Origin of the sequence: Rhizobium pantanalense (genome assembly GCF_030182525.1) — a bacterium.
Classification (GTDB): Bacteria; Pseudomonadota; Alphaproteobacteria; order Rhizobiales; family Rhizobiaceae; genus Rhizobium.
In genome coordinates this window covers 113394-224380 of sequence record NZ_JAQJCH010000006.1, presented here as the reverse complement: position 1 = coordinate 224380, position 110987 = coordinate 113394, and the positions used below count along the sequence as shown (strand labels likewise).

The window sequence follows — 110987 nt, the reverse complement described above, 5'->3', positions numbered from 1 at the left end:
TGGCCCCAACTTCAGCGCCGCCGCCCTATGGTCGGTGGCGTTCTTTGTCGTCCCGGGTTCAAATCGGGCACCGTTTCGCCTATATCCAAGACAATGGACAATCTGGACTGCTGCAATGACACCGCTTGAGAAGATCATCGAAGACTTTTCCTTCCTGGACGAATGGGAGGATCGCTACCGCTTTGTGATCGAGCTCGGCAAGGCGCTGCCCGACCTGCCGGAGGAAAAGCGGACGCTGGAAAATAAGGTGCAGGGCTGCGCGAGCCAAGTCTGGCTCGTCACGCATGCATCCGGCGATCCGGACAATCCGATATTGACCTTTGAAGGCGATTCAGACGCTCATATCGTGCGCGGGCTGGTGGCGATCGTGCTTGCCACCTATTCCGGCAAGCCAGCTTCGGAAATCGCGGCTCTCGACGCACTCGATGTCTTCGGGAAGATCGGGCTGGTGGAGCATCTCTCCTCGCAGCGCGCCAACGGATTGCGCTCGATGATCAAACGCATTCGCGAAGAGGCTCGTGTCAGGGCCGCGGCATAGGCCGCTCCTGCAGCCAACATGGGGATGCAGCCAACATGGGGATAACCCGGCCCAAAAGCCGGGTTATCTTTAAGTTCGTTATGGAACTCTCAGCGGCCGCGCTTGCGACGTTGGCCGAGGCCCATTTCCTTTGCCAGCCGCGAACGGGCTTCCGCATAGGCTGGCGCCACCATCGGATAATCGGCAGCGAGATCCCACTTTTCGCGATACTCTTCCGGCGAAAGACCATGATGGGTCATGAGATGGCGCTTCAAAGACTTGAAGCTGCCGCCACATTCGAGGCAGGTGATCTGATCATCCTGCACGGATTTGCGGACGGATACGGCCGGCTTCTGCTTTTCGACCACGGTTACGGCAGGTGCCGGAGCCGAGGTGCTGCTCAAGGCGGAATGTACGTCGGAAATTAAATTCGGAAGGTCGCTGACCGGTACGACATGGTTGCTGACATAGGCCGCTACAATATCGGCAGTCAGTTCAACCAGTAACTCCTGCCCGTTGCCAAGGGCCGCATCTGTCATTGTGTTCTCCTGTTCATCGGCTTGCCTGCTGCGTCCGCGCCTCCGGAGAGAACGCAGGGCACAACGTTGCTATATATTTTGCGCTCGGCTACGGAAATCTGTCGATTTCGCTATGTCCCAGCGCCGAACAATCCGCACAAACGCATTGCTCGTATTCGTAGCAGTCACCAGCAAGAAAACGGTGGATAAAACCAAATTTCTTTCCGCATGAAATCCACCCCTAGACCTCATGCGAGAGAAAACCGCCCCTTGCCGCCTGATCTCAGAATTAGCGACCGCGATAGCGATCTTTAATCGGTTACCGGAAGAAAGTTTTGCTCAGCTTTTCATCAAAGAAAGATAAAAGCATTGAGAGCTTAAACCCGGCCGAGACTAACTCAACATCAGAACTCTACTTGAATCTGAATTAGCACTCTTTATCCAAATGTCCAGTTTTTAATCCCTACATTTCTTCGCAAAAAATTCATCTACTAAAAAACAGATAACTAATAACGCGAACAGCTATTCCTTCCTGAACAATTTCCACGTTTGTTAGCCCTTCTTTCTATACGCGCCTCTGGTGATCTGCTCCCTCGTCAGCAGTTCATCCCGCACGGAAGGTGGCGTCAGCCGATGTCCAGCCTTGTGTGCCGCACGCGCGAGAAGATGTGCTGCAATCGGTGCGGTCAGCACGAAAAAGACGAAGCCGGCCAATGCTCTTGCCAGGACTGATATGTCTTGCGAATGAATACCGACTGCAAGTAGCAGCAGGCCGGACCCGACCGTACCCGCCTTCGACGCCGCATGCATGCGACTGTAGAGATCGGGAAGACGCACGATGCCAATCGCGGCGATGAGCGAGAACAGCGCGCCCGAAAGTAGAAGCGCGGTTACTATGACGGCCCAAAGCAAATCCACTATCGCCCTCCCTTCTTCCGCCCTTGGTGCTTACGCCTCTTTTTGCCTTCAGCAGCAATACTCTCATCCAGTCCAGTGCCAGCCTGTTGCACGGCATCCGATTGCCCCTGCGTTAGGATGAACCGTGCAAAGGCGACGGTCGCGAGAAAGCCGACGAGACAGAGCGAGATGGCAATATCGATATAGAGCGTGAAACCTGTCTTGGTGGCCATGACGGCGATGAAGCCGATGGCAATCGCCACCAGCATGTCGAGCGCGAGAACCCGGTCCGGCAAGGTGGGGCCGGCCACCACGCGATAGACGGTCAACAGGAAGGCAATGCTCAGAATGCCGAGCGCCACCATCGCGGCGGCTGAAACGACGGATGCGGCCATCATCGGAAAGCCTCCATGATCCGGCGCTCGAAGCCGTCGGCGATGCTGCGCCTGATAGCCTCCGGATCGGAGCAATCGAGCGCATGGACATAGAGTGTCTTGCGATCATCGGAGACGTCGACGGATAGTGTTCCCGGGGTCAGAGTGATGAGATTGGCAAGCAGCGTGATTTCGAAATCGCGATCGACCGTCAAGGAAAAGGCGAAGATACCGGGCTTTACGTCCATACTGGGGCTCATGACGGCGACGGCGACGGCCCAGACCGACTTGGCGAGCTCCCGTATGAACAGCAACAGCAATGCCAAAATGCGGCGGACACGGCCGAGATAAAGCACGCCGCCATAGGACGAGCGGACGATCGCCAGCGCAATTGCCGCAAGGACGAATCCGAAGACCAGATTGATGAAGGAAGCGCTGCCGGTGATGGCGACCCAGACGATGGCGAGCAGCAGGTTGAAGACCAAGAGGATCATTGCACGCCTCCTGCTGCGGGGAAGACCGAGCGCAGATAGGCCGATGGTTGTTCGAGGCCGGCAGCGGCCGCCTGCGTCAGGTGCAGGAGCCATTCCGGAAACAGGCCGAAGCCGACGACAAGCAGAGAAAGAGCAAGAAGCGGAAGCGCTGCCTGCCATGCAATCGGCTCCGCTGCAATCCCATCTGCCGCCGCCGGGCGCCAATAGGCCAGAAGAAATACCCGCCCGAAGACGATCGTCGTCAGGAAACCGGCCAAAAGGATTGTTGCCGCAAGCCACCATGCACCCGTCGCAAGCGCCGCCTTGACCAGCACGACCTTGGGCCAGAAGCCGGAAAAGGGCGGCAAGCCGCTGATGGCGAAGAACAGTACCAGCGAGATGCCGGCAATCCAGCCGTTGCGGCGATAGAGACCACCGAGAGTGCTCAAGGAAAAGCTGCCGCCGAGCCGAGCCACCTGCCCTGCGAGCAGGTAAAGTGCCGTCATCAGCACCATCGAATGCAGTGCATAGAAGATCGCCCCGCTGAGGCCCTCGGCACTGCCGAGAGCGACACCCGCAAGCATGGTGCCGATGCCGGAGATGACGATATAGCCGAGCATGCGCCTGACGTCGTTTGCCCCGAGCGCGCCGACGACGCCGACAAGCATGGTGGCAATAGCAACGACCGCGACGAGCGGACCAAGCGCCGCCCCCTCGACAGGCAGCAGCATGACCAGAACCCGGATCAGCGCATAGACCCCCACCTTGGTCAGCAAACCGGCAAAAATCGCCGAAACGGTGATGCGTGGCGTGTGATAGGAGGCAGGTAGCCAGAAATTGACCGGAAAGGCGGCGGCCTTCATGCCGAAGGCCAGCAGGAACAGGCCGGCCAGCGTCATCAGCGGTGCGTTGCTGTCCCCCGCCCTCGCCTTCATCGCGATATCGGCCATGTTGAGCGTGCCGAAGACAGCGTAGAGATAGCCGACGGAGACGAGAAAGAGCGTGGTGGCGATCAGGTTGAGGACAGCATATTTCAGCGCACCGTCGATCTGCTCCGGCTCCGAGCCAAGAATCAGCAGGCCGAAGGACGAGATCAGCAGCACCTCGAACCAGACGTAGAGATTGAAGACATCGCCCGTCAGGAAGGCACCGCTAACGCCGGCGAGCAGCAGCATCAGGAATGGAAAGAAGCCATACCGCCGACCACTCACCGTGATTTCGCCAAGAGAATAGAAACCCGCTGCAAGCGCAACGACGGCCGCCGTCAAAGCCATGAGCGCCCCGAAAATATCGACGGTGAAGGCGATGCCGAAGGGCGGCAGCCATCGCCCCATGACCATGGTCACGGCGCCGTCGCTGACGACCCGATAGAGCAAGACGGCATCGATCAGCACCAATAGCACAAGGCCGGGAATGGCGATTGCGGCATGCCATTCGGTGCGATTGCGCAGCATCAGAAGAAGCGCGCCGAGCCCAATACACAAAACGACCGGCAAAATGGCCAGCCAATGTCCTATCGGTATCGGCAAGGCAACCAGCGCTTGGGAAAGATCAACTGCGGTATCCGTGGGTCCAGCCATTGCGTCAGTACCCCAAGGGCGGCAGCGGCCGCTCCTCCGGTTCAGCGAGCCGCATCTCGCCCGTATTGTCGGTCTTCAAGGTCTGATAGGCCCGATAGGTCAGGACGAGCAGAAAAGCCAGGAACGAGAAGGAGATGACAATTGCTGTCAGGATCAAAGCCTGCGGCAGCGGATTGGCGGCGGCAAGATCGAGCGTGGCCTTGCCTTTCTGAATGATCGGCGGCACTTCGGGCGTAACCCGGCCGGCCGTGAACAGCAGAAGGTTGACAGCGTTGCCGAGGATCGCGATGCCGAGCATGATGCGGATCGAGTATCGCGACAGCATCAGATAGATCGCAGCGGTGAAGAAGATGCCGACGACGACGGCGAAGACGGCCTCCATCAATCCACCTCCCGCTCTTCGAGCGCGAGCGCGATCGAGGTGATGGCGCCGACGACGACCAGATAGACGCCGGTGTCGAAGAGCATGACGGTGGAAAGCGGCACCTCGATGCCGAAGAGATGCGGATAGATCCACAGCCCCGTCATGAACGGCACGCCAGCCAATATGGACAGGATGCCTGCGATGGTCGCCGCAAGCAGGCCGAAGCCGGCAATCGACAGCGGATGGAAGACAATCGCGCGGCGGACCGCGGTCACACCACAGGCGATACCATAGATCGCGAGCGCCGAAGCCGCAATCAGGCCGCCGATAAAGCCGCCGCCGGGCTCGTTATGACCGCGCAGCAGCACGAAAATGGAGAAGAGCAACATTAGGGCCGTCAAAAACGGTGCGGCGGTGCGGAAGATCAGCGTATTCATGAGCGCTTGGCCTCCATCCCTTCCTCGAAACCGGGCTTCTCCTCAAGATCGGGATCGTTGGCTGCAAGCTTGCGCTCACCACCGGCGCGGATACGGATCAGCGCCAAGATGGCAAGTCCGGTCATGGCGACGACAGCAATCTCGCCGAGCGTATCCGTGCCGCGGAAATCGACGATGATGACGTTGACGACATTGTCGCCGTGCGCGATCAGCTTCGAATATTGATTGAAGAAGGCGGTCAGCGTCAGATCGAACGGCGCCTCGGCCGCCTTCAGCAGGAGGAGTGCAAAGCCGCTGCCGCAGGCAATGGCGAGCACGGCATGGGCGATCCGGGCAAGCGGCGGTCGGCGATCGGACGGCGAAAGCCGCAGCCGCGTCATGACAAGCGCCAGAATCACGACCGCAAGCGTCTCGACCATGAACTGCGTGAAGGAAAGATCCGGTGCGCCGAACAGCAGGAAAATGACGGCGACGGCAAAGCCCTGGATGCCGAGCGAAACGATCGCCGTCAGCCGGTCCCGCGCAAAGACGACCGCAACAACGCCGATGACGGCAATCAAAAAGATCGTTGCCTCATGCCATTGGAGGTTCGGCCATGCCGGTATCGCGGGCAGCTCGCCATGAGCAGCGAGAGGGATCAGCAACATCGCCGCCAGGCAAAGGAAAGTGACGGTGACGTAGATTTCCAGTCGGCCAGGCTGCAGCAGCCGCGAGACGATGTGCGATAGCCGCACCAGGCCGAAGATGAAACCATCGAAACCGCGATCCGGCCCCGGCCCGAGGGCACGCAGGACGACGGACATCAGGAAACGGGCGCGATCGAGCTGCCAGTAGACGATGACGCCGATCAGCACGGTCAGCAGAGAAAGCGCCAGAGGCAGACCAACATGCGGGATCAAGGTGACCGAAATCTCCAATCCCTTGCCGCCGACCGCGCTTGCCATCGGCGAAGAGACATGCTCGTGCCAAGGGCCCGAGAACAAAGCCGAAGCGATGCCGAGTAAAGCAAGTGTGACCGGTCCGAGCCAGAGCAATGGCGGCGCCTCATGCGGCTGATGAGGCGTCTCGGTCAGCGGGCCGATGAAGGGCTTCAGCGCTACGGCAAAGGCGATGGCAAACATCAGCGCATTGCCGGCCACGGCGATGATGGTGAGGATGATCGCAGCCGGCGATGCCTGTGCCAGCGCGGCATAGATCTCTTCCTTGGCAAGGAAGCCGAAGGCCGGCGGCAGGCCACCCATCGACATGGCGGCGACCAGCGCAGCCGCAAAAGTCAGCGGCATGGCCGAGCGCAAGCCGCCCAGCCGGGTGATATCACGCGTTCCCGTTCCATGATCGACGATGCCGGCGACCATGAACAGGGCTCCCTTGAACAGCGAATGCGCCACCAGATAGAGGACGGCCGCCTCGATGGCATAATCGGTGCCGAAGCCGGTGAGCATCACAAGCAGGCCGAGAGAGGAAACCGTCGTATAGGCGAGCTTCAGCTTCAAGTCGGTCTGGCGGATCGCAAGCAGGGTCCCGACCAGCAGCGTCGCCGCGCCGAAGACCGGCAGGATCGTCTGCCAGGCCATGGTTCCGCCCATGGCCGGATTGAGCCGCATCAGCAGATAGACGCCGGCCTTCACCATGGTTGCCGAGTGCAGATAGGCCGAGACCGGGGTCGGCGCCTCCATGGCATTCGGCAGCCAGAAGTGAAACGGGAACTGCGCCGATTTGGTGAAGGCGCCGCCAAGAACAAGGATCAGGGCCGCCAAATAGAGCGGGCTTGCACGCAGGACATCGCCGGCCTTCAGGAGATCGGACATCGCGCCGATGCCGGTGATCTGCCAGATCAGCAGCAGGCCGGCCAGCAACAGCAGCCCGCCGCCGCCGGTCACGACCAGCGCCTGCAGTGCAGCCCGCCGCGAAACCTCCCGGTGATGATCGAAGCCGATCAGCAGGAAGGAGGTGATCGAGGTCAGCTCCCAGAAGACGAAGAGCGTCAGGAAGCTGTCCGAGACGACGAGGCCGAGCATCGAGCCCATGAAGAGGAAGATGAAGGAGAAGAAGCGGCCGAGATCGATATGCCCCTTCAGATAGCCGCCGACATAGAGGACGATCAGCGTGCCGATGCCAGTGATGAGCAGCGCAAAGGTCAGCGACAGGCCGTCAATCAGCCAGGAGAACCGGAGATCGAGACTCGGCACCCAATCGAAACCGCCAGTTTGGATGCCGCCGGCTGCAACGGTGGGAAGGAAGCTCGAAAAATGCAGAAAGGCGAGAGCGGGAAGCAGCGCCAGGAGCCACGCCGCATTGTGGCCCAAACGCCGAACGACAACCGGCGCGATCAGCGCACCGAGAAAGGGCAGGCATAGAGCCAGGAATGTCAGGCCCGCGGTGGCGGCGGCCATGCTCCCCCCTAACTGAACGTTCATGCAGAATCCGGCAAAGCCGGAGCGGTCTTGAAGGGATAGGCGAAAGGACACATCGCCTCAAGCCCTGCCAAGGGAAAACCGGACGTAAACCACCGAAATCGATTTTTGCTGCCAACAACCGTGGAGGTTGCGGGATTCAATGATCGTCCGGAAGCCTGCGATGCCGGTTTGAACGGCGCAGCATTGCAGAATTCCTTGCTATCCCTGCATGGCTCGCAATGAAGTTGTAATGAATTTGCGCTAATTTACCGGTATTTTCTGAACTGCTATGGAAATTGCGCTCAAAAAAGCGCTACTCTTGATCGGTTTGCAGATCCTGCCTCCCGGAAACCGCAATGCTCGCCCGCCTGATTGCCATCCTGCTTCTTTTCCCCGTCTCGGCCTTTGCCGCGGACTGGTGGTCCTATGACAATGCGGGTCTAGGCTACGCGATCGAGCTGCCGTCGGAATTCCATCTTGCCGCCTCTTCCGAGGATACCGATCGGCTGTCGCTGTCGCCGGCAGATCGCTCCGCTTCGCTGCAGGTCTTCGGCACGATGGTTGCCAATGGCGATTTTGCATCGGAAGCGAATGGGAGAGTGGCGCTCGCCAGGGACCAGGGCTGGAAGATTTCCTATTCGAAATCGAATTCGCGCGGCATCAGCTTTTCCGGCACCAGGCAGGGGCGCATCGTCTATGTGCGTGGAGTTGCGCTCTGCAACGGTGGCGCCGCCTTCTTCCAAATGGACTATTCGAAGGCGGACATGCAGCGCTACGACGCCATCGTCATGCGCCTCGTGCGCAGCCTGCGTTCGACGAAGAAATGCGCGCCCACGGCCGAGATCGTCAAAAGTTTTCCGGCGACAGGCTGAAGCAGGTCAGTACCGCCGAATAATGCACGGCAGCGGCGGCGACCACGAAGCCATGCCAGATTGCATTCTGGAAGCGCAGCTTTTCCCAGACGTGAAAGATCACGCCGAGCGAATAGATGACGCCGCCGATGATGATGAGCAGCATCGAGGCGAATGGAATATGCATGGAAACGGGCTTGGCGACGAGGATGCCGCTCCAGCCCATTGCAAGGTAGAGCAGAATCGCCAGCCGATCGAAGCGTCCCGGAAAAAGGACTTTCAGGACGATACCGAACGCTGCAAACACCCAAACGGCGATCAGCACGCCAAGCAGCAGCGGGTCCTCGGATCCGCGCTCCAGAAACGGAGTATAGGTAGCAGCGATCAGGACATAGATGAAAGAGTGGTCGAAGCGGCGCAGAAACCATTTCGTCCTGGATACTGGCCACAGATTATAGGTGAAGGACATTCCGAGCGTCAGCACCAGGCCGACGCCATAGATCCACGCGGCGGCAATTTCGCCGTAGGAGCTCCAAACCGTCGCATAGAAGATCAGTACGGTGGCACCGATCAGCGCGAAGACCACGCCGACACCATTGACGATGCCGTCTGCGATGATCTCATAGCGATCATAGGCCCAGCGGATGCCTCTGTACTCGGTCATTTCATCCGGTTCCGTTTTCGTTGGAGACCGATCCTTGCACTAGAAAGGGGAGGAGACAACTGCGCCAAACGCGCACATCGATCAATCTTCGTGAACGGCTTGCCACAGGCTGGATTATCGCTCGTCAATGGAAAGCGAACGCTCAATCCGCAATTTATGGTCTTCTGTGAACAATCGGAATCCGGCATATGAATATGCAAGTACAGCGGACCACGGGATCAAAAAGGCATATCAACCGGCGAAACCCTCCTGTCCGCCACCGGCGGCCCTTGCCGCCGACGCCGGTTGCCTTTCAAGACGCCATCCCAAGTTTGGAACTGACACCATGACCGAAATTGCCCCCTCCTACGCCCTGACCCGTCCCGCCTATGTCGGCCAGTCCCATCTCGTCGTTACCGATCTGCCGCTCGTATCCCGCTTCTATCAGGATATGCTTGGTCTGAAGGTCATCGAAAAGACTGCAAGCGGCGAAGTCCTCGGCGTCGCCGGTCATCCCCTTCTGACGCTGACGACCGATCGGGCGGCTGTGCGCGCGCCGCGAACTGCCGCCGGCCTGTTCCATACCGCCTTCCTGCTGCCAAGCCGTGTCGAGCTTGCGCGCTGGCTTCGCCATGCGGCTCACAACAATGTCGTTCTTGAAGGCGCCTCCGATCACATCGTCAGCGAAGCCATCTACCTGTCCGACCCGGAAGGTAATGGCATCGAGATCTATGCGGATCGCCCGCATGAGCAATGGACGTTTCACGATGACGGCACGGTCGAGATGGCGACGCTCCGGCTCGATCTGCAGAAGCTCTACGAAAGCGCCCCGCAGGATCGCTGGGACGGTATGGCCGAAGGGTCGGCCATCGGCCATATTCATCTGCAGGTCGGCGATGTCGCCGAAGCCAACGCCTTCTATCGCGACGTCCTCGGCATGAAGATCATGGCGGCGCGCTATCCCGGCGCGACCTTCCTTGCGACTGGCGGCTATCACCATCATCTCGGCGCCAATACCTGGAACAGCCGCGGCGCCGGCATCCGCAGCGAACATATGACCGGTCTTTCCGACTATACGCTACGGTTCAACGACAAGGCGGCCCTGGACAAGGCCGTTGCCGCCCTGGAGCAGCACGAAATCAGGACGGAGAAGCGCGACGGCGGCGTATCGCTGCGCGATCCATGGGGCATAGGACTCAACCTAACCGCTTGATACCAGCTTCGAATATCCTTCAGAAGGAGGCCCGTTGCGGAACCGCGGCGGGCTTTTCGCGTTGAAGTAGCGAGGCAATCCTGCCTTCGGGGAACTTTCCGGGGATGGAATTCGACAAAATCGCCGCCGGCCGATCGGATGCAGCAACCGCGTCGCAGGATGTCGGCCCGGGTATCGATCGCAACGCATCCCGTGCACAAGACGATGAAACGGAAATTTTCGGTCTTTCCGGCCAGCGAGGACGCGACAAGCTCAACATTGCCGCCTCCTGGGCAACGATCGGCATCTTCCTGATGTTGGCCTTCGCCGCCGTCTACACGATGTCGCTGATCCTCATTCCGGTGACGCTTGCCGTCGTCGTCGGGATGATCCTCGGCTTGGCAGCCGAAAGGCTCAGCAAGCTCGGCATTCCCCGCGTTCTGAATGCCGTCATTCTTTCCTCCAGCGTTGCCCTGGTGATCTTCCTCATCATCAATGCGCTCGCCGAACCGATCGCCAAGCTCGCACAGCAGGCGCCCGACTTCTTCCAGCGCACATCCGACCGGCTGATGCCCTATCTCGACCGGTTTCAATGGCTGCATATTTCATCGGAAACATTTCAAGGCAGCCCGATGTCGATCAACACCCTGCTGGAGAACAGCGGCAACGTGCTGCATGTCGTGTCCACCAGCCTGACGCCGGCCATCGTGCAGATCCTGATTTTCTTTGCAGCTCTGCTGCTATTCCTCGCCGGCAGGGTAAGCCTGCGCAAGACGATCATCATGACCTTTTCCAGCAGGACGTCTCGACTGAATGCCATCCGCATCATCAATTCCGTGGAGCGGGTGCTCGGCTTCTATTTTGCGACGGCTTCGCTGATTTATGCCGGGATCGGCCTCGTGATGACCTTGATCGCCTATGCCGGCGGAATGAGCGTGCCAGTGCTATGGGGCGCTTTCGCCTTCGTATCCAGCTTCATCCCATTCCTCGGCGTCACGACCATGACGATCGCGCTTGCGATCGCCGGCATTATCACGCATTCGGACATCATTTTCGGCCTCGCGCCGGCTGTCGCCTTCTTCGCAGTGCACCTGACCGTGGAAAACCTCGTCTTTCCGGCGATCATGGGCCGCCAATGGGAGCTCAATCCCTTCGTCGTCTTTCTGGCCATCATCTTCTGGACATGGATGTGGGGCGCGGTCGGCGCCATGCTGGCGCTGCCGCTGTCGCTGATCGTGATGACCGTCATTGACGAGCTTTTCATCGAGGAAAAAACGCAGCCGCAATTGCCGGGCTAGAGGCGGTTCAGTTTTTCACGAATCTCTGAACCGCTCCATCTCTTTGTTTTCACACAATTCCGGGCGGAAAACCGCTGCGCACTTTTCCTGGAATTGCTCGAGCACTCGACCGCTCAGTTGGTCGTGTCGTCGTCACCCTTTTCGGAGATATCCTGCAGACGAACGAAATCGACGCCCTTGGCCTTCAGCGCGAGGATGCTGGCCGCGACCCCCTCGCCTGCCGCATGCGTCGGCTGGTTGATGTGGGAGATGATGACATCGCCGTCCTTAGCGGAGGCATATTGCTTTTCCACCATCTTGGCCGGCAGAAGCGAACCGCTGTCGCCATTCACCGAGTAACCGGCGATCCGATAGCCCATGCCACGGATCTGCATGATGGCGGCAGGCGTGTATTTCGCGGTCGCGCCGCGGAACCAGCGCGGCTGTGCAATGCCGGCTGCGATCATGGCGTCCGCACCGCCCTTCACCTCCTGAGCGACCGCCTGCGGCGAGCCAGCAGCGGCGATACCGTAAACCTTGGTCGGGACATCGACGGCGGGGATATGGTTTTGACCATGATTTTCCAGCTCGAAGAGATCCGGATGCGCAAGGAAGACCTTCAATGCATCCGGATTGGTGCGCAGCCAGCGCGCGGTGACGAAGATCGTCGCCGGAATGCGCTGATCGACAAGGGTGCTCAGAATCCGCGGATCGGTCTTGCCCATGCAGGCATCGAAGGTGAGCGCGATGCGGGGCGCCCCCTTGCCGGCACGATCGACATGCAGATGCGGCTCCACAAGCTTGATCTTCGAAACCGGCGCCTTCGGCGGCAGCTGCGGCCAACCGGCAGGCGGCTGCTCGGGCTGGGCGGCAAAAGCAGCACTTGCGGCAAGCAGGATCATGGATGTCAGCAAAAGGCGTTTCATCGGGCGGCCACCGGATCGGTCAAGCAAACGAAATCTGGCGGCAGGAAGATGATGCATCTCCACCGCAACGCTCGCCATCATCCGGCAACACGCCGGAAATATGGCAAACTCGCAGCATCATGCCATTTCACATCAGAAATGCGCCAGGCGTGAAAGCTGCAAAGCACGAGCTTCAACCTGACCGCGTCTATGATACGATTGATATGAGCTTAACCTAGCACTATCTGCGTATCTTTCCGTGCTCCTAAAGAGAGACATGTATGAGTCGCGATCCCTATGAAATTTTGGGCGTAAAGCGGGACGCCCCGCAAAAGGATATTCAAAGCGCCTATCGCAAGCTTGCCAAGAAGCTGCATCCGGACCTCAACCCCGGCGACAAGCAGGCCGAGGACAAATTCAAGGAGGTCTCGGCCGCCTATGGCATCCTCGGCGACGAGGAGAAGCGTGCGCGGTTCGACCGCGGCGAAATCGATAGCAGTGGCGCCGAACAGGCGCCGCGCAACTACTACCGCGATTATGCAGCGCAGGAAGGCCAGCGCGGCCGCTATCAGAATGCGGGCGGCTTTGCCGATTTTGGCGATGCCGACGATATATTCTCCAGCTTCTTCTCGCGTCGCAGCCGAGGCCAATCGCAAATGCAGGGTCAAGACCGTCACTATACGATGGAAGTCGATTTTCTCGACGCCATCAATGGCGCCAAGAAGCAGATCAGCTTGCCGGACGGGCCTGCGCTGGACGTTCAAATTCCACCGGGAACGCGCGATGGGCAAACGCTTCGGCTGAAGGGCAAGGGTGATCCAGGCTTCAACGGCGGCAAGCCGGGAGATGCACTGATTGCGGTACATGTTCGGCCGCACCGCTTCTACACGCGGGATGGCGACGATATCCGATTGGAAGTGCCGATCTCGCTGGCCGAAGCTGTGCTCGGCGGCAAGATTCGCGTCCCGACGCCGTCAGGAGCTGTCACCGTGACGCTGCCGCCGAACTCCAATACCGGCAAGGTGTTGCGCTTGAAGGGCAAGGGCGCACCCGTGCGCGGCAAGGACAATGGCGATGCCTATGTCTCGCTGAAGATCGTCCTCCCAGATGCGCCGGATCCCGAGCTGACGCGCTTCGTTTCCGAATGGGAGGCAGGCAAGGCGCAAGATCCCAGAAAGACCATGGGAGGATAAGCGATGAACGAGAACGAGTTTCGACTTCACCTCCGGATCGAAACCACGGTGCTGGAAGTCTGGATATCCCAAGGCTGGGTCGTGCCCGAAGTCACCGATCAGGGGCGGAACTTTCACGATGCCGATATCGCGCGCGGCCAGCTTATTCTCGACCTCAGCAAGTCGATGGGCGTCAATGAACCCGGCGTCGATGTCGTTATGGATCTGGTGGATCAGCTTCACAGCCTCAGAGCGACGCTGCGTGACCTGACGGATGCCGTGTGCCGGCAGCCGCCCGATGTACAGGACCACATCCTGTCGGAGCTGACGCGTGTGGAATCGCTGAGACGGCGATGAGATTGGAAACTACCTCAGGATGGAGCGTGGCCGCCGTGACGTGATGTCCGAGGCGGCCTTGATGCTTCATCCACGCGCTCAATCGTAGAGATAATGCTCCTGCCAGGCGTCGCGCGGCACCTTGTCACCGATCTGATAGCTCAGATCGCGGACATGGATGTGCTGCGGTCCGGTCACACAACTATAGGAAAGGTGATACCAGTCACCCTTGCTACGAAAGACGGCGCCGGGCGCATTCATGGCATCCGGCTTCATATCCGGATCGCCGAATGTATAGGCGATCACCTTATCCGGTTTGAAACCCGTCTTGTCCGTACCGATCCGCTTCATGGCCTCTGCATCGCACGCCTGCTCCATTCGCTCCGACGGATCGAGCTTTTCCAACTGCTTCTTGATAGCCGCATCGACGGCAAAAGCGGAAGTGGCGACGCTAACCAATGGAATAAGGATGGCGAAGAGTTTCAGCATAAAGACCGGTCCCTTGCATTGTTTTGGATTTGAGTGCATCGGCTCCATCAGAGAAGGCTTTGACCGCCTTCATGTCGACGCACTGTATGCCGACTTCGATAAAGAATGTGGTCTCATCAAGGCAGCGCCGCGATGAGACCTCCCGCAAGCCGCCACTTCGAGCGAGACTAGTATCGACTGCTTGCATGAAGCTTGAGGGACAGACTTGCCGCTTGAACCTCACCTCGCTGCCCTCTATTTCTCTCTTCACTTCACATCCGACTTTCACTCCAGAGAAAGCGCACCTCGTGTCAGTTTTCAAGAATCTTCCCACCCCGCCCGCCGCTCCGAAAAAACCGTTTACGGATACACGTCACGGTATTACCCGCACCGACGATTATGCGTGGCTGCGGGCCGACAACTGGCAGGCCATGTTCAAGGACCCGTCGATCCTGGCCCCGGAAATCCGGTCGCATCTGGAAGCCGAGAACACCTACATGAACGCGGCTATGGCGGACACGAAGGAGCTGCAGAAGGTCCTCTTCAGCGAGATGAAGGGCCGTATCAAGGAAGACGACAGCTCTATACCGATGAAGGATGGGCCCTACGCTTACGGCACGCTCTTCATCACCGGCGGCGAACAGCCCCACTTCTTCCGCGAACCGCGCAACGGTGGCGAACGCAAGCTGCTGCTGAATGGCGACAAGGAGAATGAAGGAAAATCCTATTTCCGTCTTTCCGGCCTCGATCATTCCTCCGATCACAGCCATGGCATCTGGGGCTATGACGACAAGGGTTCGGAATACTTCACGCTGAAGATCCGCAATTTCGAAACCGGCGAGGATCTTGCCGACGTGATCGAGAACACCGGGGGCGACGCCGTCTGGGCACCCGACGGCAAGAGCTTCTTCTATACGCTGCAGGACGAGAACCATCGCCCTTCCAAGATCTTTCATCACATCATCGGCACGCCGCAGTCCGACGACCGGCTCGTCTATGAGGAGGAGGACCCGGGCTTCTTCATGGGTGTCGGCGGCTCGCTGCTCGACGATTACATCTTCATCGACATCCACGATCACGAGACCAGCGAATACCGCATCATCCCGACCTCGGATCTCACCGCCGAGCCTAAAATCGTGGCCGAGCGCGAAACCGAGATCGAATATGAGATCAGCGAGGGCGGCGACGTCTTCTACATTCTCACCAATGATGGCGACGCCAAGGATTTCAAGATCATGGAAGCGCCGGCGGAGAACCCAGGCAAGGAAAACTGGCGTGAGGTCGTGCCCCATAAGCCGGGCACGCTGATCCTCAGCCATCTCGCCTATGCTCGCCATCTCCTCTGGCTGGAGCGCAGGGACGGCCTGCCGCGCATCGTCATCCGCGACCGCCGCACTGGCGAAGAACATGCGATCGCCTTCGAAGAGGAAGCCTATGCACTCGGCCTGCAGGGCGCGGCGGAATACGATACGGATGTCATCCGCTTCTCCTATTCCTCGATGACGACGCCGAGCCAGCTCTACGATTACAATATGGTGACGCGCGAGCGCACCCTGCTGAAGACGCAGGAAGTGCCCTCTGGCCACAATCCGGAAGACTATGTGACGCGCCGCGTCTTCGCACCCGCATGGGATGGCGAGACCGTGCCGGTAACGCTGCTTTATCGCAAGGACACGCCGCTCGACGGCTCGGCCCCGTGCCTACTCTATGGTTACGGCGCCTACGGCGTTACCATCCCCGCCGGTTTCAACACCAACTGCCTCTCGCTCGCCGACCGCGGCTTCGTCTATGCCATCGCCCATATCCGCGGCGGCAAGGATAAGGGCTTTGCCTGGTACGAAGACGGCAAGATGGAAAAGAAGACCAATACGTTCAAGGACTTCATCGCCGCAGCCGACTATTTGAATCAGCAGAAGTTCACCTCTTACGCGAAGATCATCGCCGAAGGCGGATCGGCTGGCGGCATGCTGATGGGGGCCGTCGCCAACATGGCGCCGGAGAAATTCGCCGGCATCATCGCCGCCGTGCCCTTCGTCGACGTGCTCAACACCATGCTCGACGACACTCTGCCGCTAACGCCGCCGGAATGGCCGGAATGGGGCAATCCGATCGAGAGCAAGGAAGAGTACGAGCAGATCGCCGCCTACAGCCCCTATGACAATGTCGGCGAGAAGCCCTACCCGCCGATCCTCGCACTCGGCGGCCTTACCGACCCGCGCGTCACCTATTGGGAGCCGGCCAAGTGGGTCGCCAAGCTGCGCGATAAGACAACGAGCAATGCGCCTATTCTCCTGAAGACGAACATGGATGCGGGCCATGGCGGCGCTTCCGGCCGCTTCCAGCGCCTGGAGGAAGTGGCGTTCGAATACGCCTTCGCCGTCAAGGTCGCTGAAAAGATGTAAACGGAACGGCAAGAGGAAACCATGACCGTCTTCGTCGCCCTGCTGCGTGCCATCAATGTCGGCGGCACCGGCATGCTGTCCATGACCGATCTCAAGGCGCTCTGCGAAGAGATCGGCTTTCAGGATGTGCGCACCTATATCCAGAGCGGCAATGTGGTCTTCCGCGCCGGAGCGGATGAGGCGGCGGTGCAAGCTCAACTTGAAAAGGCGCTGGCGGCCAAGATGGGCAAGTCTCCGGGCGTGATTCTGCGCAGCCGCGAGGCTCTGGAAAGGGCGGCGGAACATTCGCCCTTCCCGCACGCCAAGCCGAACTACCTGCTGGTGACTTTCCTGCAGGAGGCGGCACCGGAGGATGCACTCAGCAAGCTCGTCGCCCCTGGCGGCGAGGAAGTGCATATCGCCGGCCGCGAAATCTACGTGCATTATCCCGATGGCTCGGGCCGCTCGAAGCTGAAGCTGCCGGCCTTGAAGGTGGGCACGTCCAGAAATCTCAATACGGTGCGCAAGCTTGCGGAGATGGCGCGGGAGCTGGAAAACGACTAGGGACGCGTCACAAGCGTCGCGTAGTCTCTGCTTCCGAAGAAGATGTTGGTGATCCAGACCGTATTTTCGACAATGACGTAAAGGATGACGATACTCTTTTCGAAGACCGCCATACGAATGCCTGGACCTAGGTCGTCTCGAGCGACGCCTCCGAACGGTGCATTGCCGATCTTTTCACAACGCGCGTAAATACGGCCAATATACCCCTCCGTTGTTCTGATATTCTGACTTAGATCGAGCACGTTAGCTGCGATTTCAAGCAGATTTTCCATGGCCTCCGGGCGGTACTCGACCGCATATCGCTCCATGGTCTATCGACGCTTGTCAAAAAAAGCATCAAGGCGCTGTTTTACGTCGTGTCCGCTCAAATTTGGCCGAGGGTCATCCAAGGATGCGGCAACCTTTTGTCTGATCGCTGCGATCCGCTGCTGATATTCCTCTTCTTCCCGCAGCCAGACCCGGACTGCCGCCCGTAACACCTCGCTCGTGGAGGCATAGCTGCCCGCATCGACGCGTGCCTTGATCGCCGCCACCATTTCACTGGGGAGCGAAATGCTCAGTTTCTCGTTCATCGCAAATTCCTCATATCCGGTAGGATAAAGTAGGATGATTTCCTACCTAGAGCAAGCGCCTTGCGCCGCCTCTCCGTCGGCCTTACCTTAGAAGCATGAGCTCTCCTCTTAACGATGATACCGCCCTTCGGGCGCCGACGGTCGCCTTCGACAACAGCTACGCGCGCCTGCCGCCGCAGTTTTTCGCGGATCAGGCGCCGACCCCGGTTGCCGCGCCACAGCTGGTCAAGTTCAACGAGATACTGGCACGAGAACTCGGGCTGGATGTGGAAACGCTGAAACGGAATGCTGCGGCGATCTTTTCCGGAAACGAACTGCTACTGGGATCGCAGCCCATCGCCATGGCCTATGCCGGCCACCAATTCGGCAATTTCGTGCCACAGCTTGGCGACGGACGCGCGATCCTCCTCGGCGAGGTGAAGGATCGGAATGGCAGGCGCCGGGACATCCAACTCAAGGGGTCGGGGCCTACGCCGTTTTCCCGCCGCGGCGACGGGCGCGCCGCACTCGGCCCGGTGCTGCGCGAATATATCGTCAGCGAGGCGATGCACGCGCTTGGCATTCCGACGACGCGGGCGCTTGCTGCCGTGATCACCGGAGAGCCTGTCTATCGCGAGGAAGTGCTGCCGGGTGCAGTGTTTACTCGGGTAGCGGCAAGTCATATCCGCGTCGGCACCTTCCAGTTCTTTGCGGCGCGGGGCGATACGGAGAGCGTACGAACCCTCGCGGATTACGTCATTGCTCGGCACTATCCCGAGATCCGAGACCGGAAGAACCCTTATCTCGCCCTGCTCGAAGCCGTGGCCGACCGGCAAGCTTCATTGATCGCGCGCTGGCTGCATGTCGGCTTCATTCACGGCGTGATGAACACCGACAATATGACCGTATCGGGCGAGACGATCGATTTCGGTCCCTGCGCCTTCATGGATGCCTATGATCCGGCGACCGTCTTCTCGTCCATCGACCGCAATGGCCGCTATGCCTATGCCAACCAGCCGGCGATCGGCCAATGGAATCTCGCGCGCCTCGGCGAGACGCTGATCCCGCTGATCGACCCCTCCGTCGATACGGCGATCGAACTGGCGAACACAGTCATCAAAGCCTATGGCGAGCATTTCCAGGGCTATTGGCTTGCCGGCATGCGTGCCAAGATCGGGCTTGCGAGCGAGGAAGACGGCGATCTCGAACTGGTACAGTCGCTGCTGGCGACGATGCAGCAGCAGGGCACGGATTTCACCCTCACCTTCCGCCGGCTGGCCGCCCTCGCCGAGGATGAGGACGTCGGCGATTTTGCCGCGACCTTCAGCGATCCGCAGTCAACGACACCTTGGCTCGAACGCTGGCGCGAGCGGCTAGCTCGCGATCCGCAGACGCCGGCAGCGCGGGCGGCGGCGATGCGCAAGGTCAATCCCGCCTTCATTCCCCGCAATCACCGGATCGAGCAGGCCATCGAGGCTGCCGTGGAGGACGGCGACTTTTCGCTATTCGAAGCATTGGTGAAGGTGCTCGCGACCCCATACGAGGATCAGCCAGGCTTTGCGCCCTATGCGGAACCACCATTGCCGACAGAACGGGTGCTTCAGACCTTTTGCGGCACCTGAGGAAGCTTGAGCGCACAAGCCCCAGACAGGCTTGCAGAGTCATCGTCCCAGCAACCTGTTGGGAGACATGATGATGAAAGTGCACAGCAGCACCCAAAACTATTTCAGTGCGCCGATCCGCAGCCAGCAGAGCGGCGACAGCGACGACAGCGCGCCCTTTTCGCTGCCGGGCGACGGTGGCGGCGACCAGGACGATGCGCAGGGGCCTTCCATTTCCTCCAGCGGCGTCCCTTCCTCCATTTCGTCGGGCCTCTGGCTCAGCCAGTTCGGTGATTCCTCGTCTTCGACATCAGGCTCCGCTGACGACCAGTCTGGCGTGAGTGCTTCCAGCAGCTCAGCATCGTCAAGCGGACAGTCCGATCAGGACATTCTCGACGAGTTTGCCAAATGGGCAAATATGACGCCGGCCCAAAAGATCCGCGCACAATATCTGGAAGCGCATGGTTTGACGGAAGATTCTTTCAAGTCCTTGCCGGCCGACCAACAGAAGGCGATCAACGACCAGATTGCCGATGAGATCAAACAGAAGCTCGGCACCGGCAATGCCGATAGTGACGGCGATGAGGAAACGGACAGCGCTGCTTCCGCACTGGCGCTCGTCTGAGTCAATTGCCAAACCACTTGAAGACGATACGGAGCTGATTCACATCGCACCCGTATCATCTTGTTTTTATTATCAATATCTCGCTATTGCCCTACCATATCGACGACGATCTTGCTGATCTCGGCAAACACTGCCTCAACATCCTTTGCAGATGCGGTCGCCTCGGCAACAAATGTCGTGACCAGGATCGCACCGCGGTCCGGCGGCCAGATAACAGCGATATCCGCATAGGAGCCGTTATTGCCCGTGCCGGTCTTATCGCCGACCTTCCACTCCTTCGGCAGGCCTGCCCGCAGACGGTTGTCGCCTGTGGTATTGGCGACCAGCCAGTTGACCAGCTGATCCCTCGATGTTTCCGACAGCGTATTGCCGAGTGTCAGAAGGCCGATCGAATCCAGCATCGCATCCGGCGTCGTCGTATCGCGCGGGTCGTCCTTGACGGCCTGATTGACATCCGGCTCGTTGCGGTCGAGGCGGGTTTCGGTGTCGCCTGTGGTGCGCAGCCACGAGGTCAACGCGGCAGGTCCGCCGAAACTTTCGAGCAGAAGATTGCCGGCCGTGTTGTCGCTCAGCGTGATCGCCGCTGCGCAGAGCTCGGCAATGGTCATGCCATCGCCATCGGCATGCTTTTCAGTTTCGGGCGAATAGGTGACAACCTTGTCCTTGCCGTAGCTGACGCGCCGGTCGAGCTTTTCCGTGCCCTGATCGACGCGCGCCAGCACAAAGCCGACGGCAAGCGCCTTATAGGTGCTGCACAGGGGAAAATGCTCCTCCTCGCGATGGCCGAGCGAAATATTGGTTTCGGTGTCGAGCACCGAAACGCCGAGACGACCGCCGGTCCTCTTTTCCAAATCGGCAAGTTGCTTGTCGACATCGTCGGACAGTTGCGAATTGTCCTGCGCTCCGCCGTCGCCTTGCGGGCTCTGGCTGCCGGCGTCGGGCGTTGCCGAATTGTCCGTTGCCGGAGGAGGCGGCGATGCGCCGCTATCCTCCGCGAAAAGCCTACCGGGGCCGAGGGTCAGGGCGGGAATAAGCAGCACCGAGCCAGCCATGAGGCGGCGGCGCGTGAGCAATGTTGGCATGTGAGAGGCCTCCAGCGGAATCGGCAGGTCTTGGGCTATGCGAGGAATATGGCAAGCCTCTGACCTGACCGATTGCTAACGGATTCTATGCCGCCTTGTCGACGGTAACTTCGACTGTCACGTGCGAGAGTTCGTGGATCTCGGCAAGCCGTGCCTTGTAAAAAGACGGATCGCGCGAGACGGGCGTTGCGACCGCGACGATCGCCGCATGATGCCCGGGGCCGACCTGCCACACATGCAGATCGGTGATGCGATCCTCCTCCGTCTCGATCGCTTCGCGGATCTCCTCAGGCAGATCCTCACCTTGCGGAATGAAATCGAGGAGAACGGCGCCGGAAGCGCGCAGCAGGCTCCATGCCCATTGCAGGATGACCAGACCGCCGACGATGCCCATGACCGGATCGAGGAAGGTCCAGCCGAGGCGGCTGCCGAGCAGCAGGGCGACGATGGCGAGAACCGAGGTCATCGCGTCGGCAATGACATGAACATAGACCGAGCGCAGATTGTTGTCCCTGCCACCTTTTTGGTCATGGTCGTGGTGGTGGTGATGATCGTCGCCGTGCTCATGATGATGGTCATGATCGTGGGCATGGGCATGGCCGTGCCCAGCGTGACCGTGGTGATGATGGCTATGGTCGTCGCGCAGCAACCATGCGCTGGCGAGATTGACGAGAAGACCCACTGCCGCAATCGCAATGGCTTCACGGAAATTGATCGCCACCGGATCGAGCAGTCTCAGAATGCTTTCCCAGCCCATGATAAGCGCGATCAGCGCCAGCACAATGGCGCTGGCAAAGCCCGCGAGATCGCCGAACTTGCCGGTGCCGAAGGTGAAGCGCGCGTTGTGCGCATGCCGGCGCGCATAGAGATAGGCGAGCGCCGAGATCAGCATGGCGCTGACATGGGTCGACATATGCCAGCCGTCGGCGAGCAGCGCCATCGAGCCATAGATCGTGCCCGCGCCGATCTCGATCACCATCATGACCGCCGTGAGCGCGATGACGAGCCAGATGCGGCGCTCGTTGCGCTGATGATCGGAGCCCAGAAAAACATGGCTGTGGCCCATTTCGGAGGGAATACTCATGACATCACTCTCTTGTTGCCTGAAACCATAAAACGCATCGCGATCTTTCAGATGCACTCCCGGCGTTTCATGTCTTCGATTTTTCGCATGTCGTTATCTCAAAACCGCCGCACACTTTTGCGCGACATGCTTTGGTCACCGCAGATAGGTCTTCAGCACGTCGGCAATCTCGTCGACCGCCCGACGGCGGGCCCCTTCGCTTTCGGCATGCAACACATGCTCCTGCAGATGGTCTTCCAGAACCTCCCCGGTTAGCCCCGTCAGGGCGCCGCGAATGGAGGCCAGCAACTGCAAGATTTCCCCGCAGGGACGCTCGGACTCGAGCGCCCGCTCCACTGCTTCCATCTGCCCTTTGAGGCGCCGGACGCGTGAAAGGAGCTTGGCTTGCTGACGGATGGTATGGGACATCGTGGCCTCGATTATAGTATAGGGGGGTATAGTATTTATTGCAGCAGATTGGAAGCACCTTCTTGCGACGACGGCCTGGGCAATGAGAAAGCGGAACACTACCTGGGGCAGTTAGCCCTACCTGACCTTGCATTTTTGCGATGACAGCCGCATATATTGCTCTAGAGACTATAGGTATTGGAGCCGCTCAATGCTGACCATCGGCGATCTATCGAGACATACTGGCGTGAAAGTGCCGACAATCCGCTATTACGAGCAGATGGGCCTGATCTCGGAACCGGAACGCAGCGAAGGCAATCAACGACGTTATTCCAAAGCCGATCTCGATCGCCTCGCCTTTATCAGACACGGCCGCGACCTCGGACTGACGATCGATGCCATCAAGGAGCTGATTTCACTCAGCCAGCATCCGGACCGCCCCTGCGTCGGTGCCGACCGCATCGCCAAGGAGCATCTGGATGACGTTCGCACCAAGATCGCGCGGCTGAAGAAGCTCGAGCACGAATTGGAGCGCATCGTCTCGCATTGCGACGGCCACAGCATCGAGGACTGCTACGTCATCCGTGCGCTCTCCGATCACGGCCTGTGCGAACACGAGCACTGAGTCCCATTGACAAACGCGCTGAACCGGATCATTGATGCGCCCATGATCACGCACGCGCTCCATAATTGCTCGTATTTTTGGCTGTACCTGTAACGGGCGGCCAAGACAGATCATATGTCAACAAGCCGCCGTCAGGCGGCTTTGTTGTATCGGCAGCGTCCTGACGGCTCATTGAAAAACAAGGACGCAAAATGCCATGCTAGACGATAGCGACATCTCACTTCTCCGCCCCCCGGTCATCACCATCCGCAACGCGCAGCCGCGTGACCTGCCTGAACTCAACGACATGATCCGGCTGCTGGCCGCCCACCACGGCGACCGCTCCGGCACGACGCCAGAGCAGCTTGAGCGCGATCTCTTCGGCCCCGTGCCCTGGATCACGGCGCTTGTCGCCGAAGGCGAGCAAGGGCTGATCGGCTACGCCATCCTCGTGCCGCTCTACAAGGCGCAAGAGGGCCAGCGCGGCATGGATCTGCATCATCTCTTCGTGCGTGACGGTCACCGTGGCCATGGCGTCGGGCAGCATCTGGTCGACCGCGCCCGCGATATCGCCCGCAAGGCCGGCTGCAGCTATCTTTCCGTTGGCGCCGCGACAGGCAATTTCCAGGCGCACCGCTTCTATGAAAATATGGATTTCAAGCCGCGTCCGGTCACCGGCATGCGCTACCTTCAGGCTCTCGCCTGATGCCGGCCTTTAACAGGATCGCCATCCGATATTGATTTTTAGAGTGTTTCTGGTTTTGCGCATTCCGAAAACCGCTGCGCACTTTTCCTGGAAATGCTTCAGTGATCGATGGCGATCCCGCGGCCTGCAAAGAACCTCTCGAACACCTCCAGCGGCATCTCCGCATTCTCGCGCGTCGCATCGACGTGGCCGGAGGGATTGTGGAAGCGGATGCTGTTTCCGTCGGCAGATGTTACCAGCACGAGATGGCCGCCCTTGGCCGGCGGCTCGGTCTCTGGCCAGCGGATCGAATGATGTACCGACGCGATGAAAAACTCCGACTGCATGAGGATATCCGCGACGTCAGTGACGGAAATCCCGGTAACGATCCGGGCATTCAGATCGAAGCGATCCCGCACGAACGGGACGAAGGGCGCATAGATCAATCCTTTGATCCGGCCATCTGCCTCCTCGACATAGCCGCCATACTCCCTACAACCCATGGCCAGATCCATGATCGGGATGGTTTTGCCGGTGCGGGCGGCGAGCACCATCTTCAGGCAGGCCATGCCGCAAAGATTGCCGGCCCAGCGGGCATAATCCTCGATGCTGCTTGCGCCGGATGACGCCCAGAGCGGGTCCTTCAGCAAGGCTGATTGTGCGCCCTCGGCGACGACCGCCAATGTCATGTCAGGCGTTTCCCATTGACTGAAATAAGGAACCTTCCGCGCCACCCTTGCGTCCACGACCACCCTCTCCTGTTGCCGAATCCTGTAACTACAAGCTTGACCGGAAATGCGCTAGAAAAATGGCTGTTAACTTCGATCTGCAACTGGAGGTGCGACTTGGAACAGCGGTTCACATTCGATGGCGTCGCCAGCCTCTACAATACTTCCCGCCCACTCTATCCAGCGGCGCTTTTTGCCGATGTCATCGATTTTGCCGGGCTGGAAGCCAAGGATCAGGTCCTCGAAATCGGCTGCGGCACCGGACAGGCGACAGAGGGCTTTGCCCGCCGTGGCCTCTCCATTCTCGCGCTTGATCCCGGCGCGGAACTGATTGCGGTTGCCCGGGAAAGATTGGCGGAATTTCCGCGAGTGCGCTTCGAGCAAACCACCTTCGAAGCATGGCCGGGCAAGCCGGAGAGCTTCAGGCTGATATTCGCGGCACAATCCTTCCATTGGGTTTCGCCGGAACTGCGCTTCGCTGCGACGGCTGCTCTCCTGGCGCCGGAAGGAACACTCGCCGTCTTCGGCAATGTGCCGATGAAGCCGGAACCGCCACTATCCGACAAGTTCGCGGGGATCTACGCCCGCCATGCCCCGCAGTTTGCCGGCCCGCCCGTGGAGGCATGGTATCTGCCTGATGGCCCTTTTGCTCGGGAGCTGCAGCAGTCCGACCACTTCGGAGCTCCGGCGCACCACTCTTATTCCTGGAGCCGGTCGCACACAGCGCAGAGCTATACTGATCTTTTGCGGACGCTTTCAAGCTACCGGCTTTTGAGCGAGGATCGGAGAGAGGCGCTGCTTTTCGAGCTTGCCGATGCCATCAACGCGCGTGGCGGCGTATTTGAATTGCACTATGAAACCCATCTCTATCTCGCCCGACGCGCAGGCACGGCTTGAGCACCTCGCGGCTTTACTTCGCCGGCAGCGCCTTCAGGTAGGCCGCGATCGCCTCGCGGTCGGCTGCCGGCAGATGGGCGATGTTCTGCTGGACTTCGGCCATCGAGCCGCCGGCGGAGTCGTAGTCCGGGGTAAAGCCGGTTTCAAGGTAGTTGGCGATGTCGCCGGCGCTCCAGCTGCCGATGGCCTTCGAGCCGGGCGTGATATCGGGGATCTGCCCCCTACCCTCCGGATTGGGCGCTCCCGCCAGCCATTGGCCGCTTACGAAGCCGCCGAGGCTGTCGCGCGGCGTGTGGCATTCGCCGCAATGTCCCGGCCCTTCCACGAGATATTGCCCGCGCTTGACCTTCTCATCGGCACTGGCGAGCACAACGCGCGGCTGGTCGTTGAGATAGAGGAACTTCCAGCCGCCGAGCGCCAGCCGAATATTGAAGGGAAAGGGCAGCTCATGCGGCGGAGCGACATTGTCGCTCTTCGGCAGCGTCTTCAGGAAAGCCCAGAGATCGTTGATGTCCTTGTCGCTCATACGGGTATAGGAGCCGTAGGGAAAGGATGGGTAGAGGTGCTCGCCGTTTTTGCCGACGCCGCGCTTCATGGCATTGCCGAAATCGGCAAGCGTCCAGGTTCCGAGCCCGGCTTTCTCATCCGGCGAGATATTCGGCACATGGAAAGTGCCGAAGGGGCTCGTCAGCGCCAGACCGCCCGAAAGCACCAGCTTGGCGTCACCCTGCGCGCCGGGAGCCGCATGACAGCTCGTGCAGCCGCCCGCCCAGAAAACCATCTGCCCGTTCTTGACGTCGGGATCGCCGAGATTGGCCCAATGACTCGCCGGCAAAGGCGACGGCGCGGTGATGACATAGACGGCGCCACAGCCAAGAATGATCACGCCGAACAGACAAAGCAACCACCGGACAAACCGCGCCATCACGCCCCCCAAGCCTTAGCTCTAAAGCCAAAAGGCTCCGCACCGGCAGAACCCCTGCGGACGCCAAAATCGATTTCTAGAGCCTTGTCGCCTTTCTTCGAAATGTAACAAGGCCTAGGCTTTTGCCTTTACGCAATTCCGGACGGAAAACCGCTACGCACTTTTTCTGGAACTGCTCTGGACGAGGTCGACCTACCGCTTAATCCTTCTTGATGCGATAGGCCTGATGACAGGCACCACAGCTCGCGCCGAGGGTCTTGAGCGTCGCGCCGACGCTTGCCTTGTCGGCAGGAAGCTGGGCGAGCGCCGTCTCGGCATCAGTCGAAAGCTTGGCGGCATGCGCCTTGAAGTCATCGAGATTGTCCCAGATCTTCGGATTGACCTCGGGATCGGTCTTGTCGCTCTGCGGGTTGAACTGATCCGGGAAGGCCTTGGCGGTTTCGGCGATCGTCGTCAGCGACGCCTTGACGATATCGGCATCATAGGGCTTGTCGCCCTTGGCGATCGCGCCAAGAGCCCCGGTGGCGCCGCCGATCTTCTTCATCATGCCGATACGGGAGTCATGCGTGCCGTCGGCCGCGACGACCGACCCCAGTGCGATGCTGGCCAGAGCCGTCGCCATCACAATCGCTTTCCACTTCATTTTCTTCTCCTACCTCTCCGGTGTTCAAGACCGCGAATGCGGCCCGGCGCATAATTACGGCAACATGTTTGCCGGTTTCCTTTCCGGCAATGAAGTCACAAAGTGGTGAGAGCTGAGTGAAATCAGTGTCATGCAATAGACACACGCATTCGCCGCCTCAGCCCTCACGCCAGTTTCAGGCCCTCCCATACCGTGAACACCGAAACGGCGACGAGCAACAGCCCGGCCGCACGGCCTGCAAAGGCGGTTGCTCTTGGATTGGCGACCAGCAGCTCGCGGCTGCGTCCGGCGGTGATGGCAAGTCCGCCATAGACGGCAAATTGCGTTGCGATGGTCATGGCTCCCATGATGACGGCCTGTATCCACATCGGGCCGTAATCCGGTTTCAGGAACTGCGGATAGACGGCGAAGATGAAGAGATAGGCCTTGGGATTGATGAGGCAAGTCACCGCCCCCTGCCGGAAGGCTTTCCAGGCGGAACGGCTGCCGGCCGGCCCCTCACCTCCCACGGTGATGGAGCTGCGCATCAGCGTATAGCCGATGAAGGCCATATAGGCGCCGCCAGCGATCAGCAGCGGATTGAAGAGAATCGGCACGAAATGCATCAGCAAGCCAATGCCGATAGCGCCGTTCAGCGAATGCACCGCACCGCCGAGCATGATGCCGCCCGTCGCGGCAAGACCGCGATTGCTGCCGCCGGTCAGTGAATTGGCGAGCACGAACAGCATGTCCATGCCCGGCACGATGATGATGCCCAAGAGAAGGATGAAGAAGAGCCAGAGATTTTCTGCGTAACCCATGTCAGTTGCCTACCGCCCTCTCCATAGAGACAGGAGAGGAAATTGTTGATTTTCAAGCGAATAGGCAGTCTTATAAATCGAGCCAACTGACGGGGTATTGTCAGTAGCCTTCTTCTTTTGGGGCAAGAAATGCGCAAGGTATCGCGCCTGTTCGAGATCATCCAGATCCTGCGGCTGGCCAAGCGGCCGGTGACGGGAGCCGTCATTGCCGCTCAGCTGGAGGTGACGGTGCGCTCGGTCTATCGCGATATCGCGGCACTTCAGGCGATGCGGGTGCCGATCGAGGGCGAGCGAGGCATCGGCTACATATTGCGACCCGGCTTCGACCTGCCGCCGCTGATGTTTTCGATCGAGGAAATGGAGGCGATCGTGCTGTCGCTGGCGCTGCTCGAGCGCACCGGCGATGCCGAGCTGAAGCAGGCGGCCAAGCGCGTCACCACGAAGATTGCCGGCGCCGTGCCGCCGCCGCTGCGCCAGACGCTCGACGCCAATGCGCTGCATGCCTGGGGCTTTGCCGCACCTTCAGCCTCGGCGATCGATCTCTCGCTGGTGCGCCGTGCCATACGCGACGAGGAAAAGCTCGACCTTGCCTATCGCGACGAGCTCGGCCGTGCCACGGAACGCATCATCCGGCCGATCGCCCTCATTTATTATTCGGAGACCGCCAACATCGTCGCCTGGTGCGAGCTGCGTCAGGCGATCCGCAATTTCCGCAGCGACCGGATCGAGGATTGCCAGCCGGCCGGCCTCTGGTTCAAGGGCGAAGGCGATAGCCTCAGGCAGATCTGGGTGAATGGCTGGCGGACAAACATCCCAGCCGCGGCCGGCTGAGATGTTGGCGCTCGTTCAAAACACGATCAGATGTTAGAGGATCATGCCGCCCGAAACTTCGATGCGCTGACCGTTGACCCAGCGATTGTCATCCGACAGCAGCGAGGCAATCATCGGGCCGATATCGTCGGGCAGGCCGGGGCGGCCGAGCGCCGTCATGGACGCAACCATTCTGTTCACCTCCGGATTGTCGCGAACGATGCCGCCGCTGAAATCCGTCTGGATCGCACCGGGCGCCACGGTGTTGGCTGTGATGCCGCGTGAGCCGAGCTCCTTGGCGAGATAGCGCGTCAGCACTTCGACCGCACCTTTCATGGCTGCATAGGCAGACGAACCTGGATTGCTGAAACGAACAAGACCAGAGGAGATATTGACGATGCGGCCGCCGTCGTTGATGTGCGGCAGCAACTTCTGCGTCAGGAAGAACACGCCCTTGAGATGAACATTGTAGAGCTTGTCGAACTCGGCTTCCGTCGTTTCGGCGATGGAGGCGTGATAGGAGGTGCCGGCATTGTTGACGAGGAAATCGAAACGATCGCGGTCCCAACGCTGCGGCAGCACGCGGCGAACTTCGGCAACGAAAGCGTCGAAGGATGCGACATCGCCAGCGTCGAGCCGCAAGGCAACAGCCTTTTGACCGAGCGCTTCGATCTCGGCTACGGCGCTATCGGCTTCTGCCTTATTCGCGTTATAGGTCAGGATGGTATCGACACCGCGCTTGGCGAGATGAATGGCGGCATTGCGGCCGAGGCCGCGGCTGCCGCCGGTGATGATCGCAATCTTTGTCTTTGATTTATCGGTATTTTCAGTCGTCATTGCCGTTCTCTAGGGAATGTTTGGTGGCCGGAATCTACGCCGGCAGAACCATTTCGCAGAATGCCGGAATTCTCAAATTTCTTGCCTATTCCTCCGACCGCCTTGTTCGCTGACACCTCGCTGCTATGATGCCACAATAGTACCTGCCTCCCGGAGATCGCGATGTCCTCAGCCCTTAAAGATGCGATCACGCAATTCATCGAAGCCAATGACAGCGGAAGCAATGGCGTGTTTTCCACGGGCATCGATGGCCTGCTGATCATGCGCTCGATCGAGCCGAAAATGCCGCATGCGATGATCTACCGGCCGGCGCTCTGCGTCATTCTGCAGGGTGCGAAACAATTGATGCTGAATGAAATGGTGATCGATTATGCCGAGATGCAGGCGCTCATCATCAGCATCGAGCTTCCCGCAGCCGGCAGGGTGGTCCAGGCGAGTGTCGAGAAGCCCTATATCGCCATCTCCCTCGAATTCGATGTGGGCATGATGCGTGAAGTGATGGAGCAACTCGACAGGCCGCCGAAACCGACAGGCGGCGCGCAACTTGGCATCTTCGTCGAGAATCTCGGCGATGAGCTTGCCGATTGCCTGGTGCGATTGACCCGATTGCTGTCGAACCCGAGTGCCATTCCGGTGCTCTATCCGGCGATCATGCGCGAAATCTGCTTCTGGCTGCTCACCGGTCCCAATGGCGGCGAGGTCTGCAAACTGGTGCTGCCCGATGGCCAGACGCGACGCATTGCGGACGCCATCCGCCTGTTGCGCGACAACTTTGCTGAGCCGGTGCGCATCGAGCAGCTTGCCGCTGTCGCGCGGATGAGCCCCTCCTCCTTCCATCAGCATTTCAAGACGCTAACCTCGATGACCCCGCTGCAATATCAGAAGCAGATGCGGCTGCTCGAAGCCCGCCGCCTGATGGTCGCCGGACATGCCAATGTCGAAAGTGCCACCTACCGGGTCGGCTACGAAAGTGCCTCGCAGTTCAGCCGTGAATATGCCCGCATGTTCGGCACGCCGCCGAAAAGGGACGTGACCGAGATGCGGATGGCGGCGGAGTAATAACAGGTCAAGTCCTGGCGTTACGCACTGCTATAGAGCAATCGCGATCACCAACAGAACGAAAGCCAGTAATCCCAAGACTGCGCGTGCGGCATGCGACCATTCCCAGAGATCACGCAGCATGGTCCAGTCCGCCTCGGCATCAGCTTCGATCCGATGACCGCCGACTGGAACATGGGAAAAGAAACCTGCGCCCAACCCGTTCAGCTCGGCATCCTGGAGCCAGAAATTGTTTACGGGCTGTATCAGCAACCAAAAGACTGCATGCATGGCGGCCATGGCAGCAAAAGCAGCGGCAAACAACCAGAATACGATGATGTTGGCTGGCGTCAGGAACAGCAGAAGCAGAAGCAAAAGAGTACCGATCGGCTCGGCAACGCCGCCGATCGTGAAGCCGGGATAATAAATCCGCTGAACCGTCATGTAGTCTTCTTTCGACAGTCGCATTTTTCCCGGCAGCTCCAGCAAATGCGCCAGCGCCAGTGCCATGGCGACTGCCACGACCAGGATTGTCAGAATTTGCAATGCCGGAAACATCGGCTCCGCCTCACAGCAGCCTCAGTTCTTAAACTTTCAACGATGCGGATCGTTCCCCCTGTCGAACGATACAGGGGATTCATCAAACGCCGGCCAGCGCTAGCACCCGGCTATCCTCGCGCCCGAAGCCCGTAACCTCCAGCCGATCATTGTAGACAGCAACGATCGCATAGGCGCTCGTATCTTCAGTATCGACCATGCCCTTGAAGTTGACGAAGTATGTGCCGCCCGACGCTCCGAAATTGCCGGCATGATTGTGGCCATTGACATAAGCGACGACATGGTCATGCTCGGCCAAAAGCGAAAGCATGCGATCGCTATCTAGCGCGTTGTGCCCATTCTCTGGGAAGATCGGATAGTGGTTCATGACGATGACCTTCTCACCTGCCGCCTTTGCTTCCCTGAGCTTCGCAGCAAGCCAGTCATATTGCGTGTCGCCTATCGCTCCGTTCCATCGCTGACCATTGAGCGCGCCGGTTGTTTCCAGCGCCCGCATCATTTCCTTCGCCTCCTGCCGCCGCGGATCGCCTTCCGGCGGCGCAAAGACGCTGATTTCGTTGCCGTCGAGCGCGATGAAGCGATAACCGGAAAGGCTGAAATCATAATAGGCCGACGGCATGCCTACACGTGCCGGCACCGTGCCGAGATGTTGCGATGCCACGGCGAAATCGTGATTGCCGAGAAGGAAGTGCTTACGATGACGCAAGGCTTCGTAGACAGGCAGAATGGCGTCGAAGCTCTTCCATTCGCGATCGATGATATCGCCGAGGGTCACCACGAAGGCGAGATCGTGCCGATTGAACTCCTCGATCGCCGCTCGAAGTTTGTCGAGGCTTTTCGCCGGATAGCGATTGAGGGTGAGATTGGGCGCGAGATCCGCATATTGCGGATCGGCGATGACACCGAAGCGGAAGAGCGGTGCTGATGGCATTCAGCCTCCTTGGGCGGTCTCCTGGGGCGGCCATGCGGCACACGAATATATCAATAAGACTGCTCATAAGAAAACACCCGACGCCAGGAAGACGCCGGGTGCGAAAGGCGGCCTGTGCGGCAAACCTTACTTCGTAGCAGCTTCGTAGCGCTCCAGGACGTAGTCCCAGTTGATCAGGCTGTCGATGAAGGCTTCGAGGTACTTCGGACGCAGGTTGCGATAATCGATGTAGTAGGAATGTTCCCACACGTCGACGCCGAGGATCGGGTCAGCACCATGAACGAGCGGGTTTTCGCCGTTCGGGGTCTTGGAGATTTCGAGCTTGCCGTTCTTGACGGAAACCCATGCCCAGCCGGAGCCGAACTGAGTGGCGCCGGCAGCGGCAAAATCGGCCTTGAACCTGTCGTAGCCGCCGAGATCAGAAGCGAAAGCAGCTTCGAGCTTACCCGGCAGCTTGTTGCCGCCACCGCCCTTCTTCATCCACTTCCAGAAATGGATGTGGTTGTAGTGCTGGGCTGCATTGTTGAAGAGACCTGCATTGGTGCCGAAGGACTTCTTCACGATTTCTTCGAGCGAAAGATCGGCAAGACCTGCTTCCGCAGCGAGCTTGTTGCCGTTGTCGACATAGGCCTTGTGGTGCTTGTCGTGGTGATACTCGAGGGTCTCACGCGACATGAAGGGCGAAAGTGCATCGTAATCATAAGGAAGTTCAGGCAATTCGAAAGCCATGGTCATATCTCCTCTTGGCAAAAAATTGCGTCGGCAGGTGAAGCGGAACATAGGAGCCGTCGCCTGGAAGAGCAACCGGCGACATGCCAAAAAAGTTGCACTCGGGAGTAAAAATTGCCCTATTTTTCAAATAGGTATAGCATAGACTTAGAAGTTTTCATCATTGCATATGATGATGTTTCGATACAAGGCAGAATGCGGTGACAAAACGTCGACACAATAGGCTGCCGCGGCTAGGTTCACGGATATTCAGCTCTGGTAGGAACCCCATGACGATCGCCTGCCTGCACACCGCCGAAAGCAATATCGCCGTCTATGAAGCGGCGGCGAAGGCGTTCGGGTTGCCTGATGGCATGCTGCGCCATCATGTCCGCGCCGATCTTCTTCTCGCTGCGGAAAAGGTGGGGCGCCTGACGGATGAGATTTCGGCGGAAACGGCAGCGCTTCTCTGGCATCTGGCGGAGGATGCCGATGCCGTCGTGCTCAACTGCTCGACGCTCGGCCCGGCAGCATCGAAGGTTGCGGCCGGTGCCGGAGCCCCGATCATCCGTGCTGATGCGATGCTGGCAGAGCAAGCGGTCTGTCGCGGTGGCAAGGTTATCGTGCTGTGCACCGTCGAAACGACTATCGCCCCGACGACTGCACTTTTCGAAGCAGCGGCTAAGGCGACGGGTGCCGAAATCGAGGTTCGGCTGGTGCCGAGCGCATGGACGCACTTCCGGGCCGGGAATCTCTCGGCCTATCTCACCTCGATTGCTGATGCGGTAAAAGCGGCTAGCGGCGAAGACGCCATCACGATCGCCTTCGCTCAGGCGTCGATGACCGATGCAGTCCATCTTCTTCCGGAAAACTGCCCGCAGCCTATGACCGGTCCGGCGGTCGCACTTGCCGCGGCAATGGCGAAGATTATGGATAGCTGAAGCGTTACAGGCTGCGCCCGAAATAGACGTTGACCTCGGCAATGCGGTCGCCGGCAAAGCGGATCAGCTCGACATTGCGAAAGCTGGCGCCATCCATCTTCTCGGCGCGATAGCCGATGATCACGTCGTCACCATCTGCGACCAGATGTTCGATATGAATGTCACGGAATACCTTCTCCTTCGGCCAGCAGTGCTCGAAGTACCGTTTCCGGTCGATATGATCGTCGCGCGGGCTGGAAAAGGTGAAATCCTGGGTTAGCATCGGGTCGACGGTATCGGGATGCTGAGCGACATAGGCTGCAAACAGCCGTTTGACTGTATCGCAACGGGCATTTTCGAGAGAGTTCATAATCTGCCTCCTCCTTTGCATCAGCGGGCTTTTGATCCTCCAACCATAAAGCTGATTGCATAGCACAATCAGCTTTATAATATCAGCCGGGCGAACCGACAAGGCGCTTTGCAGACTTGGCATTGCTGCCCGCGTGGTCCAAACTCCTCGGGCACCCCAATCAGCAGAAAGCCATCGCAATGTCCGAGGCTCATCACGCCATGTTGGAAAAGCTGCGCCGCCTGGCGGCAAAGGATAATCGCCCGACGATCGCGCCGAGCGGCATCGGCAGCTATTCCACGCTTTTCACCTTCGTCACGCGCGAACGCGAGCGCATTGCCGGTTCGGCCTTTTCACAGGTTTCAATCGTCGCCATCCTTGAAGGTTCCAAGGAAATCGTCAGCATGGGACGGCAGAGGCATTTTGCAGCCGGCACGGTGCTCGTGCTGCCGGCAGGCTGGAGCGGCGATGTCGTCAACGACCCCGATCCGCAGACCGGCGTCTATCGGGCAATTTTCATCACCTTCCCCGAGGAATTGACGCGACAGGCAGCCAAAGCCTTTCCGCCTGCGCAGACCGCATCGCAAATAGACTTGCCGCTCGATCCGCTACTGGCTGCTGCCATCAACCACGCCGGCGAAGGCATTGCCGGCGGCAATATGCCGATTCCTTTGATCGAGCATCGACTTCTCGAAATCCTCATGGTGCTCGGCATGCGCGGTGCCCTGCCCGGTTCGCCGGAGACCACAGCCGAGGCGGTGCGGACGCTGGTGCGCTGGCAGCCGGATCGCCCCTGGACTGCCGACCTCATCGCCGCCGAGCTCGGCACCAGCAACGCGACGCTACGCCGCCGCCTGTCACGCGAGGGCGCTTCCCTGCGAGAGGTACTGACAAGCGAGCGCGTGGCGCTAGCAACGACTCTTCTCGCCGAGGACGGGCTGTCGCTGCGGGAAGCCGCGCTTGCGACAGGCTATCGCTCGCCCCGACGCTTTGCCGATCGACTTCGCAGCGCGTGAGCGTTTGCGACAGCATTTTGAGCGTTTGCGTGCGCAGCCGCTCGGCACGAATTTGTTAGACCCTGCCCTCGAAGCTCACAGGAGCGAACCGCGAAAGGGCAACATCATGAAAACCATGCTCAACCTTCTGAACGCCACCGTCATCGCAGCAGTTGTCGCCACGCCGGCCCTATCGGCCGATCTCAAGGTGACATTTGCAAAGAGCAATGGCCGGATGCTGCTGTCGGAAAACGCCTCCTGCGTTTCGACATCTTCAGACAAATCGGCAGCCGGCCCTAACAAGAGCCTTGCCGTTTCCTGGTCGAACGGGCCGAAGGGGACGCGATCCTATGCGCTGACGATGGTCGACCCCGACGTGCCCACGGATTTCTCATTGTTCAACAAGGCGGACAAATCCATCCCGAAGGATTTCAAGCGGATGGAATTCGTCCACTGGGTGCTGGCCGATATCCCTGCATCGCGCACCAGCCTTGCCGAAGGCGCGGACGGAAGCGGTCCCTCTTCGAGCGGCCTGCCGCTCGAGCGCACAGCCTATGGGCGCCGTGGCCAGAATGGCGCCGGCGGCGGCAACTTGAAGGACGGACCGCATGGCGGTTATATGGGCGCTTGCCCGCCCTGGAACGACGCGCGCGTCCACAGCTATCACGTCACCGTCTATGCGCTCGATGTCGACCGACTGAACCTGCCGGATCTCTTCACCCGCGCCGATCTCATCGCCGCCGCGAAAGGCCATATCCTCGCATCGGGCAGCCAGGAACTGTTTTACACATTGAATGCAAAGGCCGAGAAATGACCGAGACGAGATGGGATGCAGCCGCACCGGCCGAGCCGGAAACCGCGCATTGGATGCGGAACCTGATCATCTGCCTCGTCGGCTCGTTCACGACGATCGTGGCGATGACGCTGCTACTCCCCTTCCTGCCGCTCTATGTCGAGGAACTCGGCGTCAGCGACAAGGCTGCGATCGTGCAATGGTCCGGCATCGCCTATGGCGCCACCTTCTTTGCTGCCGCCTTCGTCGCGCCGCTCTGGGGGCGGCTCGGTGATATCTATGGCCGCAAGCTGATGCTGATCCGCGCCAGCCTCGGCATGACGGTCGCGATCTCGCTGATGGGCATGGCCGGCAATGTCTGGCAGCTGGTGGCGCTGCGCCTTTTCACCGGCCTTGCCGGTGGCTATGCCTCGGGATCGATGGTGCTGGTGGCGGCACAGACGCCGAAGCATCGCTCGGCATGGGCGCTGGGCACGCTATCCGCCGGCATCATGGCCGGCAACCTTGTAGGACCGCTGATCGGCGGCGCGCTGCCACCCATCATCGGCATTCGCGGCACCTTCCTGCTGGCTGGCGGCGTGATCTTCCTGACCTTCCTGGCGACGACGTTCTTGATCAAGGAAGAGAAATCCGCGGCACGAAAGAAAGCTGCGAAGGCCAGCGGCAGCTGGGCCTCCATTCCGGACAAGCGCCCCGTCGTCGCCATGCTGTCGCTCGGCCTCTTGCTGATGCTCGCCAATATGTCGATCGAGCCGATCATCACAGTCTATGTCGCGCAGTTTGTAACGGATGCCAATGTGACGATGGTCTCGGGCGTCGTCATGGCGGCTGCGGCGCTCGGCAGCATCCTGTCGTCCTCATGGCTCGGCAAGCTTGCCGATCGCATCGGCTACTGGAGTGTCATCATGGCGGCCCTTGCCGTTGCGGCGCTCTTGTTGATCCCGCAGGCTTTCGTGACCTCGGCCTGGCAATTGATCGGTTTGCGCTTCCTGATGGGTGTGGCGCTCGGCGGCCTTCTGCCCTGCATCACCGCCGTCATCAGGCATAATGTTCCCGATGCGGCCACCGGCAGCATCCTCGGCCTCTCCATCTCCTCGCAATATGTCGGTCAGGTGGCAGGCCCGGTCCTGGGCGGCTTCGTCGGCGGCCATATCGGCATGCGCGCCGTGTTCCTCGGAACTTGCGTGCTGCTGGCACTCGGAGCCATCTATTGCTGGTGGGTCAGCCCGAAGAAGGAAGTGGAATAACTCCGCTGTCATCGCCTTCATGAGGATCAGAATCGCGGCCTGATTGCCGCGATTCTATCCAAGCCTTGTTGAGTTGAAACAGGCTTTTGATATTCTTCCACCATTGGTAGTTGTGGGGATATCTCTGTGCCGCTTCCAAGCTTCGAAACCGAGCGACTGATCCTTCTGCCTCGCACGATCGCCGACCTTGACGATTGCATCGCCATGGATCGCGACCCGGAGGTGACGCGCTTCATTCCCGGCCCGTGGCACGATGCGGTGGCGCACCGAACCTTCGTAAAAGGCCGGATCGAGGCGGATTTCGGCGATGGACTGGGATATTGGTCGATCCGCGCCAAAGGAAATCCCAAGCAATTCCTCGGCTGGATATTGCTGATACCCGCCGACGCCATCGGGCCTGATATCGAGATCGGATGGCGGCTGAACAGGCTTGCCTGGGGCAAGGGTTATGCGACGGAGGCGGCAAAGCCCGTTCTCGCCCATGCCTTCCAGACACTCGAACTCGATCGCGTGATTGCCGATATCGCCCCTGGGAACGCGGCATCCATCCGCGTCGCACAAAAGCTCGGCCTCTCACAGCCGCGCAAGACTACCTATCACGATGAGCCCTTCGCCTCCTATAGCATGACGAGGGCCACTTTCGAGGCTGAGCTTACGAGGCAATGAACCCATTGCCCCCGACCGCCGACAGCAGCTCACTCTTCGCTGGCGCTGCGGCCGTGAGCCCAATCCATATAGAGTTCCAACGCCTTGCGGGCGACCGGCCCTTCCTGGAATTCGCGGTCGTCCAGTCGGTTGACGCTGACGACCTTGGAATAGTTGCCGGTCGTGAAGATCTCGTCGGCGCCTATGAACTGCTCGACGGATAGGGTTTCCTCGCGCACGTCGAAGCCTTCCTGGCGCAGCAGGCCGATAACGCGGGCGCGGGTGATGCCGGCGAGGAAGGTGCGGTTGGCGACCGGCGTATAGACGATGCCGTCCTTGACCATGAAGACATTCGACGACGCCGTTTCGACGACATTGCCGTTCATGTCGCGCACCAGCGCATTGTTGAAACCGCGGCCCCTCGCTTCGAGGATCATGCGGCCGCTGTTCGGATAGAGCGAGCCGGCCTTGGCGTCCGTCATCGCCGTTTCCGGCGACGGGCGCCGGAAGGGCGAGACCGTGAGCGTGATGCCACCGTTGCCGCCAAGCGGCGCCTCGAACAGGCAGAGCGCGAAGCGCGTCGATTCCGCGTCGACGGCAACGACGCTGCCCGGCGAGCCATGTTCGCCCCAGTACATCGGCTTGATGTAGATCGGCGTCTTGCCGTCGAATTTCCTGATGCCTTCCCAGGCGAGCGCTTCGATCTCCTGCGAGGTCTTGACCGGCTTCAGCCCCATGGCGATGGCCGAGCGATTGACGCGCTGGCAATGGAGATCGAGATCGGGCGCAATGCCATCGAACCAGCGTGCACCATCGAACACGGTCGAGCCGAGCCACATGGCATGCGAGGTCGGCCCGATCAGCGGTTGATTGCCGGAGAGCCATTCTCCTTCAACATAGGTCCAGGTGGTGGTGCGGGGCGACGTATCGACGGACATGGTATTCCTCCCTTTGGGCGGTTCAGCTTTCGCGGGATCGCGGAGCCGCTCCATCTTTTTGTTTTCTCGCAATTCCGGACGGAAAGCCGTGGCCCGCATTTTCGGTGGAATTGCTGTAGATGGCGACGAACAAATAACTGCGTAACCCCAGGGTCAAGCAGAAACTGCGCGGCAAAATCCATTTGCAACAAAGCGCTCGATATCGCATTCATAACGCAATTTTCATGCGTCGAAACAACAGCTTGACGAATGAGTCCATCAGCAAAAGTGATGAACCATAAGGATCGTCAGGAGAGAGGGAGAACTCCCATGAAAGCGATGTATTACGAGGCCTTCGAGGCAACACCCGAAATCCGCACCGTGCCAGATCCGACACCGGGTGAGGACGGCGTTGTCATCGCCGTCGGCGCGACCGGGCTTTGCCGCAGCGACTGGCATGGCTGGATGGGGCATGATCCCGATATCAAGCTGCCGCATGTGCCCGGCCACGAGCTTGCCGGCAAGGTTGTGGCGACCGGGCGCGGCGTCGTCCGCTTCAAGGTCGGTGATCGCGTCACCGTTCCCTTCGTCTCCGGCTGCGGCCATTGCGCCGAGTGCCACTCCGGCAACCAGCAGGTCTGCCCCAGTCAATTCCAGCCCGGCTTCACCCATTGGGGTTCCTTTGCCGAATATGTCGCGATCGACTATGCCGACACCAATCTCGTCCACCTGCCGGAAACGGTCGATGACGCGACGGCGGCAAGCCTCGGCTGCCGCTTCGCCACCTCCTTCCGCGCCGTTGCCGACCAGGCGAAGACGCGGCCGGGTGAGTGGATCGCCGTGCATGGCTGCGGCGGCGTCGGGCTGTCGGCGATCATGATTGCCAGCGCGCTTGGCGCTAATGCCATCGCCATCGACATTTCCGACGAGAAGCTCGCCTTCGCCCGCCAATGCGGGGCAGTCGCGGCGATCAACGCGACTGAGGTCGCCGATGTGGCAGAGGCGGTACGCGAAATCACCAAAGGCGGCGTGCATGTCTCGATCGACGCGCTCGGCCATCCCGCCACCTGCTTCAACTCCATCAAAAACCTGCGGCGGCGCGGCCGGCATGTGCAGGTCGGCCTCATGCTCGGTGACTATGCGACGCCGCAGATCCCGATGGCGCAGGTCATCGGCCATGAGCTGGAAATATACGGCAGCCACGGCATGCAAGCCTGGCGCTACGACGCCATGCTCGACATGCTCGCCGCCGGCAAGATCGCGCCGCAGAAGCTCATCGGCCGCAGGATCAGCCTGGAAGAGGCTGTACCTGCGCTGATGTCGCTGGATAAGGCCGAGGGCAAGGGCATCAGCGTTATTACACGGTTCTGATATATCCCGGTGCTATGCGCATCGAGGATAACGGCAATCTAGGAAGAGGGTGTGCCCATGGCATGGTCTGCCGGCCAATATGTGAAATTCGAGGATGAACGCACACGCCCGGCGCGCGACCTGCTGGCGCAGGTGCCGCTGGAGCGTATCGAACGCGCGATCGACCTCGGTTGCGGTCCCGCCAATTCGACTGAACTGATCGTCGAGCGTTACGGTATTGCCGGTGTCTCCGGCCTCGATAGCGACGACAATATGCTGGAGGCCGCTCGCAAGCGCCTGCCCGATACGAATTTTGTCAAGGCAGATCTTGCCACATGGCGGCCGGAAGAACCCGTCGACCTGCTTTTTGCCAACGCCGTGTTTCAGTGGTTGCCCAATCATCTCGACATCCTCGACCACCTGATGGACGGGCTGAAGCCTGGCGGCGTGCTTGCCGTGCAAATGCCCGACAATCTCACCGAACAGAGCCATCTGATGATGGAGGAAACGGCCAAGAATGGTCCTTGGAGCGAGGCCTTTGCGAAGAAGAGCGTACGTCGCAATCCCCTGCCCGCGCCCTCGGTCTATTACAACAGGCTGATCGGCAAATCGGCCCGGGTCGATATCTGGCACACCAACTACAATCACGTGCTGGAGAATGCCGCCGCCATCGTCGAATGGGTGAAGGGCACGGGCCTGCGCCCTTACCTCGACCATGCCGGCGCCGAGCATCGCGATGCCTTCACTGCTGAATATCTGAAGCATATCGAGCAGGCCTATCCGCCGCTTGTCGACGGCAAGGTGTTGCTGCGCTTTCCGCGGCTCTTCCTGGTCGCGGTGAAGAAATAGATATTTATCAGCCCCGAAATGCCGACTGACGGCGGTGCGTCGATCCCATCGACAACCGGCGCCGGCCCGCGCTAGAACACCCATAGCCAACGCTGAAACAGCAACAGCTCCGAGGAGATAGTCCATGTCGTCCAGAAGCCCTGAATATGGCCGCCAGAAGGAGATCCGCGCATGACCACCCCCGACGTCGCACCGGCTCCGCCGCTGACATTCGTGATCTTCGGTGCTGCCGGCGACCTTACGCGGCGCCTGCTGATCCCGACGCTGATCAACATGACCCGCAGCGGGCTTGTCGGCGAAGACCTGCATATTCTCGGCATCGGCATCGAGACCGGCGGCGTCGACATGCTGCTGGATCGTCTGGAATCATTTCTGAAGACCTCAGGCGATATGGACGATGCTGAGCGGCAGGCGGCATGGCAAAGCCTGCGCAAGCGCATCAGCTATATTTCCGGTGACTTCACGCAGAACGACGTCTACAAGGAAATCTCGGATTATCTCTCGCATGCGGCAAGCGCCAACGCAGCCTTCTATTTCGCTGTGCCGCCGCGCTTCTTCGGCGATATTGCCGAGAAACTCTCCGAAAACGGGCTGATGAACGAAGCGACCGGTGCCTTCCGCCGCATCGCGATCGAAAAGCCCTTCGGCCACGATCTTGCTTCGGCACAGGCTTTGAATGCGCGGCTGCTGAACCATGTGTCCGAAAGCCAGATCTATCGCATCGACCATTTCCTCGGCAAGGAAACGGTGCAGAACATCATGACGACGCGCTTCGCCAACATGATGATCGAGGCGCTGTGGAACAACAACTACATCGACCACGTGCAGATCACGGCGGCAGAGCTTGTGGACGTCGGCACGCGCGGCAAATTTTACGATGCGACCGGCGCACTTCGCGACATGGTGCCGAACCATCTCTTCCAGCTGCTGGCGATGGTGGCGATGGAACCGCCGAACAGCTTCGATGCCGAATCCATCCGTAATGAGAAGGGCAAAGTGCTGAAGGCCCTGCGCGTCTACTCGCGTGAGGAGGCAATCAAGAACGGCGTACGCGGCGCCTATACGGCCGGCCCGATTGCCGGCAGGGATCTGCCGGCCTTTACCCAGACGCCCGATGTCGCCCCCGACAGCAATACCGAAACCTTCGTGGCGCTGAAACTCCTAGTCGATACCTGGCGCTGGGCGGGCGTGCCCTTCTACCTGCGCACGGGCAAGGCGATGAAGGCGCGCGATACGGAAGTGGTCATCACCTTCCGGCCGGTTCCCTTCGCCCAGTTCCCGCGCCACGAATCCCGCCCCGAACTGCCGCCGAACAGGCTCATTATCCAGGTGCAGCCCGACGAGGGCCTTGATATGGAAATCTCGATCAAATCGCCGGGGCTGGTGCTGAAAACAGCGCCGGTTTCGCTCGACTTCCGCTACGCCGACAGTTTCGATATCGGCAAGCAGACCGGCTATGAAAGCCTGTTCTACGAACTCTTCGTCGGCGACCAGACGCTCTTCCAGCGCGCCGACGGCATCGAAGCCGGCTGGGCGGCCGTGCAGCCCTTCCTCGACCTCTGGGCAGAGGGCGGCAAACCCGATCCCTATGCGCCCGGCAGCACAGGTCCCGCCTGCGCCGACGAACTCATCGAACGCGACGGCCGCAAATGGCATGAGATCGACGGGACCCCGAAGGGCAGGAAGGTCTGATCCTGAAGAAGATCAGCGGATGGAGGCCGGATGTCTGCCTTTAACAGGTGCAATGTGACGAGGTGGAGCCTGCCTTCTGAACAATGAACAGCCGCCGGAATTAACCGGCGGCTTTCTTTCAAGGCAATAGCAGCCTCAAATGAACTGGTGCAGGCCCGGGACAGAATTGACGACCTGGTCGACCACCTCGTCGCCGGCATGCTGGCGAGCAGTTGCAATCGTCTCCTTGGCGAGCGAGCCGATCTCGCCCATGCTGAGACCGCTGCTCATCAGCTGCTGGCCGAGGGCCATCAGACCGCCGCCACCGCCGACTGCGCTAAGCAGGCCGCCGAGCAGGCCACCGCCACCCGTTTCCTCGCCATTATATTGCGCAACGAGATCGGAGGCGCCGGGAATAGATTCGATCATCTTGGTGACGGGACCATCCGGAGCTTCGCGCTGCAGGAAACCGAGAATCATGCCGACGGCCTTTTCCGCAAGGTCGGGAGCGATGCCGGCTTTGGTCGCGATCTGATCAATAACTTCGTTCACTGTGGCCTCCTGCCTTTATAACGTTAACGTCAACGTAACTGAATGAAGCAACCGACACAAGCCGCGCCGGAGGTCAACATTCTACCAGAAGCGGAACTGCGACGCGAATGGTTGTCCCCATTCAAGTCAGTTCTTATAACAGTGTCAGGACAAATCGATGAATGGCCCTTGCAGCCTTTAAAAGCTGCTGTGCCGCCGCCCAAAGGGAGACGACACCATGCCGCAGCAGGATGGACAGATTTTCGTCGGCGCGAGCCGCAATCCGGATGACAGCATCAATAAGGACGAGTTCCTGACGCTGAAATTCGGCAATCGCCACGGCCTCGTCACGGGCGCCACTGGCACCGGCAAGACGGTGACGCTGCAGGTGCTGGCGGAGGGATTTTCCAAGGCCGGCGTGCCCGTCTTCTGTGCCGACATCAAGGGCGATCTTTCGGGCATCGCCGCCAAGGGCGAGCCAAAGGACTTCCTGCTGAAGCGCGCCGAGGAAATCGGCCTGTCGCCCTATGAGTTCGACCAGTTCCCGGTGATCTTCTGGGACCTCTATGGCGAAAAAGGCCATCGGGTGCGCACCACCATCGCCGAAATGGGCCCGCTACTGCTGGCCCGCTTGATGGATGCGTCCGAGGCACAGGAGGGCGTGCTCAACATCGCCTTCAAGATCGCCGATGAAAATGGCCTGGCGCTGCTCGACCTCAAAGACCTGCAGGCGCTGCTGAACTATATGGGCGAAAATGCCAGCGAGCTCTCCACGAAATATGGCCTGATCTCGAAATCGTCGGTTGGCTCGATCCAGCGCGCCATGCTTGTTCTGGAACAGCAGGGCGCGGAAAACTTCTTCGGCGAGCCGGCGCTGAAAATCTCCGACATCATGCGGGTCAGCAATGACGGCTACGGGCAGGTCTCGGTGCTTACGGCCGATAAGCTGATGATGAACCCGCGGCTCTATGCCACCTTCTTGCTATGGCTGCTCTCCGAGCTGTTCGAGGAACTGCCCGAAGTCGGCGATCCGGAAAAACCCAAGCTGGTCTTCTTCTTCGATGAAGCGCACCTGCTCTTCAACGACGCGCCGAAGGTGCTGATCGAACGCGTGGAGCAAGTGGTGCGACTGATCCGCTCCAAGGGCGTGGGCGTCTATTTCGTGACGCAGAACCCGCTCGACGTGCCGGAAACGGTGCTGGCACAGCTTGGCAATCGCGTGCAGCATGCGCTTCGCGCCTATACGCCGCGCGAGCAGAAGGCCGTGCAGACGGCGGCCTCGACCTTCCGGCCCAATCCGGCCTTCGATTGCGCCACCGTCATCACAACTCTCGGTACCGGAGAGGCGCTCGTGTCGATGCTGGAGGGCAAGGGTACGCCGTCCGTTGTCGAGCGCACGCTGATCCGCCCGCCATCCGGCCGTATCGGACCCGTCACCGATGGCGAGCGTCAAGCCATCATCAACGGCAGTCCGGCTGCAGGCGTCTATGACCAGACGATCGACCGCGAATCCGCCTATGAGATCCTGACGGAGCGGGCACGCAAGGCGGCCGCGCCGCAGAACGAGAGTGCCGGCGATGGCTGGACCTTGCCGGGCTTCGGTGGTGATAGCAGTAAGCCAACCGGTCGCCGTTCGGGCTATCAGCGCGAGACGATCCTGGAGGCGACGATGAAAAGCATGGCACGCACGGTGGCAACGCAAGTCGGGCGGGCGCTGGTGCGTGGTATTCTCGGCAGCCTAAAGCGGTAGATGATTACCCTCCCCTTGAGGGGGAGGGTCGGAGCGAAGCTCCGGGGTGGGGTGATCCGCGGCAATCTCTGCAGGTCCGAATGTCACCCCCACCCGCCGCTTTGCGGCGACCTCCCCTCTCAAGGGAGAGGTGTTAATTCCCTCAAGGGAGGGTAAAGATCAGCGCACCGGTGCAACCAGCGAGAAGAACGCGCCTTGCGGATCGGTTGCCTGGACGATCCAGCTGCCGCCGGGGACTTCCATCGGGCCGTTGGCGATCCTGCCGCCGCCTTCCGTGATGCGGGCGATCGCGGCGTCGATTGCCGGGACATTGATGTAGAAATTCCAGGCAGCCATCGGCATTTCCGCCGGCTTGGTCATGATGCCGCCGAAGTCGCGATCGCCGATCTTGAAGATCTTGTATTTGCCCATCGGCCCCATGTCGAAATCGGAGCTCAATTCCCAGCCGAACATATCGCTATAGAAATCGAAGGCCTTCGGGCCGTCGTTGGAATAGAGCTCGTGCCAGCCGAAATAGCCCGGTGTCGCAGGCGCAGGCGGCTCCCAATCCTGGCCCGGCAACGGCGTGAAGAGGCAGAAGGCAGCGCCATAGGGATCGGAGACGACGGAGAATCGGCCGACGCCCGGAATATCTGTGGGCTCGCGATAGGTCTTGCCGCCCTTGGCGACAACGGTCTTGGTGGCTTCATCGACATTGGGAACGCCGATATAACCGGTCCAGCAGGGCGGCGTACCCATCGACTTCGCCTCGTCAGGCAGGATCATCAAACCGGCAACGGGGCCTGCACCAGCGCTGAACAACGTGTAATCCATGCCGACTTCCGGCATGCCGGCATCCGCCGCATCCCAGCCGACGACCTTGGTATAGAAGGCTTCGGCCGCCTTCATGTCCGTCGTCATCAGCTCGTACCAGACAAAATATCCCTTCTCTGCCATGATATCTCTCCCCTATTGTGGTTGTTGCGGTCATCCGTCTCATCCTGAGCCTGTGTCGGCGCAAGCACATCGTGGCCGATGAACGTGACGGCCGAACGATGGTCAATCGGTTGATCCATCGCTCCCCGGCGAGCAGGCTCCAGGTCTTAACTAGGCGCAAGGCGTGGTAATTCGACCCCTTGTGCCGCATGGCATGAATTTGGCAGTCTCGTCATGTTCTCAATGGCAGCAGGAGCCCGCCTTCGCTGCTTCCTGATATTCGTCGTGGCGGCGCACGAAATCCATGGTCTGGCCTTCATTCCGGCCCTTCGGCGCATTGTCGAGGATCATCAGCGTACCGATCATTTCCTCGCCGCCGCGGGCATAGCTGGAATAGGTATGGAAGATATTGCCGGCTTCATCCTTGTAGAATGCGCTGAGACCAGGCAACTCGTCGTTACCGTCGGCGGCGTCCATATCGTTGAAATTATAGAACACCTTTTCACCGGCAAGCTGCTCTTTGGTGAAAGAGACGTGATAGTCGAAATTGAAATCGTTGGAGAAGGACGACACCCAGGGAAATTTCCAGCCCATGCGCTTCTTATAGGCCTCTATCTTTTCGATCGGCGCACGCGACACTGCCACCAGCGTGACATCGTGATGGTTGAGATGCGGAAGCGTTCCATCGAAATGATCGGCGAGGAAGGAGCAGCCGGTGCATCCGGCATCCCAGTCCGGGCCGAGCATGAAATGATAGATGATCAGCTGACTGCGGCCGTCGAAGAGATCGGCGAACGTCTTCTTGCCGACGGGCGTGTCGAAAACATAGTCCTTATCGACCTTTACCCAGGGCAAGGCTAGGCGTTCCGCATTGACGCGATCGCGAAGATGCGTGGCTTCCTTTTCCTTGGCGAGCAGTTGACGGCGGGCCTCCAGCCACACTTCCCTGGAAACGACCTGGTTCATTGTCCGCGCCCTCCTCCGGCGTTTTCATTCCCAAATCTTGACAAATACATTGATATCAATATTAATGAATCATGTCAAACGCAGTCGAAATCCCCTTTGAAACCACCTTGTTAGTGCGCGATACTTGCCTGTGCCTGCATGTTCAGCGGGCGGCGCGCGCTCTTGCCCGCCGTTTTGACGAAGCGTTGCGGCCGTTCGGCCTTACCAATGGCCAGTTCTCCCTGATGATGTCCCTGAACCGACCCGCGCCCGCGCCCATGGGATCGGTCACGACGCTCCTGGCAATAGACCAAACGACCCTGACGGCGGCCTTAAAGCCGCTGGAACGACGGGGATGGGTGAGCATCGTGCCCAATCCAGAAGATCGCCGCGCCCGCCTGCTCAGCCTCACGCCATCCGGCAAGGCAGCGCTCGCCGCCGCCGTGCCGATCTGGAAGACGACGCATGCCGCCGTCGAAGAGCGGCTGCCCGACGGCAATGGCGATCGCCTGCGTAACGATCTTGCTATTCTGCTTTGAATCGCGCCTCAGATAGCCGCGGATCGCCCTCGAAATCCTGCCTTTCGAAGCCGATGCGACGCCGTGGGAATTCGCACAGCGCCTGCACCCCGACGCGCGACAGCCGGATGCGCCAGGTCTGGCGTTCAACGGGTTCACGGGCGGAGAAGGCTCTGGCCGTGAGCAGCGCTATGTTCATGCCTCCGCGAGGATCACGGACGGAACGATAGAGGATTGCCTCAATGCCACCGGTTCGGGCCGCTTCCGCAAGCGACTGGCAGGCCTCGTAGTCGATCGGATCGGTCCAGAGTTTCCGATCGCGATCTAAGGGAGACGCGGTCAGATCGATCGCCGCCTTCGTCGTAATTGCAGCAGTAAAGGCGGTATATTCGGCGGCATTGGCGGGCAACGGCGTATCAGGGGAATCACGGAAGAAGAGCAGCCGATAGAAGCTCATTTCAGCCAACGCCGTCTCTACCTGCTCCGAGGCATAGAAAACGCCGAGCGTACGGCCGGCGCGCCGGAAACGGGAACCGTGGGGATAGATCGCTCCGTAACGGAAGGGTGTGGCGAGCAGATAATCCAGTCCTGCGCATTCCGGCGGCAAAACCGGCTTGCTTTCTTCCAGGATGCTTTCGAGAAGCGCCTGCTCCTCCAACGTATCGACAAGCTTCAGCGTCGAGACCTGATGCTGCGATTCCACCAGCCGCCAATATTGGCCGGAAATGGCCCTTGTCTCAGACGAGAGCGCGGCGGGCGTCCAGATAGGCAAGGACATCGGTCAAACCAGAAATCGAGATGATCTTGTCGATCGGTGCTGCGCCAAAGGCGATATTGCCATTACGCAGCCATTGCCGCGCCACAGCCTCGTCGCCACCCACGATGGCATCGAGCGAGCGGAAGAGACGAACGAGAAGCACGGCAAGCTCGAAAGGCTTGCTATCGCGCTCCAGCAGATGATCCTGCCGCTTCATGCGCGATACCGTCGCCTCCGACACGCCGATGATGGCTGCGAGGATGCGGGCGTTCAATCCCAGCCTCTCGGCGGCATTGACGACGGCCTTGGTGATGACCAGCGCTTCGCCGGGCATCGTCTGGCCTATTGCCTGGGCTTTTATCACGGCTACTTCCTTTCCCAAGAAAAGATATAGCATTTTTCTTGCAAAAGAAAAGGAGCGACAGATCAAACTGTCGCTCCTTTTCAATATATTCCGTATTTCCGGCCTTCAATCGGCCGATGGCGCGTTTTGCGTCAGACAACAGCAACCGGCACTTCAGTCGAAGTGCGCAGGGCGTGGCTGTAGGGGCATACGATATGGGCGGCAGCGGCAAGCTTTTCAGCCTCGGCCTTCTCCATGCCGGGGATGTGGACAGCCAGCGAAACTTCGATGCCGAAGCCGGTGCCGTCTGCGCGCGGACCAATGCCGACGGTCGCCGTGACCTTGGCATCTTCCGGAATCTTGACCTTCTGCTGGCCTGCGACAAATTTCAGGGCACCCAGGAAGCAGGCGGAATAGCCGGCTGCGAAGAGCTGCTCCGGATTGGTGCCTGTAGCGCCATCGCCACCGAGTTCTTTCGGCACGGTCAGCGTGACATCAAGGACGCCATTTTCGGAAACTGCATGGCCGGCGCGGCCACCGGTGGCGGAAGCTTTGGTCGTATAGAGAATAGGCATGTCATGTCTCCTTTGGTTGGATGGATTTTATATACATCACGATTTAATCGCGCACAATATATATATCAAATTTAATTCGGGAAAATGAATGGCGACGATGCCGTCAACAGGAAGATAGCAAATCCCGCGATCAGAGAGCCGGCAACCTGAGGTCAAGTTGGCAGTGGTTTGAGATCGGTTTTGGGGCGTACTTCCGGCCGGGACCGCAAACGAAAAGGGCGCCAGCAGCGCCCTCACCCTTCTTTCAATGATGCGGTATCAGGCCGTGACCAGGATCGGCGCCCGCTCGGGAACGCGATCATAGAGATCGATGACATCCTGGTTCAGCAGGCGGACGCAGCCGGAGGAAACGGCCTTGCCGATGGAGCGCCAGTCGGGGTTGCCGTGCAGGCGGTAAAGCGAATCCTGCTTGCCCTCGAAGATATAGAGAGCGCGTGCCCCAAGCGGATTCTTCAGACCCGGGTCCATGCCACCATTGGCGATGGAATATTTCACGAGTTCCGGCTGGCGGGCGACCATTTCATCGGGCGGATTCCAGCGCGGCCATTTCTTGCGCCACTGGATGACGCCCCGGCCCTGCCAGGCAAATCCTTCGCGGCCGACGCCGATACCATAGCGCATCGCCGTTCCGCCCTGCTCGGTCACATAGAGCATGCGCTGGGTTGTATTGACGATCACGCTGCCGGGTGCCTCGCCTGTTGGGTCGATCACCCGTTGACGATAGAAGCGGGGATCGATCTGCTGGTAGGGAACCGCCGGAATGATGAAGCCGCCATCCTCGACGGAGGCATAGATTACGGCCGGATCAGGCTGCTCGCCATCATAGCTGGAGAACCAGGTTCGGAACGGCCGCGGGGAGCCGGTATATTGAACCGGGCTGACGACGGGGCCGTTGTCGATGGTGGAGGCGCAGCTGGCAAGCGTCGAAACGGCGCCGAGACCAGCCAGAGCGAGGAAGTTACGTCGGGATAGGGATGAAGGAAGGCTCATGTCGACAGCATAGTTCCTTTTGTGGAGGAAGCGAAAACCCGTAACAACAGGCTGATTCGGCTCCCCGAGAGGTTCGCAGAGACAGACGCAAAACTAAAGAGCGCAAACCACCCCGACTATCGCACTTATGCAACATCACGAAAATTTGTGGTAAAATACCGCTACAGAACGACGATTTCCGCCTTATCGGGCACTCGGTTGTAAAGGTCTATCACGTCCTGGTTGAGCATGCGAACACAGCCGGAAGATGCAGCCTTGCCGATCGACTGCCAATCCGGCGTGCCGTGCACTCGATAAAGCGTATCCCGGTCATTCTGATAGATATAGAGCGCACGCGCGCCGAGCGGGTTGGTCGGCCCTGGATTCATGCCGCCGCGCTCGGCCGATAGCGGCCTCATCTGCGGGTCGCGCGCGACCATTTCGGCGGGCGGGGTCCAGCGCGGCCATTTCTGCTTCCATTGGATCAGACCCCTGCCGTGCCAGGCATATCCTGCCGCGCCGAGGCCGACGCCATAGCGCATCGCCTTGCCGCCCGGCTCGATGAAATAGAGGAAGTTGTCGCGCGTATCGACAACGATGGTGCCGGGGCGCTCCCTGGTCTGGTACTCCACTTCCTGCCGCAGAAAGCGCGGATCGATGCGCTTGTAGGGGATGGCCGGCAACGTGAAGTCATCTTCACTGCGCTGTGCATACATGGCCTGGTGCACCGGATTGAAGGTCGGCAGGCCATAGGTCTGGTGGAATTGGGTGCGGAAGAGATCACGCGATTGCGGTACGGGCTGCACCGGCAGGCGCCTTACCCTGTTCGGCTCGATACCCTCCGGCCGATAGAAGACGGGCGTCGTCTCCTGCACGAAACGATCCGGATCGGTGGCGCCCGTATCAGGAATGATGCTGCAGGCGGACAATGTTGCCAGCGCGGCAGCGGCAAACAGGTGGCGGGAAGCGGGCAGCAGGTCGGCCATTATCGGAAACCAGTTAGGACACATCGGATCGGCCGCATAATGACTGCCGCGGCTGGAGCGAGGCTGGCGTCGATCGCCAGACGGTTCCAACGAAGATATTGCACCGATCGGCCAAACTCCTGTTTTCCCTTGCGGCATCATGGGCTAGACCAATGCAGTACGGAGGAGCGCATGAGTATCGACAGTCTCGACCCGGGCATCTTCGGCCAGACCGACCACAAGACTTGGCTGAAGCTGGTGGAACGGGCGCTGAAAGGTAAGAATTTCCAGGAAGCGCTGGTCTCGCGAACCGATGACGGCATCGCGATAGAGCCGCTTTACGAGCAACGGCGCGACGGCAAGCCGCTATTTCGCCAGCGGGCGGAGCTGCCCTGGACCGTGACGCAGCGCATGGACGATCCGGACACCGAGCGGGCGATCGCGCAACTCGGTGACGATCTTGCCAATGGCGCAAGCGGTATCAGCCTCGTTTCCAGCGGTTCCGCTTCGGCCTTCGGCATCGGCATGGATGCTCAGTCGCCAAACTTTTCCGACGTGCTGGCAGCAGCTTCCGCCAAGACTGCAACTTTGCGCCTCGATGGCTTTTCTTCCAGCATCGCCAAAACGATAGCAGCCTCGGTTGTGGATGGCGGTGCCCAAAGATTGCACCTTGGACTCGACGCTTTCTTGACAGTCGTGCATTTCGCCAATTTTATCAGTGACATCGAATACTTCAAAGAATTGAAGTCGGCTGGTACGATCGTCAATGCGGACGGTCGCATGGTGCATAATGCCGGGGGGACCGAGGCGCAGGAGCTGGCGGTCATGGCGGCAAGCCTCGTCGGCCATCTGCGATTATTCCAAGAAGCGGGCCTTTCGCCGGAAGCAGCGCTTGCGGCAACCAGCCTCTGCCTTTCGGCCGATCAGAACCAGTTCATCACAACCGCGAAGATGCGCGCCGCGCGGCTGATCTTTACCCGGATTGCCGAGGCCTGCGGCGTTACCAACCCACGACCGGCACATCTCTTTGCTGAGACCAGCTATCGCATGCTGACCCGCCTCGATCCGGAGACGAACATCCTGCGCAACACGATCGCGGTCTTTTCAGCCGGCGTCGGCGGCGCTGACGAGATTTCCGTCCTGCCGCACAGCCTGACGCACGGCATACCCGACCCGCTGGCGCGGCGGCTGGCGCGCAACACGCAGACGATTTTGATTGCCGAAAGCCACCTCGATCATGTCCTCGATCCAGCTGCCGGGGCCGGCGGCATCGAGGCGCTGACCGACGGGCTTTGCGAACGGGCTTGGGAGATTTTCACCTGGATCGAAGGCAAGGGCGGATTGGCGAAGGTCATTTCCAGCGGCGAGCTGGCGGCGATGATCGCGGAGGCGCAGGAGAGCCGTGCCGCAAGGCCGATCGTGGGGACGACGCTGTTTGCCATGAAGACCGAGCGGCCAGTGACGGTTTTGGGCCCTTTGAGTCCGATCGCTGGCGGGACGGGGTTGGTGCCGATGCGGCTGGATGAGGGGGTGGAGGGATGAGAATGGACATCGTGTTCGACGAGACTGGGTACCCTCCTCTGTCACTTCGTGACATCTCCCCCACAAGGGGGGAGATCGTTCCCTGCCAGAATTTAACCCCAGCGAGAATAACAACCTATGCTGCCGCAGATGCGGTATCCGTTTGGGGCAGAAAGGCTCCACCAGTTTCCAATCTCTCCCCTTGTGGGGGAGATGTCGCGAAAGCGACAGAGGGGGGTATCGCACTTTCGACGTCCACGGAGGCCCCGGCTCCATGACCCGCATTCCCGACTTCGCCACCATCCCCTGGGCCAAGCCGCAGGCAGCGGCGCCAACAATCGACGCCCCACTCTGGGAAACTCCCGAAGGCATCCACGTCAAGCGCAGCTATGGCGAAAGCGACCTTGCCGGCCTGAATTTCCTTGACACTTACCCCGGCGCAGCACCGTTCCTGCGTGGCCCCTACCCGACCATGTATGTCCAGCAGCCCTGGACTATCCGCCAATATGCCGGCTTCTCCACTGCCGAGGAGTCCAATGCCTTCTATCGCCGCAATCTTGCCGCCGGCCAGAAAGGGCTCTCGGTCGCCTTCGATCTTGCCACTCACCGCGGCTATGACAGCGATCATCCGAGGGTATCAGGCGATGTCGGTATGGCGGGTGTCGCGATCGATTCCATCCTCGATATGCGCCAGCTCTTCGACGGCATTCCGCTCGACGAGATGAGCGTCTCGATGACCATGAACGGCGCGGTGCTGCCGGTCATGGCGCTCTATATCGTCGCAGCGGAGGAACAGGGCGTCTCCGAGGACAAACTGTCCGGCACGATCCAGAACGACATCCTCAAGGAGTTCATGGTTCGTAATACCTATATCTATCCGCCACAGCCCTCGATGCGGATCGTTTCTGACATTTTCAGCTATACCAGCCAGCGGATGCCGAAGTTCAACTCCATCTCGATCTCCGGCTACCACATGCAGGAGGCTGGCGCGACGGCGGATCTGGAGCTCGCCTATACTATCGCCGACGGTATCGAATATGCGCGTGCCGGCGTGGCAGCTGGGCTCGATATAGACAGCTTCGCCCCTCGCCTCTCCTTCTTCTGGGCCGTCGGCATGAACTTCTTCATGGAGGTTGCCAAGATGCGCGCGGGACGGCTGATCTGGGCCGCGCTGATGCAGAAGAATTTCGCACCGAAAGACCCGAAATCCCTGGCGCTCAGGACCCACAGCCAGACCTCCGGCTGGTCGCTGACGGCGCAGGATCCGATGAACAACATCATCCGCACCATGGTCGAGGCGATGGCCGCAACGCAGGGACATACCCAGTCGCTGCACACCAATTCCTTCGACGAAGCGCTGGCGCTGCCAACGGATCACTCCGCCCGCATCGCCCGCAACACGCAGATCCTGCTGCAGAAGGAATCGGGGACAACAGGCATCATTGATCCCTGGGGCGGCTCGACCTATGTCGAGCGGCTGACCCACGATCTTGCGGCCCGCGCCCTTGCCCATATCGAGGAAGTAGAAGCGCTGGGCGGCATGGCGAAGGCTATCGAGAAAGGCATTCCGAAGCTTCGCATCGAAGAAGCTGCCGCACGCACGCAAGCGCGCATCGACAGCGGCCACCAGACACTCGTCGGCATCAACTTTTCCAGGCCGGAGAAGGATATCGAAGTCGACGTGTTGAAGGTCGACAATTCCGAAGTGCGTGCACGTCAGCTATCCAAGCTGCAGCAATTGAAGGGCACGCGCGAGACGGCCGCCGTCGAGACCGCCCTCGACGCTCTGACGGATGCGGCGCGCACAGGCACGGGCAATCTGCTCGACTTCGCCGTCAAGGCAGCAAGGGCAAGAGCGACTGTCGGCGAAATTTCGCTGGCGCTGGAAAAGGCATATGGCCGGCATGTGGCCGACATCAGGACCATTTCCGGCGTCTATCGCCAGGAAGTCGGCGACACGGACCCCATCTTCAACAAGGCAGCCGCCAAGGTCGAAGCCTTTCGCAGAGCACGCGGCGAAAAGCCCCGCATCCTCATCGCCAAGATGGGCCAGGACGGCCATGATCGCGGACAGAAGGTAATTGCGACGGCCTTTGCCGATCTCGGCTTCGATGTCGTCGTCGGCGCCATGTTCCAGACTCCGGAAGAAGTGGCCGATGTCGCCGTTCGCGAAGGCGTCGACATCCTCGGCGCATCATCCCTTGCCGCCGGCCATCTGACGCTGGTGCCGGAACTGAAAGAAGCGCTTGCGCGCCGTCATGCCGGCAATGTGCTGATCGCCGTCGGCGGCGTCATCCCGCCACAGGATTTCGCGGCGCTGGAAGCGGCCGGGGCGGACGCAATCTTCCCGCCCGGCACGGTGATTGCGGAAGCGGCAACGGCACTGATCGAGAAGCTGATGGCGTAAACATCGACTCGCGAAGCGGTTCGGCTCATCTCCCGCGCCGCTTTTGCGAGGCTGGTTTAAACGGCCACGCTCTTAAAGAACTCGATACTTTGAGCGATTTCGCCCGGCAGAGCCGAATTGTGGCTGCCCGGCACCGTCGCCATTTCCATCTTGACGCCGGCGGCCGTTGCCCGTTTGGAGAGCAGCGACAGGCGCGAGTCGAAATGTGCCTCTTCGGTTCCGTGGAACAGCTTTATCGGACTTTTGAAGCTGTGCGCGTAGCAGAGCGGCGAGCGCATCTGGTATTCGCGCGGGTTCCTGGTGTTGAAGCGAATGTCCTGCGGATAGCGGCTGAAGAAGGCGTAAGCGTCGGGGTTGCCGGATATCGGCGCGACCGCACGGAAGCGCTTCGTCGACATGGCGGCGAGCATGGCGAGCGTACCGCCTATGCTGTGGCCAGCCAGAAACATGCGATGCGGATCGACACCCGGCAGATGCCGCAGCCGGTTGGACGCGGCCAGCACATCGGCAACTTCGTCGTAAAAGCCGGAAAAATTGCCCTTCTGGCCATTTTCGCCGCGCATGGAAGGGATCATGACGACGTAGCCGGCCTCAACATAGGGCTTCATCAGCTGCCAATGTCCCTGCCCGATGGCATTACCGCCATGCAGGAAAAGTACGGCCGGCTTCGGTTTTTCCGAACGCATATAGCGGGAAACCCAGGCCACGAGCTCCAGCTCCTCGCCGACACCGCTGCGATAGAAAAGCCGTTCGGCGGTCGACGGCGTCACTAGCGGTTCGTAGATATCGGGAGCAGGTCCCTTGCTCACGAGATCGGTGCGAAACAGATGACGCTCCTTGGCATAGTCGCCCGAAAGCAGCGGCGGCGCATCCTCGGCCTTCTCGTCGCTCCGGGTGGCGACACTCTTCTTCTCGGCAGGCTTGCTTGCAGTCGTACTGTCATCGGCAGCTCTGACGATGTTGGGGGCAAAGAGCGTGAAGGCAATAGCGGCTAGAAGGCTGCGGCGATTGGGACGAAATGCGTGGTCGTCGGACATGGTCGTGGGCTCTGTCGAAATATCCCGGCGCAGATCAAATCTGCACGGGTTGGAAGGCTAGGCCAACTCACTTTGTGGTGAGGAATCGCCCTCGCCTATTCATCGACAACCGGAGCCTTGGCGTCAATCATCGCAATCAAAGTTTCCAGCCTGTCGGCCTCGTAGGGCGGTTTGTCGGGCCGCAGTCGGGCAATGCGGGGAAAGCGCATGGCGACGCCCGATTTGTGCCGGGTGGAGCGGTTGATGCCTTCAAAGGCCACCTCGAGCACGAAGCCGAAATCGCGATCGGCGCGCACAGCACGCACGGGGCCGAAACGGTCGACCGTATTGTTGCGCACGAACTTGTCGAGCACCTCAAGCTCCGCATCGGTAAAGCCGAAATAGGCCTTGCCGACAGGCACGAGCTGCTCGCCCTCCGGAGTCATCGCCCAGACGCCAAAGGTGAAATCGGAATAATAGCTGGAACGCTTGCCGTGGCCGCGCTGCGCATACATCAGCACGGCATCGACATTATAGGGATCGCGCTTCCACTTGAACCATGGGCCTTTGGCGCGGCCTGCGAGATAGGCGCTGTCCCTGCGCTTGATCATCACGCCTTCGATCACCGGATCGGGCGGCGAGGAGCGCAGGCGGTCGAGCTCCTCCCAGGAAGAGAAATCGATGAGCGGCGACAGATCAAAGCGGTCGTGGGGCGTGGCATCGATGATCTCCGTCAGCCGCTCCCGTCGATCGAGGAAACCGCGAGCACGCACGTCCTCCGCGCCGTCAAAAAGAAGATCATAGGCGCGGATGAAGGCCGGAAACTCGTCCAGCATCTTTGCCGTCACGGTCTTGCGGTTGAGGCGCTGCTGCAGATCGGAAAAGCTGCGTGTCGGGCTATTGGAGCGAACGGTGCCGCCGACCAGCAGCTCGCCATCCATGACGCCCTCGAAATTCATGGCGTCCACAACGTCGGGAAAGGCGCCGGATATGTCGTCGCCAGAGCGTGAATAAAGCTTGCTCGTGTTCCCAGAGCGCGAAAGCTGGACGCGGATGCCATCCCACTTCCATTCAGCGGCGAAATCGCGGGGGTCGAGGCCCTCAAGGTCGCCCGGCTCAACGGGATTGGCGAGCATGACGGAATGGAAGATTGCCGGTGTTGCCAATACCGGTTTCTCCGCCTTGCCTTCCAGCCAGCGGAACAGGCTTTCATAGGGCGGCTGCAGACCATGCCAAAGCGTTTCGATTTCGGTCACATCCCTGCCGCTGAGTTCGGCCAGCGCCTGTTTGGCAAGCCGGGCTGAAACACCGATGCGCATGGAGCCGGTCGCAAGCTTCAGGAAGGCAAAGCGGCCCGACGTATCCAACCGATCCAACAGGTCGCGGACGAAGCTGCGCACTTCGGTCCGCCCAAGCGCATTCATGCTGCGAACAACCTCGCCGAGCTTCGGTTGCTCGCCGGCGGGACGCTCAATATCGCTCTCCTTGTCCCAGACCAGCGAGATCGTTTCGGCAAGATCGCCGACATAGTCGTAAGAATAGCGGAACAGCACCTCGTCCATGCGCTCGAGAACGAGCTCGCGCAACATGGCGGGCTTGACGTTGCGCACCTCGAGCGTGCCGGCGATGGCGGCCAGACCATAGCCACGATCTGGGTCTGGCGTATCGCGGAAATAATCGCTCAGCAGCTTCAGCTTGCCGTTGCGGCTCGGCGTCAGCACCAGGCGGTCGAGGAGGTCGGCAAAGGCTTTCATCAATCGCCCTCGTCTTCATAGCCGATGAGATGCAGCGGCTTGGCGGCGATGCCCTGCAACTCGCACCAGCGCACCAACGCTTCCTCGCGGCCGTGGGTGACCCACACCTCGCTCGGCTTCAGGTCGGAAATCGTCTCGGTCAACTCCGGCCAGTCGCAATGATCCGATATGACCAGCGGCAGCTCGACCCCGAGCTGCTTGGCGCGCTGGCGCACCATCATCCAGCCCGAGGCGAAAGCCGGCAGCGGATCATGGAACCGCCTCGCCCAGCGGTCCTGGAAAGCGGAGGGTGGGCCGACAACGACGGCACCATGGAAGATCGATTGATCCCGGCTTTCGATGGTGGCCGGTTTGAGTTCGCCGAGTTCGATGCCCTGGCTGACATAGTAGTCGCACAGCGTTTCCAATGCGCCATGAATATAGATCGGCTTGTCATAGCCGGCATCGCGCAGCAGGCGAATGACGCGCTGCGCCTTGCCGAGCGCATAGGCACCGATCAGATGCGTTCGCTCGGGGAATTGGCGAAGCGAGGCCAGAAACTTCCGTGTCTCGGCCATGGGATCGGGATGGTGGAAGACCGGCAGCCCGAACGTCGCCTCGGTGATGAAGACATCACAGGGAACCGGTACATAGGCCACACAGGTCGGATCCGGCCGGCGCTTGTAATCGCCTGAGACGACGATGCGCAGCCCATCCTTCTCCACTGCGATCTGCGCCGAGCCGAGCACATGGCCCGCCGGATGGAACTGCACCCTGACGCCGTTAATCGTCACCTCCTCGCCGAAGCCGATTGCCTGCCGCGAGCCGGCAAAATCATCGCCATAGCGGATGCGCATAATATCGAGCGTCTGGCGCGTGGCGAGCACATGGGCATGACCGGAGCGGGCATGATCCGAATGACCATGCGTAACAAGTGCCCGCTCGACCGGTTGCACAGGATCGATATGGAAGCCGCCGATCGGGCAAAACAAACCCTCAGGCGCCGGATAAAGCAGTTGATCGGGTCTCATGATTTAAGAGGATAGCGCGATTTGCACGATTAGGTAGCGATGGCGGCAGCTTTTTGAGCGAATCGTCGTTCGGGTTGTCGATCCGGCAGATCGAAAATCAGGACGTCCTCGCAATAGGGCTTCGCCCTTGCGACGACGACGCCGTTCGGATCGACGATAGCGGTGCTGCCGTAGCTCACCCAGCCATCCTCGTTGCTTCCGACCACATCCGACGCCATGATCCAGCAGCCCGTATGCCTGGCACAGATCTGCAGTCCTGAAATGCCCGGCTTATGCCACATCTCGGCTTTGTGGGGCCGGAGCATGAGATTGATGGGATTACAGATGAGGCCTGCGCCCTTTTGAGCGAGGCGACGCGCGGTGTAGGGATATCTGAGATCGGCGCAAATATTAATGCCGAAGCGCCAATATCCCTCCTTCCAGATCGGAAAATCCTTTCCGGCCATGCAGCCCTTCTCCAGCGGATGTGCTTTGGCATAGACCCCGATGATCCGGCCGGACCTGCCGACGAGGGCACTATTGTAGATCCCATCGTCCCTTCGCTCGAAAAAGCCGACGACCGCTGTCGTTTTCCCCGCTGCGAAACGGGAAACTAAGGCGTTCAGATGCGGATCGTCCAACGAAATCGCGCGGCGTTTGGCAACAGCTTCGTTGTAGCTGTGCCCCTGCAGATAGCATTCTGGAAAGAGGGCGAGATCGATACCCTGCATCTCCGCCCAAGCGAGATCGCGTGCCAAAACCTCGGCCACCTGCTCGACGGCGTCGAAAAGTGCCAGACGTTGAAAGGCCGCGATCCGCATGCTGGAGGGGTAACATGCACGGCGAGTCGCCCCTAGCAAAGATCCATGGTTGGCTGAGCTTCGCAGGGACTGGACTGGTAAATGCAATGGACGAGTACCCGCGGTCAAAACGCTTTTGGAGAGCTGCCGCTGTATCAAAACGGCACAGATAGGCTTGGCACGATTTCTGCTTCGATAGCGCCGTTCCAGGAGTTCGCAATGATCCAACGCCGCGCCTTCATCGCTTCCCTCGCCGCTTCGGCAGCGGCTGGCCTGCTTGCGCCCCGCGTTGTTGCCGCGTCGCTGGCCAAGATGGCGGGTGCCGAGCTGCGGGGGCCGCTCGATGCCGTTGCGCTGAAGACGACGCCGGGCGCCAGCGACTTCAAGAGCGGCAAGCTGCAGGCGATGATCGACAATGCGGCACGGACCAACATGCCGCTCTTCCTGCCGCCGGGCACATACAACATCTCCAACCTGACGCTGCCGGATAATACCCGCATTACCGGCGTTCCCGGCGCGTCGCGGCTGGTCTATGGCGGCGACGGCCATTTGATGAATGCGGACAAGGCCAGACGCATCGAGCTTTCCGGCCTTGTGCTCGATGGCGGCAATCGCTGGCTTGCCGATTATGCAGGCGGCCTTCTGCAATTTACCGGCGTCGACGAAGTGCTGATCGACAATTGCGAAGTTACCGGCAGCCGCAAGCACGGACTGCAGCTGGAGCGCTGCGGCGGCCGGATCGAGCGCAGCCACATCTCCGGGGCGGCCGAGGCGGGCATCTATTCCGTCCAGTCAACCGGATTGACGGTGACAGGCAATCGCGTCGAGGATTGCGGCAATGGCGGTATCCTCATCCATCGCTGGGACAAGGCCGAGGATGGCAGCAGCGTCACCAACAACCGCATTGCGCGCATCCGCGCCAATGGCGGCGGCACCGGCCAGAACGGCAACGGCATCAACGTCTTCCGCGCCGATGGCGTCACGGTTTCCGGCAATCAGATCGCCGATTGTGCCTTCACTGCCATCCGCGCCAATTCGGCCTCGAACGTGCAGATCTCGAACAATCAGTGCCTGCGGTCGGGCGAAACCGCCATCTACTGCGAATTCGAATTCGTCGGCGCCACGATCAATAACAATCTAGTCGATGGCGCTGCCAACGGCATTTCAGTCACCAATTTCGACAAGGGCGGAAGGCTCGCTTCGGTGACGGGCAATGTCATCCGCAATCTATCGCTCACCGCCCCTTATGCGCAGGATGGCGGTTTCGGCATCGGCATCTCGGCCGAGGCCGATACGCTTGTTGCCGATAATGTCATCGAGAATGCGCCGCTCTGGGGCATGAGGCTCGGCTGGGGTCAATATCTCCGCAACGTCGTCGCGACAGGCAACATAGTCAGGCACGCCGGCATTGGCTGCGTGGTCTCGGTCGCGGATGGCGCCGGCTCGGCGGTGATTGCGGGCAACCTTTTCCAGGAGATGCAGCAAGCCGCGATCATGGGCTTTCGCTGGGACAAGCCGGCATCCGGCGATCTCATCAAGGGAGGCACGCAATTCCCGCAGCTGACCATCGCAAACAACAGGCTCGTTTAGGCCGATCGCCAGTTCGGCTGCCGCTTTTCGAAGAAGGCGGTGATGCCTTCCTTCGCCTCGTCGGTCTCCCAAGCATCTGCCAATTGTTCGACGACGTGATCGATCATTCCATCGGTAATCGGCCTACCGACGGAACGCGCCAGGGCCTTAGCGCGGGCCGCTGCCTGCGGTGACGCGCCCAGGAAATGGCGGACTTCGGCTTCGACGGCCTCATCCAGTGCCTCCTCCGCCACGACCCGTGACAGGAGGCCCGCGGCATGCGCCTGCCAGGCATCGATGATTTTGCCGGAGAGAAACAACGGGCGCGCATTCGCTTCGCCGATGCGCGCGACGACATAGGGACTGATCGTGGCCGGAATGATGCCGAGGCGCACCTCCGTCAGGCCGAAACGGGCCGTCGATGCCGATATCACCATGTCGCAGACGCTGAGGATACCGATACCGCCACCGAAAGCATTGCCCTGGACGCGGGCGATCAGCGGCTTCGGCAATTCGTTCAGCGTCTTGAACAGCATGGCAAGCCGCCGCGCTTCGGCCATACGCCCGTCCCGCGTAGCATCGAACTGGGCACGCATCCAACCGAGATCGCCGCCGGCACAGAAACTGGCGCCTTCGCCGGTGAGCACGACGACCCCGACTGCGCTGTCGTGAGCAAGGTCGTCCGTTGCCGCTGTCAAGTCATCGATCATCCCGGCCGAAAGGGCATTATGCTTTTCCGGGCGCGCCAGCGTCACATGGGCAACACCGCGCTCGTCGGTGGCGATGCGGATCGTCTGCGATATCATGGGGCACTCCTGAGGCTGCGGGCAAAGGCGGCGGCGCGGGTAAGCTTGTCCTCGTCGAGACCAGTCTCGAAACCCCGCGCCGATAGATAATCTTGAACAGAAACGGTATCGACATTGCCCTTGGCGCCGGGAGCGAAAGGGCAACCGCCAAGGCCGCCGGCTGACGCATCGAATACCCGCAGGCCGCGCTCCAACGCGACGCCGATATTATCGAGCGCTCGGCCGGACGTGTCATGAAAATGGCCGGCAAGGACTGCCGCGGGGAGTTCACCGAGCACTGCGGCAAGCATCCGGTCGACGGCCTCGGGCGTACCTTTGCCGATCGTGTCGCCAAGGCTGATCTCATAGCAACCAAGCGCACGTAACTGCCACGCGACACTGACGACATTTTGCGGCGGCACCGCGCCCTCATAGGGACACTCGACGACGCAGCTGACATAGCCGCGCAACGGAACGCCGCGATCCCGACTGGCGGCCGCCACCGGCCGAAAGCGCTCGATGCTCTCGGCGATCGAGCAGTTGATGTTGTGCATGGAGAAGGTTTCCGAAGCGGAAGCGAAGATCGCCACTTCATCGGCGCCAGCCGCGAGGGCCGCCTCGAAGCCCTGCATGTTGGGCGCCAGCGCTGCGTAACGAACGCCTGGACGCCGCTCTATGCCGGCCATGACCGAAGCGGCATCGCCAAGCTGCGGCACCCATTTCGGGCTGACGAAGCTGGTGACTTCAATTCGCTCGAAACCGCAATCCGAAAGCAGATTGACCAGCTCGATCTTGTGTTCGGTATCGACCTGCCGCTTCTCGTTCTGCAGCCCGTCACGCGGTGCCATCTCGACGATGGTGACGCGGTTGGAAGGCTTGTCGCTCATGCCACATCCTCCGGGCGAAGGGACAGAAGCACGGCGCTTTCGCTGGTCTGGTCGCCCTCGCCGACATGCAGACTTTCGACGATGCCGTCGCGTGCTGCCGTCAGCGTCAGCTCCATCTTCATGGCCTCCATGACGATCAGCGCCTGCCCCTTCGCAACCGTGTCGCCCTCACGCACGCGGACGATCTTGACGAGGCCCGGCATCGGCGCGATGACGCGATCGCCGCCGCCAGCCACCTCCTCTCCACCGTCGAGAAGATCGAGTCGATGGAAATGATGCGCCTGTCCATTGAGGAATAAAGTCAGACCTGACGATGTCTCGAAGATATCGACATGGGACTGCCGGCCGTCGATCTCGACGTGTCGGGAAAGGCCCTTGCCTGCGAGTAAGCAAACGAGAAGGATGCGATCGTCAAAGGTGACGCTAAACAGCGATCGACTCTTTGCAGCCACGCGGCAATTCTGATGACCACCGGCAAAATGCAGCGTGACGGGACGACTTGCTTCGCCCCAGAGCTGCCAAGCACCGAGCGACAGCCAAGGATCATTGCCAGCGGCTTGCGCGAACCCACCCGCCTCGACAATGGCAGCAATGGCAAGAGCCGCATCGTCGGGTTGCTGCGCCGAGGTCAGCGCCTCCACGTCACGGTCGATCAATCCCGTATCCGGATGGCCTGCGGCGAAATCCGATTGGCCGCTGAGGCGAATGAGGAAATCGAGATTTGTCGTGGTTCCGGCGATCTGCGTCTGCTCAAGACCACGCGTGAGCTTGGCAAGGGCGGCGGCTCGATCCGGCGCATGCACGGTCAGCTTGGCGATCAACGGATCGTAATGTGGGGTGATGGTATCGCCCTCGCGCACACCGGCATCAATGCGGACATCACCGTCGGGAAAGCGTAGGCGCGAGAGCATGCCGGTTGCCGGTAGGAAGCCGCGCGCCGGATCCTCCGCATAGATACGCGCTTCGAAGGCCCAGCCGTTTATGGCGAGCTCATCCTGCCTCTTCGGCAGCGGCTCGCCGCTCGCAACGCGCAATTGCCATTCCACCAGATCGACGCCGGCGATCGCCTCGGTGACGGGATGCTCGACCTGTAGGCGGGTGTTCATCTCCATGAAGAAGAAGCGATCCGGCGACAGGCCATCAGAGACATCGGCGATGAACTCAACGGTGCCGGCGCCGCGATAATCGATGGCGCGAGCGGCGCGAACGGCCGCTTCGCCCATGACGCTGCGCATCTCCTCCGTCATGCCAGGCGCCGGTGCCTCCTCGATCACCTTCTGGTGTCGGCGCTGCAGGGAGCAATCGCGCTCGAAGAGGTGCACGGCATTGCCCTGGCTGTCGCCGAACACCTGAATCTCGATATGGCGCGGCTTGACGAGATATTTTTCGATGAGCACGGCATCGTCGCCGAAAGCGGACTTCGCCTCGCGTTTCGCTGCCTGCAGCGAAGCCTCGAAGTCTTCCGGACGGTCGACGCGGCGCATGCCCTTGCCGCCGCCGCCGGCCCTCGCCTTGATAAGAACGGGAAAGCCGATGCCATCGGCCTGCTCGGCAAGAAAGCCGGGCTCTTGCCTATCGCCATGATAGCCGGGAACGACGGGCACGCCGGCCCGCTCCATCAGCGCCTTGGCTGCATCCTTGAGCCCCATCGCTCGAATGGAGGCCGATGATGGGCCGATGAAGACCAGGCCGACGGCTTCGACGGCCTCGGCAAAAGCTGCATTTTCCGAGAGAAAGCCGTAGCCCGGATGGATGGCCTCCGCGCCGGTTCGCTTTGCGGCCCCGATGATCTTTTCATTCGACAGATAGCTCTCGCTCGCAGCCGCCGGGCCGATATGTACGGCTTCGTCGGCCAGCGCCACGTGCAGGGCATCCCGATCGACGTCGGAATAGACGGCGACCGTGCGGATGCCGAGGCGCCTTGCTGTGTCGATGACCCGGCAGGCGATTTCGCCGCGATTGGCGATCAGTATCTTCGAAAACATCGGCAGACCCTATTGCGCGGCAATGACTTCGACTTCGAGCAGCCAGGCGGTATCGAAAATGCCTGCTATCACGACAGTCATGGCCGGCGTGAGCGGTCCCAAATATTCGGCGCGAATCTCGCGGTTCTCCATCGTGTGGTGCCGATCCGCGAGAAAGGTGGTGACCTTGACGATATCATCCTTGGTCATGCCCGCCGCTTTTAGCTGGGCATCGACATTCAGCCAGGCTTGGCGAGCCTGCGCCTTGAACCCCTCGGGAAGCGTATCGTCCGACGTCATCGGGATCTGGCCGCTGACGAACAGCAATCGTTCGAAATTCTCGAGCTTTACGGCCTGGGCATAACCGCCGCGCGGCTGCGGCGCATTCTTGGCATTGATGGCATCGCGTTTCATCTCCGTCTCCTCACATCCTGAACAGACCGAAGCGTGTGTCTTCGATCGGTGCGTTGAGTGCTGCTGAAAGCGACAGAGCCAGCACGTCGCGGCTCTTGCGCGGATCGATGATGCCATCGTCCCAGAGGCGGGCCGAGGCATAGAGCGGGTGGCTCTGGGCTTCGAACATCTTGAGCGTCGGCGCCTTGAAGGCGGCCTCTTCTTCCGGTGTCCAAGGCTTGCCGGCACGCGCCAGCGCCTCGCCGCGCACGGTGGCGAGTACGCCGGCCGCCTGCTCTCCACCCATGACCGATATGCGGCTGTTGGGCCAGGTCCAGAGGAAACGCGGCGAATAGGCCCGGCCGGCCATGCCGTAATTGCCGGCGCCGAAGGAGCCGCCGATCAGCATGGTGATCTTCGGGACCTTGGTCGTAGCCACAGCCGTCACCAGCTTGGCGCCATTCTTCGCGATCCCTTCCGTCTCATATTTGCGGCCGACCATGAAGCCGGTGATGTTCTGCAGGAAGACCAGCGGGATCTTGCGCTGCGAGCAAAGCTCGACGAAATGCGCCCCTTTCAGCGCCGACTCCGAGAAGAGAACGCCGTTGTTGGCGATGATGCCGACTGGGATACCGTGGATATGGGCAAAGCCGCAGACCAGCGTAGTGCCGTAACGCGCCTTGAACTCATCCAGCCGGGAGCCGTCCACCATGCGGGCGATAATCTCGCGTACGTCATAGGGCGTGCGCAGATCCGAGGGGACGATGCCGAGGATCTCTTCCGGGTCGTAGAGCGGCGCTTCCGGCGTGCGAAGCTCGACACTCTCGGGTTTGCGGCGATTGAGATTGGCGACCGCCTGCCGGGCAAGCGCAAGCGCATGGGCATCGTCGCGTGCCAGATGATCGGCAACACCGGAGAGGCGCGTATGCACATCGCCGCCACCAAGATCTTCAGCCGAAACCACCTCCCCCGTCGCGGCCTTGACGAGCGGCGGACCGGCAAGAAAGATCGTTCCCTGCTTTTCGACGATGATGGTTTCGTCCGACATGGCGGGTACATAGGCCCCACCTGCGGTGCAAGACCCCATGACGACGGCGATCTGCGGAATGCCGGCCGCCGACATATTGGCCTGATTGTAGAAGATGCGGCCGAAATGATCGCGGTCGGGAAACACCTCGTCCTGGTTCGGCAGATTGGCGCCGCCGGAATCGACGAGGTAGATGCAGGGGAGATTGTTTTCCGCGGCAATTTCCTGCGCACGCAGATGCTTCTTCACCGTGATCGGATAGTAGGTGCCGCCTTTGACCGTGGCGTCGTTGCAAACGATCATGCAGTCGCGGCCGGAAACGCGTCCGATGCCGGCGATCAGGCCGGCTCCCGGCGCGTCGCCGTTGTAGAGACCGTGCGCGGCGGTCGTGCCGATTTCCAGAAGCGGCGTGGCGGGATCGATCAGCCCGGCGACACGATCGCGCGGCAGCATCTTGCCGCGGCTGACATGGCGCTCACGCGCCTGCGCGCCGCCGCCTTCCGCCGCCTGCGACGCCGCAGCCTCGGCGACGCCGATCGCCTCCAGCAACGCGGCGCGATTATCGCGAAAGCGGTCCGAATGCGTCGATATCTCTGATTTCAGGACGGTCATGCGCTTCACCGGTTAATGGGAATGGAATTTCGCAGTCAGGCCGTTTCGCCGAACAGCTCGCGACCGATCAGCATGCGCCGGATTTCAGATGTGCCGGCGCCGATCTCGTAGAGCTTGGCGTCGCGCAGCAGCCGGCCGGCAGGATAATCATTGGTGTAGCCGTTGCCGCCGAGCGCCTGGATGCATTCGAGCGCCAGTGCCGTTGCCTTCTCGGCGGAATAGAGAATGCAGCCGGCCGCATCCTTGCGCGTCGTCTCGCCGCGATCGCAGGCGGCGGCCACCGCATAGACATAGGCACGCGCCGCATTCATGGTGACATACATGTCGGCCAGCTTGCCTTGCATCAGCTGAAACTCGCCGATGGACTGGCCGAACTGCTTGCGCTCATGCATGTAAGGCAGCACCACATCCATGCAGGCCGCCATGATGCCGACGGGGCCGCCGGAAAGGACCACGCGCTCATAATCGAGACCCGACATCAGCACGCGTACGCCGCCATCGACGTGACCGAGAACATTCTCCTCCGGAACCTCGCAATCGAGGAAAATCAGCTCCGAGGTGTTCGAGCCGCGCATACCGAGCTTGTCGAGCTTCTGGCCGACGGAGAAGCCGGGAAAGCCTTTTTCGAGGAGGAAGGCGGTAATTCCGCGCGGACCGGCATCCGGAGAGGTCTTGGCGTAGACGACGAGGACATCGGCATCCGGACCGTTGGTGATCCACATCTTGCTGCCGTTCAGCACGTAGCGATGGCCGCGCTTTTCGGCATGCAGCTTCATGGAGACGACATCCGAACCTGCACCCGGCTCCGACATGGCGAGAGCGCCCACATGCTCACCGGAAATGAGCTTCGGCAGGTAGCGCTCCTTTTGTGCCGTCGTGCCGTTGCGGTAGATCTGGTTAACGCAGAGATTGGAATGGGCGCCGTAGCTCAGGCCGATGGAAGCTGAAGCACGGCTGATCTCTTCCATGGCAACCGTGTGGGCGAGATAGCCGAGGCCGGCGCCGCCATAGGCTTCATCGACCGTGATCCCGAGTACGCCGAGATCGCCCATCTCCCGCCACAGATGCATGGGGAAGCTGTTGTTGCGATCGATCTCGTCTGCAAAGGGTGCAATGCGATTGCTGGCAAAGCGGCGCACCTGCTCGCGCAGCGCATCGATGTCCTCGCCCAGCGCGAAGTTCAATCCCCCAGAAAACATCCGGCTTCTCCTCCCGACCTTCCCGAACGTCCAATCTCCTTGAACGTATGTCTTGTTATGCCTGCTTCAAGTTTCCATCGCCGGCGTCATGCGGCGTCTGCGGGTACATGCTGCGCCTCCCGCGGCATTTCATAGGCTTTCAGTCTGTCCGCCATCCTCATCATGATCTTCCGGCGAGCCTCCTCCTTGACCGGGCCGAAGCCTCTTATCTCATCAAACAGCGAGAGAATGGCAAGGGCTTCTGCCTCGTTGTCGTGGCGCAGACCGGAAAGCACACGCCCGGCAATCTCTTCGTATTCGGCAATCAGGCGGCGTTCCATTTGCCGCTCCGCCATATAGCCGAAGGGATCGAAAGCGGTGCCACGCAGCCGCTTCATTGGTGCAAGCATCCGCAGCAGCGGCAGGATCCAGGCGCCGAACTCGCGCTTCCTTGGTCGGCCGTTCGGATCCCTGCCGCCGAGGATGGGTGGGGCAAGATTGAGGGCCAGCTTGAAATCTCCCTCCATCTCCTCACGCAATTGCGCTTCGAAAGCAGGATCGGTGAGCAGCCGGGCGACCTCATATTCATCCTTGTAGGCCAGGACCCGCGCATAAGTGACGGCGACGGCAAAGGGCACCTTGTCCGAAAGCCGCTCTTTTGCGGCAAGCGCATTGGCGTGGGCGACGAAGGCGGCATAGCGTTCGGCAAGCGCTGCATTCTGATAGGCCGTCAGATGCGCCTTGCGGTGCTCGATGAGTTCAGTGAGGCTCATCTCCGCCAGCGTCTTTCCCGTCTCGGGTTTGGCCATCACGGCACGCACGGCCTGCGGATCATGCGCCAGAAGCCGGCCCCAATGAAACGCGGAAAGGCTCGGCTTGACGGCGACGCCGTTAAGTTCGATCGCCTTTTCGATTGCTTCCAGCGACAGCGGCAGCAGGCCGCACTGCCAGGCAAAGCCGGTCAGCAGGATATTGGTCGAGATCGCATCGCCGGTGACCTCGGTCGCGACATGACCGAAATCGAGGAAGACGGATTTGTCGCTGACGGTCTTGGCGATCGTGTGCTGGATCGATCCGGTCTTGAAATCGAAATCGCGGTTGCGGACAAAATCGGCAACCGGCATCAACCCGGTGTTGACGATGGCGGTCGTCCGCGCCGACGAGCAGAGCGTGATCGCATCTTTGGATGCGCCCACGACCTCATCCGCAGCAAACAGCAAATCAGCGCCGCCATTGACGATGCGCGAGGATGTGACGTCGGCCTGGTCGAGACCAATGCGCAGATGGCTCATGACGGCGCCACCCTTCTGAGCAAGGCCGGCCATGTCGAGGATCATCGGCACCTTGCCATCCAGATGCGCAGCCATGCCGAGGATGGCGCCGATGGTCAGGATGCCGGTGCCGCCGACGCCGGCAATGGCGATGTTCCAGGGCCGATCGACAATGACCGGAATCTCCGGCATCGGCACGGCAATATCCGCATGGTCCAGTGCCTTCCGCTTGCGGCGGTTGCCGCCATGAACGGTCACGAAGGATGGGCAGAAACCCTTGACGCAGGAAAAGTCCTTGTTGCAGCTCGATTGGTTGATCTGGCGCTTGCGGCCAAACTCAGTCTCCAGCGGCTCGATGGAAATGCAGTTGGATTGCACCGAGCAATCGCCGCAGCCCTCGCAGACAGCCTTGTTGATGAAGACTCGCTTGGCCGAATCCTCCATCAGGCCGCGGCTGCGGCGACGGCGCTTCTCGGCCGCACAGGTCTGGACATAGACGATCGCCGAACAGCCTTCGGTTTCGCACAGCGTCAGCATCACCTGATCGATGTGGTCGCGATGCAGAACCTTGACACCAGGCGCCAGTTCGGATGCGCGATAGGCATCCGGATTGTCGGAGAGCAGATAGATCGGCCGGACACCCTCGTCATGCAACTGCTTGGTCACTAGTTGCGGCGTCAGATGGCCGTCGATCTGCTGCCCGCCGGTCATCGCTACCGCATCGTTGTAGAGCAGCTTGTAGGTGACGTTGACCTTGGCGGCGACGGACTGGCGGACGGCGAGAATGCCGGAGTGGAAATAGGTGCCGTCACCGAGATTGACGAACATATGCTTTTCGTCGGTGTAGCGGGCGATCGCCGTCCACGGCACGCCTTCACCGCCCATCTGGGTGAAGGTCTCGGTGTTGCGGTCCATCCAGGTGGCCATGTAATGGCAGCCGATGCCGGCGATGGCGCGGCTGCCTTCGGGGACGCGGGTGGATGTATTGTGCGGACAGCCCGAGCAGAAGAACGGGGTGCGGTTCAGCGGCGCCACATGGCTGCGGCTGATCTGGCCGCGCTCGGCAAGATAGGCAAGCTTGGCGGCAATGTGATCATGCAGGCCCTGATCGAGATCGAGCTTGACGATACGCCCGGCGATGGCTCTCGCAACCGCGCCGACGGTCAGCGCCGAAGATAGGCTGAGATAGGGTTTGTCATGCTCGTCGAACTTGCCGACGATGCGCGGGCGCACATCGGCACGCCAGTTGAAGAGCTGCTGCTTGATCTGGTTTTCGATGATCTCGCGCCGCTCCTCGACGACAAGAACTTCGTCCAGCCCTTCGGAGAAATGGCGCACGGCCTCCGGCTCCAACGGCCAAGGCATACGCACCTTCAAGATACGCAGGCCGATAACAGCCATTTCCCGCGGGCCGATCTCCAGCTCGCGCAGCGCCTCCAGCACATCCTCGTAGGCCTTGCCGGAGGAGATGATGCCGAAGCGGGCATTGGGAACATCATGCGTGATTTCATTGACGCGGTTGGCGCGGGCGAAAGCGATGGCCGCATAGGCCTTGTAATTCTGCAGGCGATCATCCTGCATCAGCGGCGGATCGGGCCAGCGCAGATTGAGGCCGCCGGGAGGCAGTTCGAAATCCGTCGGCAAGACGAATTGCCGCTTTTCTCCCGATAAATCGACCGCCGCCGTCGTCTCGACCGTATCGGCGATGAACTTCATCCCCACCCAGCAGCCGGAGTAACGCGACATGGCGACGCCGAGCAGGCCATATTCGAGGAATTCGTGGATCGACGAGGGATAGATGACCGGCATGACCGCCGAGATGAATTCATGGTCGGTCTGGTGCGGAATGGTCGAGGATTTGGCGGAATGATCGTCGCCGGCAAAACAGAGAACGCCGCCATGCCTGGAGGTGCCGGCGGCATTGCCGTGCTTCAGCACGTCACCGGAACGGTCAACGCCGGGACCTTTGCCGTACCAGATGCCGAGTACGCCATCCTTGCGGGCACCGGGAGAAAGGCCGACCTGCTGCGAGCCCCACACGGCCGTAGCTGCAAGGTCTTCGTTGATGCCGGGCTGGAAGGTGATGTCATGCGCGTGGAGGTAAGTCTGGGCCTTCAGAAGCTGCTGGTCGTAGCCGCCGAGCGGCGAGCCGCGATAGCCTGAAATGAACGTTGCCGTATTGAGCCCGGCGGCGCGGTCACGCCGCATCTGGGTCATGGGCAGCCGTACCAGCGCCTGCAGGCCGGTCATGAAAACGCGGCCATCCTCAGCGGTATATTTGTCGTCTAGCGAAACGCTGGTCGCAAGCATCTGCTCTCCTCCCGAGATCGCAGTTACCGATTGCCCATGTGCATTTCACCGGATGTCTCCTACCGCATCCGACGAAAGCCGTAATCGAACGGTAACATGCAGCGACGCTAATTTCTGAACGAAGGCTAGGCTTCGGTAGCATGATTTGCAAAGATTTAGGTGGGCTGGCGGATATTTTTGTGCTTGCTCGGCGCTGGCCATCCGCCATCCATTACAAGCTTTCATAGCAGATATCAGCGGCGGGGTCTTTTACTCACCCAAGCCGCCCAATAAGGTCGCGCCGACTCGAATCTGGGAGACCCATATGCTGACGATCTACGGTGTCTATCGCTCGCGCGCCTCGCGCAATTACTGGATGGCCGAGGAGCTCGGCCTTGAGTTCAAATCCGTGCCCGTCATCCAGGCCAGCCGGCTTGCCAATCCGCTCGCTGCCGATGCGCCGATCAACACGATGTCGCCGGAGTTTCTGGCGGTCAATCCGATGGGCATGATCCCCTGCATCAAGGATGGCGATCTCGCAATGCACGAATCGCTTGCCATCAACCTCTATCTCGCACGCAAATATGGCGGTCCGCTGGCCGGCAAGTCGGTGGAGGAAGAAGGACTGATGTCTATGTGGACGATGTGGGCGGCGACGGAAGTCGAACCTTATAGCGTCGCGCTGGTTCGCATCTATGACAATTCCCAGGAAAGCAGCGACGCGGGCAAGGCCGGGATCGCAGTCGCCTGCCGCTCGCTGAAGAAACCGCTCGACGTGCTCGAAAAGCACCTGAAAAACCAGGACTATCTCGTCGGCAATCGTTTTACCGCCGCCGACCTCAACTTGGCCGAAGTGCTGCGCTATGCCCAGACCGAGCAGGACTTGTTCGACGCTCGGCCGAAGATGAAGGCCTGGATCGAGCGCTGCCAGTCACGCGACGCCTACAAGGCCATGCAGACGACCCGCGGCAAGGAGCCGGTCTGACATTATTGGAAGAGACGCATGCTCTCTTCCATTTCCTCACGGATCCAGGCCTTGAAGGCGGTAACCTTCTTCGGCTCCCGCACACCTTCGGCGGTGACGAAATAATGGCCGAAACCGGTTTTGGCGCGGATGCCGAAGGGATCGACGAGGCATTTCTGCTGGAGAGCATAAGCCGCCAGCGTCTGCCAGGCGAGCATCACCCCCTGCCCCGCTATGGCCGCATCCAGGCAGAGCGACGCATCGTTGAAGATGTGGCGCTCTTCCATGCAATGGCCCGAAAGCCCGGCCTCGCGCAGCCACACCTCCCAGCCGAACATCGCATGTCCGTCGATGACGGCGGGGACTTTCAGCATATCGGCAGGCTCCCGAAGCGTGGCGGCGATCTGTGGTGTGACGACCGGGAACACCTCCTGGGCCAGCAGCAGCTCGGCCTTGACGCCGGGCCATTGCCCGTTGCCGACCCGGATGCCGATATCGACATCCGATGTCGCCGGATTGATCAGCCGAGTGGTGGCATCGATGCGCAGGCGGATATCCGGGTGACGGCTGGCGAAGCGGTCGAGCCGGTACACGAGCCAGCGGGCCGCAAAGACCGGCGCGACCGAAATCGTAAGGATATTCTCATCCTCGTGCTGCGCAAGCGCGACTGCGGCCGTAAGCGCTTGGAAGCCCTCGTTAAGCCTCGTCAATATCGCCAGCCCCGATGCTGTCACCGTCATGCCCTTAGGGGTCCGCTCGAACAGCGGCCGACCGAGTTGCGCCTCGGCCTTGATGACCTGCTGGCTGACCGCGCCGACCGTCACGCCGAGTTCGTCGGCTGCCGCCTGCAGCGAACCGAGCCGCCCGACCGCCTCCAGGGCGCGTAAACCGTTCAGATGAACGTTGTTGAGGTTTCTCATTATAGAATATCTATATCAGCATCCCCGCATTCTCAATTGCATCGAGCGCATATTCGCGCGATTATGCACCATGAAATTGAAGACCGTCGCTGCTTGCCCAGTTGATGCTCTCATGGTTGCATCGATGCGAGCGTCCAAGGAGGCATACCATGTCGATCTTGAAGCTTTTCTTCAGTCATCTTCTCGAAGAGGATCGCAAACCGGACAGCGATCCGCTGCAGCATCCCATGCTTGCGGCCATGTCGCTGGAAGAATTGGCCGACCTGCCGCTGATGCCGGAAAATCTCGGGCGTCCGCTGGACAAGCGGTGCATTCAGCCGGAAGAATGCGCCTGAGAGAGACCTACTCCACGCGTGCAAACATGACATCGGCCATCGATATGGACGTTATCGCCGAACGATTGCAGCGGCTTATCGCGCAAGCCCGGCTGCCTGCGGTCGAACCTGGCCTGCATTATGGCCTGCCGGCCTTCAAAGTCGGCGGCAAGGCGTTCGTGACCGTCAAGAACAACGAGACTATCGTGCTGTCGCTGCCGATCGACCGCAAGGAGCAGCTGATGGAAATGGCGCCCGAGATCTATTTTCAGACGGATCACTATATCGGCTGGCCCTCCGTGCCGCTGCGCATCAACGCGATCGGCGACGAGGAACTGGAGCTGCGCTTGATCGAGGCGTGGCGATACCGCGCCCCGAAAAAACTTCTGGCAACATTCGGCTGATCGATCAGCCCTGTTCGATGGCAAGCGCCTTCTGGACAGCCGGGCGCTCGAGCATACGCTGATAATGCGCGCTGACCTTGGGGAACTGTTTGATATCGACATTATCTCCCGGCAGCCACGTCTCCATGGTGAAGAGATAGCCGTCGGCAACGGTATATTGCTCGCCCATCACCCAGGGACCCTTCAGCATCTTATCCTCGATCAAGGCGAAGCTTTCGGTCATGGTCTGCGGCACCTTGGCCTTCATCGTCTCGATGGCTGCCGCATCGTCGGTCCAGCGATAGCCGCGCATCTTATGGGAATGGTTCACATGAACGGTGGAGACGATGTAACTGTTGAAGGATTGCATCTGCGCGAATTCGAAGGGGTCATCCAGCGGTGCCAGCTTCGCGGCTGGTGCGATCTGGGCGATATAGGCCATGATCGCGATATTCTCGGTGAGGACGCCACGATCGGTCACCAGGGCCGGAACGCGACCTTTGGGATTGATGGCCAGATAATCCGGCTGGCGCTGATCGCCATTGGCGAGGTTGAGGCGTCGGGGCTCGTAGGCAAGGCCGGATTCTTCCAGGGCGATGAGACTGGCGAGCGCGCAGCTTCCGGGCGCATAATAGAATGTCAGCATGTTCCGTTCCTCGATTGAATTCTGCGAGGAAGCTAGAGGTAAGCGGGCCAATACGGAAGTGGCTGATGCTGATGGGCGCCACAAAAGGTTTTGATAGATCAAGCCGATATCCCCATCCCCATTGGCTAGCTCAATGGGGATGGGCGGTCGATCTCAGGCGCAGCCAGGCACGTCTTCCAGCCTGTACCAGACGGGAATGCCGCGCTCACGAGCGATGCGGACATCATTGTCGGCGCCCTTGGAGTCGCCGGGTAGTCTCAGCACGCCCTCGCAAAGCTGCAGCAGGCGGCCCGCTGTCGGATGGAAGATCTCTTCATAGAGATCATCACCTATGCTCTTGCCGCCAGCGGCGCGCCAGACCGGCAGCGCAACCCATTCGCCGATCATGGGCAGATGACCTGCCTTGAACAGGGCATAGGATGGCTCCTCCAGACGCTTCAGGTTCTCGGCCATTTTCTTCGGATCATCGCCGGTGCCGGAGCGATATGGGCCGGCAATCAGGATCAACATGTCATGTCTCCATTCTGAACACCTGCTTCCTGCAGGAATTTGCACGAATATGCGCATATTTTCTTGAAAGTCGAATCAATTCTGATAAATTCACGACTATTCGTGATATATCGTGCAGAGATCGACATGCTGACCAGCCAACGGAAAACCCTCATCCTCGACAGATTGCGCCGGGACGGCCAAGTGATCGCCAAGGCGCTGGCTGACGAACTCGATCTGTCCGAAGACACGATCCGCCGGGATCTGCGGGAGATGGCGGCAGAAAAATTGCTGAAGCGCGTGCATGGTGGCGCACTGCCGCTGTCACCGGAGCTGCCTGATTTTACTGCACGGCAGACGGTCTCCTCCGATGAGAAACGCCGGCTCGGTGCCTATGCGGCCAACATGATCCAACCGGGCCAGACGGTATTTCTCGACGGCGGCACCACCAATGCCGAGATCGCCCGCCAGCTTCCGAAAGACCTTCCCGTCACTATCGTCACGCACAGCCCGACGATCGCAGGCGAGCTGGAGCATCATGCCGCCGCCGAGGTGATCCTGATCGGCGGCAAGCTCTACAAGCATTCGATGGTGGTAACCGGTGCTGCAGCCATGGCGGCCATCGCCACCATAAGGGCCGACATTTTCTTTCTCGGCGTCACCGCCATACATCCCGCCCGCGGCTTTTCGACCGGCGATTTCGAGGAAGCGGCCATCAAGCGGCATATCGCGCAATGCTCGGCAGAAACCTATGTGCTGGCGACGGCCGAGAAGCTCGACGCGGCCTCACCATGCCAGATCCTTCCAATAACAGGTGTCTCTGGCGTGATCGTGCCCTCCGATATTCGGGAGGAGAGTTTGGCACCCTATCAGGATGCCGGTGTACCGATCTTCCTGGCCTGACCGACTGCCGGAGATCGGTATGTCTTGTCGTCGCCGCCGATCAAGACTACCTGAATAGGCCCCAGAGGTTACGATCGCCCATGAACGAACGACGCATTCATCAGCTCTTCGAAATCAGCGTCCTGTTGAAGGGCGCGCATGCCCTGATCGAATGCCTCGGCGGCCTTGTGCTCGCGCTCGTCAGCACCGAGTCGATCCTTCGGCTGGCTAACCGGATCACACAGCCCGAGCTACTCAACGACCCGCATGATTTCATCGCAACCCATCTGCTCACATGGGCACAGGATTTCTCGGTCGGCACCAAGAATTTCTATGCCTATTACCTCTTGAGCCATGGGCTGGTGAAGGTGCTGCTGGTCATCGGCCTGCTCAGGGGCAAGATGTGGGCCTATCCGGCCTCGCTCGTGGCCTTAGGCCTTTTCATCGTCTACCAGCTTTATCGCTTCACCGACACGCATGGCATCGGGCTCATCATCCTCACCATCTTCGACCTCGTGGTCATGGTTCTCATCTGGCAGGAATACAAGGTCGTCCGACACCATGTACCGGCTCAGAAAACGAGCGGCTGAAGCGATGAGTTACCTATGCAGTCAGAGCAGCCGTCGGCCTGATATCGCCGACATGGATGCCGTTCCAGTTCTTGAAGGATCGGCCGGCCATCGCCATCAGGCCGGCATGAACAGCGCCATCCTTCTCGAAGAAGCGAGCCAATGTTGCGGCCACCATGACCTCTGCCGCGCGAGTGGTGCCGTCGTCGCATTTGAGCGCAATGGCGATGCCCTGTTCGGGAATTGCAGCGCAGAACACGCCCTCGGCGCCGGTCTTGGCGAAAATGCGGCCAGGAGCGATCTGCATCAGCCTGGTGCAGGCACGGTCAGTGCCGGCAACATAGAAGGGTTCAGCCATGCAGGCCTCGAACAGCCGGCGTGACGCCTTGGCACGCAGCGGCTCCAGGCCGACACCGGTCGCCATCCTGGCAAAGCCATGCGCCAGTCCCTTGAGCGGCACGGCATAGGTCGGGATCGAGCAGCCATCCGTGCCGCAATTGTCGTGCGCCAGAACAGCGCCGGTCAGGCTCTGCATCGTCTCGCGGATCTGCTGCTGCAACGGATGGTCATAACCGACGTAGCCCTGGGGATCGATGCCCTGATGACAGCAGGCGCAGACGAAGCCGGCATGCTTGCCGGAGCAATTGTTGTGCAGCGCCGTCGGCTTCTCGATGGTGCGGGCCTGATGGATTGTTGTTTTCAGGTCAAAGGACCAGTGCGCGCCACATTCGAGCGTGCGGACATCGCGGCCGGCGCGGGCCAGCATCGAGGCGGCGAGGGCAACATGCTCGTCCTCGCCATTGTGGGAGGAGCAGGCGAGCGCCAACTCCTTGTGGCTGAAGCCATAAGCGTCGGCAGCACCACTTTCGACCAACGGCAGGGCCTGCATCGCCTTGCAGGCAGAGCGCGGAAAGACGCCGCTTTCGATATCGCCGACCGAGAAGACCAACTGGCCGTCGCCATCGACCGCAACGATGGAACCGCGATGGCGGCTCTCAACCAGATTGCCACGGGTGACTTCGACGCAGACGGGATTGGACATGAGGAGACGCGGCCTTTGATTTGCTAGACGGCCAGTGATAGCCGCTGCCCAGTGGATTGCCAATCGCCTATGCCGGCGGCCAGCATCAAAATGCGATCTCTCAGGCTGCGTCGCGGATCCTGTAAGCGCAACGTCGGGCACCGAGCAGGATATGCTCCTCCCGTTCGACGGCAGCGCCGAGCACCATGCGGAAAGTCTCCAGCTCCGATCGGCAGAAGCCGGCACAGGCAGATGCGGCAGCACAGATGGGGCAATGGTTCTCCACCAGCACCAGCGAGCCATCTTTGTCCTGCCAGTGATCGGCCATATAGCCTTCCCGCGTGCGGATTGCGGCGAGGTTTGCGACGCGCGACGGCAGATCGGCCGAAAGGTCGATCTCGCTCCGGTAACGTCGAAGCGTCTCCGTTTCGCGCGCCGAGATGACCGCATCGACGGCACCCTGGCCCAACTGGCTGGCCATGGTCGCAAGCAGAGTGGCAGTCAGATCGGCATGGCCATCGGGAAATTGCCTGTTGCCGGCCGCCGTCAGATGCCAGAACTGGCGCGGCCTGCCCCGGCCGGCGGCAGTTTCCGCCACCGGCTCGACCAACCCATCTTCAGCCATCTTCGTCAACTGCTGGCGTGCCGCCTCCGACGATATGCCGAGCGCATCGCCGACGGCTGCAGCCAGCTGCGGCCCGTCGGTTTTCAACAGGATCAGGATTCGATTGGCAGGTGACTGACGCATTTTTCCAAGTTTTATCTTGTTTTAATTCGGCGAGGATGTAATTTTCCAAATTATAACTTGGAAAATAATCAACCGCTAGGGAAAATACCGAGGATCGTCCGATGTCCAGCATCGAAACCACCGCTCCCCTCAAATCAGCCTCCATCTTCACGCTGTTCTCGCCGAGACTTCTGCCTGCGACACTGATGCTGGGCGGAGGCGTCACGCTTTATGCCGTTGAATCCTACATCACCGCCACGATTGCCCCCTCGATCGTCCGCGACATTGGCGGCCTCGAATTGTTCTCGTGGATGACGACGCTTTTCGTCGCCGCCGGGGTACTTGGCTCGATCACGGTTGCGACCCGGCCGAAGGGAATAGGCTTGCGTGCCGTCTATGTTGCAGCGGCACTCACCTTCGGCGTCGGCAGCCTCGCTTGCGCTATCGCGCCGACCATGCCCGTGCTGCTGATCGGGCGCGCCGTTCAGGGCTACGGCTCCGGCATGCTGTCCGGCCTCGCCTATGCCTTCATTCGCTTCATCTATCCGGAACCCCTGTGGCGCAGGGCCTCTACGCTCTACGCTGCCATCTGGGGTGTAGCGACCGTACTAGGGCCGACGCTCGGCGGCCTCTTTGCCGCAGGGAGCGCCTGGCGGGAGGCCTTTCTCATCCTCGTGCCGGTGGCTGTCCTCATGGCGCTCTCGGGGCGCTGGCTGCTGCCCGATGTCGCGGACGACCGGATCGACACCAGAACGCCGCTGATCCAGATCATACTTCTGCTTACCGCAGTTCTATTCGTCAGCATTGCCGGCACGATCGAACATGGATCCTACAAGATGGCGCTGATCGCAGCTTCGATCGTGCTCGTCGCGACGATGGTGCTGATCGAGCACAAGAGCGAAGTACGCCTCCTGCCTTATGGCGCCGTCATGCTCAGCAACCCCATTGCGCGGCTCTACCTGACGATATTCACGATGATGCTGGTGCTGACCAGCGACATCTATATCCCCTACTTCCTGCAGACGCTCCATGGCGTGACGCCGCTGGTCTCGGGCTATCTCGTGGCGCTGGTAGCGCTCGGCTGGACCATCGCGGCCTTCTTCAGCAATTCTTTCTCGGGCAGGTCAGCGGCCGTCGCCATCATTGCCGGCTGCATTCTGGAAACGGCCGCGACCGCATCACTGATCCCCTTCCTGGCAACGAGCACGCCTTTTGACACCGTCGCCAGGTTTGCGCCCGCCGTCATCACGATGTTCCTGATGGGATTCGGCGTCGGTCTCGGCTGGGCGCATCTTGTGACCAGGATCATCGGCATCGCCCGCAGAGCCGAACAGGACAAGGCTTCGGCAGCAATCTCGATGACGCAATCGCTTGGTGGCGCGTTTGGCGCCGCACTCACGGGCGTCATCGTCAATGGCGCAGGCCTGACCCATCCGGGTGGCATTGCCGGCGGCCTCTCCGCAGCAACGTGGCTCTACGCGCTGATGGCCATACCTGGCCTCATCGCCATCGCCCTGTCGCTGACGATCAAGCCAGCTTCAGCATGATCTTGCCGATGTGATCGCTGGTTTCCATCAATCGATGCGCCTCGACCACGTCGTCGAAAGAGAAGGTCCGATAGATGACGGGGGCAACCGTGCCCTCGTCCAGCAGCGGCCAGACTTGGGACAGCAGGTCGTCGCGGATGGCCCGCTTTTCCTCGGCCGTGCGCGGACGCATGGTCGAACCGGTCACAGTCAGCCGCTTGACCATGATCGGCGCAAGGTTGGCCTTCTCCGCCACCGCGCCGCCAAGGAAGGCGATGATGGAAAGGCAGCCGTCCCGAGCGAGCGAAGCGAGGTTCTTCTCCAAATAGGCGGCGCCGATCATGTCGAGGATGATATCGACGCCATGTTCCGTCTCGGTCTTGATGACCTCGGCGAAATCTTCCTCTTTATAATTGATCGCCCGCTTGGCGCCGAGCTTCTCGCAGGCCTCGCATTTTTCCTTCGACCCGGCGGTCGCATAAACCGTCGCACCAAAAGCGTGGGCGAGCTGGATCGCCGTCGTGCCGATGCCGCTGGAGCCGCCGTGGATCAGCACGCTTTCGCCTTCGGTCAGCCCCGCCATCTGGAAGAGATTGGCCCATACCGTAAAGAAGGTCTCCGGGACGGCCGCAGCACGCACGGCGTCATAACCGTTCGGGAAGCGCAGCGCCTGGCCGGCTGGCAGCACGCAATATTCGGCATAGCCGCCGCCATTGGCGAGGCCGCAGACCTTGTTGCCGATCGCAAATTCGGTCACGCCGGGCGCAACGTCGACCACTTCGCCTGATATCTCAAGGCCCAGGATCGGGCTTGCCTCCTTCGGTGGGGGATAGACGCCCTGGCGCTGCGCCACATCCGGCCGGTTGACGCCGGCGGCTTCGACTCGGACCAGGATCTCGCCCGGCTTCAGGACAGGCAAAGGCTTTCGGGCGATGGTCATGACCTCGGGTCCGCCAAAGGACGGCAAATCCACGAAACGCATTTCAGACGGCAAGGGCATGGCGCTATCTCCTCTCCCAGCAAAGCAGTGGAGATAGTTTAGCGCAAAGCGCTTGAAAAGGACCGAGTGCCGGAGGGCGTCAATTCGTCTCGGCCAAGCCGAGGAATGCCGCGCCCATGGCGCTTTCCTTTGCCTTCGCCTTGATACCCGCGATGGAGGTGCTGACCCGGCTAATGTTGTCGATCACGAGCCCCTTCGGCAGCTGCAGGATGCCGATCGAGCAGCGCATCAGCGGGAACTCGGTCTCGACACCACTGCGGTCGTGGCCGCGAATGCGGCCGGCGGCACGATCCTCCGCCGAATAGAGCTCGCGGACGTCGGCGTGGAAATCGGCAAGCAGCCGGTCCAGAACCTCGCGCAGCTCCTGCATGCTCCAGCCGGTGACACCGATGAAGAAATCGTCGCCGCCGACATGGCCGAGGAAATGGCGCTCCGCAAAGAAATAGCGGCGCATCAATGCGGCAAACAACGAGATGGCATGGTCGCCGAGATGGAAGCCGTAGGCATCGTTGAACGGCTTGAAATTATCGAAGTCGCAATAGCAGAAATGCCTGACGTCATCGCCATCCCGGCCGGTGCTCTGCATGAAATCGTGGACCGCCCTGTTGCCGGGAAGACCAGTCAGCGGGTTCTGGTCCTGCGCGATCTTGAGTTGCTTCTCATTGATGACCTTGATGAGCGAGGCAGCCGAGACGATCCCGGCATAATGCGTGCCTTCGGTGACGATCAGGCAATCGCTGCTTTCCATGTTGGCAAAGATCGTCATCAGCGTGTCGGCATCGGAATCAAGCCCGACGATCGGCGCCATCTCGACGAAATGCGAGATCGAGCGCTCGTAGACCTTGTTCTTCAACAGATCGCGGCCGAAAGGTTGATAGATATATTCCTTCAGCTGATACTCGTGAATAATGCCGCGCGGCTCATCATTGGCATTGACGACCGGGAAATAAGCCCGGCGCGGATTGCGGCGGAAGAGTTCGAAAACGCTGTCGATACTGTCGGTTTCACGGATGGTCGGTAGCACCTCAATCTGCTTGCGGATGAGGATTTCATCGAGCGACTGGCTGTTGCGGGCGGCCTTACCGAGATCCTGCAGATGCGGAAAGCTCTGCTTCAGTTCGTTGACCAAGACCGTCGGACGGGCGATGAACCAGCCCTGGACGAGATCGACGCCGAATTCGCGGCAGGTCAGGAACTCCGCCTCCGTCTCGATGCCCTCGGCGATAACGCGCGTGCCGAGGACATGGGCGATGTTGACGAGATTTCTCAGAATATGGCGCTTGCGGGCGCTGCGGTCGATATCGACGATGAAATGCCGATCGATCTTGAGATAATCGACCGGATAATCGGACAGAAGCTTCATTTCGCCGTGGCCGACGCCGAAGTCGTCGATCGCGAGCTTGAAGCCGGCATTGCGCATCTTGGCAACCAGCGCCGAAAACTCCGGCACGATGGTATTGTCGAAACGCTCGGAGAATTCGAAGCAGACGGAGGACGGTGCGATGCCGGCCTTTCTCATATGCTGCAGCAAGCCGTCGACCAGGATGGTGCCTTGCGCAATCAGCCGGACATCCAGATTGAGGAAAAGCGTCGTGGTGGCGATATTGGGCATGGTCGCAAATTTTGCCAGCGCGCGGCTCGAGACCATCTGCTCCAGCCCGAGAAGCTGGCCGGTGCGCTCGGCTTCATCCAGCATGTCGATCGGGCTAGCGAAGCCGATGCGCTCCTGGCCGCGCATCAGGGATTCATAGCCGAAAACGGTGCCCGTACCGGCCTCTACGATCGGCTGGAATGCGTTTTCGATGACGAGTTTGGCGAGAGTGACGATCTGGTCGCTGGCATATCGGCGCAATACGCCCGGCTCGACTGCGGCAGGCAGGGACATGCCCATCTCCACTTGCGAATTCTAATCTAATTTATTTAAGTAAAACTTTGGATTTACCGCGTTTTCGACCCAAGATTGCGCCATAAAGCGTCAACGAAACCTTTCCCCTATGTGAAAGTTTCATGAATGGTAAAGCAATATTAACCATTCGCCGGGACGCATACCCGGCACACGGCAGCCGAGGGGTTGCCGTGACGAGTGGCGTTCAGTGATGATTGCTCGAGTGCCGCTCTGCCTCGTAATCGGCAAACATATCGGCGACGCAGCGGCCGCTCTTTGCCGTCTCGCCGCCATCGTTGGCGGCACGCGGCACCTCGCAAATGTCACCGCGCTTGCGCGCCGCATCCCACATGCGAAGAGCTTCCCGCACGACTTCGCTGCTCGAGGCATAGGTGCCGGTGTCGACCGCTGCCCGGATGCCGGCAGCCTGAAGCGGAGAGATGGAAACCGTTACCATTGGCATGATATTCCTCCCTTGACGTTATCTAGCGAAAATTTGTCTGGAACCATGTTCCGCGGCTTCGACCAGTTTCTTCGAGCACGTCCCTCGACATGCGGACTTCCAGATGAAGATACTGCCGTTACATCAACGCAACGCCGTTCTGCCTGATACGGCAGAGGCACGAAGAGTAACGCCGCTCACGCTTCTTGTCAAAAAGTAGCAGTGCGTTACCCCTTTTGGGAGGTGCACTACTGCCTGAGCACGAGGCCGAAGACCACCAGCGTCCAGCCCTGGAAGATTAGATCGAAGGCCAGGAAAAGGCCGAGGATCCAAAGGCTGTTGACCGGCCAGCCGAGAGCGATAGCGATGCCTGCAACGGCAGTCGCAAGACCGCTGATGACGATCCAAACCCAGCCGCGCTCGGGCTTCAGCTTGCGGCCGACCCAGACGCGGAACGTGCCGGCGATGAGGAGCGCGATGGCAAGGAACAGCGTCAATGCCTCGGAAGCCAACAGCGGATTGGCGAAGGCAAGGATACCGGCAACCGTATAGAGCAGGCCGCTCAACACCCAGAACAGGATATGCTCCCAGCTCCTCACCTGAAAGGCATGGGCCAGATGCACGATGCCGCCGATCAGCATCAGCATGCCGACATAATAGACCGAAGCCACCGTGGCGATGAATAGATTGCCAAGGGCGATGCCGCCACAGATCAGCAGCAATATGCCAAGTCCGATAAACCAACCCCATTTGTCGCGCATCGCGGACGGGGGAACTTCATCAAGAATATCAACCATGACTGCACCTCCTCCTATGAGGAAGTATGGCACAGAAATGCCGTGCGGAAAGAGGTTGCGGATTTTTCGTCAGGTAATACCGGCCACGTGATTTTTTTATTGATTGATCAGTCAATCAAAAATACACTCGTCTTCAGTCTTGGGGATTGACGCTATGCCGAAGGTCGGAATGGAGCCGGTGCGCCGCAAGGCGCTGGTGGATGCTGCGATGCGCGTGATCGGCGATCACGGTTCGCTGACCGTCACCATGTCCGAAATTGCCAAGCAGGCGGGCGTTTCCCCCGCTCTTGCGCATCATTACTTCGGCAGCAAGGAACAGCTGCTGATCGAAACCGTCCGCGTGCATCTACAGCGGCTGCGCGACAGCGTCGTGACGGCGCTCCGCGAGGCGAAAACGCCGCGCGAAAAGCTCTCCGCCGTCATCCGCGTCAGCTTCCAGGCCGATCAGTTCGCGCCGGAAACGATCGCTGCCTGGCTCGCCTTCTACGCCGAAGCGCAACGCTCGGAAGAGACGCGGCGCTTTCTCGTCATCTACGCACGCCGTCTGCATTCCAACCTGGTCGCCAATCTCAAGGCCTTGTGCCCGGCCGGCGATGCCGGGCGGATCGCCGAGGGCGCGGCTGCCATGATCGACGGGCTCTATATCCGCCAGGGCCTTCGCTCCGCGCCGATCAGCACCGAGGCGTCGATCGCGCTGACCGAAGATTATCTGACGACCCATCTCAACGCGTTGAAGGGCTGAAGCGATGCTGACCGTCTGGGGCCGCAAATCGTCATCCAATGTGCAGGCGCTGATGTGGTGCATCGGCGAGCTGGGTCTTACCTATGAGCGCATCGATGCGGGCTTTACCTATGGCGTCAACGACACGCCTGAATTCCTGGCGATGAACCCGAACGGCACGGTTCCGGTGCTGCGGGATGGCGATGACGAGCCGCTCTGGGAAACGGGCGCCATCCTGCGCTATCTCGCCGCCCAATATGGCGAAGATGCCTTCTGGCCGAAGGATGCCCGCCATCGCGCCCAGGCCGACAAATGGGCCGAATGGGCCAAGATCAATATCGCCTTGAACTTCACCGGACCGGTATTCTGGCGCGCGGTGCGGACCGCCCCTGCCCTGCGCGATGAGAAGGCGATCGCTGCGGCTGTAACTGCCCTCGGTGCGAAGCTTGACATCGCCGAGTCGCAGTTCGGACGGCATCGCTTCCTTGCCGGCGATACTCTGACGCTGGCCGACATACAATTCGGGCACGTTCTCTATCGCTATTTCGACATCGACATCCAGCGCCCTGCCCATCCGCGGCTGCAGCGCTACTACGAAAACCTCACCGAGCGGCCTGCTTTTCAAGAGCATGTCATGGTGTCCTACGAAGAATTGAGGGTTCTATAATGCGCGCACAACCGAAAGCCTCGCATTTCATCGACGGAGAATATGTCGAGGACACCGACGGCACTCTTATCGAAAGCATCTATCCGGCGACCGGCGAGGTGATCGCCCGCCTGCACGCGGCAACGCCCGCCATCGTCGAAAAGGCGATCGCGAGCGCCAAGCGAGCACAGCCGGAATGGGCGGCCATGAGCCCAACGGCGCGCGGCCGCATCCTGAAGCGAGCGGCCGAGATCATGCGCGAACGTAACCGCGAGCTTTCGGAGCTGGAAACGCTGGATACGGGCAAGCCGATCCAGGAAACCATTGTCGCCGACCCAACCTCCGGGGCCGACAGCTTCGAATTCTTCGGCGGCATCGCGGCAGCCGGCCTCAACGGCTCCTATATCCCGCTCGGCGGCGATTTCGCCTATACCAAGCGCGTGCCGCTCGGCGTCTGCGTCGGCATCGGCGCGTGGAACTACCCGCAGCAGATCGCTTGCTGGAAGGGTGCGCCGGCGCTGGTTGCCGGCAACGCCATGGTGTTCAAGCCTTCGGAAAATACGCCGCTCGGTGCGCTGAAGATTGCCGAAATCCTTATTGAGGCAGGCCTGCCCAAGGGGCTTTACAATGTCATCCAGGGCGACCGCGAAACCGGGCCGCTGCTGATCAACCATCCGGATGTGGCGAAGGTATCCTTGACCGGCTCGGTACCGACGGGCCGCAAAGTGGCGGCTTCTGCCGCCGGCAACCTCAAGCATGTGACCATGGAGCTCGGCGGCAAGTCGCCGCTGATCGTCTTCGACGACGCCGATATCGACAGCGCCATTGGTGGTGCGATGCTCGGCAATTTCTATTCGACCGGCCAGGTCTGCTCGAACGGCACGCGCGTCTTCGTCAATAGCAAGATCAAGTCCGAATTCCTGAAGCGCCTGAAAGTCCGCACAGACGCCATGCTCATCGGCGACCCGATGGATGAGGCAACACAGATCGGCCCGATGGTCTCCTGGGCACAGCGCGAAAAGGTGCTTTCCTATATCGAAAAGGGGAAGGCCGAAGGCGCAACGCTGCTGACCGGCGGCGGCATCCCCAACAATGTCTCCGGCGAAGGCTATTACATTCAGCCGACCGTGTTTGCCGATGTCACCGACGACATGACGATCGCCCGCGAAGAGATTTTCGGGCCGGTCATGTGCGTGCTCGATTTCGATGACGAGGCTGAGGTGATAGCCCGCGCCAATGCCACCGAATTCGGCCTTTCCGGCGGCGTCTTCACCGCGGATATCACCCGCGCCCACCGCGTCGTCGACCAGCTCGAAGCCGGCACGCTCTGGATCAACACCTACAATCTCTGCCCGGTCGAAATCCCCTTCGGCGGCTCCAAGCAATCCGGCTTCGGCCGCGAGAATTCGCTGGCGGCGCTGGAGCATTATTCGGAACTGAAGACCGTCTATGTCGGCATGGGGCCGGTACAGGCGCCTTATTGATGCAACCTCCGGGCTCAACCCTCGCCCTTCGAGGCCACCTGTGGTGGCACCTCAGGGTGAGGTCGAGAGCTGTTAACCGCAAGCACGGACGATGATCCGCCTCATCCTGAGGTGCTCGCCAAAGGCGAGCCTCGAAGGATCGAGACGGCCACAGGAGATGGATATGGAACAGGCAGATTTCGTCATCGTCGGCTCGGGTTCGGCTGGCTCCGCCATGGCTTACCGCCTGTCGGAAGACGGCAAGCATTCGGTCATCGTTCTGGAATTCGGCGGCAGCGATTTCGGGCCCTTCATCCAGATGCCGGCAGCACTTGCCTGGCCGATGAGCATGGATCGTTACAATTGGGGTTATCTTTCCGAACCCGAACCGCAGCTCAACAACCGTCGCATCACCGCCCCGCGCGGCAAGGTGATCGGCGGGTCCTCCTCGATCAACGGCATGGTCTATGTGCGCGGCCATGCGGAAGACTTCAATCGCTGGGAGCAACTGGGTGCGCAAGGCTGGGCCTATGCCGACGTACTGCCCTACTTCAAGCGGATGGAACATTCCCATGGCGGCGAAGAGGGATGGCGCGGCACGGACGGCCCGTTGCATGTGCGCCGGGGCGATGCGCGCAACCCGCTGTTCCACGCCTTCATCGAAGCCGGCAAGCAGGCGGGCTTTGAAACAACGGAAGATTATAACGGCAGCAAGCAGGAAGGCTTCGGCCTGATGGAGCAGACGACGTGGATGGGCCGGCGCTGGTCTGCGGCGACAGCCTATCTCAAGCCTGCGCTGAAGCGGCCGAACGTAAACCTCATCCGCTGCTTTGCCCGCAAGATCGTCATCGAAAACGGCCGCGCGACAGGTGTCGAAGTCGAGCGGGACGGCAAGATCGAGATCATCAGGGCAAACCGCGAGGTGATCGTCTCCGCCTCCTCGTTCAATTCTCCGAAGCTGCTGATGCTATCCGGCATCGGGCCTGGCCAGCATCTGCGCGACATGGGGATCGAGGTGAAGGCCGACCGGCCGGGCGTCGGTGCCAACCTACAGGACCATATGGAATTCTATTTCCAGCAGACCAGTCTGAAGCCGGTGTCCCTCTATTCCTGGCTGCCCTGGTACATGCAGGGGATTGCCGGCGCGCAATGGCTGTTCTTCAAGAAGGGCCTCGGCACTTCCAACCAGTTCGAGGCCTGCGCCTTCCTGCGCTCCGCGCCCGGCGTCAAACAGCCTGATATCCAGTATCACTTCCTGCCCGTCGCCATCAGCTATGACGGCAAGGCAGCGGCCAAGAGCCACGGCTTCCAGGTGCATGTCGGCTACAATCTTTCGAAATCGCGCGGCAATGTCACGCTGCGTTCCTCCGATCCGAAAGCAGATCCCGTTATCCGCTTCAACTATATGAGCCATCCGGAAGACTGGGCGAAATTCCGCCACTGCGTGCGCCTCACCCGCGAGATCTTCGGGCAGAAGGCTTTCGACGAATATCGCGGACCGGAAATCCAGCCCGGACCGAACGTTCAGACCGACGACGAGATCGACGCCTTCCTGCGCGAACATCTGGAAAGCGCCTATCATCCCTGCGGCACCTGCAAGATGGGCTCAAAGGACGATCCGATGGCGGTGGTCGATCCCGACACGCGCGTCATCGGCGTCGACGGCCTGCGTGTCGCCGACAGCTCGATCTTCCCGCATGTGACCTACGGCAACCTGAATGGTCCTTCGATCATGACAGGCGAAAAGGCGGCCGATCACATTCTCAGCAAGCCGCGGCTGGCACGCTCGAACCAGGAGCCTTGGATCAATCCGCGGTGGGAGACCAGCGATCGGTAGGATGGGCGGGCAGCATTCGGCTCGCCCTATAGCTTGCGGGATTTACGGAAAATCCGTATATTTCTGGCAAGGAGACTGATCATGAAAACGGTAACTGCCGCCGAAGCTTCTAAGAATTTTGGTGCATTTCAAGATGCAGCCATGCGTGATCCGGTTGTCATTACCAAGAACGGCCGGCCTCGAACGGTCCTGCTTGCTTATGAGGACTATCAACGCCTGCTGCGACGGGACAGACAGGTCCAACTGACAACAGAGCTCTCAGATGCCGATATCGCCGCCGTCGAAGCAGCCGAGATGGAAAACGGTCATGAGCATCTTGATGATGAACTAAAACCACATGCTGCCCGCTGAAGTCAAGGTCGGTTTCGTCTTTCGCTATTCCTATCTCTGGCACAGGGAACGACTGGAGGGACGCGAAGAAGGAGTGAAGGATCGCCCCTGCCTCGTCTTGGCATTTGTCATCGATGATGCGGACGGAACCAAGCGGGTTCGTGTTCTTCCCATCACGCATTCGCCGCCGGATAGTGCCTCCATGGCCATCGAACTTCCAGCACCGGTCAAATCCCGACTTGGCCTGGACGACATCCCTTCATGGATCATCCTTTCGGAAAGCAACTATTTTGCCTGGCCGGGACCGGATATTCGGCCATCGGAAACGGAAAGCGGCTATCTCGGACCATTACCGCCAAGCCTTTTCAACGAGGTGAAGCATCGTTTCGTGGCATTGGCACGACAATCGCGCATAGATCGGTCGCCAGAACAGAATAATACTTACTGATCCCCGTTGCATAAAGAGCATCCTCATGCCCCCTATCTATCGCAAGTCCAAGCTGCTCCGCCGTTCCCGCGTTTTCTGGGGTTCATTCAATCTCTGGCGGCCGCGTCTGGTGTTCTGGACGGGCGCTCTGGCGATCGGCGTCATCAGTGTCGGCTTTGCCAAGCTGGCGGATCTGGCCCAACGGGCTTTTACCGGCGTGACGCAATCAGGCCAGTGGACGTGGTTGCTGCCGCTCCTGCTGACGCCACTCGGCTTTGTGCTATCTGCCTATCTTGCAGCGACGCTGTTCCCCAATTCGCAAGGAAGCGGCATCCCGCAGGCGATTGCTGCGAGGCATCTACATCACGAAGAGGATCGCACGAAGCTGTTGTCGCTGCGGCTCGCCTTCGGCAAGATCGTGCTGACCATATTGGGCCTTTTGAGCGGCGCTTCGATCGGCCGCGAGGGGCCGACGGTGCAGGTCGGCGCCTCCTTCATGCTGGCCGTTGCACGCTTCGGCGGCATGGCGCAGGCCAAGGGGCTGATCCTTGCCGGCTCCGCGGCCGGCATCGCTGCCGCCTTCAACACGCCGCTTGCTGGTATCGTCTTTGCCATTGAGGAGATGAGCCGCACGTATGAATCCCGCGCCAACGGTCTGGTTCTGACTGCCGTTATTCTTTCCGGCCTTGCCGCACTCGGCCTTTCCGGCAGCTACAATTACTTCGGCACGACCGACGCCGCGCCGGCGATGCTTCGGGACTGGATTGTCATGCTGATCTGCGGTGTCGGCGGTGGCGCGCTCGGCGCTACCTTTAGCGGGTTGGCGCTCTATGCCGGCATCCGCATCCGCCGCTGGGCACAACCGCAGCCGCTGAAACGCATGCTGATCCTTGCCGGCCTCTGTGGTTTTATCGTTGCCGCCGTCGGCGTGCTTTCCGGCGGCCAAACCTTCGGCACCGGTTACGAGCAAGCCCGCGGCGCGGTGGAAGGACATGCCCTGCCCCCGCTCTTCTTCGTCGAGAAGCTGCTGGCAAGCTTCCTGTCGATGATATCAGGCATTCCCGGCGGCATCTTCGCCCCCTCACTTGCTGTCGGCGCCGGCTTCGGCAGCACGGTCGGCACACTGGTCGGCGGCGGCGCGGCGCTTGCGGCAATCCTCGGCATGGCAGGCTATTTTGCCGGCGTGGTTCAGGCGCCGATGACCGCCTTCGTCATCATCCTGGAAATGACGGGCGATCATCAGGCCGTCATCCCGATCATGGCTGTATCGATGATCGGCTATGTCACGTCACGGCTACTGTCGCGCGAGCCCTTGTATCATGGGCTGTCCCGCGTCTTCATTGCGGCAGCAATCCGCGCCCGGCGTGCCATGGAAAAGGAGGGTGGCGAGGAACACGCCGCCCACTGATTATCGAAGCGCGGCGAGTCCGCAGAGAAAACCGTGAATTCCCTTGCGCCTGATCAGTCAGGCCATCAGCCTGGCGACTTCCGCGTCCTCCGGCTGAGCGATGGCATCGGCGATGGTCGTCGAGAAGAGAACCTTGCGGGTCGCATCCGCCACCCGGGCAAAGACGTGTCGGATTTCGCAGGTCTGCTCACCGTCGCAATCGTCGCAGCGACGATAGGCGGTGAGCGAGAGGCAGGGTAGCGGCGCCAGCGGTCCGTCGATGACCCGCAGGATTTCGCCGAAGGTGATCTCAGCCGCCGGCTTGCGCAGGAGATAACCGCCCTGCTTGCCGCGGCGGCTGATGACGATACCCTGATGTTTCAGGTCGAGAAGGATCTGTTCGAGGAACTTCTTCGGAATCTTCTGCTGGACGGCGATGTCGGAAATCATCATCGGCTCGCCCGCCTCGGATTGGGCCAAGGCAGACAGCGCCCGCAGCGCATATTTTGCTTTCTGAGTAATCATTTCGAACCGCTTCACACACACATGCGATACGTCCGGTCGAGCGATTCGGCCGGTCCGCTATAGAACTTCTCAGCCCTCGTCCCCGGGGCAAATTTCGAAGCACTCACACCCTTGGCGCACCGCCAGGAAACGTTAGCAACCCAGACTTGTTATCATTCTTTGTCGCTATGCCCATAGTTTAGCGCAAAATCCGCCGCAGCGCATCATTTTGGGCATCACTTCCGATTTCCATTTGACAAGCTATGTGTAACTCTACTATTTCTATAGACATTAAAGCAAGCACTTAAACATGGTCAGCCATATCAGGTGCTTCCGAAGGGCCGCTTCCGGCGGCAAAACGCCTTGGTTAACAGCCGAGGCGGTCGCTTTTCCTTATCGGTGCTGCTTCATGGAGATATTTACTCTCCAGCCGCGCCTTTCGAAATCTATTTTTCTGTCCGCTGCCGTTGCGAACTGCGATACTCGCGGCAATATCAGGACAGGATTCCCCATGACTGCCATTACCCTTATTGAAGATGCTGCGACGCTCAACAGCCAGCTTGCATCGCTCGATCTTGCCGGCCGCCTGTCTCTTGTGGCCGGCCTCGGTGGCCGTGCCGTCTTCACGACGTCGCTCGGGATCGAGGATCAGGTGATCACGGCGGAGATCGGCAATCACCGCCTGCCGATCGAAGTGGCGACCCTGCAGACCGGCCGCCTCTTCCCGGAAACGCTCGCTCTGATCGACGAGACGGAAAGCCAATATGATATCAACATCGTTCGCTACGAGCCGGAACAGGCCGATATAGACGCCTATGCCGAAAAATACGGTCTGAACGGTTTCTATGAGAGCGTCGAAGCCAGGCATGCCTGTTGCGGCGTGCGCAAGCTGAAGCCGCTTGCGCGCGCACTGTCAGGCGCCAGCATCTGGATCACCGGCCTGCGCCGCGGCCAGTCCGCCAACCGCGCCGATACGCCCTTCGCCGAATTCGATCCCGAGCGCAACTTGGTCAAGATCAACCCGCTTGCCGATTGGGATATCGACACCATCCGCGCCTATGTCGCCGACAACAGCGTTCCGGTGAACCCGCTGCATGCACGCGGCTATCCCTCGATCGGCTGCGAACCCTGCACCCGTGCCATCAAGCCGGGCGAGCCCGAGCGGGCCGGCCGCTGGTGGTGGGAAAACGATGAAAAACGCGAATGCGGCCTGCATCTCCACGAAGAAGGTGCTGCCGCACCAGCACAATAATACGCCCGCCGGCTCCCGGCACCGATCCGAAGCGCGTTTCCTACGCCGCTGTTCAACCGGGAACCAACGCATCCATTCTTTCCGGCCAAGTTTCGGTCGGGACATTTGAAAGTTCTGGAGTGATAAATGCCTGATAGCCGTCCGGATACGGAAATCTCCCATCCGCAAAGCGCCAAGCCACCGCTCGATCCACATCTGAAGGCGCTGGAAAATGAGGCGATCCATATCTTCCGCGAGGTTGCGGCCGAATTCGAGCGTCCTGTCATGCTCTATTCGATCGGCAAGGATTCATCGGTGCTGTTGCATCTGGCCCGCAAGGCCTTCTATCCCGGCCGCGTCCCCTTCCCGCTCCTGCATGTGAACACTGGCTGGAAATTTGCCGAGATGATCACCTTCCGCGACGAGATCGTGAAGAAGTATGATCTCGACCTGATCGAGCACATCAATCCGCGCGGCAAGGCGGAGAATATCACGCCCTTCACCTATGGCTCGGCGCGCTACACCGATATCATGAAGACGGAAGCGCTGCGCCATGCGCTCGATGCCGGCCAGTTCGACGCCGCTTTCGGCGGTGCCCGCCGCGACGAGGAAGCCTCGCGCGCCAAGGAGCGCATCTATTCCTTCCGCACGCCGGACCATCGCTGGGATCCGCGCAACCAGCGCCCGGAACTCTGGAACATCTATAACGGTCAGATCCGCAAGGGCGAAAGCGTTCGCGTCTTCCCGCTCTCCAACTGGACCGAAGTGGATATCTGGCGCTACATCCAGGCTGAAGAAATTCCCATCGTGCCGCTCTATTTCGCAGCGAAACGCCCCATCGTCGAGCGCGACGGCATGATGATCATGGCAGCAGATCCAAGGCTCGAGCTGCTGCCGGGCGAAACCAAGCGCGAGGAAGTCATCCGCTTCCGCACCCTCGGCTGCTTTCCACTGACCGGGGCCATCCGTTCCACTGCGACGACACTGGAAGACATTATTGCAGAGCTGGAAATCGCCACGGTTTCCGAACGGCAGGGACGCGCTATCGACCGCGACCAGTCCGGCTCCATGGAAAAGAAGAAGCGTGAAGGATATTTCTGAGATGACCGCAAACGCCAACGTCGTCACCCTGCCCGCCAGTGGGCCTGCTGCCGAACCGGCAAAGGCTCTCCGCGATTCGCGCCCGCTTCGCCTGATTACCTGCGGCAGCGTCGATGACGGCAAGTCCACGCTGATCGGCCGTCTCCTCTGGGACACCAAGGCGGTCAAGGAGGACCAGGCCGCCACGCTACAGCGCGATTCCACCGGCAAACAGAACGATCTCGGCCTGCCCGACTTCGCGCTGCTGCTCGACGGTCTGCAGGCCGAGCGCGAGCAGGGCATCACCATCGACGTCGCCTATCGCTATTTCTCCACCGACAAACGCTCCTTCATCGTCGCCGACACGCCCGGCCATGAGCAGTACACCCGCAACATGGCAACCGGCGCCTCCACCGCCGATCTCGCCGTGCTATTGGTCGATGCGCGCATGGGCATCCTCGAACAGACCCGCCGCCATGCGACGATCGCGTCGCTGCTTGGCATCAAGCAGTTCGTGCTCGCCGTCAACAAGATCGACCTGACGAACTACGACCGTGCCGGCTTCGAGAAGATCTCCAACGACTTCCGCGAATTCGCCCTTTCGCTCGGCGTCAAGCAGATCACCGCGATCCCGATGTCGGCATTGAAGGGTGAAAATGTCGTCTATTCCGGCCAGGCTGCGATGCCGTGGTACACCGGCCCGACGCTGGTCGAAACGCTGGAACTGGCGACCGTTCGGTCGGCCCAGACGGTCGGCTTCCGTCTTTCGGTACAACGCGTCTCCCGTCCCGGCGAAAGCTTCCGCGGCTATCAGGGCACCGTTGCCGGCGGTTCGGTAAAGCCGGGCGACAGCGTCATGATCCTGCCGTCGGGCATGGTCGCCAACGTCTCGAAGATCGTCACCTTCGATCTCGTGCGCAATGCGGCGGTTGCCGGCGATGCCATCACCCTCGTTCTCGACCGCCAGGTCGACGTGTCGCGCGGCGACATGATCGTCGCGATTGACAGTCAGCCGCAGACCGGCCTCTCCTTCGACGCTCAGATCGTAGCACTACAGCCTGAGGGCATCGAGCCCGGCAAGCGCTACTGGCTGAAGAGTGGTAGCCGCCGCCAGCGTGTGCAGGTGCAACCGATCGCCCAGCTTGAGCTGAAGACTGGTGCCTGGGCGCCAGCGCAGGCGCTGTGGATGAATGCCATCGGCAAGGTTCGCTTAACCTTCGATGAGAGTGCCATCTTCGACCCCTATGAGCAGAACCGCTCGACCGGCTCCTTCATCCTGATCGATCCCGAAAGCAACAACACAGTCGCCGGCGGCATGATCACCGGCAAGCGCTCGGACGTTGGTGGCATCCACAAGGAAGGACAGCGTGTTCTCCTGTCGCTGCCGGCCGATCTCGCCGAGCAGATCATGGCAAGCGAACTCTTCGCCAGCCGCCGCGATGAAACGGACGTGCGCCGCGTCACCGCCGCACAGGCCGCGGAAATCTGGGCAAACGCGGCAAGCGACATCTGATCGCTCGACCTCCAGCTCACTGATCGGCGGCTCTGTCAAAAGATTTGCCGCCGTTCAGAACCTGGCTTACCCCTACGAGCGCTCGTGCTGGCAGCAAGGTTCTGCCCGTGTCTGGATGAGACGCAGCTCGATTATGCAAACAACAATTGTCGGGTCGTAGCGTGAAAACTTTCCAATCAACAACGGTACAAGGCGCCATAAGATTTCATGACATACCGGGACCAGAGGGTGAGCCGCCGTTGCTCTTCATCCACGGTCTCGGATGCGCATCTTCGTGCGACTATCCTACGGTTGCGGCAAATCCGGCCCTGTCAGGACGGAGATTGTTGCTGATCGATTTGCCGGGATCAGGTTTCAGCGACCATCCTGCCGAATTCGGATACGGCATCGCCGACCACGCTCAAACGATCGTCGAATTTATTCGCGTCTCGAAGCTGGAGTCCGTCGATCTTTTCGGCCACAGCATGGGCGGCGCCGTCGCCATCAAGGTCGCTCATCTTCTGCATGAGCGCGTGCGGCATCTTATGTTGAGCGAGCCCAATCTCGATTCGGGAGGCGGCTTTTTCAGCCGCAAGATCGCCGAGATGAGCGAGGCCGACTATTTGGCACATGGCCATGCTGACCTCATTCGGACCTGCATGACGGACGGAAATGACATCTGGGGTGCATCTCTGTCGATATCGTCGCCCTACGCCGTTCATCGTTCCGCATCTTCCCTGGTTCTGGGCGATTTTCCGACCTGGCGCGAACAATTATATCAATTGCCGATGCCAAGGACGGTGATCTTCGGCGAAAACTCGCTGCCCGATCCGGATTGGGAAGCCCTGCCAAGACACGGAATCGGTGTGGAGATGGTCGATCAGGCGGGGCATTCGATGGCTTGGGAAAACCCTCAAGGCCTGGCGGCTGCCATAAGCCGGGGATTGACCCGGCAATAGGCTTCCCCCGATTTTTCGCTCATGAGCCGATGCCAGCGAGAGGCTAGAGGCTTGCGACGACGGCAGCCAGTGTTGCCATGCGAGCTTCATCACGTTTGTAAAAAATCCACTGCTTGATGCGCTTCGGCCGCACCAGGCCCGCTTGCACCAGAATGCGCATGTGCTCGCTCAGCGTTGCCTGAGATATCTGCAGCTTCTCGGCAATGAGGAGCGCACAGACGCCATCCTCCATAAGATCGCCATCGAGCTGCGGCGCAAAATGGGCGCAAGGATCCTTCAGCCATCGCAGGATGATGAGACGGCGTTCGTTGGCCAAGGCCTTGATAAGATCGAGCTCTTGCATTTCGTCACTTTGCTAAGTAACAAAGTTATTGTCAACTTCTGCCTGCGAGATGCCAATGCTTCCCGACACAACGATCACCCCCGAGCGCATTGCAGAAACCGAAAAGCGCATACGCCCTCATATCCGCCACACGCCGGTTCTGCATTCGGATCTCGCGGATTTCGACCTTGCCGCGGGGCCGCTGGATTTCAAGCTCGAGTTTCTGCAGCATTCCGGCTCGTTCAAGGCGCGTGGCGCCTTTTCCAGCCTGCTCGGCAGAGACGTGCCGGCCGCCGGTGTAGTTGCGGCATCCGGTGGCAATCATGGTGCAGCGGTCGCCTATGCCGCGATGCGGCTTGGCATTCCCGCGACGATCTTCGTGCCGAGCGTGACTTCGCCAGCCAAGGCCGAGCGCATCCGGAGCTACGGCGCGAACCTCGTCATCGGCGGGGAGCGTTATGCCGACGCCCTTGCCGCCAGCCAGCAGTGGAGCGAGGAGCGCGGTGCCGTGGCGATCCATGCCTATGACCAGCCAGAGACGTTGCTTGGGCAAGGAACGATCGGGGGCGAGATCGAGGCTGATATCCCTGATATCGACACGCTGCTCGTCGCCGTCGGCGGCGGCGGATTGATCGGCGGAATTGCGGCCTGGTTTCAGGGACGCGTTCGCGTCGTCGCAGTCGAACCGGAAGGTGCACCGACGCTCTGGCAGGCCTTCGAGGCCGGGCATCCGGTTGACGCTCCCGCAGGCAGCATTGCTGCCGACTCACTAGCGCCGAAGCGCGTTGGCGAGCTGATGTTCCCGATCGCCCGTGCCTATGCGCAGCGCCCCGTGCTGGTATCCGACGACGAGATCCGGCAGGCGCAGCAGACATTGTGGGACAGGCTGCGGATCGTCGCCGAACCCGGTGGTGCGACGGCCTTTGCCGCACTGCTCGCTCGCAAATATGTCCCGGCGCTCGACGAGCGAGTGGCTGTGCTGCTTTGCGGCGCCAACACGACGGCTGTTCGGTTCGACTGAGTCGTTCTGTCGGTTGGCGACTTGCCTTGGGGCGGCCGCTCCGAGGCGTGATCTTATCGCAATATTTCCTCGAGTGCCGCCACTAGCCGGTCGCACTCCTCATCCGTTCCAATTGTGATGCGCAGGAAGTCGTCGATACGCTCGGCGGAAAACCGTCTTACCAGAATGTTCCTGCTCCGAAGCTCCGCCGCCAGTTCCACACCCGGCCGGTTCGGATGCCGCGCGAACACAAAATTGGTCGATGATGGAAGGACGTGAAAACCCATTTCCCTAAGCGCGGCGGCCAGACGTTCCCGGCTGGCGATGATCATGGCACGATGGCGTTCGAACCAATCGCGATCCTTCCAGGCCGCTACCGCACCTGCCTGCGCGAGCCGGTCGAGAGGATAGGAATTGAAGCTGTCCTTGATCCTTTCCAGAGCTTCGATCAGCGGTCTCTGACCAACAGCGAAACCGACACGCAAGCCGGCAAGCCCGCGCGACTTCGACAGGGTCTGGATCACCAGGAGGTTTGGGTATGCCCGGACAAGCGGAACGACGCTCTCGCCGCCGAAATCGACATAGGCCTCGTCGATGACGACGACCTGATCGGGATGATCCTTAACAAGGCTTTCAATATCGGCCAGAGGCAGGCCGATTCCTGTCGGCGCGTTGGGATTGGGCAGAATGATCGCGCCGCAGGACTGGCGATAAGCGTCGAGGCGGACCCGCATCTCCGTATCGACCGGAACTTGGCGGAAGGCGATACCATAGAGGCGGCAATAAGTCGGATAGAAGCTGTAGCTGATGTCGGGGAAAAGCAGGGGCTCCTCATGATTCAGCAGCGCCTGGAACGTGTGGGCCAAAACCTCGTCCGATCCATTACCGACGAAGACCTCGTCCTTGTCGAGCCCGAAACTCTCGGCGATTGTAACACGCAACTCCCGCGCCATCGGATCCGGATAGAGCCGAAGCGTATCGGACGTGGCCTTCGAAATCGCCTCCAGGGCCATTGGCGAAGGACCGTAAGGGCTCTCATTGGTATTGAGCTTGGTTATGCCGCTCGTGGCCGGCTGCTCGCCGGCGACATAGGGGATCAAGGAATGAACAATAGGGCTCCAGAAGCGGCTCATCGTGATTTCCAGATTAGGCGGTTACGGGCAGTTCAGTATCGCGTATTTCAATTTTACGGGCTGTGCGGTCGCAGACGCCACAATAGAGCAGCATTCTTTCGGCGCCATACGGCGTTATACACTTACCCGTTAGCAGTTGAAGCAGGGCATAGTACCATGTGCGGCGTGTATTCGAGCTGCTTGAAGATGCCCCTCATTTTTGTTTCGCCCCCCGGGATTAGTGCCCATTGTTCGGTAGTGGGTTCTGGCTCCAAGTGAACTTTCTCCAGAACTGCTATGTTGTCATCACTCTCCAGTCTAAATGTGGTGATCCAATTCAGGCTTCCGAAGTTAGCGGTCACTTGAACGCGGTGCGAACCGACATCTGTAACCTTCACTGCCTTTTAAAGGATTTCATAGCGGGAGTTTGAAACAAGAACCAAGTCGCCGCTCCTAACCGCCCAATATTCCCCCTTACAGGAATTTCCCAAAGCGTGAAGCTCGCTTGAAATGAATTTTCGGACGAGTGCACTCTCGTTGTCTCCGGAACAGGAGTTCACGAATATACCACATAAAAAAAGAGCCATAAGGGCATGTGGCCTCCACCCATATGAACCTCCACTATTTGCCATTAAGGTACCTCTTTGCCCTACGCAACCATTGCGTGTCGCTACCTTTTAATCGCGACCGGTTAGGGGCCCTTAAATTGATTTCTTAAAGTTTTAAGAGGAATATGTTCGCCATAAACGACGCGCGCCAAAGCGTTGGCGTAGCGTCTCGCGCAGTGCGAAATGTCCGCTGTTGGTGCAAAATTGCCGCCGCCAATGTGGTGCCTGTTGCTATCTCAATCCACTTTTTTGCATAGCCGTTGAAGATTGGCCCGCATGGGCCGTGATTCATGGTTGGGCAGCAACGGGCAAAACATCGCAGCTTTTCGCGAACAGCCTCTCGCTCAGAAAATCGACGAAAACCCGAACCTTGGGCGACATATGGCGGTTGGACGGCCAGAGCAGATGGAAATGGCCGGGTTCGTCGATGAAATCGTCGAGGACCGTTCTGAGATTTCCTTCCGCAAGCGTGCTGCGCACGAGAAAATCCGGCATACAGCCGATGCCGAGGCCGGCAATGGTCGCGCCGCGCACCGCTTCCATATTGTTGCAGGAGAAGGCCGTTCGCATGCGCAGATCCGCCTCGCTCTCGGGCATTTTCAATGGCCAATCCTGCAGCTTACCGCTATTCGGGAAACGAAACCTGATGGCCAGATGCTCGTTGAGATCACGCGGGCAATCGGGAATGCCGAAGCGTTCGAGATAGCTGGGCGCGGCGCAGAGCAACATCTGAAACGGGCGCAAGGTGCGTGATATCAGTCGAGAGTCCGGCAGATCGCCGCTGCGGATCGCGACATCGACCCCCTCCTCGATCATATCGACGATACGGTCGTTGAAATCGATGTCGAGCTCGACCTCGGGATATCGAGCGACGAATTCCGGCACGACGGGCAAGAGGAAGTGATAGCTGACAATGGGTACGCTGACCCGCAGCCGCCCGCGCGGCACGGCGACCGCCTGCGCAAGCGAGGCTTGCGCATCGTCGAGATCGTCAAGCACGCGCCGGCAACGCTCGTGAAAGAGCCGCCCTTCCTCGGTCAACCGAATGCTGCGCGTGGAACGCTGCAGCAACCGGACGCCAAGCTGATGCTCCAGATTACTGACCGCCTTGCCGACAGCGGAGGCCGAAAGGCCGAGCACACGTCCGGCAGCGGCAAAGCTGCCGAGATCCGCGGTGCGAACGAAGGCTGTCAATCCGCTTAAACGATCCATGGGCGCACTCCATTCGAGAGTTTTATTCCGGTATATATGGAAAAATAGCGCAATTATCATGTGATTGCAGCGAATATATCTTGGCGCGGTCATTTGAAGCGCAGGCGCGGACCTCTGGCCAACATCACTCTCAGGATTGCCTGCCGCTTCCTTCCTTGCTCGAACCCAACGGTAATCCGATGACCTCTCCCCAGACAAAGGTCGCAAGTCCGACCGAGAAATTCTTCGTCCTTGTCGCCGTCTGCTGCGCTGCAGCGGCGATGCCGCTGACATTCACTGGCCCAGCCGTCGCCCTGCCGGCCATCAGCCGCATGCTCGGCGGCAGCCCGATCGCGCTCAACTGGGTCACCAACGCCTTCATGCTGACCTTCGGCAGCTGCCTGATGGCCTCGGGCGCGCTCGCAGACAGTTTTGGCCGCCGGCGCATCTTTCTGACCGGCGTCGGTTGCTTCGCGCTGTTCTCGGCCGGATTGGCGCTGGCCAACAACATCGTCTGGTTCGATATACTGAGGGCACTGCAGGGCCTCGGCGCCGCGGCCGCCTTTTCCGGCGGCATGGCCTCGCTGGCTCAGGAGTTCGAAGGGACGGCAAGGACGCGCGCCTTCAGCATCGTCGGCTCCAGCTTCGGCGTCGGTCTCGCCTTCGGGCCGATTGCATCCGGCCTGATGATCGATGCCTTCGGCTGGCCCTCCATCTTCATCCTCGTGGTTGCACTCGCATTGCTCGCACTTGGCCTCGGCGCCTGCTTTCTGCGCGAATCCAAAGATCCCGATGCGGCGGGGCTGGATTGGCCGGGCGCCCTGAGCTTTACACTTGCCTTGACGCTCGTCACCTATGGCGTCCTGCGCGCGCCGGAAACCGGCTGGAGTGATCCGCTCGTCATCGCCCTGCTGGTCGGCGCCGCAATGCTCTTTCTTGCCTTCGCTATCATCGAGCGCTTCGTGAAGCGACCCATGCTGGATCTCAGCCTGTTTCGCTATCCGCGTTTCGTCGGCGTGCAGCTTCTGGCGGCAGCACCCGCCTACGCTTTCGTCGTTTTGCTGATCCTGCTGCCCGTGCGCTTCGTCGGCATCGAAGGCATGAGCGAGATCGCCGCCGGACGGATGATGGTCGCGCTTTCGGCGCCGCTGCTCATCCTGCCGATCGTCGCTGGGCTCCTCACCCGCTGGTTCAGCCCCGCAACGATCTGCGGCACCGGCCTCATCATCTCGGCGACAGGCCTTTTCTGGCTTAGCCATTTTGCCGCCGGCTCGGCCCCATCCGCTCTCATCGGTCCGCTGCTGACGATCGGGGGCGGCATCAGCTTGCCCTGGGGCCTGATGGACGGGCTTGCCGTCAGCGTGGTCCCCAAGGAGCGGGCCGGCATGGCGACCGGCATTTTCAGCACCACCCGCGTCGCCGGCGAAGGGGTCGCGCTTGCCATCGTCAGTGCCATCCTCTCCGCCTTCATTCAATCGAATCTCGGCGTATCCGCCGGCGAGCACGCCGCTATGGCTGCGCAGCAGCTCGTGACAGGCAATCTGACCGCCGCGGCATCGACTGCGCCGGCGATCGGGCATGACACGCTTATTCTGGGTTATAGCAACGCCTTCGGCGCACTCCTCTGGCTTCTGACTGCCATCACTGTCCTGACGGCGATCATCGTCTTTTCCTTCCTTGGCCGTTCATCATCGACCGTTGCCGCAGAGGATGCAGAGCAATTGGACGAGGATGAAGATGCGCTTCGCGTATCGAAAGCCTAAGCAGCATTGATGACTGGCCGGAAGGTAACGCGGCCAGTCCGCCCACTGACGACGGCATAGCAAGAAGGCGAATCGAAGGCCAAACACGGCCGAAAACCTTACCGCGTCGCAACAGAATATTTCGAAACCACATAAAATGTGCGCACCAGATTCGTGCGCCGACGATCTTCGCAGCGGCGTCAGGCTGGCGTTTGCATTCGCCGCTGCTATATCATATCCCCATGATATCAGACCGGTTTTTGAAGATTATTGCCTGGACCTATATTGCGGCGCTTATTGGCGTAACGCTTGCACATCTCAATTGGCAGGCGACATTCGGCAATCCGTTTGACATCTTTCGCGCCGTTGCGCTCTGCGTAGCAGGCATGCTTGCCCGCCTCGCCTACCCGCAGTCTCCCTCCTTCACCTGCCTCCTGATGATCGGCAGCGTGCTGGCGCTTTCCGTTTCGCATCTATTGGCAAGCGGCAATTATGGGTCGCCGCTCGACATCATCGTCGGCATGACCAGCGGGCTCTGGGGCATCATGATCGGCTCTATCTTGAGCAAACTCATCGTTTCAGCCTCGAAGCGGCCAGCCTCATACTAACCGGCCGGAAGAACCGGCGAGGGCTTCAATAGACACTCTTCAGTTGCCACGCAGGGGTGATAACAGCCGACTAAGCTATTAAAAGGACAACTGCATTTGGCCGAGCGCGTCGCAACAAATATTACCGAATAATATTCGAATAAGATAAAGAACCGCATTCTATCTTAAAATGACTATTGCGTAGCCAATATTATGCAGAACTTAGCATTTTGTTTGCGCCTGTTGCTTTCTTGCAACTTGAACTTAAATTTCACGAAAAAGTCATCCCGAGAAAAATATATCATATAACTTTGTAGGAATTCGTCTTTAATAGCGACCAGAAGCGGGTGGGGCCCGTTTCTCCCGAGTCGGGGTTTTAAACAGGGATAGGGTTAAGGCACGTCGATTTTCGGCGCGATTGCCTATGCCCAATCTATATTGGATTGGAGTTTTTATGAACATCAAGAGCCTTCTTCTCGGCTCCGCTGCTGCCCTGGCAGTAGTTTCTGGCGCTCAGGCAGCCGACGCTATCGTTGCTGCCGAGCCGGAACCGCTCGAATACGTCCGCATCTGCGACGCATATGGCGCTGGCTACTTCTTCATTCCGGGCACGGAAACCTGCCTCAAGATCGGCGGTTATGTCCGTACCGAAGGAAAGTGGTACGATGCCTACAACCCGACCAGCCGGAACGGCACGCTGTGGCACACGCGCGCTCATCTGAGCCTCGACACTGCGACCGACACCGAATACGGTCCGCTGAAGACCAACACGGTCATCCGTTGGGACTGGCAGGATGGCGGCGCGACCACCACGAAGCTGCTGTTCGCAAACATCAGCCTCGGCGGTTTCCTCGTCGGTAAGGCTGACTCCCAGTACAACTCGTACATCGGTTACGCCGGCAACGTCATCAACGACGACGTGGTCAATGACGGTCCGTACGAACTGAACCAGTTGACCTACAACTACGACGCCGGCAACGGCTTCACGGCTGTGATCTCGGTTGAAGACTCGAACTCCGGTTCAGGCGCTACGGGCGTCAACGGCGAAGACAGCTCCGACCACTACGCTCCGGACGTCGTTGCCGGTGCTGGTTACAAGGCTGGCAACTTCGGCTTCAAGATCGTCGGCGGTTATGACTCCATCGTCGAAGAAGGCGCCATCAAGGCTCGCGTCGATGCCGACTTCGGCGTCTTCAAGGCCTTCGTGATGGGCGGCTGGAACACCGACGGCGACAAGCTGAACAAGTACGCAAACGCCAACGGCGCCGGCGCCGCCAAGGGCATCGGCTGGGGCGACTGGGCTGTCTGGGGCGGCGTCACCGTTCCGATCAACGCAAAGCTGCAGGCAAACGCTCAGGTTGCCTACACCGATTCGAAGATCTTCGCGGCAACCGCAAACGTCCGCTGGAACCCGGTCAAGAACCTGCAGATCACGCCGGAAGTATCCTACACCAACTGGGACTCCATCAATCAGGACCAGTGGGCTGGCGTTCTCCGCTTCCAGCGTAGCTTCTAAGACCACTTTACTGAGATCTGATCTGACTTGACCCCTGATCGGATGGGGATCGGCCTTACTTCCAGCGAAGTCGGGCCGATCCTTCCGAGACAGGGGTAAGTCATTTTTTCTGAAGGCTGGCTCTGCAACATGCCGTCTGAAATCTCGATCTTCCTCATCGACACCAGGCATTTTTTATCGTAGAGACAGCTCATGTCTTTCGCTCACGCATATTCCGCACGATTTTATTCGTACCGCTGCTCTCAGCGGAGACGGGCCTGTGCGTAGTTAGAATAGACACGACAGCAAAGACCCGAACAGCCGCTAGTTCTACCTGGCGGCTTTTTTGTCGCCACGGTATGACCCCAAAAGGAACCGATACCGTGTTGAATTCCACTGACGACTTGCGCATTGTCGAGATCACGGCGCTGACGCCGCCCTCTCGAATTATCGATGAAATTCCCCGCGACGAGGCGGTGACAGCGACTGTCACCGGGGCGCGCAACGCCGTCCACAACATCCTGTGCGACGAAGACGACCGGCTGATCGTCGTGATCGGCCCCTGCTCCATCCACGATCCGGTCGCAGCGCTTGATTACGCGGCACGGCTGAAGGAACAGCGCGACCGTTTCTCAGACGATCTGGAAATCGTCATGCGCGTCTATTTCGAGAAGCCGCGCACGACGGTTGGCTGGAAGGGCCTGATCAACGACCCACATCTCGACGGCAGCTACCGCATCGAGGAAGGCCTGCGCATCGCCCGCAAGCTGCTGTTCGACGTCAATGAGATCGGTCTGCCGGCAGGCTGCGAATATCTCGATACGATCACGCCGCAATATATTTCCGATCTGGTGAGCTGGGGCGCGATCGGCGCAAGGACGACTGAAAGCCAGGTGCATCGTCAGCTGGCATCAGGTCTATCCTGCCCCGTCGGCTTCAAGAACGGCACGAATGGCGACGTGCGCATCGCGCTCGATGCGATCGTCGCGGCATCGCAGCCGCATCATTTCCCGGCCGTGACCAAGGAGGGTCTTGCGGCGATCGCCTCGACCCGCGGCAATGATGATTGTCACATCATCCTGCGCGGCGGCAGAGAGCCCAATTATGACGCCGAAAGCGTGCAGGCGACAGCGGAACAGTCCCTCAAGGCCGGGCTCGAGCCACGCATCATCATCGACGCAAGCCACGCCAACAGCAGCAAGAACCCGGAAAACCAGCCGCTTGTCGTCACATCGGTCGCGAAGCAGGTCGCTGGGGGCGATCGGCGAATCAAGGGCATGATGATGGAGAGCAATCTCGTCGCCGGCCGCCAGGATCTCGTGCCGGGCAAGCCTTTGGTTTACGGCCAAAGCATCACGGACGGCTGCATCGATTGGCCGACCTCGGTGCATACGCTGGAAGATCTGGCGAAGGCTATCCGCGCACGACGCCGGGCACGCTAACGCGTGTCTCATTCGGGAGGCAGGTTCAGGTCAAATACGTCGGTAGTGCGCGAGGCTCAGATAGTTTTTTCTAGGGCCGCGCACATGCCACATCTCCGCCCAATCACCGGACGTGCGAAAGAACAGACGGCCCCGATAAAGATCGGGACCGCAGTGATGGCTGACGCGCTGCGAGGCGCCCTCACCGATGCGAATGAATTCCGAAAGATTGGGGAAACGCACGACGAGATCGTCGTCGGCATCGTCAAGCCGATAGGTGCGGCTGCTTCTCAGCGTCGCGTGGTCGCTTCGCGTATCGCCATGCTCCTCGAACTGGACAGGCGTAACGAACGCCTGCCCTTCGAATGTGATCAGGGAGCGATTGAAGCGATCGATGATCCGCCGCTTCACCTCCCATGTGCCGAGGAAGGGACTCAGCCGGCCAACGCCGGCCGACCCTTGCATCAGGACACCGCGCGCTGTGCTGCGTCAGCCTGCCGGCGGGGCAGTTTCCAGCCCGGCCGGATGAAGTGGCAGGTATAGCCGTTCGGATAGCGCTCCAGATAATCTTGATGCTCCGGCTCTGCTTCCCAGAAATCGCCGGCCGGTGCGACCTCGGTGACGACCTTGCCGGGCCACAGGCCCGAAGCGTCGACATCGGCGATCGTATCCAGCGCGACCTGCTTCTGCTCTTCGCTGGTGTAGAAGATCGCCGAGCGATAGCTCAAGCCGACATCGTTGCCCTGGCGGTTGCGCGTGCTCGGATCGTGGATCTGGAAGAAGAATTCCAGCAGATCGCGATAGCTGATCTTCTGCGGATCGAAAATGATTTCGATCGCCTCGGCATGGGTGCCGTGGTTGCGGTAGGTGGCATTGCGGACATCGCCGCCACTGTAGCCGACACGCGTCGAGATGACGCCGTTATAACGGCGGACGAGATCCTGCATGCCCCAGAAGCAACCGCCGGCGAGAACTGCACGTTCCGTTGTCATCTTACATCCTCCACTTGATCGATGTAGTCACCATAGCCTTCTGCTTCCATGCGGTCACGCGGCACGAAGCGAAGTGAGGCGGAATTGATGCAATAGCGCAGGCCGCCGCGATCGATCGGTCCGTCTGGGAAAACATGGCCGAGATGGCTGTCGCCGTTGGCCGAGCGCACTTCGACGCGCACCATGCCATGCGACATGTCGGTCAATTCGCTGACATTGGCGGGTTCGATCGGCTTGGTGAAGCTCGGCCAGCCGCAGCCGGAATCGAATTTATCGGCGGAGGCAAAAAGCGGCTCGCCGGAAACGATATCGACATAGATGCCGGGCTGCTTGTTATAGAGATATTCACCGGAGCCGGGACGTTCCGTGCCGCTCTGCTGCGTCACGCGGTACTGCTCAGGGGTAAGCTTGGCGATGGCCTCTGCCGTCTTGCTGTATTTGCCCATTGTTGTTCTCCTTGCCCCTTGGCACGCCCTCCGAGCTTGGCCTGGTCCTGGGGACACGGAGAGGGCCGGATGAAGCTCGAGCAGCGCTGAGGGAGTGTTTGCAAGGCCAATATAGGTATCACGCGATCGATTTGCCATATCGATCACAACTGCGTGACGCCCTGCCCTTCCTGCAGCTTAGCCATTCGCCTCGCTTGAGGCAGCATAAATCGCGGCGAGCGCCTCGATACCGGCTTGATCGTCACCATCGAAGCGGCCGGGCAGCGGGCTGTCGAGATCGATGACGCCGAAGACCTTTCCATCGCGAAAGAGCGGCACGACCAGCTCCGATCGCGAGGCCGCATCGCAGGCGATATGCCCGGGAAAGGCATGCACATCCTCGACGAGGACTGACTGCGCGCTTTCAACCGCTGTTCCGCAGACGCCGCGGCCGACGTCAATACGGACACAAGCGGGCTTGCCTTGAAACGGCCCCAGCACAAGCTCGTCTTCCCTGTGAAGGAAATAAAAGCCCGCCCAATTAAGCTCCGGCAGCATCTGGAAGATCAGCGCCGAGGTATTGGCCGCGTTGGCAATCCAATCGTGCTCGCCATCAAGCAGGGCCTTCAACTGATCCGCAAGCTCTCGATAGAATTCGGGCTTGCTGTCGTGTTGGATCGCTTTTTCTACGAACATGGGTTTGCTCTTTCGAGTGTCTGTCGCGAAGAGAGTGTCAGTCCTTCTCATCCGGCGGGCAAGGCCAGCTGGAGGGCGCCTTCAACCAGGACGGTAATATGGTCGTATTGTCCCCACAAGCCAGATTGATCTGCGCCTGCTGCAGACCGCTTGCCTTCGACAGATCAAGACCCTCGATGCGCGTCAGATACATGAAGGCGCCACTGAAGGAGGTCGATCCGTCCATCACCGCACCATTCAACGTGGCGCGCGAGAGATTGGCGAAGGAGAAATTCGCGCCCGTCAGCACGGCCTTGTCGAAATCGGCACGGCCGAGCTCCGCCTTCTGAAAATCGGCGTTCTTCAGCTGCGCGCCGGCAAATTCGGCGCGCTGCAATTCCGCATTGGCGAAGGACGCGCCATTGGCAGAGGCGTTGCTGAAATCGGAACGATATGCCTCGATCTTGGCGAAGTTGGCGCCATCGGCCTTGGCATTCTTCAGCCAGGCACGCACCAGAGTCGCTTTCTCAAGATTGGCCGAGGTCAGATTGGTGTCGCTGAGATCGGTGCTGTCGAAATGCGCGCCTGCCAGATTGGCACCGTGAAGGTCGCTGCTCTGCAGCATGATATTGGTCTTGCTGCAGCCGCTCCAGTCGAGCCCGGGTCCGGCGACATTGCCACAATCGGCAGCGCGCAGGGCATTGCTGCTGGAACCCAGAAGAAATGCGGCGCTCAAAGCCAGCACACTGAAGCCGGTCGCGATTCCCAACCTCTTCCCAACGGCCTTACTGCGCAAAGCGCTGCTAGTCTGCCGTCGCCCCATGATCGTCTCCCCAGCCAATCTGGCCACCCCGTCAACAAGATCCATTCCGTTACTCCGCTCCAGCACCTGCCAGCCGAACTCTCGTCTGAGTCGGATGCACGTCCCTCTTCCTTGTATATGGTGCTTCGGGCGACAAAAAGAGCCGGTTTTGTAAAAGCGTATCCGAGGCACGGTTTGGATGTGAGCTTATGAAAGGGGGAATAGGCCGACAGGCACCAGAAGGATTGTGGCAAAGCCTAAGACACCCGTCCTTGAGGAGCGAGACGGCCTGATCGAAATGCCGCGATCAGGCATTGGCAAAATGCCGCCCAGCCTTGCAAGGCGAGCAGATAGCACTCTTAAATGGGAGATTTTTTCGGGAACGAGATCAGTATCTTAAGCTGGTCGGAGTGGAGTGATTCGAACACTCGACCCCCACGTCCCGAACGTGGTGCGCTACCAGACTGCGCTACACTCCGTGACCAGCGGCGCTTCTATAGACCAGCCATTTTTGATGCACAAGCACCAAATTCAAAAAAAGCATCTGATTTTTGACGAAAAAATTACAACCGCATCTGCCTAGAAAACCGGCAGGAAACAGCGGCCGAAAATGCCGGCGTGCAAAAGACGCAACAGATCAAGTAAAATCCCGTTCGTACACGCGGATGGGAATTTTCTTTTGCCGGCTTTGGCGCTAAAGCCCTAAGCGGGACAGGTGGAAAATGCCGTGGGACAGCGGCCTTTCCGCAACCTTATGCGTGACAGAAGCTCAAGGACGACACAATGAATATCCGCATGATGACCGCGGCTGGACTGTTGCTGGCGCTGGCCGGTTGCAGCACCACGACGACAACAACGACAGCAGCCCTGCCGCTGCTTGCGAAGAACCCGGTTCAGGATCGCTGGCAGGGCCAGTCCGCAGGCCGCTTCTTCGCGGCTTACGGCCCGCCGATCTCAGATCGTGACGAAGGCGGCAACCGCGTCTACACCTGGCGTGGCGGCTACAAGAACGTCACCATCGTCAACAAGGAAGGCAAGAAAGCCGGCAAGCGCTCCCTCAGCTGCAAGGCCGACATCGTCACCAATCAGAGCTACGAAATCCGCTCCGTCAAAATCCTTGGCGACCAGCCCGGCGTCAACGGCCCGTCCTACTGTGCCGAGCTTCTGGCACCGGTGGAAAAGACTGCAAAAGCCGAACAAGCGGACTGAGGCCAAAAGCTTCATCGCGAAGCAATATCAACGGGCGGCCTGCGAGGGCTGCCTGTTTTTGTTTGCAAGTCACGCGCCTAGCGCCCACCGTCTCAATACAAAGAGGATTGTCCTTGTGTCCAGAACGGACCCGTTGGAAAAATGGCTGGGGCGCCAGGATTCGAACCTGGGAATGCCGGTACCAAAAACCGGTGCCTTACCGCTTGGCGACGCCCCAACAGAGGAACTGGCTGTCATGCCAGCCAAATCGGCGTCTGATTAGCAAAGGTCGCTTGCCGCTACAATGACTAAGTGATGCATGGATGCATATTTCTGTGCGCTTTTTCGGGCGCTATGATAGGTCTTGCTGCACTGCATTCGAAATGAGGAGGCTTGATGAGCCAGTTTCGCGCCCGCCCGCCAGCCATGCCCACGGTGCTTCTCGATGATGCCGTCTGCCGCATCACGCGTTGGGATTTCGAGCCTGGCGCCGATACTGGCCATCATGTCCATGGCCTCGGCTATGTCGTGGTGCCGATGACGGATTGCGAGTTTCTGCTCGAGGAGCCCGGCGGCATCAGGCGCGTCGATATCGCCAAGGGTGCCGCCTATCGGCGCGAGGCCGGCGTCGAGCACAATGTCGTCAATGCCGGCTCAGAGCCTATGTCATTCATCGAAATCGAATACAAGCAATCATGAGCACGCCTGACTTCGACCTTGCCTTCGAGCCTGCCTATGGCCGCGCTGTCCCCGTTGCGCCGGGCATCGAGCGGATAACGGTCAACAACCCAAGCGCCTTTACCTTTCATGGAACCAACAGCTACATAGTCGGTGGCTCTTCCGTGGCGGTCATCGATCCCGGCCCGGAGAATGATGCGCATTTCACCGCCCTGATAGCGGCACTGAAGGGGCGCGAGGTCACGCATATCTTCGTCAGCCATACCCACCGCGATCACTCGCCGCTGGCGAAAAGGCTTAAAGAGGCGACGGGGGCGCTGACCGTCGGCGAAGGGCCGCATCGGGCCGCGCGCCAGCTGCATCAGGGCGAGATCAATCCCTTTGCCGAAAGCTCCGACATGGAGTTTCAACCGGATATCGTGCTCGCCAATGGTAAAAGCGTCTCCGGGGACGGTTGGACGATGACGGCACTGCTGACGCCCGGCCACACCGCCAATCATGCCTGCTTCGCGCTCGAGGGCATGGGTATCGTCTTTTCCGCCGATCATGTCATGGCCTGGGCAACCTCGATCGTCGCGCCTCCTGACGGATCGATGGCGGATTACATGGCTTCGCTGGAGCGGCTTCTCGCTCGCGACGACCGGCTACTCCTGCCCGGACATGGCGGGCCGGTGAAGGAGCCGGCCTCCTTCATGCGCGGCCTCAGAACCCACCGCCGCATGCGCGAGCGCGCCGTATTGGAACGCATCAAGGCCGGGGACCGGCTGATCCCGGACATGGTGAAGGCCATCTATCGCGATAC

The 110987-nt window shown here is 60.2% G+C and carries 117 protein-coding genes and 2 tRNA genes (1 of these 119 only partly in view); 54 read left to right on the top strand and 65 right to left on the bottom strand.

What is annotated here, in order from left to right; genetic code table 11:
• Positions 1-115 precede the first annotated feature (115 nt).
• Positions 116-538: a SufE family protein gene (locus PH558_RS17030; protein ID WP_092710230.1), complete on the top strand. Its 423-nt coding sequence runs from the start codon at positions 116-118 to the stop codon at positions 536-538.
• 89 nt (positions 539-627) lie between these two features.
• Here PH558_RS17030 and PH558_RS17025 read toward each other — a convergent pair whose 3' ends face one another.
• The 8 genes from PH558_RS17025 to PH558_RS16990 form a co-directional block, all read right to left on the bottom strand.
• Entirely contained in the window at positions 628-1056 is a 429-nt protein-coding gene (locus PH558_RS17025; protein ID WP_069616071.1) for a Ros/MucR family transcriptional regulator, read from the bottom strand.
• 531 nt (positions 1057-1587) lie between these two features.
• Positions 1588-1953, bottom strand: a complete 366-nt coding sequence (mnhG, locus tag PH558_RS17020; RefSeq protein WP_285205686.1) for a monovalent cation/H(+) antiporter subunit G — start codon at positions 1951-1953, stop codon at positions 1588-1590.
• Positions 1953-2330 (bottom strand): cation:proton antiporter, encoded by a 378-nt coding sequence (locus PH558_RS17015; RefSeq protein ID WP_285205685.1) that lies wholly within the window; start codon positions 2328-2330, stop codon positions 1953-1955. The genes mnhG and PH558_RS17015 overlap by 1 nt, the downstream gene beginning before the upstream one ends.
• A complete protein-coding gene (locus PH558_RS17010; protein ID WP_095434292.1) occupies positions 2327-2800 on the bottom strand; it encodes a Na+/H+ antiporter subunit E in 474 nt (157 codons plus the stop codon). The genes PH558_RS17015 and PH558_RS17010 overlap by 4 nt, the downstream gene beginning before the upstream one ends.
• Positions 2797-4359, bottom strand: coding sequence for a Na+/H+ antiporter subunit D (locus PH558_RS17005; protein WP_095434291.1), 1563 nt, complete (start codon positions 4357-4359; stop codon positions 2797-2799). Before PH558_RS17005 ends, PH558_RS17010 begins: the two co-directional genes overlap by 4 nt.
• Before the next feature lie 4 nt (positions 4360-4363).
• Entirely contained in the window at positions 4364-4741 is a 378-nt protein-coding gene (locus tag PH558_RS17000) for a Na+/H+ antiporter subunit C (RefSeq protein ID WP_095434290.1), read from the bottom strand.
• Positions 4741-5160, bottom strand: coding sequence for a Na+/H+ antiporter subunit B (locus PH558_RS16995; RefSeq protein WP_095434289.1), 420 nt, complete (start codon positions 5158-5160; stop codon positions 4741-4743). Before PH558_RS16995 ends, PH558_RS17000 begins: the two co-directional genes overlap by 1 nt.
• Positions 5157-7553 carry a putative monovalent cation/H+ antiporter subunit A gene (locus PH558_RS16990; RefSeq protein WP_285205683.1) on the bottom strand — a complete coding sequence of 799 codons (2397 nt, stop codon included), beginning with the start codon at positions 7551-7553 and terminating at the stop codon, positions 5157-5159. Before PH558_RS16990 ends, PH558_RS16995 begins: the two co-directional genes overlap by 4 nt.
• A 359-nt stretch (positions 7554-7912) precedes the next feature.
• On the opposite strand from PH558_RS16990, the gene PH558_RS16985 reads away from it, so the two are divergent.
• On the top strand, positions 7913-8428 hold the full coding sequence (locus tag PH558_RS16985) for a hypothetical protein (RefSeq protein ID WP_285205682.1): 516 nt from the start codon (positions 7913-7915) through the stop codon (positions 8426-8428).
• On the opposite strand, the gene trhA is transcribed toward PH558_RS16985, so the two are convergent.
• Complete coding sequence (gene trhA / locus PH558_RS16980; RefSeq protein ID WP_285205679.1) at positions 8403-9071, bottom strand: PAQR family membrane homeostasis protein TrhA; 669 nt, start codon at positions 9069-9071, stop codon at positions 8403-8405. The genes PH558_RS16985 and trhA overlap by 26 nt on opposite strands.
• Positions 9072-9396: 325 nt before the next feature.
• Between trhA and PH558_RS16975 the strand changes: the two genes are divergently transcribed.
• A complete protein-coding gene (locus PH558_RS16975) occupies positions 9397-10263 on the top strand; it encodes a VOC family protein (protein ID WP_285205678.1) in 867 nt (288 codons plus the stop codon).
• A gap of 104 nt (positions 10264-10367) precedes the next feature.
• Complete coding sequence (locus PH558_RS16970; RefSeq protein WP_285205677.1) at positions 10368-11540, top strand: AI-2E family transporter; 1173 nt, start codon at positions 10368-10370, stop codon at positions 11538-11540.
• Positions 11541-11653: 113 nt separating this feature from the next.
• Here the strand turns inward: PH558_RS16970 and PH558_RS16965 are convergent, their stop codons facing one another.
• Positions 11654-12445: a polysaccharide deacetylase family protein gene (locus tag PH558_RS16965; RefSeq protein WP_285205675.1), complete on the bottom strand. Its 792-nt coding sequence runs from the start codon at positions 12443-12445 to the stop codon at positions 11654-11656.
• Between PH558_RS16965 and PH558_RS16960 the strand changes: the two genes are divergently transcribed.
• From PH558_RS16960 to PH558_RS16950, 3 genes are read left to right on the top strand one after another with little or no spacing between them, the layout of a single operon-like run.
• Positions 12424-12663: a hypothetical protein gene (locus PH558_RS16960; protein ID WP_285205672.1), complete on the top strand. Its 240-nt coding sequence runs from the start codon at positions 12424-12426 to the stop codon at positions 12661-12663. The two genes, PH558_RS16965 and PH558_RS16960, sit on opposite strands and share 22 nt — an antisense overlap.
• Before the next feature lie 42 nt (positions 12664-12705).
• Positions 12706-13617, top strand: coding sequence for a DnaJ C-terminal domain-containing protein (locus tag PH558_RS16955; RefSeq protein ID WP_285205671.1), 912 nt, complete (start codon positions 12706-12708; stop codon positions 13615-13617).
• A gap of 3 nt (positions 13618-13620) precedes the next feature.
• Positions 13621-13953, top strand: a complete 333-nt coding sequence (locus PH558_RS16950; RefSeq protein ID WP_095434281.1) for a chaperone modulator CbpM — start codon at positions 13621-13623, stop codon at positions 13951-13953.
• Positions 13954-14031: 78 nt separating this feature from the next.
• On the opposite strand, the gene PH558_RS16945 is transcribed toward PH558_RS16950, so the two are convergent.
• Positions 14032-14421, bottom strand: coding sequence for a DUF930 domain-containing protein (locus PH558_RS16945; protein WP_095436211.1), 390 nt, complete (start codon positions 14419-14421; stop codon positions 14032-14034).
• Between the two features lie 287 nt (positions 14422-14708).
• Here PH558_RS16945 and PH558_RS16940 point away from each other — a divergent pair, with 287 nt between their 5' ends.
• Together PH558_RS16940 and PH558_RS16935 are read left to right on the top strand one after the other, a co-directional pair.
• A complete protein-coding gene (locus tag PH558_RS16940) occupies positions 14709-16802 on the top strand; it encodes a S9 family peptidase (RefSeq protein WP_285205668.1) in 2094 nt (697 codons plus the stop codon).
• 21 nt (positions 16803-16823) lie between these two features.
• Complete coding sequence (locus PH558_RS16935; RefSeq protein WP_285205667.1) at positions 16824-17345, top strand: DUF1697 domain-containing protein; 522 nt, start codon at positions 16824-16826, stop codon at positions 17343-17345.
• Here the strand turns inward: PH558_RS16935 and PH558_RS16930 are convergent.
• Both PH558_RS16930 and PH558_RS16925 read right to left on the bottom strand, forming a co-directional pair.
• Positions 17342-17653 carry a type II toxin-antitoxin system RelE/ParE family toxin gene (locus PH558_RS16930; RefSeq protein WP_350223813.1) on the bottom strand — a complete coding sequence of 104 codons (312 nt, stop codon included), beginning with the start codon at positions 17651-17653 and terminating at the stop codon, positions 17342-17344. The two genes, PH558_RS16935 and PH558_RS16930, sit on opposite strands and share 4 nt — an antisense overlap.
• Positions 17654-17656: 3 nt before the next feature.
• Positions 17657-17917 (bottom strand): type II toxin-antitoxin system ParD family antitoxin, encoded by a 261-nt coding sequence (locus PH558_RS16925; RefSeq protein ID WP_095434277.1) that lies wholly within the window; start codon positions 17915-17917, stop codon positions 17657-17659.
• A 95-nt stretch (positions 17918-18012) separates the two neighbouring features.
• On the opposite strand from PH558_RS16925, the gene PH558_RS16920 reads away from it, so the two are divergent.
• Together PH558_RS16920 and PH558_RS16915 are read left to right on the top strand one after the other, a co-directional pair.
• Entirely contained in the window at positions 18013-19518 is a 1506-nt protein-coding gene (locus PH558_RS16920) for a protein adenylyltransferase SelO (protein WP_285205664.1), read from the top strand.
• Between the two features lie 73 nt (positions 19519-19591).
• The gene (locus PH558_RS16915; RefSeq protein ID WP_285205663.1) at positions 19592-20122 is read left to right on the top strand and encodes a hypothetical protein; all 531 of its coding nucleotides are present in this window, start codon (positions 19592-19594) and stop codon (positions 20120-20122) included.
• An 83-nt stretch (positions 20123-20205) separates the two neighbouring features.
• Here PH558_RS16915 and bla read toward each other — a convergent pair whose 3' ends face one another.
• The 3 genes from bla to dmeR all read right to left on the bottom strand — a co-directional run bounded on the left by bla (position 20206) and on the right by dmeR (position 22696).
• A complete protein-coding gene (gene bla / locus PH558_RS16910; protein ID WP_285205662.1) occupies positions 20206-21204 on the bottom strand; it encodes a class A beta-lactamase in 999 nt (332 codons plus the stop codon).
• Positions 21205-21289: 85 nt separating this feature from the next.
• Positions 21290-22288, bottom strand: coding sequence for a CDF family Co(II)/Ni(II) efflux transporter DmeF (dmeF, locus tag PH558_RS16905; RefSeq protein WP_285205661.1), 999 nt, complete (start codon positions 22286-22288; stop codon positions 21290-21292).
• A gap of 135 nt (positions 22289-22423) precedes the next feature.
• Entirely contained in the window at positions 22424-22696 is a 273-nt protein-coding gene (gene dmeR, locus PH558_RS16900; protein WP_095434274.1) for a Ni(II)/Co(II)-sensing transcriptional repressor DmeR, read from the bottom strand.
• A gap of 190 nt (positions 22697-22886) precedes the next feature.
• On the opposite strand from dmeR, the gene PH558_RS16895 reads away from it, so the two are divergent.
• Positions 22887-23300, top strand: a complete 414-nt coding sequence (locus PH558_RS16895) for a MerR family transcriptional regulator (protein ID WP_095434273.1) — start codon at positions 22887-22889, stop codon at positions 23298-23300.
• A gap of 196 nt (positions 23301-23496) precedes the next feature.
• On the top strand, positions 23497-23985 hold the full coding sequence (locus tag PH558_RS16890; RefSeq protein WP_285205654.1) for a GNAT family N-acetyltransferase: 489 nt from the start codon (positions 23497-23499) through the stop codon (positions 23983-23985).
• Positions 23986-24083: 98 nt separating this feature from the next.
• Here the strand turns inward: PH558_RS16890 and PH558_RS16885 are convergent, their stop codons facing one another.
• On the bottom strand, positions 24084-24734 hold the full coding sequence (locus PH558_RS16885) for a C39 family peptidase (RefSeq protein ID WP_285206022.1): 651 nt from the start codon (positions 24732-24734) through the stop codon (positions 24084-24086).
• Positions 24735-24809: 75 nt separating this feature from the next.
• On the opposite strand from PH558_RS16885, the gene PH558_RS16880 reads away from it, so the two are divergent.
• Positions 24810-25589, top strand: coding sequence for a class I SAM-dependent methyltransferase (locus PH558_RS16880; protein WP_285205649.1), 780 nt, complete (start codon positions 24810-24812; stop codon positions 25587-25589).
• A 13-nt stretch (positions 25590-25602) separates the two neighbouring features.
• Here PH558_RS16880 and PH558_RS16875 read toward each other — a convergent pair whose 3' ends face one another.
• The 3 genes from PH558_RS16875 to PH558_RS16865 form a co-directional block, all read right to left on the bottom strand.
• The gene (locus tag PH558_RS16875; RefSeq protein ID WP_285205648.1) at positions 25603-26517 is read right to left on the bottom strand and encodes a cytochrome c; all 915 of its coding nucleotides are present in this window, start codon (positions 26515-26517) and stop codon (positions 25603-25605) included.
• Between the two features lie 196 nt (positions 26518-26713).
• Complete coding sequence (locus tag PH558_RS16870; RefSeq protein WP_095434268.1) at positions 26714-27157, bottom strand: c-type cytochrome; 444 nt, start codon at positions 27155-27157, stop codon at positions 26714-26716.
• A gap of 164 nt (positions 27158-27321) precedes the next feature.
• Entirely contained in the window at positions 27322-27957 is a 636-nt protein-coding gene (locus PH558_RS16865; protein ID WP_095434267.1) for a LysE family translocator, read from the bottom strand.
• Between the two features lie 129 nt (positions 27958-28086).
• Here PH558_RS16865 and PH558_RS16860 point away from each other — a divergent pair, with 129 nt between their 5' ends.
• The gene (locus tag PH558_RS16860; RefSeq protein WP_095434266.1) at positions 28087-28788 is read left to right on the top strand and encodes a helix-turn-helix transcriptional regulator; all 702 of its coding nucleotides are present in this window, start codon (positions 28087-28089) and stop codon (positions 28786-28788) included.
• Positions 28789-28821: 33 nt separating this feature from the next.
• Here PH558_RS16860 and PH558_RS16855 read toward each other — a convergent pair whose 3' ends face one another.
• On the bottom strand, positions 28822-29604 hold the full coding sequence (locus tag PH558_RS16855; RefSeq protein WP_095434265.1) for an SDR family NAD(P)-dependent oxidoreductase: 783 nt from the start codon (positions 29602-29604) through the stop codon (positions 28822-28824).
• A gap of 162 nt (positions 29605-29766) precedes the next feature.
• On the opposite strand from PH558_RS16855, the gene PH558_RS16850 reads away from it, so the two are divergent.
• A complete protein-coding gene (locus tag PH558_RS16850; RefSeq protein ID WP_285205647.1) occupies positions 29767-30663 on the top strand; it encodes an AraC family transcriptional regulator in 897 nt (298 codons plus the stop codon).
• Between the two features lie 30 nt (positions 30664-30693).
• Here the strand turns inward: PH558_RS16850 and PH558_RS16845 are convergent, their stop codons facing one another.
• The 3 genes from PH558_RS16845 to PH558_RS16835 form a co-directional block, all read right to left on the bottom strand.
• On the bottom strand, positions 30694-31152 hold the full coding sequence (locus PH558_RS16845) for an anthrone oxygenase family protein (protein ID WP_244575278.1): 459 nt from the start codon (positions 31150-31152) through the stop codon (positions 30694-30696).
• Between the two features lie 130 nt (positions 31153-31282).
• Positions 31283-32131 carry a metallophosphoesterase gene (locus tag PH558_RS16840; RefSeq protein ID WP_285205643.1) on the bottom strand — a complete coding sequence of 283 codons (849 nt, stop codon included), beginning with the start codon at positions 32129-32131 and terminating at the stop codon, positions 31283-31285.
• Between the two features lie 126 nt (positions 32132-32257).
• Complete coding sequence (locus tag PH558_RS16835) at positions 32258-32860, bottom strand: superoxide dismutase (protein ID WP_285205642.1); 603 nt, start codon at positions 32858-32860, stop codon at positions 32258-32260.
• 269 nt (positions 32861-33129) lie between these two features.
• On the opposite strand from PH558_RS16835, the gene PH558_RS16830 reads away from it, so the two are divergent.
• Positions 33130-33780, top strand: a complete 651-nt coding sequence (locus tag PH558_RS16830) for an aspartate/glutamate racemase family protein (RefSeq protein ID WP_285205641.1) — start codon at positions 33130-33132, stop codon at positions 33778-33780.
• 4 nt (positions 33781-33784) lie between these two features.
• On the opposite strand, the gene PH558_RS16825 is transcribed toward PH558_RS16830, so the two are convergent.
• Positions 33785-34129 carry a nuclear transport factor 2 family protein gene (locus tag PH558_RS16825; protein ID WP_285205640.1) on the bottom strand — a complete coding sequence of 115 codons (345 nt, stop codon included), beginning with the start codon at positions 34127-34129 and terminating at the stop codon, positions 33785-33787.
• Between the two features lie 179 nt (positions 34130-34308).
• Here PH558_RS16825 and PH558_RS16820 point away from each other — a divergent pair, with 179 nt between their 5' ends.
• The 4 genes from PH558_RS16820 (at position 34309) to PH558_RS16805 (ending at position 37809) form a co-directional block, all read left to right on the top strand.
• Positions 34309-35124 (top strand): helix-turn-helix domain-containing protein, encoded by an 816-nt coding sequence (locus PH558_RS16820; protein WP_285205639.1) that lies wholly within the window; start codon positions 34309-34311, stop codon positions 35122-35124.
• Positions 35125-35230: 106 nt separating this feature from the next.
• The gene (locus PH558_RS16815) at positions 35231-35917 is read left to right on the top strand and encodes a YbhB/YbcL family Raf kinase inhibitor-like protein (RefSeq protein WP_285205636.1); all 687 of its coding nucleotides are present in this window, start codon (positions 35231-35233) and stop codon (positions 35915-35917) included.
• Positions 35914-37143: an MFS transporter gene (locus PH558_RS16810; RefSeq protein WP_285205635.1), complete on the top strand. Its 1230-nt coding sequence runs from the start codon at positions 35914-35916 to the stop codon at positions 37141-37143. The genes PH558_RS16815 and PH558_RS16810 overlap by 4 nt, the downstream gene beginning before the upstream one ends.
• A gap of 126 nt (positions 37144-37269) precedes the next feature.
• Entirely contained in the window at positions 37270-37809 is a 540-nt protein-coding gene (locus PH558_RS16805) for a GNAT family N-acetyltransferase (protein ID WP_285205633.1), read from the top strand.
• 29 nt (positions 37810-37838) lie between these two features.
• Here the strand turns inward: PH558_RS16805 and PH558_RS16800 are convergent, their stop codons facing one another.
• On the bottom strand, positions 37839-38726 hold the full coding sequence (locus PH558_RS16800; RefSeq protein WP_285205632.1) for a branched-chain amino acid aminotransferase: 888 nt from the start codon (positions 38724-38726) through the stop codon (positions 37839-37841).
• Between the two features lie 309 nt (positions 38727-39035).
• Here PH558_RS16800 and PH558_RS16795 point away from each other — a divergent pair, with 309 nt between their 5' ends.
• The 3 genes from PH558_RS16795 to zwf all read left to right on the top strand — a co-directional run bounded on the left by PH558_RS16795 (position 39036) and on the right by zwf (position 42596).
• Positions 39036-40076, top strand: a complete 1041-nt coding sequence (locus PH558_RS16795; RefSeq protein ID WP_285205631.1) for a zinc-dependent alcohol dehydrogenase family protein — start codon at positions 39036-39038, stop codon at positions 40074-40076.
• Between the two features lie 57 nt (positions 40077-40133).
• On the top strand, positions 40134-40904 hold the full coding sequence (tam, locus tag PH558_RS16790; RefSeq protein WP_095434254.1) for a trans-aconitate 2-methyltransferase: 771 nt from the start codon (positions 40134-40136) through the stop codon (positions 40902-40904).
• A 171-nt stretch (positions 40905-41075) separates the two neighbouring features.
• The gene (gene zwf, locus PH558_RS16785) at positions 41076-42596 is read left to right on the top strand and encodes a glucose-6-phosphate dehydrogenase (RefSeq protein WP_285205629.1); all 1521 of its coding nucleotides are present in this window, start codon (positions 41076-41078) and stop codon (positions 42594-42596) included.
• A gap of 135 nt (positions 42597-42731) precedes the next feature.
• Here the strand turns inward: zwf and PH558_RS16780 are convergent, their stop codons facing one another.
• Positions 42732-43127: a hypothetical protein gene (locus tag PH558_RS16780; protein ID WP_015339165.1), complete on the bottom strand. Its 396-nt coding sequence runs from the start codon at positions 43125-43127 to the stop codon at positions 42732-42734.
• A 217-nt stretch (positions 43128-43344) separates the two neighbouring features.
• Here PH558_RS16780 and PH558_RS16775 point away from each other — a divergent pair, with 217 nt between their 5' ends.
• Complete coding sequence (locus PH558_RS16775) at positions 43345-44856, top strand: helicase HerA-like C-terminal domain-containing protein (protein WP_285205628.1); 1512 nt, start codon at positions 43345-43347, stop codon at positions 44854-44856.
• 159 nt (positions 44857-45015) lie between these two features.
• Here PH558_RS16775 and PH558_RS16770 read toward each other — a convergent pair whose 3' ends face one another.
• Both PH558_RS16770 and PH558_RS16765 read right to left on the bottom strand, forming a co-directional pair.
• Positions 45016-45792 (bottom strand): VOC family protein, encoded by a 777-nt coding sequence (locus PH558_RS16770; RefSeq protein ID WP_285205624.1) that lies wholly within the window; start codon positions 45790-45792, stop codon positions 45016-45018.
• Positions 45793-46011: 219 nt separating this feature from the next.
• Positions 46012-46737, bottom strand: a complete 726-nt coding sequence (locus PH558_RS16765) for a DUF899 domain-containing protein (RefSeq protein ID WP_285205623.1) — start codon at positions 46735-46737, stop codon at positions 46012-46014.
• Positions 46738-46808: 71 nt separating this feature from the next.
• Between PH558_RS16765 and PH558_RS16760 the strand changes: the two genes are divergently transcribed.
• Positions 46809-47255, top strand: coding sequence for a MarR family winged helix-turn-helix transcriptional regulator (locus PH558_RS16760; protein WP_285205621.1), 447 nt, complete (start codon positions 46809-46811; stop codon positions 47253-47255).
• On the opposite strand, the gene PH558_RS16755 is transcribed toward PH558_RS16760, so the two are convergent.
• The 5 genes from PH558_RS16755 to PH558_RS16735 all read right to left on the bottom strand — a co-directional run bounded on the left by PH558_RS16755 (position 47242) and on the right by PH558_RS16735 (position 50864).
• Positions 47242-48012, bottom strand: coding sequence for an RES family NAD+ phosphorylase (locus PH558_RS16755; protein WP_095434248.1), 771 nt, complete (start codon positions 48010-48012; stop codon positions 47242-47244). The genes PH558_RS16760 and PH558_RS16755 overlap by 14 nt on opposite strands.
• Complete coding sequence (locus PH558_RS16750; RefSeq protein ID WP_285205616.1) at positions 47972-48355, bottom strand: MbcA/ParS/Xre antitoxin family protein; 384 nt, start codon at positions 48353-48355, stop codon at positions 47972-47974. Before PH558_RS16750 ends, PH558_RS16755 begins: the two co-directional genes overlap by 41 nt.
• A gap of 131 nt (positions 48356-48486) precedes the next feature.
• On the bottom strand, positions 48487-48909 hold the full coding sequence (locus PH558_RS16745; RefSeq protein ID WP_285205614.1) for an organic hydroperoxide resistance protein: 423 nt from the start codon (positions 48907-48909) through the stop codon (positions 48487-48489).
• Between the two features lie 258 nt (positions 48910-49167).
• Positions 49168-49899, bottom strand: a complete 732-nt coding sequence (locus PH558_RS16740; protein ID WP_095434245.1) for a L,D-transpeptidase family protein — start codon at positions 49897-49899, stop codon at positions 49168-49170.
• 161 nt (positions 49900-50060) lie between these two features.
• Complete coding sequence (locus PH558_RS16735; RefSeq protein WP_285205613.1) at positions 50061-50864, bottom strand: L,D-transpeptidase; 804 nt, start codon at positions 50862-50864, stop codon at positions 50061-50063.
• Positions 50865-51035: 171 nt separating this feature from the next.
• On the opposite strand from PH558_RS16735, the gene PH558_RS16730 reads away from it, so the two are divergent.
• Positions 51036-52385, top strand: coding sequence for a methylmalonyl-CoA mutase family protein (locus PH558_RS16730; RefSeq protein ID WP_285205612.1), 1350 nt, complete (start codon positions 51036-51038; stop codon positions 52383-52385).
• A 253-nt stretch (positions 52386-52638) separates the two neighbouring features.
• Complete coding sequence (scpA, locus tag PH558_RS16725; protein ID WP_285205611.1) at positions 52639-54771, top strand: methylmalonyl-CoA mutase; 2133 nt, start codon at positions 52639-52641, stop codon at positions 54769-54771.
• 56 nt (positions 54772-54827) lie between these two features.
• Here scpA and PH558_RS16720 read toward each other — a convergent pair whose 3' ends face one another.
• The 4 genes from PH558_RS16720 to PH558_RS16705 all read right to left on the bottom strand — a co-directional run bounded on the left by PH558_RS16720 (position 54828) and on the right by PH558_RS16705 (position 59351).
• Positions 54828-55808, bottom strand: coding sequence for an alpha/beta hydrolase family protein (locus tag PH558_RS16720; RefSeq protein ID WP_285205605.1), 981 nt, complete (start codon positions 55806-55808; stop codon positions 54828-54830).
• A gap of 95 nt (positions 55809-55903) precedes the next feature.
• Positions 55904-57541: a cisplatin damage response ATP-dependent DNA ligase gene (locus PH558_RS16715; RefSeq protein ID WP_285205603.1), complete on the bottom strand. Its 1638-nt coding sequence runs from the start codon at positions 57539-57541 to the stop codon at positions 55904-55906.
• Positions 57541-58551, bottom strand: coding sequence for a ligase-associated DNA damage response exonuclease (locus PH558_RS16710; protein WP_285205602.1), 1011 nt, complete (start codon positions 58549-58551; stop codon positions 57541-57543). Before PH558_RS16710 ends, PH558_RS16715 begins: the two co-directional genes overlap by 1 nt.
• Before the next feature lie 29 nt (positions 58552-58580).
• Positions 58581-59351, bottom strand: coding sequence for a carbon-nitrogen hydrolase family protein (locus tag PH558_RS16705; protein WP_095434238.1), 771 nt, complete (start codon positions 59349-59351; stop codon positions 58581-58583).
• A 198-nt stretch (positions 59352-59549) separates the two neighbouring features.
• Here PH558_RS16705 and PH558_RS16700 point away from each other — a divergent pair, with 198 nt between their 5' ends.
• Complete coding sequence (locus PH558_RS16700; protein ID WP_285205600.1) at positions 59550-60920, top strand: TIGR03808 family TAT-translocated repetitive protein; 1371 nt, start codon at positions 59550-59552, stop codon at positions 60918-60920.
• Here the strand turns inward: PH558_RS16700 and PH558_RS16695 are convergent.
• The 7 genes from PH558_RS16695 to PH558_RS16665 all read right to left on the bottom strand — a co-directional run bounded on the left by PH558_RS16695 (position 60917) and on the right by PH558_RS16665 (position 71326).
• Positions 60917-61705 carry a crotonase/enoyl-CoA hydratase family protein gene (locus PH558_RS16695; RefSeq protein ID WP_285205599.1) on the bottom strand — a complete coding sequence of 263 codons (789 nt, stop codon included), beginning with the start codon at positions 61703-61705 and terminating at the stop codon, positions 60917-60919. The genes PH558_RS16700 and PH558_RS16695 overlap by 4 nt on opposite strands.
• Positions 61702-62571, bottom strand: coding sequence for a hydroxymethylglutaryl-CoA lyase (locus PH558_RS16690; protein ID WP_285205598.1), 870 nt, complete (start codon positions 62569-62571; stop codon positions 61702-61704). Before PH558_RS16690 ends, PH558_RS16695 begins: the two co-directional genes overlap by 4 nt.
• Positions 62568-64556, bottom strand: a complete 1989-nt coding sequence (locus PH558_RS16685; protein WP_285205597.1) for an acetyl/propionyl/methylcrotonyl-CoA carboxylase subunit alpha — start codon at positions 64554-64556, stop codon at positions 62568-62570. Before PH558_RS16685 ends, PH558_RS16690 begins: the two co-directional genes overlap by 4 nt.
• A 9-nt stretch (positions 64557-64565) precedes the next feature.
• A complete protein-coding gene (locus PH558_RS16680; RefSeq protein ID WP_037153079.1) occupies positions 64566-64949 on the bottom strand; it encodes a RidA family protein in 384 nt (127 codons plus the stop codon).
• Positions 64950-64959: 10 nt separating this feature from the next.
• Positions 64960-66567 (bottom strand): carboxyl transferase domain-containing protein, encoded by a 1608-nt coding sequence (locus PH558_RS16675; protein ID WP_285205596.1) that lies wholly within the window; start codon positions 66565-66567, stop codon positions 64960-64962.
• A gap of 35 nt (positions 66568-66602) precedes the next feature.
• Positions 66603-67766 (bottom strand): isovaleryl-CoA dehydrogenase, encoded by a 1164-nt coding sequence (locus PH558_RS16670; RefSeq protein WP_285205595.1) that lies wholly within the window; start codon positions 67764-67766, stop codon positions 66603-66605.
• Between the two features lie 86 nt (positions 67767-67852).
• Positions 67853-71326: an indolepyruvate ferredoxin oxidoreductase family protein gene (locus PH558_RS16665; RefSeq protein WP_285205594.1), complete on the bottom strand. Its 3474-nt coding sequence runs from the start codon at positions 71324-71326 to the stop codon at positions 67853-67855.
• Between the two features lie 304 nt (positions 71327-71630).
• On the opposite strand from PH558_RS16665, the gene PH558_RS16660 reads away from it, so the two are divergent.
• Positions 71631-72290: a glutathione S-transferase family protein gene (locus tag PH558_RS16660; RefSeq protein ID WP_285205593.1), complete on the top strand. Its 660-nt coding sequence runs from the start codon at positions 71631-71633 to the stop codon at positions 72288-72290.
• 2 nt (positions 72291-72292) lie between these two features.
• Here PH558_RS16660 and PH558_RS16655 read toward each other — a convergent pair whose 3' ends face one another.
• Entirely contained in the window at positions 72293-73189 is an 897-nt protein-coding gene (locus PH558_RS16655; protein WP_285205592.1) for a LysR substrate-binding domain-containing protein, read from the bottom strand.
• Positions 73190-73338: 149 nt separating this feature from the next.
• On the opposite strand from PH558_RS16655, the gene PH558_RS16650 reads away from it, so the two are divergent.
• Both PH558_RS16650 and PH558_RS16645 read left to right on the top strand, forming a co-directional pair.
• Complete coding sequence (locus PH558_RS16650) at positions 73339-73524, top strand: hypothetical protein (RefSeq protein WP_113232334.1); 186 nt, start codon at positions 73339-73341, stop codon at positions 73522-73524.
• A gap of 26 nt (positions 73525-73550) precedes the next feature.
• Entirely contained in the window at positions 73551-73907 is a 357-nt protein-coding gene (locus tag PH558_RS16645) for an MmcQ/YjbR family DNA-binding protein (RefSeq protein WP_285205591.1), read from the top strand.
• A 4-nt stretch (positions 73908-73911) separates the two neighbouring features.
• Here the strand turns inward: PH558_RS16645 and PH558_RS16640 are convergent, their stop codons facing one another.
• Positions 73912-74532 carry a glutathione S-transferase family protein gene (locus tag PH558_RS16640; protein ID WP_285205589.1) on the bottom strand — a complete coding sequence of 207 codons (621 nt, stop codon included), beginning with the start codon at positions 74530-74532 and terminating at the stop codon, positions 73912-73914.
• Between the two features lie 153 nt (positions 74533-74685).
• Entirely contained in the window at positions 74686-75042 is a 357-nt protein-coding gene (locus PH558_RS16635; RefSeq protein ID WP_095434224.1) for a DUF4406 domain-containing protein, read from the bottom strand.
• A gap of 126 nt (positions 75043-75168) precedes the next feature.
• On the opposite strand from PH558_RS16635, the gene PH558_RS16630 reads away from it, so the two are divergent.
• Together PH558_RS16630 and PH558_RS16625 are read left to right on the top strand one after the other, a co-directional pair.
• Positions 75169-75924 (top strand): DeoR/GlpR family DNA-binding transcription regulator, encoded by a 756-nt coding sequence (locus PH558_RS16630; protein WP_285205588.1) that lies wholly within the window; start codon positions 75169-75171, stop codon positions 75922-75924.
• Between the two features lie 80 nt (positions 75925-76004).
• Positions 76005-76493 (top strand): DUF2127 domain-containing protein, encoded by a 489-nt coding sequence (locus tag PH558_RS16625; protein ID WP_095434223.1) that lies wholly within the window; start codon positions 76005-76007, stop codon positions 76491-76493.
• A gap of 13 nt (positions 76494-76506) precedes the next feature.
• On the opposite strand, the gene PH558_RS16620 is transcribed toward PH558_RS16625, so the two are convergent.
• Together PH558_RS16620 and PH558_RS16615 are read right to left on the bottom strand one after the other, a co-directional pair.
• Positions 76507-77514 carry an asparaginase gene (locus tag PH558_RS16620; protein ID WP_285205587.1) on the bottom strand — a complete coding sequence of 336 codons (1008 nt, stop codon included), beginning with the start codon at positions 77512-77514 and terminating at the stop codon, positions 76507-76509.
• Positions 77515-77614: 100 nt separating this feature from the next.
• On the bottom strand, positions 77615-78241 hold the full coding sequence (locus PH558_RS16615; protein WP_285205586.1) for a helix-turn-helix transcriptional regulator: 627 nt from the start codon (positions 78239-78241) through the stop codon (positions 77615-77617).
• A gap of 101 nt (positions 78242-78342) precedes the next feature.
• Here PH558_RS16615 and PH558_RS16610 point away from each other — a divergent pair, with 101 nt between their 5' ends.
• On the top strand, positions 78343-79767 hold the full coding sequence (locus PH558_RS16610; RefSeq protein ID WP_285205585.1) for an MFS transporter: 1425 nt from the start codon (positions 78343-78345) through the stop codon (positions 79765-79767).
• Here the strand turns inward: PH558_RS16610 and PH558_RS16605 are convergent.
• The 4 genes from PH558_RS16605 to PH558_RS16590 all read right to left on the bottom strand — a co-directional run bounded on the left by PH558_RS16605 (position 79748) and on the right by PH558_RS16590 (position 83870).
• The gene (locus PH558_RS16605; RefSeq protein WP_095434219.1) at positions 79748-80746 is read right to left on the bottom strand and encodes an NAD(P)H-quinone oxidoreductase; all 999 of its coding nucleotides are present in this window, start codon (positions 80744-80746) and stop codon (positions 79748-79750) included. The genes PH558_RS16610 and PH558_RS16605 overlap by 20 nt on opposite strands.
• Before the next feature lie 79 nt (positions 80747-80825).
• Positions 80826-82631 carry a GGDEF domain-containing protein gene (locus PH558_RS16600; protein ID WP_285205583.1) on the bottom strand — a complete coding sequence of 602 codons (1806 nt, stop codon included), beginning with the start codon at positions 82629-82631 and terminating at the stop codon, positions 80826-80828.
• 205 nt (positions 82632-82836) lie between these two features.
• Positions 82837-83094 carry a ribbon-helix-helix domain-containing protein gene (locus tag PH558_RS16595; protein WP_095434217.1) on the bottom strand — a complete coding sequence of 86 codons (258 nt, stop codon included), beginning with the start codon at positions 83092-83094 and terminating at the stop codon, positions 82837-82839.
• 227 nt (positions 83095-83321) lie between these two features.
• Positions 83322-83870, bottom strand: a complete 549-nt coding sequence (locus PH558_RS16590; protein WP_095434216.1) for an HdeD family acid-resistance protein — start codon at positions 83868-83870, stop codon at positions 83322-83324.
• 154 nt (positions 83871-84024) lie between these two features.
• On the opposite strand from PH558_RS16590, the gene betI reads away from it, so the two are divergent.
• The 7 genes from betI (at position 84025) to PH558_RS16555 (ending at position 90702) form a co-directional block, all read left to right on the top strand.
• Positions 84025-84612 (top strand): transcriptional regulator BetI, encoded by a 588-nt coding sequence (gene betI / locus PH558_RS16585; RefSeq protein WP_069613827.1) that lies wholly within the window; start codon positions 84025-84027, stop codon positions 84610-84612.
• 4 nt (positions 84613-84616) lie between these two features.
• On the top strand, positions 84617-85258 hold the full coding sequence (locus PH558_RS16580) for a glutathione S-transferase family protein (RefSeq protein WP_095434215.1): 642 nt from the start codon (positions 84617-84619) through the stop codon (positions 85256-85258).
• On the top strand, positions 85258-86721 hold the full coding sequence (betB, locus tag PH558_RS16575; RefSeq protein WP_285205582.1) for a betaine-aldehyde dehydrogenase: 1464 nt from the start codon (positions 85258-85260) through the stop codon (positions 86719-86721). Before PH558_RS16580 ends, betB begins: the two co-directional genes overlap by 1 nt.
• A 163-nt stretch (positions 86722-86884) precedes the next feature.
• Positions 86885-88537: a choline dehydrogenase gene (gene betA / locus PH558_RS16570; protein WP_285205581.1), complete on the top strand. Its 1653-nt coding sequence runs from the start codon at positions 86885-86887 to the stop codon at positions 88535-88537.
• 78 nt (positions 88538-88615) lie between these two features.
• Positions 88616-88888, top strand: coding sequence for a type II toxin-antitoxin system Phd/YefM family antitoxin (locus tag PH558_RS16565; RefSeq protein WP_285206020.1), 273 nt, complete (start codon positions 88616-88618; stop codon positions 88886-88888).
• A complete protein-coding gene (locus tag PH558_RS16560; RefSeq protein ID WP_285205578.1) occupies positions 88875-89315 on the top strand; it encodes a plasmid maintenance toxin (PemK-like) in 441 nt (146 codons plus the stop codon). The genes PH558_RS16565 and PH558_RS16560 overlap by 14 nt, the downstream gene beginning before the upstream one ends.
• 25 nt (positions 89316-89340) lie before the next feature.
• Positions 89341-90702 carry a chloride channel protein gene (locus PH558_RS16555; protein WP_285205577.1) on the top strand — a complete coding sequence of 454 codons (1362 nt, stop codon included), beginning with the start codon at positions 89341-89343 and terminating at the stop codon, positions 90700-90702.
• A 57-nt stretch (positions 90703-90759) separates the two neighbouring features.
• Here PH558_RS16555 and PH558_RS16550 read toward each other — a convergent pair whose 3' ends face one another.
• Positions 90760-91206, bottom strand: a complete 447-nt coding sequence (locus PH558_RS16550) for an RrF2 family transcriptional regulator (protein WP_285205576.1) — start codon at positions 91204-91206, stop codon at positions 90760-90762.
• 490 nt (positions 91207-91696) lie between these two features.
• Between PH558_RS16550 and PH558_RS16545 the strand changes: the two genes are divergently transcribed.
• The 4 genes from PH558_RS16545 (at position 91697) to PH558_RS16530 (ending at position 95947) form a co-directional block, all read left to right on the top strand.
• Complete coding sequence (locus tag PH558_RS16545; RefSeq protein WP_285205574.1) at positions 91697-92437, top strand: phosphoadenylyl-sulfate reductase; 741 nt, start codon at positions 91697-91699, stop codon at positions 92435-92437.
• Between the two features lie 126 nt (positions 92438-92563).
• Complete coding sequence (gene cysD / locus PH558_RS16540; protein ID WP_095434208.1) at positions 92564-93517, top strand: sulfate adenylyltransferase subunit CysD; 954 nt, start codon at positions 92564-92566, stop codon at positions 93515-93517.
• A gap of 1 nt (position 93518) precedes the next feature.
• Positions 93519-95009: a sulfate adenylyltransferase subunit CysN gene (gene cysN, locus PH558_RS16535; RefSeq protein WP_095434207.1), complete on the top strand. Its 1491-nt coding sequence runs from the start codon at positions 93519-93521 to the stop codon at positions 95007-95009.
• 161 nt (positions 95010-95170) lie between these two features.
• Positions 95171-95947, top strand: a complete 777-nt coding sequence (locus PH558_RS16530; protein ID WP_285205573.1) for an alpha/beta fold hydrolase — start codon at positions 95171-95173, stop codon at positions 95945-95947.
• A 43-nt stretch (positions 95948-95990) separates the two neighbouring features.
• Here PH558_RS16530 and PH558_RS16525 read toward each other — a convergent pair whose 3' ends face one another.
• Entirely contained in the window at positions 95991-96290 is a 300-nt protein-coding gene (locus PH558_RS16525) for an ArsR/SmtB family transcription factor (RefSeq protein WP_285205572.1), read from the bottom strand.
• A gap of 55 nt (positions 96291-96345) precedes the next feature.
• On the opposite strand from PH558_RS16525, the gene PH558_RS16520 reads away from it, so the two are divergent.
• Positions 96346-97290: a threonine/serine dehydratase gene (locus tag PH558_RS16520; RefSeq protein WP_285205570.1), complete on the top strand. Its 945-nt coding sequence runs from the start codon at positions 96346-96348 to the stop codon at positions 97288-97290.
• Between the two features lie 53 nt (positions 97291-97343).
• Here PH558_RS16520 and hisC read toward each other — a convergent pair whose 3' ends face one another.
• Positions 97344-98402 carry a histidinol-phosphate transaminase gene (gene hisC, locus PH558_RS16515; protein WP_285205567.1) on the bottom strand — a complete coding sequence of 353 codons (1059 nt, stop codon included), beginning with the start codon at positions 98400-98402 and terminating at the stop codon, positions 97344-97346.
• Between the two features lie 875 nt (positions 98403-99277).
• A complete protein-coding gene (locus tag PH558_RS16510; RefSeq protein ID WP_285205565.1) occupies positions 99278-100201 on the bottom strand; it encodes a LysR family transcriptional regulator in 924 nt (307 codons plus the stop codon).
• Between the two features lie 179 nt (positions 100202-100380).
• Between PH558_RS16510 and PH558_RS16505 the strand changes: the two genes are divergently transcribed.
• The 4 genes from PH558_RS16505 to PH558_RS16490 all read left to right on the top strand — a co-directional run bounded on the left by PH558_RS16505 (position 100381) and on the right by PH558_RS16490 (position 105446).
• Positions 100381-101943 carry an MFS transporter gene (locus PH558_RS16505; protein WP_285205564.1) on the top strand — a complete coding sequence of 521 codons (1563 nt, stop codon included), beginning with the start codon at positions 100381-100383 and terminating at the stop codon, positions 101941-101943.
• 239 nt (positions 101944-102182) lie between these two features.
• Positions 102183-102530, top strand: a complete 348-nt coding sequence (locus PH558_RS16500) for a hypothetical protein (RefSeq protein ID WP_095436203.1) — start codon at positions 102183-102185, stop codon at positions 102528-102530.
• Between the two features lie 433 nt (positions 102531-102963).
• The gene (locus tag PH558_RS16495) at positions 102964-104025 is read left to right on the top strand and encodes a porin (RefSeq protein ID WP_095434201.1); all 1062 of its coding nucleotides are present in this window, start codon (positions 102964-102966) and stop codon (positions 104023-104025) included.
• Positions 104026-104363: 338 nt separating this feature from the next.
• Positions 104364-105446, top strand: a complete 1083-nt coding sequence (locus PH558_RS16490) for a 3-deoxy-7-phosphoheptulonate synthase (RefSeq protein WP_483314162.1) — start codon at positions 104364-104366, stop codon at positions 105444-105446.
• 30 nt (positions 105447-105476) lie between these two features.
• Here the strand turns inward: PH558_RS16490 and PH558_RS16485 are convergent, their stop codons facing one another.
• The 6 genes from PH558_RS16485 to PH558_RS16460 all read right to left on the bottom strand — a co-directional run bounded on the left by PH558_RS16485 (position 105477) and on the right by PH558_RS16460 (position 108798).
• Positions 105477-105890 carry a DUF6314 family protein gene (locus tag PH558_RS16485; RefSeq protein WP_285205562.1) on the bottom strand — a complete coding sequence of 138 codons (414 nt, stop codon included), beginning with the start codon at positions 105888-105890 and terminating at the stop codon, positions 105477-105479.
• A complete protein-coding gene (gene msrA, locus PH558_RS16480) occupies positions 105890-106417 on the bottom strand; it encodes a peptide-methionine (S)-S-oxide reductase MsrA (RefSeq protein WP_285205561.1) in 528 nt (175 codons plus the stop codon). Before msrA ends, PH558_RS16485 begins: the two co-directional genes overlap by 1 nt.
• Complete coding sequence (msrB, locus tag PH558_RS16475; RefSeq protein WP_095434197.1) at positions 106414-106863, bottom strand: peptide-methionine (R)-S-oxide reductase MsrB; 450 nt, start codon at positions 106861-106863, stop codon at positions 106414-106416. Before msrB ends, msrA begins: the two co-directional genes overlap by 4 nt.
• 177 nt (positions 106864-107040) lie before the next feature.
• Positions 107041-107538, bottom strand: coding sequence for a GAF domain-containing protein (locus tag PH558_RS16470; RefSeq protein WP_285205560.1), 498 nt, complete (start codon positions 107536-107538; stop codon positions 107041-107043).
• A gap of 37 nt (positions 107539-107575) precedes the next feature.
• Positions 107576-108280, bottom strand: coding sequence for a pentapeptide repeat-containing protein (locus PH558_RS16465; protein WP_374430690.1), 705 nt, complete (start codon positions 108278-108280; stop codon positions 107576-107578).
• Positions 108281-108721: 441 nt separating this feature from the next.
• Positions 108722-108798 (bottom strand) — tRNA-Pro (locus PH558_RS16460).
• A 304-nt stretch (positions 108799-109102) separates the two neighbouring features.
• On the opposite strand from PH558_RS16460, the gene PH558_RS16455 reads away from it, so the two are divergent.
• Positions 109103-109528, top strand: a complete 426-nt coding sequence (locus PH558_RS16455; protein ID WP_285205559.1) for a hypothetical protein — start codon at positions 109103-109105, stop codon at positions 109526-109528.
• A 142-nt stretch (positions 109529-109670) separates the two neighbouring features.
• On the opposite strand, the gene PH558_RS16450 is transcribed toward PH558_RS16455, so the two are convergent.
• Positions 109671-109745: transfer RNA gene (locus PH558_RS16450), tRNA-Gln, on the bottom strand.
• Positions 109746-109903: 158 nt separating this feature from the next.
• On the opposite strand from PH558_RS16450, the gene PH558_RS16445 reads away from it, so the two are divergent.
• Positions 109904-110206 (top strand): cupin domain-containing protein, encoded by a 303-nt coding sequence (locus tag PH558_RS16445; protein ID WP_285205558.1) that lies wholly within the window; start codon positions 109904-109906, stop codon positions 110204-110206.
• Positions 110203-110987, top strand: partial view of an MBL fold metallo-hydrolase gene (locus PH558_RS16440; RefSeq protein ID WP_285205556.1) — the 5' portion only. It continues 124 nt past the right edge of the window; only the first 785 of its 909 coding nucleotides appear in the window; it begins with the start codon at positions 110203-110205; its stop codon lies off the right edge, out of view. The genes PH558_RS16445 and PH558_RS16440 overlap by 4 nt, the downstream gene beginning before the upstream one ends.

What these genes read in the sequence shown, in the direction of transcription:
- PH558_RS17030 (WP_092710230.1), top strand. Translation starts at nt 116, where the DNA reads ATGACACCGCTTGAGAAGATCATCGAAGACTTTTCCTTCCTGGACGAA.
- PH558_RS17025 (WP_069616071.1), bottom strand. Translation starts at nt 1,056, where the DNA reads ATGACAGATGCGGCCCTTGGCAACGGGCAGGAGTTACTGGTTGAACTG.
- PH558_RS17015 (WP_285205685.1), bottom strand. Translation starts at nt 2,330, where the DNA reads ATGATGGCCGCATCCGTCGTTTCAGCCGCCGCGATGGTGGCGCTCGGC.
- PH558_RS17010 (WP_095434292.1), bottom strand. Translation starts at nt 2,800, where the DNA reads ATGATCCTCTTGGTCTTCAACCTGCTGCTCGCCATCGTCTGGGTCGCC.
- PH558_RS17005 (WP_095434291.1), bottom strand. Translation starts at nt 4,359, where the DNA reads ATGGCTGGACCCACGGATACCGCAGTTGATCTTTCCCAAGCGCTGGTT.
- PH558_RS17000 (WP_095434290.1), bottom strand. Translation starts at nt 4,741, where the DNA reads ATGGAGGCCGTCTTCGCCGTCGTCGTCGGCATCTTCTTCACCGCTGCG.
- PH558_RS16995 (WP_095434289.1), bottom strand. Translation starts at nt 5,160, where the DNA reads ATGAATACGCTGATCTTCCGCACCGCCGCACCGTTTTTGACGGCCCTA.
- PH558_RS16990 (WP_285205683.1), bottom strand. Translation starts at nt 7,553, where the DNA reads ATGGCCGCCGCCACCGCGGGCCTGACATTCCTGGCTCTATGCCTGCCC.
- PH558_RS16985 (WP_285205682.1), top strand. Translation starts at nt 7,913, where the DNA reads ATGCTCGCCCGCCTGATTGCCATCCTGCTTCTTTTCCCCGTCTCGGCC.
- trhA (WP_285205679.1), bottom strand. Translation starts at nt 9,071, where the DNA reads ATGACCGAGTACAGAGGCATCCGCTGGGCCTATGATCGCTATGAGATC.
- PH558_RS16975 (WP_285205678.1), top strand. Translation starts at nt 9,397, where the DNA reads ATGACCGAAATTGCCCCCTCCTACGCCCTGACCCGTCCCGCCTATGTC.
- PH558_RS16970 (WP_285205677.1), top strand. Translation starts at nt 10,368, where the DNA reads ATGGAATTCGACAAAATCGCCGCCGGCCGATCGGATGCAGCAACCGCG.
- PH558_RS16960 (WP_285205672.1), top strand. Translation starts at nt 12,424, where the DNA reads ATGTCAGCAAAAGGCGTTTCATCGGGCGGCCACCGGATCGGTCAAGCA.
- PH558_RS16965 (WP_285205675.1), bottom strand. Translation starts at nt 12,445, where the DNA reads ATGAAACGCCTTTTGCTGACATCCATGATCCTGCTTGCCGCAAGTGCT.
- PH558_RS16955 (WP_285205671.1), top strand. Translation starts at nt 12,706, where the DNA reads ATGAGTCGCGATCCCTATGAAATTTTGGGCGTAAAGCGGGACGCCCCG.
- PH558_RS16950 (WP_095434281.1), top strand. Translation starts at nt 13,621, where the DNA reads ATGAACGAGAACGAGTTTCGACTTCACCTCCGGATCGAAACCACGGTG.
- PH558_RS16945 (WP_095436211.1), bottom strand. Translation starts at nt 14,421, where the DNA reads ATGCTGAAACTCTTCGCCATCCTTATTCCATTGGTTAGCGTCGCCACT.
- PH558_RS16935 (WP_285205667.1), top strand. Translation starts at nt 16,824, where the DNA reads ATGACCGTCTTCGTCGCCCTGCTGCGTGCCATCAATGTCGGCGGCACC.
- PH558_RS16930 (WP_350223813.1), bottom strand. Translation starts at nt 17,653, where the DNA reads ATGGAGCGATATGCGGTCGAGTACCGCCCGGAGGCCATGGAAAATCTG.
- PH558_RS16925 (WP_095434277.1), bottom strand. Translation starts at nt 17,917, where the DNA reads ATGAACGAGAAACTGAGCATTTCGCTCCCCAGTGAAATGGTGGCGGCG.
- PH558_RS16920 (WP_285205664.1), top strand. Translation starts at nt 18,013, where the DNA reads ATGAGCTCTCCTCTTAACGATGATACCGCCCTTCGGGCGCCGACGGTC.
- PH558_RS16915 (WP_285205663.1), top strand. Translation starts at nt 19,592, where the DNA reads ATGAAAGTGCACAGCAGCACCCAAAACTATTTCAGTGCGCCGATCCGC.
- bla (WP_285205662.1), bottom strand. Translation starts at nt 21,204, where the DNA reads ATGCCAACATTGCTCACGCGCCGCCGCCTCATGGCTGGCTCGGTGCTG.
- dmeF (WP_285205661.1), bottom strand. Translation starts at nt 22,288, where the DNA reads ATGAGTATTCCCTCCGAAATGGGCCACAGCCATGTTTTTCTGGGCTCC.
- dmeR (WP_095434274.1), bottom strand. Translation starts at nt 22,696, where the DNA reads ATGTCCCATACCATCCGTCAGCAAGCCAAGCTCCTTTCACGCGTCCGG.
- PH558_RS16895 (WP_095434273.1), top strand. Translation starts at nt 22,887, where the DNA reads ATGCTGACCATCGGCGATCTATCGAGACATACTGGCGTGAAAGTGCCG.
- PH558_RS16890 (WP_285205654.1), top strand. Translation starts at nt 23,497, where the DNA reads ATGCTAGACGATAGCGACATCTCACTTCTCCGCCCCCCGGTCATCACC.
- PH558_RS16870 (WP_095434268.1), bottom strand. Translation starts at nt 27,157, where the DNA reads ATGAAGTGGAAAGCGATTGTGATGGCGACGGCTCTGGCCAGCATCGCA.
- PH558_RS16865 (WP_095434267.1), bottom strand. Translation starts at nt 27,957, where the DNA reads ATGGGTTACGCAGAAAATCTCTGGCTCTTCTTCATCCTTCTCTTGGGC.
- PH558_RS16860 (WP_095434266.1), top strand. Translation starts at nt 28,087, where the DNA reads ATGCGCAAGGTATCGCGCCTGTTCGAGATCATCCAGATCCTGCGGCTG.
- PH558_RS16855 (WP_095434265.1), bottom strand. Translation starts at nt 29,604, where the DNA reads ATGACGACTGAAAATACCGATAAATCAAAGACAAAGATTGCGATCATC.
- PH558_RS16850 (WP_285205647.1), top strand. Translation starts at nt 29,767, where the DNA reads ATGTCCTCAGCCCTTAAAGATGCGATCACGCAATTCATCGAAGCCAAT.
- PH558_RS16845 (WP_244575278.1), bottom strand. Translation starts at nt 31,152, where the DNA reads ATGGCACTGGCGCTGGCGCATTTGCTGGAGCTGCCGGGAAAAATGCGA.
- PH558_RS16840 (WP_285205643.1), bottom strand. Translation starts at nt 32,131, where the DNA reads ATGCCATCAGCACCGCTCTTCCGCTTCGGTGTCATCGCCGATCCGCAA.
- PH558_RS16835 (WP_285205642.1), bottom strand. Translation starts at nt 32,860, where the DNA reads ATGGCTTTCGAATTGCCTGAACTTCCTTATGATTACGATGCACTTTCG.
- PH558_RS16830 (WP_285205641.1), top strand. Translation starts at nt 33,130, where the DNA reads ATGACGATCGCCTGCCTGCACACCGCCGAAAGCAATATCGCCGTCTAT.
- PH558_RS16825 (WP_285205640.1), bottom strand. Translation starts at nt 34,129, where the DNA reads ATGAACTCTCTCGAAAATGCCCGTTGCGATACAGTCAAACGGCTGTTT.
- PH558_RS16820 (WP_285205639.1), top strand. Translation starts at nt 34,309, where the DNA reads ATGTCCGAGGCTCATCACGCCATGTTGGAAAAGCTGCGCCGCCTGGCG.
- PH558_RS16815 (WP_285205636.1), top strand. Translation starts at nt 35,231, where the DNA reads ATGAAAACCATGCTCAACCTTCTGAACGCCACCGTCATCGCAGCAGTT.
- PH558_RS16810 (WP_285205635.1), top strand. Translation starts at nt 35,914, where the DNA reads ATGACCGAGACGAGATGGGATGCAGCCGCACCGGCCGAGCCGGAAACC.
- PH558_RS16800 (WP_285205632.1), bottom strand. Translation starts at nt 38,726, where the DNA reads ATGTCCGTCGATACGTCGCCCCGCACCACCACCTGGACCTATGTTGAA.
- PH558_RS16795 (WP_285205631.1), top strand. Translation starts at nt 39,036, where the DNA reads ATGAAAGCGATGTATTACGAGGCCTTCGAGGCAACACCCGAAATCCGC.
- tam (WP_095434254.1), top strand. Translation starts at nt 40,134, where the DNA reads ATGGCATGGTCTGCCGGCCAATATGTGAAATTCGAGGATGAACGCACA.
- zwf (WP_285205629.1), top strand. Translation starts at nt 41,076, where the DNA reads ATGACCACCCCCGACGTCGCACCGGCTCCGCCGCTGACATTCGTGATC.
- PH558_RS16775 (WP_285205628.1), top strand. Translation starts at nt 43,345, where the DNA reads ATGCCGCAGCAGGATGGACAGATTTTCGTCGGCGCGAGCCGCAATCCG.
- PH558_RS16770 (WP_285205624.1), bottom strand. Translation starts at nt 45,792, where the DNA reads ATGGCAGAGAAGGGATATTTTGTCTGGTACGAGCTGATGACGACGGAC.
- PH558_RS16765 (WP_285205623.1), bottom strand. Translation starts at nt 46,737, where the DNA reads ATGAACCAGGTCGTTTCCAGGGAAGTGTGGCTGGAGGCCCGCCGTCAA.
- PH558_RS16760 (WP_285205621.1), top strand. Translation starts at nt 46,809, where the DNA reads ATGTCAAACGCAGTCGAAATCCCCTTTGAAACCACCTTGTTAGTGCGC.
- PH558_RS16755 (WP_095434248.1), bottom strand. Translation starts at nt 48,012, where the DNA reads ATGTCCTTGCCTATCTGGACGCCCGCCGCGCTCTCGTCTGAGACAAGG.
- PH558_RS16745 (WP_285205614.1), bottom strand. Translation starts at nt 48,909, where the DNA reads ATGCCTATTCTCTATACGACCAAAGCTTCCGCCACCGGTGGCCGCGCC.
- PH558_RS16740 (WP_095434245.1), bottom strand. Translation starts at nt 49,899, where the DNA reads ATGAGCCTTCCTTCATCCCTATCCCGACGTAACTTCCTCGCTCTGGCT.
- PH558_RS16735 (WP_285205613.1), bottom strand. Translation starts at nt 50,864, where the DNA reads ATGGCCGACCTGCTGCCCGCTTCCCGCCACCTGTTTGCCGCTGCCGCG.
- PH558_RS16730 (WP_285205612.1), top strand. Translation starts at nt 51,036, where the DNA reads ATGAGTATCGACAGTCTCGACCCGGGCATCTTCGGCCAGACCGACCAC.
- scpA (WP_285205611.1), top strand. Translation starts at nt 52,639, where the DNA reads ATGACCCGCATTCCCGACTTCGCCACCATCCCCTGGGCCAAGCCGCAG.
- PH558_RS16720 (WP_285205605.1), bottom strand. Translation starts at nt 55,808, where the DNA reads ATGTCCGACGACCACGCATTTCGTCCCAATCGCCGCAGCCTTCTAGCC.
- PH558_RS16715 (WP_285205603.1), bottom strand. Translation starts at nt 57,541, where the DNA reads ATGAAAGCCTTTGCCGACCTCCTCGACCGCCTGGTGCTGACGCCGAGC.
- PH558_RS16710 (WP_285205602.1), bottom strand. Translation starts at nt 58,551, where the DNA reads ATGAGACCCGATCAACTGCTTTATCCGGCGCCTGAGGGTTTGTTTTGC.
- PH558_RS16705 (WP_095434238.1), bottom strand. Translation starts at nt 59,351, where the DNA reads ATGCGGATCGCGGCCTTTCAACGTCTGGCACTTTTCGACGCCGTCGAG.
- PH558_RS16700 (WP_285205600.1), top strand. Translation starts at nt 59,550, where the DNA reads ATGATCCAACGCCGCGCCTTCATCGCTTCCCTCGCCGCTTCGGCAGCG.
- PH558_RS16695 (WP_285205599.1), bottom strand. Translation starts at nt 61,705, where the DNA reads ATGATATCGCAGACGATCCGCATCGCCACCGACGAGCGCGGTGTTGCC.
- PH558_RS16690 (WP_285205598.1), bottom strand. Translation starts at nt 62,571, where the DNA reads ATGAGCGACAAGCCTTCCAACCGCGTCACCATCGTCGAGATGGCACCG.
- PH558_RS16685 (WP_285205597.1), bottom strand. Translation starts at nt 64,556, where the DNA reads ATGTTTTCGAAGATACTGATCGCCAATCGCGGCGAAATCGCCTGCCGG.
- PH558_RS16680 (WP_037153079.1), bottom strand. Translation starts at nt 64,949, where the DNA reads ATGAAACGCGATGCCATCAATGCCAAGAATGCGCCGCAGCCGCGCGGC.
- PH558_RS16675 (WP_285205596.1), bottom strand. Translation starts at nt 66,567, where the DNA reads ATGACCGTCCTGAAATCAGAGATATCGACGCATTCGGACCGCTTTCGC.
- PH558_RS16670 (WP_285205595.1), bottom strand. Translation starts at nt 67,766, where the DNA reads ATGTTTTCTGGGGGATTGAACTTCGCGCTGGGCGAGGACATCGATGCG.
- PH558_RS16665 (WP_285205594.1), bottom strand. Translation starts at nt 71,326, where the DNA reads ATGCTTGCGACCAGCGTTTCGCTAGACGACAAATATACCGCTGAGGAT.
- PH558_RS16660 (WP_285205593.1), top strand. Translation starts at nt 71,631, where the DNA reads ATGCTGACGATCTACGGTGTCTATCGCTCGCGCGCCTCGCGCAATTAC.
- PH558_RS16655 (WP_285205592.1), bottom strand. Translation starts at nt 73,189, where the DNA reads ATGAGAAACCTCAACAACGTTCATCTGAACGGTTTACGCGCCCTGGAG.
- PH558_RS16650 (WP_113232334.1), top strand. Translation starts at nt 73,339, where the DNA reads ATGTCGATCTTGAAGCTTTTCTTCAGTCATCTTCTCGAAGAGGATCGC.
- PH558_RS16645 (WP_285205591.1), top strand. Translation starts at nt 73,551, where the DNA reads ATGACATCGGCCATCGATATGGACGTTATCGCCGAACGATTGCAGCGG.
- PH558_RS16640 (WP_285205589.1), bottom strand. Translation starts at nt 74,532, where the DNA reads ATGCTGACATTCTATTATGCGCCCGGAAGCTGCGCGCTCGCCAGTCTC.
- PH558_RS16635 (WP_095434224.1), bottom strand. Translation starts at nt 75,042, where the DNA reads ATGTTGATCCTGATTGCCGGCCCATATCGCTCCGGCACCGGCGATGAT.
- PH558_RS16630 (WP_285205588.1), top strand. Translation starts at nt 75,169, where the DNA reads ATGCTGACCAGCCAACGGAAAACCCTCATCCTCGACAGATTGCGCCGG.
- PH558_RS16625 (WP_095434223.1), top strand. Translation starts at nt 76,005, where the DNA reads ATGAACGAACGACGCATTCATCAGCTCTTCGAAATCAGCGTCCTGTTG.
- PH558_RS16620 (WP_285205587.1), bottom strand. Translation starts at nt 77,514, where the DNA reads ATGTCCAATCCCGTCTGCGTCGAAGTCACCCGTGGCAATCTGGTTGAG.
- PH558_RS16615 (WP_285205586.1), bottom strand. Translation starts at nt 78,241, where the DNA reads ATGCGTCAGTCACCTGCCAATCGAATCCTGATCCTGTTGAAAACCGAC.
- PH558_RS16610 (WP_285205585.1), top strand. Translation starts at nt 78,343, where the DNA reads ATGTCCAGCATCGAAACCACCGCTCCCCTCAAATCAGCCTCCATCTTC.
- PH558_RS16605 (WP_095434219.1), bottom strand. Translation starts at nt 80,746, where the DNA reads ATGCCCTTGCCGTCTGAAATGCGTTTCGTGGATTTGCCGTCCTTTGGC.
- PH558_RS16600 (WP_285205583.1), bottom strand. Translation starts at nt 82,631, where the DNA reads ATGTCCCTGCCTGCCGCAGTCGAGCCGGGCGTATTGCGCCGATATGCC.
- PH558_RS16595 (WP_095434217.1), bottom strand. Translation starts at nt 83,094, where the DNA reads ATGCCAATGGTAACGGTTTCCATCTCTCCGCTTCAGGCTGCCGGCATC.
- PH558_RS16590 (WP_095434216.1), bottom strand. Translation starts at nt 83,870, where the DNA reads ATGGTTGATATTCTTGATGAAGTTCCCCCGTCCGCGATGCGCGACAAA.
- betI (WP_069613827.1), top strand. Translation starts at nt 84,025, where the DNA reads ATGCCGAAGGTCGGAATGGAGCCGGTGCGCCGCAAGGCGCTGGTGGAT.
- PH558_RS16580 (WP_095434215.1), top strand. Translation starts at nt 84,617, where the DNA reads ATGCTGACCGTCTGGGGCCGCAAATCGTCATCCAATGTGCAGGCGCTG.
- betB (WP_285205582.1), top strand. Translation starts at nt 85,258, where the DNA reads ATGCGCGCACAACCGAAAGCCTCGCATTTCATCGACGGAGAATATGTC.
- betA (WP_285205581.1), top strand. Translation starts at nt 86,885, where the DNA reads ATGGAACAGGCAGATTTCGTCATCGTCGGCTCGGGTTCGGCTGGCTCC.
- PH558_RS16560 (WP_285205578.1), top strand. Translation starts at nt 88,875, where the DNA reads ATGCTGCCCGCTGAAGTCAAGGTCGGTTTCGTCTTTCGCTATTCCTAT.
- PH558_RS16555 (WP_285205577.1), top strand. Translation starts at nt 89,341, where the DNA reads ATGCCCCCTATCTATCGCAAGTCCAAGCTGCTCCGCCGTTCCCGCGTT.
- PH558_RS16550 (WP_285205576.1), bottom strand. Translation starts at nt 91,206, where the DNA reads ATGATTACTCAGAAAGCAAAATATGCGCTGCGGGCGCTGTCTGCCTTG.
- PH558_RS16545 (WP_285205574.1), top strand. Translation starts at nt 91,697, where the DNA reads ATGACTGCCATTACCCTTATTGAAGATGCTGCGACGCTCAACAGCCAG.
- cysD (WP_095434208.1), top strand. Translation starts at nt 92,564, where the DNA reads ATGCCTGATAGCCGTCCGGATACGGAAATCTCCCATCCGCAAAGCGCC.
- cysN (WP_095434207.1), top strand. Translation starts at nt 93,519, where the DNA reads ATGACCGCAAACGCCAACGTCGTCACCCTGCCCGCCAGTGGGCCTGCT.
- PH558_RS16525 (WP_285205572.1), bottom strand. Translation starts at nt 96,290, where the DNA reads ATGCAAGAGCTCGATCTTATCAAGGCCTTGGCCAACGAACGCCGTCTC.
- PH558_RS16520 (WP_285205570.1), top strand. Translation starts at nt 96,346, where the DNA reads ATGCTTCCCGACACAACGATCACCCCCGAGCGCATTGCAGAAACCGAA.
- hisC (WP_285205567.1), bottom strand. Translation starts at nt 98,402, where the DNA reads ATGAGCCGCTTCTGGAGCCCTATTGTTCATTCCTTGATCCCCTATGTC.
- PH558_RS16510 (WP_285205565.1), bottom strand. Translation starts at nt 100,201, where the DNA reads ATGGATCGTTTAAGCGGATTGACAGCCTTCGTTCGCACCGCGGATCTC.
- PH558_RS16505 (WP_285205564.1), top strand. Translation starts at nt 100,381, where the DNA reads ATGACCTCTCCCCAGACAAAGGTCGCAAGTCCGACCGAGAAATTCTTC.
- PH558_RS16495 (WP_095434201.1), top strand. Translation starts at nt 102,964, where the DNA reads ATGAACATCAAGAGCCTTCTTCTCGGCTCCGCTGCTGCCCTGGCAGTA.
- PH558_RS16490 (WP_483314162.1), top strand. Translation starts at nt 104,364, where the DNA reads ATGACCCCAAAAGGAACCGATACCGTGTTGAATTCCACTGACGACTTG.
- PH558_RS16485 (WP_285205562.1), bottom strand. Translation starts at nt 105,890, where the DNA reads ATGCAAGGGTCGGCCGGCGTTGGCCGGCTGAGTCCCTTCCTCGGCACA.
- msrA (WP_285205561.1), bottom strand. Translation starts at nt 106,417, where the DNA reads ATGACAACGGAACGTGCAGTTCTCGCCGGCGGTTGCTTCTGGGGCATG.
- msrB (WP_095434197.1), bottom strand. Translation starts at nt 106,863, where the DNA reads ATGGGCAAATACAGCAAGACGGCAGAGGCCATCGCCAAGCTTACCCCT.
- PH558_RS16470 (WP_285205560.1), bottom strand. Translation starts at nt 107,538, where the DNA reads ATGTTCGTAGAAAAAGCGATCCAACACGACAGCAAGCCCGAATTCTAT.
- PH558_RS16455 (WP_285205559.1), top strand. Translation starts at nt 109,103, where the DNA reads ATGAATATCCGCATGATGACCGCGGCTGGACTGTTGCTGGCGCTGGCC.
- PH558_RS16445 (WP_285205558.1), top strand. Translation starts at nt 109,904, where the DNA reads ATGAGCCAGTTTCGCGCCCGCCCGCCAGCCATGCCCACGGTGCTTCTC.